The sequence below is a fragment of the Flavivirga spongiicola genome, assembly GCF_030540825.1.
Lineage (GTDB): Bacteria > Bacteroidota > Bacteroidia > Flavobacteriales > Flavobacteriaceae > Flavivirga > Flavivirga spongiicola.
The window spans coordinates 496,371-611,713 of the sequence record NZ_JAUOEO010000001.1 but is presented as its reverse complement, the minus strand read 5'-3'; the positions used below and the strand labels follow the sequence as shown (position 1 = coordinate 611,713).

General features: G+C 31.6%; 97 protein-coding genes, 1 tRNA gene, 1 pseudogene and 1 riboswitch (2 of these 100 cut by a window edge). Of the genes and pseudogenes, 44 read left to right on the top strand and 55 right to left on the bottom strand.

All coding sequences use genetic code 11. From position 1 onward, the window contains the following. Window positions 1-1,368: the 3' portion of a T9SS type A sorting domain-containing protein gene (locus Q4Q47_RS02280; protein ID WP_303305036.1), read on the top strand. Its footprint begins 837 nt before the window's first position; 1,368 of the gene's 2,205 nt are visible here — the last part of the coding sequence; its start codon lies off the left edge, out of view; the stop codon is at window positions 1,366-1,368. 221 nt (window positions 1,369-1,589) lie between these two features. Here Q4Q47_RS02280 and Q4Q47_RS02275 read toward each other — a convergent pair whose 3' ends face one another. The 5 genes from Q4Q47_RS02275 to Q4Q47_RS02255 form a co-directional block, all read right to left on the bottom strand. Next, complete coding sequence (locus tag Q4Q47_RS02275; RefSeq protein WP_303305035.1) at window positions 1,590-1,934, bottom strand: hypothetical protein; 345 nt, start codon at window positions 1,932-1,934, stop codon at window positions 1,590-1,592. A 278-nt stretch (window positions 1,935-2,212) separates the two neighbouring features. Beyond that, window positions 2,213-2,929, bottom strand: a complete 717-nt coding sequence (locus Q4Q47_RS02270; RefSeq protein ID WP_303305034.1) for a methyltransferase — start codon at window positions 2,927-2,929, stop codon at window positions 2,213-2,215. After that, complete coding sequence (locus Q4Q47_RS02265) at window positions 2,884-4,404, bottom strand: B12-binding domain-containing radical SAM protein (protein ID WP_303305033.1); 1,521 nt, start codon at window positions 4,402-4,404, stop codon at window positions 2,884-2,886. Before Q4Q47_RS02265 ends, Q4Q47_RS02270 begins: the two co-directional genes overlap by 46 nt. Window positions 4,405-4,409: 5 nt before the next feature. After that, a complete protein-coding gene (locus tag Q4Q47_RS02260) occupies window positions 4,410-5,486 on the bottom strand; it encodes a radical SAM protein (protein WP_303305032.1) in 1,077 nt (358 codons plus the stop codon). Between the two features lie 157 nt (window positions 5,487-5,643). Beyond that, on the bottom strand, window positions 5,644-6,420 hold the full coding sequence (locus Q4Q47_RS02255; RefSeq protein ID WP_303305031.1) for a sulfotransferase domain-containing protein: 777 nt from the start codon (window positions 6,418-6,420) through the stop codon (window positions 5,644-5,646). Window positions 6,421-6,559: 139 nt separating this feature from the next. On the opposite strand from Q4Q47_RS02255, the pseudogene Q4Q47_RS02250 reads away from it, so the two are divergent. Then, window positions 6,560-6,946, top strand: a pseudogene (locus tag Q4Q47_RS02250) (adenylyl-sulfate kinase). A 49-nt stretch (window positions 6,947-6,995) separates the two neighbouring features. Further along, the gene (locus Q4Q47_RS02245; protein WP_303305030.1) at window positions 6,996-8,129 is read left to right on the top strand and encodes an SGNH/GDSL hydrolase family protein; all 1,134 of its coding nucleotides are present in this window, start codon (window positions 6,996-6,998) and stop codon (window positions 8,127-8,129) included. A gap of 23 nt (window positions 8,130-8,152) precedes the next feature. On the opposite strand, the gene Q4Q47_RS02240 is transcribed toward Q4Q47_RS02245, so the two are convergent. The 17 genes from Q4Q47_RS02240 to Q4Q47_RS02160 all read right to left on the bottom strand — a co-directional run bounded on the left by Q4Q47_RS02240 (window position 8,153) and on the right by Q4Q47_RS02160 (window position 24,197). After that, window positions 8,153-8,521 (bottom strand): hypothetical protein, encoded by a 369-nt coding sequence (locus tag Q4Q47_RS02240; RefSeq protein WP_303305029.1) that lies wholly within the window; start codon window positions 8,519-8,521, stop codon window positions 8,153-8,155. Between the two features lie 10 nt (window positions 8,522-8,531). Then, the gene (locus tag Q4Q47_RS02235) at window positions 8,532-8,681 is read right to left on the bottom strand and encodes a DUF5989 family protein (RefSeq protein WP_303305028.1); all 150 of its coding nucleotides are present in this window, start codon (window positions 8,679-8,681) and stop codon (window positions 8,532-8,534) included. A 41-nt stretch (window positions 8,682-8,722) separates the two neighbouring features. Continuing rightward, a complete protein-coding gene (locus tag Q4Q47_RS02230) occupies window positions 8,723-10,591 on the bottom strand; it encodes a carbamoyltransferase family protein (protein ID WP_303305027.1) in 1,869 nt (622 codons plus the stop codon). Further along, the gene (locus tag Q4Q47_RS02225; protein WP_303305026.1) at window positions 10,584-11,777 is read right to left on the bottom strand and encodes an MATE family efflux transporter; all 1,194 of its coding nucleotides are present in this window, start codon (window positions 11,775-11,777) and stop codon (window positions 10,584-10,586) included. Before Q4Q47_RS02225 ends, Q4Q47_RS02230 begins: the two co-directional genes overlap by 8 nt. A gap of 13 nt (window positions 11,778-11,790) precedes the next feature. Further along, window positions 11,791-13,323, bottom strand: coding sequence for a glycosyltransferase family 87 protein (locus Q4Q47_RS02220; RefSeq protein ID WP_303305025.1), 1,533 nt, complete (start codon window positions 13,321-13,323; stop codon window positions 11,791-11,793). Then, the gene (locus Q4Q47_RS02215) at window positions 13,320-14,066 is read right to left on the bottom strand and encodes a glycosyltransferase family 2 protein (protein WP_303305024.1); all 747 of its coding nucleotides are present in this window, start codon (window positions 14,064-14,066) and stop codon (window positions 13,320-13,322) included. The genes Q4Q47_RS02220 and Q4Q47_RS02215 overlap by 4 nt, the downstream gene beginning before the upstream one ends. Window position 14,067: 1 nt before the next feature. After that, window positions 14,068-15,183, bottom strand: coding sequence for a hypothetical protein (locus Q4Q47_RS02210; protein WP_303305023.1), 1,116 nt, complete (start codon window positions 15,181-15,183; stop codon window positions 14,068-14,070). Window positions 15,184-15,191: 8 nt separating this feature from the next. Next, on the bottom strand, window positions 15,192-16,673 hold the full coding sequence (locus Q4Q47_RS02205) for a hypothetical protein (RefSeq protein WP_303305022.1): 1,482 nt from the start codon (window positions 16,671-16,673) through the stop codon (window positions 15,192-15,194). After that, on the bottom strand, window positions 16,666-18,051 hold the full coding sequence (locus tag Q4Q47_RS02200) for a B12-binding domain-containing radical SAM protein (RefSeq protein ID WP_303305021.1): 1,386 nt from the start codon (window positions 18,049-18,051) through the stop codon (window positions 16,666-16,668). The genes Q4Q47_RS02205 and Q4Q47_RS02200 overlap by 8 nt, the downstream gene beginning before the upstream one ends. Beyond that, window positions 18,048-18,830, bottom strand: a complete 783-nt coding sequence (locus Q4Q47_RS02195) for a class I SAM-dependent methyltransferase (RefSeq protein ID WP_303305020.1) — start codon at window positions 18,828-18,830, stop codon at window positions 18,048-18,050. Before Q4Q47_RS02195 ends, Q4Q47_RS02200 begins: the two co-directional genes overlap by 4 nt. Next, window positions 18,823-20,286, bottom strand: a complete 1,464-nt coding sequence (locus Q4Q47_RS02190; protein WP_303305019.1) for a B12-binding domain-containing radical SAM protein — start codon at window positions 20,284-20,286, stop codon at window positions 18,823-18,825. Before Q4Q47_RS02190 ends, Q4Q47_RS02195 begins: the two co-directional genes overlap by 8 nt. After that, entirely contained in the window at window positions 20,279-21,184 is a 906-nt protein-coding gene (locus tag Q4Q47_RS02185; protein ID WP_303305018.1) for a nucleotidyltransferase domain-containing protein, read from the bottom strand. The genes Q4Q47_RS02190 and Q4Q47_RS02185 overlap by 8 nt, the downstream gene beginning before the upstream one ends. Window positions 21,185-21,229: 45 nt before the next feature. After that, window positions 21,230-21,778, bottom strand: coding sequence for a YceI family protein (locus Q4Q47_RS02180; RefSeq protein WP_303305017.1), 549 nt, complete (start codon window positions 21,776-21,778; stop codon window positions 21,230-21,232). Window positions 21,779-21,831: 53 nt separating this feature from the next. Beyond that, window positions 21,832-22,197, bottom strand: a complete 366-nt coding sequence (locus Q4Q47_RS02175; protein WP_303305016.1) for a hypothetical protein — start codon at window positions 22,195-22,197, stop codon at window positions 21,832-21,834. 12 nt (window positions 22,198-22,209) lie between these two features. Then, window positions 22,210-23,058 carry a DUF5777 family beta-barrel protein gene (locus Q4Q47_RS02170; protein WP_303305015.1) on the bottom strand — a complete coding sequence of 283 codons (849 nt, stop codon included), beginning with the start codon at window positions 23,056-23,058 and terminating at the stop codon, window positions 22,210-22,212. Window positions 23,059-23,126: 68 nt separating this feature from the next. Next, window positions 23,127-23,531, bottom strand: coding sequence for an OB-fold protein (locus Q4Q47_RS02165; RefSeq protein ID WP_303305014.1), 405 nt, complete (start codon window positions 23,529-23,531; stop codon window positions 23,127-23,129). A gap of 27 nt (window positions 23,532-23,558) precedes the next feature. Further along, a complete protein-coding gene (locus Q4Q47_RS02160) occupies window positions 23,559-24,197 on the bottom strand; it encodes a sigma-70 family RNA polymerase sigma factor (RefSeq protein ID WP_303305013.1) in 639 nt (212 codons plus the stop codon). A gap of 105 nt (window positions 24,198-24,302) precedes the next feature. Here Q4Q47_RS02160 and Q4Q47_RS02155 point away from each other — a divergent pair, with 105 nt between their 5' ends. Next, on the top strand, window positions 24,303-24,650 hold the full coding sequence (locus tag Q4Q47_RS02155; protein WP_303305012.1) for a hypothetical protein: 348 nt from the start codon (window positions 24,303-24,305) through the stop codon (window positions 24,648-24,650). Window positions 24,651-24,701: 51 nt separating this feature from the next. Here the strand turns inward: Q4Q47_RS02155 and Q4Q47_RS02150 are convergent, their stop codons facing one another. The 4 genes from Q4Q47_RS02150 to rmuC form a co-directional block, all read right to left on the bottom strand. Next, window positions 24,702-25,238 (bottom strand): acyl-CoA thioesterase, encoded by a 537-nt coding sequence (locus tag Q4Q47_RS02150; RefSeq protein ID WP_303305011.1) that lies wholly within the window; start codon window positions 25,236-25,238, stop codon window positions 24,702-24,704. A 5-nt stretch (window positions 25,239-25,243) separates the two neighbouring features. Next, a complete protein-coding gene (locus Q4Q47_RS02145) occupies window positions 25,244-25,945 on the bottom strand; it encodes a DUF3307 domain-containing protein (protein WP_303305010.1) in 702 nt (233 codons plus the stop codon). Further along, window positions 25,942-26,571: an HMG-box domain-containing protein gene (locus tag Q4Q47_RS02140; RefSeq protein WP_303305009.1), complete on the bottom strand. Its 630-nt coding sequence runs from the start codon at window positions 26,569-26,571 to the stop codon at window positions 25,942-25,944. The genes Q4Q47_RS02145 and Q4Q47_RS02140 overlap by 4 nt, the downstream gene beginning before the upstream one ends. A gap of 115 nt (window positions 26,572-26,686) precedes the next feature. Further along, window positions 26,687-28,006, bottom strand: a complete 1,320-nt coding sequence (rmuC, locus tag Q4Q47_RS02135) for a DNA recombination protein RmuC (RefSeq protein ID WP_303305008.1) — start codon at window positions 28,004-28,006, stop codon at window positions 26,687-26,689. Window positions 28,007-28,258: 252 nt separating this feature from the next. On the opposite strand from rmuC, the gene Q4Q47_RS02130 reads away from it, so the two are divergent. Together Q4Q47_RS02130 and Q4Q47_RS02125 are read left to right on the top strand one after the other, a co-directional pair. After that, window positions 28,259-30,649, top strand: a complete 2,391-nt coding sequence (locus Q4Q47_RS02130; protein WP_303305007.1) for a LamG domain-containing protein — start codon at window positions 28,259-28,261, stop codon at window positions 30,647-30,649. 130 nt (window positions 30,650-30,779) lie between these two features. After that, window positions 30,780-32,180, top strand: coding sequence for a Gfo/Idh/MocA family protein (locus tag Q4Q47_RS02125; RefSeq protein ID WP_303305006.1), 1,401 nt, complete (start codon window positions 30,780-30,782; stop codon window positions 32,178-32,180). A 354-nt stretch (window positions 32,181-32,534) separates the two neighbouring features. Here the strand turns inward: Q4Q47_RS02125 and Q4Q47_RS02120 are convergent, their stop codons facing one another. The 7 genes from Q4Q47_RS02120 to Q4Q47_RS02090 form a co-directional block, all read right to left on the bottom strand. Further along, entirely contained in the window at window positions 32,535-33,329 is a 795-nt protein-coding gene (locus tag Q4Q47_RS02120) for an ABC transporter ATP-binding protein (protein WP_303305005.1), read from the bottom strand. Then, the gene (locus Q4Q47_RS02115; protein ID WP_303305004.1) at window positions 33,329-34,360 is read right to left on the bottom strand and encodes a FecCD family ABC transporter permease; all 1,032 of its coding nucleotides are present in this window, start codon (window positions 34,358-34,360) and stop codon (window positions 33,329-33,331) included. Before Q4Q47_RS02115 ends, Q4Q47_RS02120 begins: the two co-directional genes overlap by 1 nt. Next, window positions 34,361-35,503, bottom strand: coding sequence for an ABC transporter substrate-binding protein (locus Q4Q47_RS02110; protein WP_303305003.1), 1,143 nt, complete (start codon window positions 35,501-35,503; stop codon window positions 34,361-34,363). Window positions 35,504-35,601: 98 nt separating this feature from the next. Next, window positions 35,602-36,168: an alpha-ribazole phosphatase gene (cobC, locus tag Q4Q47_RS02105; RefSeq protein WP_303305002.1), complete on the bottom strand. Its 567-nt coding sequence runs from the start codon at window positions 36,166-36,168 to the stop codon at window positions 35,602-35,604. After that, entirely contained in the window at window positions 36,153-36,914 is a 762-nt protein-coding gene (locus tag Q4Q47_RS02100) for an adenosylcobinamide-GDP ribazoletransferase (RefSeq protein ID WP_303305001.1), read from the bottom strand. Before Q4Q47_RS02100 ends, cobC begins: the two co-directional genes overlap by 16 nt. A 36-nt stretch (window positions 36,915-36,950) precedes the next feature. Next, window positions 36,951-37,997 (bottom strand): nicotinate-nucleotide--dimethylbenzimidazole phosphoribosyltransferase, encoded by a 1,047-nt coding sequence (gene cobT / locus Q4Q47_RS02095; protein ID WP_303305000.1) that lies wholly within the window; start codon window positions 37,995-37,997, stop codon window positions 36,951-36,953. Beyond that, window positions 37,997-38,500, bottom strand: coding sequence for a bifunctional adenosylcobinamide kinase/adenosylcobinamide-phosphate guanylyltransferase (locus Q4Q47_RS02090; protein WP_303304999.1), 504 nt, complete (start codon window positions 38,498-38,500; stop codon window positions 37,997-37,999). The genes cobT and Q4Q47_RS02090 overlap by 1 nt, the downstream gene beginning before the upstream one ends. Window positions 38,501-38,590: 90 nt before the next feature. After that, a riboswitch (cobalamin riboswitch) is annotated at window positions 38,591-38,856 on the top strand. Window positions 38,857-38,884: 28 nt separating this feature from the next. Between Q4Q47_RS02090 and Q4Q47_RS02085 the strand changes: the two genes are divergently transcribed. Continuing rightward, complete coding sequence (locus Q4Q47_RS02085; protein ID WP_303304998.1) at window positions 38,885-40,756, top strand: TonB-dependent receptor domain-containing protein; 1,872 nt, start codon at window positions 38,885-38,887, stop codon at window positions 40,754-40,756. Window positions 40,757-40,759: 3 nt separating this feature from the next. Beyond that, the gene (locus Q4Q47_RS02080; RefSeq protein ID WP_303304997.1) at window positions 40,760-41,812 is read left to right on the top strand and encodes a YncE family protein; all 1,053 of its coding nucleotides are present in this window, start codon (window positions 40,760-40,762) and stop codon (window positions 41,810-41,812) included. 126 nt (window positions 41,813-41,938) lie between these two features. On the opposite strand, the gene Q4Q47_RS02075 is transcribed toward Q4Q47_RS02080, so the two are convergent. Together Q4Q47_RS02075 and Q4Q47_RS02070 are read right to left on the bottom strand one after the other, a co-directional pair. After that, entirely contained in the window at window positions 41,939-42,661 is a 723-nt protein-coding gene (locus tag Q4Q47_RS02075) for a Dph6-related ATP pyrophosphatase (RefSeq protein ID WP_303304996.1), read from the bottom strand. 1 nt (window position 42,662) lies between these two features. Continuing rightward, complete coding sequence (locus tag Q4Q47_RS02070) at window positions 42,663-44,129, bottom strand: S41 family peptidase (RefSeq protein ID WP_303304995.1); 1,467 nt, start codon at window positions 44,127-44,129, stop codon at window positions 42,663-42,665. A gap of 149 nt (window positions 44,130-44,278) precedes the next feature. On the opposite strand from Q4Q47_RS02070, the gene Q4Q47_RS02065 reads away from it, so the two are divergent. From Q4Q47_RS02065 to Q4Q47_RS02050, 4 genes are all read left to right on the top strand, one after another. Then, the gene (locus tag Q4Q47_RS02065) at window positions 44,279-44,788 is read left to right on the top strand and encodes an RNA polymerase sigma factor (protein WP_303304994.1); all 510 of its coding nucleotides are present in this window, start codon (window positions 44,279-44,281) and stop codon (window positions 44,786-44,788) included. Then, window positions 44,775-45,239, top strand: a complete 465-nt coding sequence (locus tag Q4Q47_RS02060; protein ID WP_303304993.1) for a hypothetical protein — start codon at window positions 44,775-44,777, stop codon at window positions 45,237-45,239. Before Q4Q47_RS02065 ends, Q4Q47_RS02060 begins: the two co-directional genes overlap by 14 nt. 18 nt (window positions 45,240-45,257) lie before the next feature. Next, window positions 45,258-45,851 carry a DUF4252 domain-containing protein gene (locus tag Q4Q47_RS02055; protein WP_303304992.1) on the top strand — a complete coding sequence of 198 codons (594 nt, stop codon included), beginning with the start codon at window positions 45,258-45,260 and terminating at the stop codon, window positions 45,849-45,851. Between the two features lie 116 nt (window positions 45,852-45,967). After that, complete coding sequence (locus Q4Q47_RS02050; RefSeq protein WP_303304991.1) at window positions 45,968-46,510, top strand: DUF4252 domain-containing protein; 543 nt, start codon at window positions 45,968-45,970, stop codon at window positions 46,508-46,510. Between the two features lie 120 nt (window positions 46,511-46,630). On the opposite strand, the gene Q4Q47_RS02045 is transcribed toward Q4Q47_RS02050, so the two are convergent. The 3 genes from Q4Q47_RS02045 to Q4Q47_RS02035 all read right to left on the bottom strand — a co-directional run bounded on the left by Q4Q47_RS02045 (window position 46,631) and on the right by Q4Q47_RS02035 (window position 48,841). After that, window positions 46,631-46,831, bottom strand: coding sequence for a hypothetical protein (locus Q4Q47_RS02045; RefSeq protein ID WP_303304990.1), 201 nt, complete (start codon window positions 46,829-46,831; stop codon window positions 46,631-46,633). 11 nt (window positions 46,832-46,842) lie between these two features. Continuing rightward, the gene (purB, locus tag Q4Q47_RS02040) at window positions 46,843-48,186 is read right to left on the bottom strand and encodes an adenylosuccinate lyase (RefSeq protein ID WP_303304989.1); all 1,344 of its coding nucleotides are present in this window, start codon (window positions 48,184-48,186) and stop codon (window positions 46,843-46,845) included. Window positions 48,187-48,250: 64 nt separating this feature from the next. Further along, complete coding sequence (locus tag Q4Q47_RS02035; protein WP_303304988.1) at window positions 48,251-48,841, bottom strand: adenylosuccinate lyase; 591 nt, start codon at window positions 48,839-48,841, stop codon at window positions 48,251-48,253. Between the two features lie 270 nt (window positions 48,842-49,111). On the opposite strand from Q4Q47_RS02035, the gene Q4Q47_RS02030 reads away from it, so the two are divergent. Together Q4Q47_RS02030 and Q4Q47_RS02025 are read left to right on the top strand one after the other, a co-directional pair. Beyond that, entirely contained in the window at window positions 49,112-49,585 is a 474-nt protein-coding gene (locus Q4Q47_RS02030; protein WP_303304987.1) for a heme-binding domain-containing protein, read from the top strand. A gap of 127 nt (window positions 49,586-49,712) precedes the next feature. Further along, window positions 49,713-50,948: a glycosyltransferase family 4 protein gene (locus tag Q4Q47_RS02025; RefSeq protein WP_303304986.1), complete on the top strand. Its 1,236-nt coding sequence runs from the start codon at window positions 49,713-49,715 to the stop codon at window positions 50,946-50,948. Between the two features lie 44 nt (window positions 50,949-50,992). Here Q4Q47_RS02025 and Q4Q47_RS02020 read toward each other — a convergent pair whose 3' ends face one another. Next, window positions 50,993-52,300 (bottom strand): phenylacetate--CoA ligase family protein, encoded by a 1,308-nt coding sequence (locus Q4Q47_RS02020; RefSeq protein WP_303304985.1) that lies wholly within the window; start codon window positions 52,298-52,300, stop codon window positions 50,993-50,995. A gap of 134 nt (window positions 52,301-52,434) precedes the next feature. On the opposite strand from Q4Q47_RS02020, the gene Q4Q47_RS02015 reads away from it, so the two are divergent. Beyond that, window positions 52,435-52,854: a cupin domain-containing protein gene (locus tag Q4Q47_RS02015; protein WP_303304984.1), complete on the top strand. Its 420-nt coding sequence runs from the start codon at window positions 52,435-52,437 to the stop codon at window positions 52,852-52,854. Window positions 52,855-52,916: 62 nt separating this feature from the next. On the opposite strand, the gene Q4Q47_RS02010 is transcribed toward Q4Q47_RS02015, so the two are convergent. Further along, window positions 52,917-53,603, bottom strand: coding sequence for an SIR2 family NAD-dependent protein deacylase (locus Q4Q47_RS02010; RefSeq protein ID WP_303304983.1), 687 nt, complete (start codon window positions 53,601-53,603; stop codon window positions 52,917-52,919). Between the two features lie 170 nt (window positions 53,604-53,773). Between Q4Q47_RS02010 and Q4Q47_RS02005 the strand changes: the two genes are divergently transcribed. The 3 genes from Q4Q47_RS02005 to Q4Q47_RS01995 are packed head-to-tail and all read left to right on the top strand — an operon-like array spanning window position 53,774 to window position 55,382. Further along, complete coding sequence (locus Q4Q47_RS02005; RefSeq protein WP_303304982.1) at window positions 53,774-54,430, top strand: TrmH family RNA methyltransferase; 657 nt, start codon at window positions 53,774-53,776, stop codon at window positions 54,428-54,430. Window positions 54,431-54,471: 41 nt separating this feature from the next. Next, window positions 54,472-54,999 (top strand): SRPBCC family protein, encoded by a 528-nt coding sequence (locus tag Q4Q47_RS02000; protein WP_303304981.1) that lies wholly within the window; start codon window positions 54,472-54,474, stop codon window positions 54,997-54,999. Between the two features lie 5 nt (window positions 55,000-55,004). Continuing rightward, a complete protein-coding gene (locus tag Q4Q47_RS01995; protein WP_303304980.1) occupies window positions 55,005-55,382 on the top strand; it encodes a VOC family protein in 378 nt (125 codons plus the stop codon). A gap of 188 nt (window positions 55,383-55,570) precedes the next feature. Here the strand turns inward: Q4Q47_RS01995 and Q4Q47_RS01990 are convergent, their stop codons facing one another. Further along, complete coding sequence (locus Q4Q47_RS01990; protein WP_303304979.1) at window positions 55,571-56,347, bottom strand: carboxypeptidase-like regulatory domain-containing protein; 777 nt, start codon at window positions 56,345-56,347, stop codon at window positions 55,571-55,573. A 649-nt stretch (window positions 56,348-56,996) separates the two neighbouring features. Here Q4Q47_RS01990 and Q4Q47_RS01985 point away from each other — a divergent pair. Further along, entirely contained in the window at window positions 56,997-57,494 is a 498-nt protein-coding gene (locus Q4Q47_RS01985; protein ID WP_303304978.1) for a DinB family protein, read from the top strand. A 99-nt stretch (window positions 57,495-57,593) separates the two neighbouring features. Here the strand turns inward: Q4Q47_RS01985 and Q4Q47_RS01980 are convergent, their stop codons facing one another. The 4 genes from Q4Q47_RS01980 to Q4Q47_RS01965 form a co-directional block, all read right to left on the bottom strand. Then, complete coding sequence (locus Q4Q47_RS01980; protein ID WP_303304977.1) at window positions 57,594-59,396, bottom strand: DEAD/DEAH box helicase; 1,803 nt, start codon at window positions 59,394-59,396, stop codon at window positions 57,594-57,596. A gap of 580 nt (window positions 59,397-59,976) precedes the next feature. Then, window positions 59,977-60,492, bottom strand: coding sequence for a hypothetical protein (locus Q4Q47_RS01975; RefSeq protein ID WP_303304976.1), 516 nt, complete (start codon window positions 60,490-60,492; stop codon window positions 59,977-59,979). 156 nt (window positions 60,493-60,648) lie between these two features. Beyond that, the gene (locus tag Q4Q47_RS01970) at window positions 60,649-61,881 is read right to left on the bottom strand and encodes a M48 family metallopeptidase (protein ID WP_303304975.1); all 1,233 of its coding nucleotides are present in this window, start codon (window positions 61,879-61,881) and stop codon (window positions 60,649-60,651) included. 117 nt (window positions 61,882-61,998) lie between these two features. After that, on the bottom strand, window positions 61,999-62,799 hold the full coding sequence (locus tag Q4Q47_RS01965; protein WP_303304974.1) for a TrmH family RNA methyltransferase: 801 nt from the start codon (window positions 62,797-62,799) through the stop codon (window positions 61,999-62,001). Between the two features lie 39 nt (window positions 62,800-62,838). On the opposite strand from Q4Q47_RS01965, the gene Q4Q47_RS01960 reads away from it, so the two are divergent. Both Q4Q47_RS01960 and Q4Q47_RS01955 read left to right on the top strand, forming a co-directional pair. Then, entirely contained in the window at window positions 62,839-65,454 is a 2,616-nt protein-coding gene (locus Q4Q47_RS01960; RefSeq protein WP_303304973.1) for a T9SS type A sorting domain-containing protein, read from the top strand. 111 nt (window positions 65,455-65,565) lie between these two features. After that, complete coding sequence (locus Q4Q47_RS01955; protein WP_303304972.1) at window positions 65,566-66,354, top strand: DUF6503 family protein; 789 nt, start codon at window positions 65,566-65,568, stop codon at window positions 66,352-66,354. 61 nt (window positions 66,355-66,415) lie between these two features. On the opposite strand, the gene Q4Q47_RS01950 is transcribed toward Q4Q47_RS01955, so the two are convergent. From Q4Q47_RS01950 to Q4Q47_RS01940, 3 genes are all read right to left on the bottom strand, one after another. Further along, complete coding sequence (locus tag Q4Q47_RS01950; RefSeq protein ID WP_303304971.1) at window positions 66,416-67,723, bottom strand: amidohydrolase family protein; 1,308 nt, start codon at window positions 67,721-67,723, stop codon at window positions 66,416-66,418. A 104-nt stretch (window positions 67,724-67,827) separates the two neighbouring features. After that, entirely contained in the window at window positions 67,828-70,803 is a 2,976-nt protein-coding gene (locus tag Q4Q47_RS01945) for an amidohydrolase family protein (protein ID WP_303304970.1), read from the bottom strand. A gap of 84 nt (window positions 70,804-70,887) precedes the next feature. Then, window positions 70,888-71,955, bottom strand: a complete 1,068-nt coding sequence (locus Q4Q47_RS01940) for a DUF3810 domain-containing protein (RefSeq protein WP_303304969.1) — start codon at window positions 71,953-71,955, stop codon at window positions 70,888-70,890. 268 nt (window positions 71,956-72,223) lie between these two features. Here Q4Q47_RS01940 and Q4Q47_RS01935 point away from each other — a divergent pair, with 268 nt between their 5' ends. The 10 genes from Q4Q47_RS01935 (at window position 72,224) to Q4Q47_RS01890 (ending at window position 92,647) form a co-directional block, all read left to right on the top strand. Next, on the top strand, window positions 72,224-73,684 hold the full coding sequence (locus Q4Q47_RS01935) for an aminoacyl-histidine dipeptidase (RefSeq protein WP_303304968.1): 1,461 nt from the start codon (window positions 72,224-72,226) through the stop codon (window positions 73,682-73,684). A gap of 404 nt (window positions 73,685-74,088) precedes the next feature. Further along, window positions 74,089-74,652: an RNA polymerase sigma-70 factor gene (locus tag Q4Q47_RS01930; protein WP_303304967.1), complete on the top strand. Its 564-nt coding sequence runs from the start codon at window positions 74,089-74,091 to the stop codon at window positions 74,650-74,652. A gap of 73 nt (window positions 74,653-74,725) precedes the next feature. After that, complete coding sequence (locus Q4Q47_RS01925) at window positions 74,726-75,709, top strand: FecR family protein (RefSeq protein ID WP_303304966.1); 984 nt, start codon at window positions 74,726-74,728, stop codon at window positions 75,707-75,709. Between the two features lie 585 nt (window positions 75,710-76,294). Beyond that, window positions 76,295-79,702, top strand: a complete 3,408-nt coding sequence (locus Q4Q47_RS01920) for a SusC/RagA family TonB-linked outer membrane protein (RefSeq protein WP_303304965.1) — start codon at window positions 76,295-76,297, stop codon at window positions 79,700-79,702. A 23-nt stretch (window positions 79,703-79,725) separates the two neighbouring features. Then, window positions 79,726-81,294, top strand: a complete 1,569-nt coding sequence (locus Q4Q47_RS01915) for a SusD/RagB family nutrient-binding outer membrane lipoprotein (protein ID WP_303304964.1) — start codon at window positions 79,726-79,728, stop codon at window positions 81,292-81,294. Between the two features lie 163 nt (window positions 81,295-81,457). Then, complete coding sequence (locus Q4Q47_RS01910; protein WP_303304963.1) at window positions 81,458-84,808, top strand: VCBS repeat-containing protein; 3,351 nt, start codon at window positions 81,458-81,460, stop codon at window positions 84,806-84,808. A gap of 34 nt (window positions 84,809-84,842) precedes the next feature. Next, on the top strand, window positions 84,843-85,715 hold the full coding sequence (locus tag Q4Q47_RS01905; protein ID WP_303304962.1) for an endonuclease/exonuclease/phosphatase family protein: 873 nt from the start codon (window positions 84,843-84,845) through the stop codon (window positions 85,713-85,715). A gap of 108 nt (window positions 85,716-85,823) precedes the next feature. Then, entirely contained in the window at window positions 85,824-88,226 is a 2,403-nt protein-coding gene (locus tag Q4Q47_RS01900) for a TonB-dependent receptor (RefSeq protein ID WP_303304961.1), read from the top strand. A gap of 58 nt (window positions 88,227-88,284) precedes the next feature. Continuing rightward, window positions 88,285-89,448, top strand: a complete 1,164-nt coding sequence (locus Q4Q47_RS01895; RefSeq protein ID WP_303304960.1) for a DUF4249 family protein — start codon at window positions 88,285-88,287, stop codon at window positions 89,446-89,448. A 52-nt stretch (window positions 89,449-89,500) separates the two neighbouring features. After that, entirely contained in the window at window positions 89,501-92,647 is a 3,147-nt protein-coding gene (locus Q4Q47_RS01890; protein WP_303304959.1) for a DUF5107 domain-containing protein, read from the top strand. A gap of 208 nt (window positions 92,648-92,855) precedes the next feature. Here the strand turns inward: Q4Q47_RS01890 and yidD are convergent, their stop codons facing one another. From yidD to Q4Q47_RS01865, 5 genes are all read right to left on the bottom strand, one after another. Continuing rightward, entirely contained in the window at window positions 92,856-93,092 is a 237-nt protein-coding gene (yidD, locus tag Q4Q47_RS01885) for a membrane protein insertion efficiency factor YidD (protein WP_303304958.1), read from the bottom strand. Window positions 93,093-93,181: 89 nt separating this feature from the next. Then, the gene (gene cysS, locus Q4Q47_RS01880; protein ID WP_303304957.1) at window positions 93,182-94,663 is read right to left on the bottom strand and encodes a cysteine--tRNA ligase; all 1,482 of its coding nucleotides are present in this window, start codon (window positions 94,661-94,663) and stop codon (window positions 93,182-93,184) included. 37 nt (window positions 94,664-94,700) lie between these two features. Further along, window positions 94,701-95,378 carry a GTP cyclohydrolase I FolE gene (gene folE, locus Q4Q47_RS01875; RefSeq protein WP_303304956.1) on the bottom strand — a complete coding sequence of 226 codons (678 nt, stop codon included), beginning with the start codon at window positions 95,376-95,378 and terminating at the stop codon, window positions 94,701-94,703. Window positions 95,379-95,559: 181 nt separating this feature from the next. Further along, window positions 95,560-97,059: an OmpP1/FadL family transporter gene (locus Q4Q47_RS01870; RefSeq protein WP_332243945.1), complete on the bottom strand. Its 1,500-nt coding sequence runs from the start codon at window positions 97,057-97,059 to the stop codon at window positions 95,560-95,562. A gap of 67 nt (window positions 97,060-97,126) precedes the next feature. After that, a complete protein-coding gene (locus tag Q4Q47_RS01865) occupies window positions 97,127-98,263 on the bottom strand; it encodes a hypothetical protein (protein WP_303304955.1) in 1,137 nt (378 codons plus the stop codon). Between the two features lie 99 nt (window positions 98,264-98,362). Here Q4Q47_RS01865 and proS point away from each other — a divergent pair, with 99 nt between their 5' ends. The 4 genes from proS to Q4Q47_RS01845 all read left to right on the top strand — a co-directional run bounded on the left by proS (window position 98,363) and on the right by Q4Q47_RS01845 (window position 101,112). Beyond that, on the top strand, window positions 98,363-99,841 hold the full coding sequence (gene proS, locus Q4Q47_RS01860) for a proline--tRNA ligase (RefSeq protein ID WP_303304954.1): 1,479 nt from the start codon (window positions 98,363-98,365) through the stop codon (window positions 99,839-99,841). Between the two features lie 148 nt (window positions 99,842-99,989). Continuing rightward, window positions 99,990-100,061 (top strand) — tRNA-Glu (locus tag Q4Q47_RS01855). A gap of 26 nt (window positions 100,062-100,087) precedes the next feature. Then, complete coding sequence (gene rpsT, locus Q4Q47_RS01850; protein WP_303304953.1) at window positions 100,088-100,339, top strand: 30S ribosomal protein S20; 252 nt, start codon at window positions 100,088-100,090, stop codon at window positions 100,337-100,339. Between the two features lie 407 nt (window positions 100,340-100,746). Next, window positions 100,747-101,112 (top strand): hypothetical protein, encoded by a 366-nt coding sequence (locus Q4Q47_RS01845; RefSeq protein WP_303304952.1) that lies wholly within the window; start codon window positions 100,747-100,749, stop codon window positions 101,110-101,112. Between the two features lie 236 nt (window positions 101,113-101,348). Here Q4Q47_RS01845 and Q4Q47_RS01840 read toward each other — a convergent pair whose 3' ends face one another. Next, window positions 101,349-102,365: a glutamine synthetase beta-grasp domain-containing protein gene (locus tag Q4Q47_RS01840; RefSeq protein ID WP_303304951.1), complete on the bottom strand. Its 1,017-nt coding sequence runs from the start codon at window positions 102,363-102,365 to the stop codon at window positions 101,349-101,351. A gap of 276 nt (window positions 102,366-102,641) precedes the next feature. Here Q4Q47_RS01840 and Q4Q47_RS01835 point away from each other — a divergent pair, with 276 nt between their 5' ends. From Q4Q47_RS01835 to Q4Q47_RS01820, 4 genes are all read left to right on the top strand, one after another. Beyond that, the gene (locus Q4Q47_RS01835) at window positions 102,642-104,828 is read left to right on the top strand and encodes a glutamine synthetase III family protein (RefSeq protein WP_303304950.1); all 2,187 of its coding nucleotides are present in this window, start codon (window positions 102,642-102,644) and stop codon (window positions 104,826-104,828) included. An 81-nt stretch (window positions 104,829-104,909) separates the two neighbouring features. After that, window positions 104,910-106,088 (top strand): AIR synthase related protein, encoded by a 1,179-nt coding sequence (locus tag Q4Q47_RS01830; RefSeq protein ID WP_303308433.1) that lies wholly within the window; start codon window positions 104,910-104,912, stop codon window positions 106,086-106,088. 76 nt (window positions 106,089-106,164) lie between these two features. After that, a complete protein-coding gene (locus tag Q4Q47_RS01825; RefSeq protein WP_303304949.1) occupies window positions 106,165-107,139 on the top strand; it encodes a DUF3078 domain-containing protein in 975 nt (324 codons plus the stop codon). A gap of 186 nt (window positions 107,140-107,325) precedes the next feature. Then, the gene (locus Q4Q47_RS01820) at window positions 107,326-109,881 is read left to right on the top strand and encodes an adenosylcobalamin-dependent ribonucleoside-diphosphate reductase (protein ID WP_303304948.1); all 2,556 of its coding nucleotides are present in this window, start codon (window positions 107,326-107,328) and stop codon (window positions 109,879-109,881) included. 123 nt (window positions 109,882-110,004) lie between these two features. Here Q4Q47_RS01820 and Q4Q47_RS01815 read toward each other — a convergent pair whose 3' ends face one another. After that, window positions 110,005-110,667, bottom strand: coding sequence for an ATP-binding cassette domain-containing protein (locus Q4Q47_RS01815; RefSeq protein WP_303304947.1), 663 nt, complete (start codon window positions 110,665-110,667; stop codon window positions 110,005-110,007). 402 nt (window positions 110,668-111,069) lie between these two features. Between Q4Q47_RS01815 and prfA the strand changes: the two genes are divergently transcribed. The 5 genes from prfA to Q4Q47_RS01790 all read left to right on the top strand — a co-directional run. After that, window positions 111,070-112,146 carry a peptide chain release factor 1 gene (prfA, locus tag Q4Q47_RS01810; protein WP_303304946.1) on the top strand — a complete coding sequence of 359 codons (1,077 nt, stop codon included), beginning with the start codon at window positions 111,070-111,072 and terminating at the stop codon, window positions 112,144-112,146. A gap of 94 nt (window positions 112,147-112,240) precedes the next feature. Then, window positions 112,241-113,059, top strand: a complete 819-nt coding sequence (pyrF, locus tag Q4Q47_RS01805; protein WP_303304945.1) for an orotidine-5'-phosphate decarboxylase — start codon at window positions 112,241-112,243, stop codon at window positions 113,057-113,059. Between the two features lie 110 nt (window positions 113,060-113,169). Continuing rightward, complete coding sequence (locus Q4Q47_RS01800) at window positions 113,170-113,766, top strand: GrpB family protein (protein ID WP_303304944.1); 597 nt, start codon at window positions 113,170-113,172, stop codon at window positions 113,764-113,766. A gap of 316 nt (window positions 113,767-114,082) precedes the next feature. Continuing rightward, window positions 114,083-114,610 carry a DUF5946 family protein gene (locus Q4Q47_RS01795; protein WP_303304943.1) on the top strand — a complete coding sequence of 176 codons (528 nt, stop codon included), beginning with the start codon at window positions 114,083-114,085 and terminating at the stop codon, window positions 114,608-114,610. A 178-nt stretch (window positions 114,611-114,788) separates the two neighbouring features. Continuing rightward, a protein-coding gene (locus Q4Q47_RS01790; protein ID WP_303304942.1) for an ABC transporter substrate-binding protein crosses the window boundary here: on the top strand, window positions 114,789-115,343 show its 5' portion. The gene runs 264 nt beyond the window's last position; the window shows 555 of its 819 coding nt (coding positions 1-555); it begins with the start codon at window positions 114,789-114,791; its stop codon lies beyond the right edge, outside the window.

The window sequence follows — 115,343 nt, the reverse complement described above, 5'->3', positions numbered from 1 at the left end:
AATGGGGATGATCCAGATACTAATACATGTGGTGATGATGGCATTACTGATACACCAGAGCATGTTAGGACTTCTGGAATAGACCCATCCATTTACCGTGATTGTGATAATAACGATGCTAATACCTGTGATCCTACATTTAATCAGGTGACAAATCCTGATACAGGATTTAGAAGAAATACAGGAACGCACCAAGATCATATGCACAATTATATGGATTATACCGGTTGCGCTACAGAATTTACCGGTGGACAAAGAGCGGTGGCTAGAGATGCGTTGAATGGGCGTCGAGCTTCTTTTCTAACAAGTCCTGCATTAACACCACCTGCAACGGCTACTGTTGATTTTATTTCTGAAGGAACAAGTATATGCTTGGGAAGTACATTAGCATTTACTGATGTATCTACTTGTACTCCAAACTCTTATACTAATGAAGGATATGATGATGTGACATTTCTCTGGACTTTTGATAATGGTGTAGACACTCCCTATACTTCTACAGACCAAAACCCAACCATTACTTTTAATAATTTAGGTACGTATGGTGTTACACTTTCAGTAACAAATCCACAGGGAAGAAAAAGTTTAACTAAAGCGGATCATATTATTGTTAGTTCGGCGACTGTTACAGGGGCATGCACTATTTCTAGCACTAATAATGATGGTAATTTTAATAATGGAGTTACCAATATTTCTTTTAATACTTTAAATAATATGACAACTACTTTTATTCCTGATAATGCTTTGCAGGACTTTATTTGTATTAAAAGTACAGCGGTTAATGTAGGTACTACTTATGATTTAAATGTTAATTATAAGTCTAGACCCGGTGGGGGGCAATATTTAGAGGTTTGGATTGATTGGGACAATAGTGGGAGTTTTGATACATCTAATAGCAACGGTATTAATGAAAAAGTTCTAGCGGATAATATTGCAGAAAATAGTAGTGGGCAACCATCGGTTAGTGTGACGCCTCCTGATACTGCTGTTCGTAATACCATATTAAGAATGCGCGTTATTTCAGAATATGATAAATCTCCTGTTATGTGTGGAAACGGCCGGGCACAACGTGCAGATGATTATGGTGTTTATGTAAGCAATGGTATTTTGAGTACTACCGACTTATCCAAATCTGATAATAGATTCAAGATTATTCCCAACCCAGTACAAGATTATTTAAATATTTCTTTAGATAATAATGAGGCTATAAGAGCTTATCAGATTTATGATATTAGTGGTAAGGAAATCATGTCTAATTTAAAAATGACTAAAAATAGTATTGAAGTTTCTGGACTTTCTAATGGTTTTTATTTTCTTAAAATAAAGACAGATACTAAAGAAATGACAAGTAAATTTATTAAAAAGTAGAAATTCAAGTAGTTTCAATATTAATAGAAGGTATATAAAAATATTTGAAACTAAAAGTTGTCCCATCGAGCCTTTCAACTTCGTTCAAGACAGGCTCAAAGTCGAGATGTCTTAAAAATTATGATGTTAAATAATTAGCGATCGTACTCGAACGGATGTCTAAAGACTTTTTGGACATCTTCTTTTTTTTCAATTGGTATTAGTAGAAAATGCACATAAAATTAATTTTCTAAAAGACCATCGTCTTTCCATTTTTGAATAAGCTCTATATTTTTAAATAACATTTGTCCTGTAGGAGGCATAGGGCTAGAAGCACTGTTAATCCGGGGTAATATGTCATCTATTTTACTCTTTACTTGCGTATAAGTCACTAAAGAAAAAGGAGCGCCATTTGCTGTTGGATTTCCATGACATTGTAAGCAATTACTGGCTATAATGCTTTTTACATTCGCATTGTAAGTGATTTTTGCATTTGGATCTGGTTGAGATACTGTATCGTCACTCCCGTTAGAGCAATTAAATACTAATACAACAGTACATAAATAAATAAAGTTTTTAAGGTTCATAGCATTTTGGGATTTAAAATTATATAATATCCTTTTTAAACAAATATACGATTTACAATAGGCGTTTGGTTTAAGTATGGCTTTTTGTATCACAATTATCATTTCTTGTTAAAGGTTTATTGAACAAAATAAAATTAATAATAAAACAAGGTTTGGAATTGAAAAAGCAATCAGAAGAAATCAAAGAATTAAAATTTTTAGTAAAAAAATAATAGAAAAAGGATAAACATTTTTACTAAAATTATTTAACAACTTAGAGGGAGTACCCTTTTAGTATTTTATATGATTGGTGTAATTTTAAAAATAAAGTTATGTTCACCAAAAATTTTCTTTTCAAAAATAGATGTTAGTTTTAAATTATTTCTTTTTGCTATATTTTTAATACTTTTTAAATCGCAATCAATAGACAAAATCATTAAAATATTTTTATCGTTTAATCGATTAGATAATTGCTTAAATAAATTCTTAAAGTAATTGAAATCTGTCCCACAGAACCAAGCTTGTTCCTCGATAGATTTTGGGTGTTTTGGATAGTAAGGAGGATTAATAATTATATAATCAAAGGTGTATGAATTTAGGTTGTCAAAAAGGTTAGAATAAATACAGTTTACAGTTAAATTGTTTTCAATTGAAGCTTTTTGAAGATATTCTAGGGCTGTTTTGTTAATATCAGTTGCAATTACGTTGCCACCTTTTTTGCTTGCAAGTAAGGATATAATGCCACTTCCACAACCTAATTCTAGTATACTTTTTCCTTTTAAGTCTATATTAGATATATAATCTAGTAAAATTTTTGTACTAAAAGTTAAATGAGGTGGGAAAACATCAGGGTGAACCATGACGCTAATCCCGTCGTAATTATATTTTCTGGGTTTACGATAATAGAACCTTAAACCAGTTTTTAATAAAGGGTTTGTAATTCGTTTTATTAGATTTCTTAAAGATATCATTATTCTGAATAAAAGCCCTGAATTTCTGGTTGGCGGTATTTCCATATTTTATGTAAAACTTTTATTTCATATGGAAATTTATACCAACCATATTTAAATCGATACCCAGAAACTAATTTTAATAAGCGTTTTTTATAACCTTTTATTCTAAAATCTGAGGCAGTGGGGTAATACCCGTTAAGAACGGTTTCAAAATTTTTTATTTTATCAACCATTTCTGGTGTTAACCATGGTGTTAAAGGGTTTTTACGAAGGTCGAATTTCTCCCATTCAGGATTGAGCCAGTCTTCTAATTTTTTAGGAAAGTTAAACCCAGCACTTTGAATTTGTTCATATAATTCTGAACCTTCTGTGGCAACAGGGCTATAGAGATAGATTATTATTTCTGAATTCGGATTGATTTTTTTTATTTCTTTAATAAACTCAATATCCCAATTAATTTGGTCCATAACTTGCTTTGGCGAATCAGCAGGCATTCCTAAAACGAATGAAAATTCGGGGATTATTCCAATAGGAGCTAAACGTTTAGCAAAGTCTTTAATACTTTGACCAGTTTGCGTTCCACCTTTGTTCATTTGTTTTAAGATTTCATCATTGCCCGTTTCTGCCCCTAAAAATATCATTTTGCAACCTGCTTTTTTCATGGTTATAAGATCATCATCACTATATTTATTAATAGTATCTATTCTTCCTTCTCCCCACCATATAATATTGTCATTCATGACTAGGTTGGAAAATTCAATGACACGTTTTTTAGAGGTGAAGAAATTGTTGTCATGAAATTCTATGGCATTTATACCATATTTATCTTTAAAATATTTGACATCATTATATACGGTTTGTGCAGATTTAGCTTTCCATCTACCATTATAGATTGGCACAACGGCACAAAATGAACAGGTAAATGGGCAGCCTAAACTGGAATGATAAGAAAATGTTTTTGTACCAAGAAAGGTTTTACTCAAATAATGCTTAAGGTCGTAGAATTTGTTAAGGTGAAGATAAGGAAGAGGTGCTAAGGTGTCTTGGTCAAGTAACTTCTCCTTTGGAGTTTGAATTATATGGTTATCATTATCTAAATAAATAACGTTTTTTATATTTTTTATGGTATTAAAATTGTCACTTTCTAATGCTTCTAAAAGAGATGGAAAGGCTACATCTCCAGGGCCATTCACAATATAATCTACAAAGTTAGCTTCTATGCAAACTTTAAATTGATTGGAAGCAAAATAGCCTCCCCAAATAGTAATACATTCTGGAAATAATTCTTTTATTTTTTTAGTAAACGGTATAGCCTGTTTTAATTGTGGTCCAGGCATAACCGTAGAACAAAAATATTTGAATTCTCCTGAATCAAAATAATTTTTAATTTTTTTTAGGGGATCACGTTCTAAATTACCATCTACAAAAACGTAGTCATACTTTCCATGTATAGAAGCACCGATTTGTAAAATGGAATTTGGAATGCGGTGTTTTGCATTTGCACTTCTTGGATTGAAAATTATAATTTTATTTTTCATAGTGATTATGCGATACTACAGCATCTGCTACAAGCTGGGAATAACCCTCCAGCTTTCTGCAAATCAGTTCTAAATTTGCTTAAAATAGAAGAATGCCATATATCTTTTATGTTTTTGTCGTAAATATTTCCAATATCTAAATTATAACACCTGCCATGAGCAGGAATAACACTACCATCAGATTTTATCATAATATTATTGAAAATATCATTACATTTTTTTCCTATTTGTTTTTCAGGGTTTTTATAAAAAGTTAACAATTGTTCTTTTGAATTTATGCTTGGAGAAAAATTAATAGGAAAATTAAAAGAGCTGGATTTAATATCATTTATTTCATCCCACAGCAGCTCTAAATCCATATTATCTATATTAATTTCATCAACATTAGAGTCGGTTGCTGGGTATGAATCTTTCCATTTTTGATTATGCAAACTCGCTATTTCAGGAGGAGTAAAGTTGGTGTGCATAAAACCTAATTGTTTCAATGGGTATTCTTTAAAAAAGTTAGCGAACTCATTTAAGTAACCAATATTCCACTCTGTAATAACACAAAAAACAGAAATAGTTGGAGGTTTTCCGTATTTTAATAATTCTTCAATACCTTCAATAGCTTTTTGAAAAGATTTTTTATGACCCCGTATTTCGTTGTGTATATCTTGAGGACCATCAAGTGATATGTATAGCTCATTTAAATTAGTATCGACAAGCTCTTTTGCCTTATATTTAAGAGTTAAGGCATTTGTTGTAATTGAAGTAAATAAATTTTTAGTATTAGCATATCTAAGAGATTCTATTAATAAAGGATATACCAATGGCTCAGTAAAACCATAGCCTAATTTTGTTTTAGGATAAAATAATGCCACTTGATCAATAATTCTTTCAATGAGCTCTTTGGGCATATTAATAGGGTGTGTACCTACTAAATTTTGAGCAAAATTGCTTTCTAAATTTTTTGTGCCTACATCACACATTTTGCAATGTAGGTTGCATACATTATTTACACCCAGTACTATCCATTTTGGAGGAAACAGATAATTACCTGGAAGCATTAGCTTATTGATTTGTTCTAAATAATTAACCATAATGAAATATTTTGTTTAGAAAAACAATTTGCTTGATTAATTTCGTAATTAGCCCGAGAAGTTTTAAACTTTTTATGATAAATTTAGGCTTTTAGTTTAAGTTAAAATTATAAACAGTGTTTTTTTATTCAAAAACTTAATGATTAGAATAATATTTTTAGAATTCATAAAAATGGTTGGAATCTTTAATATTTTTTTTAAATAAATATGTTTCATCTTTTGTAAATTCTTCTTTCCAATATCCATAAGAACCTTTTCTAATTAGTTTTTTAAGTGGATGATTACGTTGATTTAGTATTTCTTGTTTTCGTTTTTTAAATGATTGTTTTTTAATACTATTATATATGTGCTCTTGAGTAGTCTCTATATCTAAGTAGCTCATTATTTTGGTACATTCTGTTTCTCCAAAGTCTAATAAATCTTCATATCTAACAAAAAGAATATCTTTGCTTAAATAGTTTTTATGATGTTTTTCCCAAGAAACTTTAAACCAATAATTTATACTTTCATCTCCTTGTAAAACAGTATTAATCATCTGCTTTTTTTTTTCTTTTTTTGGCAAAAATCTATTAATTATTTTTCTTGTAAACCGTTCAATTGTTTGAGTTTTCTTATTCTTGAGAAAAGCAAGCTGAGGTATTGAAAAGCTAAAATAATTAATTCCAGAGAGCACTATATCACGAGGGTCTCTTATAATATAAATGATTTTATAAATCGTTAAAGGGGATACTGTGTTAATCTCGTCATATGTATGATGAGATTTATAACATTGAAATTGAGAATCTCTTTCTAACCCCTCCTTATATGGACAGTCAATGTCCTTATAACCCCAATCACCACGTAAAGGGCATTGTATTAATTCAGCTATCAATCTACTAGCCCATGTCGTACCACTTTTTGGAAACCCAACAACAATTACATTTTTTATAGACATCTTTGTTATTTGATTTTTGTAAATCAAATATACAAATTAAGATTAAGCAGTTTGGGTTACAATATTTCTGAATAATCTATTATATTTAGTTGATATTGATATTTTCTAAAATGGGTATACATTTTGAAAAGAAAAGTTAATGACTAATAGTATAAACAAAGAAGACTATTATGATACTCGATTGACCAAAGTGAATCTAAAAAATCAAAACTCATGTGTAATTTGGTTTACTGGTTTATCTGGTTCTGGTAAGTCTACATTGGCAAATGCTTTAGAAAAAAGGCTATTAGATTCAGGTTTTCTTACCTACATATTAGATGGAGATGCTATTAGGAGTAGAGTTAATACTGATTTATCATTTACAAAAAAAGGATAGATCCGAAAACATCAGAAGGGTTAAGAAATAGCTAAACTCTTCTTAGATGCGGGTATTATAGTTTTAGTAGCTTTTATTTCACCATATAATAATGATAGGAAAAAACTAAGGAACATATTGGTAAAGATAATTTTAAGAGGTATTTATTAATACTCCTATAGAGATATGCGAAGTAACAATGATAATCTGTCTTTAGAATATGAAAAAAAATATACTTTTATTAATAGTATTTAGTGTTTTTATTTTTTTAGTAGTAGAAATTTGTTTCCGTTTTTTTTATCCTCAAATAACTCAACATGATAATATGTATGAGCATGATGAGGTTTTAGGTTGGAAATTTATACCAAATAAAAAAGGAACTATAGTTTATCCAGGAGAAGCACACCATTCTATCAAAATAAATAGTATGGGTTTTCGAGATAATCCATTATCTGACGACCGAGGCGAAAAAATTTTGGTGTTAGGAGATTCTTTTGTTAGCAATATATCCGTTAAAGATGATGATGTTTTTACAGAAATCATGGAACAGAATTTAGTGAATACATCAGTATTAAATTTTGGGGTTAATGGTTATGGGCAAGTTCAGGAATATCTACAATTACAAAAATGGTTTAACGTAATCAATCCAGATCTTATAATTTCGGTTATCTATATTCGGAATGATTTTACAGATAATGTTAAAGATACTAATTGGCCTTCTTCAAATTCAATATATACTCGACCATTGGCTTTATGGAATGAAGAAAATCAGGAGGTTAAATTACAACCTGTACCTCCTCCAATTAAAGAAATAATATCAAAGCCTTCAGATAGATTTTATCATAAATTACATATATATCATTTCATTAGAACAAGAATATATACAATACGAGATAGGTTTTTTAAGAAAGATGAATCTAAAGCTTATTCTTATACACCACCAGAATTGTATTTATGTCGCTCTGAACCCTCCACAGAAACAGAAGTCATGTATAAGACTATGGAACGCATGTTATTTAATATATCTAATTTTATTAAAGAAAAAAGAGTTCCAATAGTTTTTGCTATAGCACCTTCGATTGTTCAGGTCGAAGATGAACTATGGTCTTCTGTTATGGAGAATGCTGATGGAAGCAAAGTAACATATATAAGAACATTACCAAACGATAAATTGATGGCGTTTGCAAAAAAAAATAATTGGTATATGATTGATTTACTACCAGAATTGCTTTCTGAAACAAGGAAAGGGAAAAAACTCTATAACCCTTTAGAGCAACATTGGACTGTTGAGGGTAATCATGTCGTTTCACATTTATTATTAAAATATTTAAAGGATAAACATCTTATAGAATAGAAAAAACGAGTTGTTTTAAATTTTTACCAGGTTTTTTTAAATGAAGATTTATCAAATTTCTTATTAACATCGATAAATAAGCTAGAATGATTGTTTTTTAACTTTAAAGGATCACTATTGCCAAAAAATCTTGATAATAAAGCAATTGGGAATAATAGCATATAGAAAATAATTGTCAATAAAATGTTTGGAACAATCATACTCAAAACCCAGGTAAGTTTAATCCATAAATAGTCTATCTTTTTTGCCAGAGTTTTAGATATAGCTCCTAGAAATCCTATAGTTAAAGCTACAAAAAGAATCCATGCTAATTTGGTGATTAAATGCACGATTAGGAAGCCTATCGTTATAATAAGTATAGTTCTAAAAGGTTCTGGTGTGTACTTTTTCATATTTCCTTTTTTAAAATAGAGAATAAACAAATGGAGCAACAGCACTACTGCCACCAAATATTATTAGTATTCCAAGAAATAAAAGCACTATAATTATAGGAGCCAACCAGAATTTTTTTCGCTCCTTCATAAAGAGCCATAAATCTTTTAAAAATTCCATAATTTTTATATTATGCTATAAGTAAAATTAATGTTTTAATTTTAATCTTTTTTAAATCTAACACGCCATTTCTCTTTATTTTGCCAATTGGGTTGTTCGGTTTTACTATAAACGAAATTACCAATTACCAAATAATCCATTTCAGTACTCATAAAACATCTATATGCGTCATAAGGATTACAAACAATTGGTTCTCCTCTCACATTAAAACTAGTATTTATTACAAGTCCAAATCCAGTATGCTTTTTAAAAGCTTGTATTAGTTGCCAATATCGATAATTAGTTTCTTTATGAACGGTTTGTACTCTAGCAGAAAAGTCTAAATGTGTTATGGATTGAACAATACTCCTTTTGTAATATAATTTATCTAATAAAGGCATATTATGGTAATCAACAGGAAGATTACTTCTCAACTCGTCTTTTATTGATGTTGTAGTGAGCATATACCGAGCATCATTAAGAATGTCAAAATACTTAGTCGCATCTTCGGCTAATACGGATGGCGCAAACGGACGAAAGCCTTCTCTATATTTAATTTTAAGGTTTAATTTTTTCTGCATTTCAGGGTTAGTAGGGTCAGCTATAATACTCCTATTACCTAAAGCTCTGGGACCAAACTCCATTCTACCCTGAAACCACCCTATTACATTACCATTTGCTATTTTTTGTGCCACTAAATCGGTAAGTTGAGAGAAGTCTTTCTTTTTTTTATAGACTGCTTTAACTTTACGATTCATTAGCTCTATTTCTTTTTCAGAAAATTCTGGACCTAGATATGACCCAAGCATTTTGTCTTCATTATGAATTATACCTCGTTTTCCATCAAAGTACTTAAAATAAGCTGTAAATGCTGCTCCTAGTGAGCCTCCAGCATCTCCTGATGCAGGTTGAATATAGATATTTTTAAAAATATTTTCTTTTAGTAATTTTCCATTCGCAACACAGTTTAGTGCTACACCACCCGCCAAACATAAGTAATCTGACCTCGTAACTTTTTTTGCTTCTCTAGCCATTTTTAAAACAATTTCTTCGGTTACCCTCTGTATTGCCAACGCGAAATTACAATGATGCTGATACAATTTTGTTTCCGGGTCTCTTTTTGTAAAACCAAATAGACTTTCCCATTTTTTGTCTTTTGCCATTCTTAGACCAGTAGCATAATTAAAATATGACTGATTTAACCATATCGAACCATCTTGTTTGATATCAATAAGAACCGTTTTAATAAGTTCAACAAATTTGGTAAACTCGTTGGATTTTGGGTTGCCGTAAGGAGCCAAACCCATTACTTTATATTCGCCTGAGTTAACGGTAAATCCTAGATAGTAAGTACAAGCACTATATAATAAGCCCACAGAGTGTGGGAACTCCATTTCTTTTAGTATTTTAATATTATTCCCTTCACCAATACCAATAGATGCAGTACACCATTCACCAACTCCGTCAATAGTTAAAATAGCCGCATTTTTATATGGGGAAGGGAAGAATGCACTTGCTGCGTGAGATAAATGATGTTCAGAAAATAGTAAGTTTACTTTTTTCTTGTCATATTCATCAATTTCTTTTAAACCATTATATATTAATTTTTTAAGAAACATTTTTTCATTAAGCCATATGGGTATAGCTTTTAAGAATGAAATAAGACCTTTTGGTGCAAATGCATAATATGTTTGTAATAATCGTTCGAACTTAAGTAATGGCTTATCATAAAAAATGATGGCGTCAAGCTCGTTAATACTTAATCCTGCTTCTTCCAAACAATACTTTATAGCATTAATTGGGAAATCTGGGGTGTGTTTTTCTCTAGTAAATCTCTCTTCTTGCGCTGCAGCTATAATGTTTCCACCCATAATAAGTGTAGCCGCAGAATCGTGGTAAAATGCAGATATCCCAAGTATTTTTTTATCCATTATTAATCATTATCGGTTTTTTTTTAATCCAAAACCAAAGGGTAAGTATAATAGCCCATTGTCCCAAAGTTTTTAGAATAAGAGCACCGTTTATTCCCCATAGTTTTATTAAATAATACCCAGAAATAATTTGAAAAATAGCTAAAATAGAAGCAATAATAGCAATACTGGATTGCATATTTTTTTTATAATATTCATTAACAATTAAAACGTGTATAAGAACTGGGATTATATAAATAAAAGCAAGAAAGTATTGTAAGTTAGTAAAATGTAATTCATATATATACTCAATAACGATATACATTCCTAGAGTAATCATTAAGGCGAATGGCCATCCATACCAAAATAAACGTTTTTTTAATTTTAATATTAATGAATCTTTAGATCGGTAAAAATTTTTTAAAAAAGGATTTAAAAAAAAAGAACTTCCCATTTGCGCAAGTGCAAGAAAACTTATAAACACCTGATATTTACTTAATGTACTAAAATTAAAAAAATAGGTGCCGTAATAGGCATCGACTTTTACACGAATAGTACCAACTGCCAATGGAATAAAAAAAGGAAGAGATTGCTTAATGATATTAAATTTAACTCGATATGAAATACTAGTAAACTCTTTATGGTAATAAAAAAAATAGCATATAAGTTTAATAATTTGACAGCTACTTATAATAAGTAGTAGGCTTTTTATATCTAAGGTATTTATAATGGATAAACAAGTAAAGAGTATGATTAGGTTGTATACGAATTCTACCCAAATACTAAATTTAAAGTCTTTATTAAATAAAATTAAGACTTTAAATGATTGATTAATAAATTGTATTCCTATTAAAGCAAAAATTAGAACTTCTAATCCTTTAAAAATAGGAATAAAATAAATGATAATAATGCTAGGAATTAGTAATAAACTTCTTGTACTAATGTTAGTACTCCAATCTTGATTTATTGTTGAAGGTGAGTTACTAAAAGATTTTAAAAGAAAATCTTGACTGCCAAAACCTAGAAAAAGAATAAAAAAATTACTCCAAATCAATATTTCTGCATATTGACCCCATAACTCTGTACTGTGATATTTAATAATAATAAATGATAGTAAAAGAACAGAAAAAACGGTTAGAATTTGACTTAAGCTATAAAGAGAAATAGTCTTAAGCCTGGAAAGTATTTTACTATTCTTTAATACCATATAATTAGTTAGGTTAAAGTGATATGTACCTCAATTGATAAAAACCAATCCCTCTTTTAAAATCAGAAAGATAAATTAAGGTCGTATCGTTAATGACAGCTGGTTTTAATTTATTATCATTATTAAATGTTAGTTGTTTGTTTTTATAAAACACTTGATTACTCTTTAGATAAACTTGACTTGTATCTATATCTTTTGTTCGTATTTCAGTTGATTGCGTATTTTTACCGTTTTGATTCCAATAAATATAGTTTAATAGACCATCAATAACAGTATAGTCATAAGTTAATATAGGTTGGCTCTCTACCAATGGGTAATTATCTTGGTTCTGATTTTTCCAATTATTTAATAGTATAGCAATAAGTACTATTGAACTTATAAAACACACACTTAGTTTCCATCGAATGTATTTAAAACTCTTTTCTATCAAAAAAGCAAAAAGCAATATTGACAACACTAATTTTGGAAAAGAAAAAGGCAATGGGAATTTTGCAAAAAAATGAATAGGAATATTCGCAATTAAGAAAAACAATGAAATGATGACTATATTTTTATAATCGAAAGTTAGGTGATTCAAATAAAATACAAAAAGAAATAGTAGCAAAATGTTTGAATACGAGCTTCCATAGGGAGACAGTAAAATGGTTAGAAATATCCAAAAAGAAAAGGTTTTTATTTCTGAGGTTTCTTGTCTTGTGAAAAAATAACTAATTACTATAATTATTAGTTTGAAAAGTAAGAGCGTTATTGAGAATGCTAGAGTGTTTGACATAAATATGCCTTTTAATAGCATAAACATAGATTGATAATTCAGGGCAAATTCTTTTGCAATTTCGCCATTATTGAATTTAGGTAAAACAGATGTGAAATAAAACTCCCAAACTTCTGAGCCATTTGCAATCAAGGAAGCTCCTAGTAAAAGAGCACATGATAAACCAAGATAGATAAACGCTTTATACTTCTTTTTAAAAAGCAACAAGCCAAATAGAATTATAGGAAATACTTTAAGTAAAATAGCAAAACCCCAAAATAAACTCATTTTAAAAAAACGTTCATTTTTATAAGCTAAAAAACCTTCAGAAAGTAAAAAGAAAAGAATTAAGTATGTTTGACCAAAAAGAAAATTGTTTTTTAACGGAATAAAGAAAACTAATGGGATGATATACAGATAATGTGCTTTAATTTTATAAACCTCAAAGAGTTTTTTTAAACTGTATAGAAATAATATTAGCCCTAAAATATTAAACATTAGTTTGGAAACGGTCACGGTACATAAAGTAAAAGGAACAAATAATAATGCAAGGAATGGGGTATTTGGAGCATAACTAACAAAAATATTATGATAGTCTAAATCGGCAATTTTTAAATTAAAGTAATGAGGGAAATAGATGTTAGATGTAAAATCACCGCCTTTTAAAAAAAAGGCAGAAAAGTAATAGTTAGCAAAATCGTGTATAGGAAAATAAAATGCCTTGTAAATAAAAAGGCTACATATTATAAAAATAAAAGTTAGTCCAATGTATGTATTATTAATTGCATTTTTCATAATCCTTTAAAAATGCTAAAATTGAAAATTTTTAATTTTTGTAGTAAATATTTTATTGATACACTAAGTACTCCAAGTCCGTATTTAGAACTTCGTATAAAATTTATTGAAGAAGAATCTTTTTCATATTTTGCAGGGCAGGAAACTTCACCAAATGATGCATTTATGTAGCATAATTGTGCTATAATTTGATTATCGAAAATGAAATCATCTGAATTTTTTTCAAAAGGAACTTGTTGTAAAACGGATGCTTTAAAGCAACGGTATCCTGTATGGAATTCAGAGAACTTTTGATTCATTAGTATATTTTGAAAAAAAGTAAGTAATCTATTAAAGGTGTACTTATATATTGGCATTCCGTTTTTTATGGCACTCCCATTTAAAATGCGAGATCCGAAAACGACATTATAAGTGTCATTTGCAATTAATGTGCACATAGCCGGAATTAATTTGGGATTGTATTGGTAATCTGGGTGTAGCATTACAATGATATCTGCATTTAAATCAAAAGCTTTTTTATAACAACTTTTTTGGTTGGCACCATATCCTTTATTTTTAGCATGCTTTATAACGTGTTTTATTCCTATGTCTTGTGCAATTTTAATGGTTTTGTCATCACTAAAGTCATCTGTTAAAATAACATCATCAACAATATCAAATGGAATATCATAATATGTTTTTTTAAGAGTTTTTTCAGCATTATATGCTGGTAACACAACAATTATTTTTTTATTATTAAGCATATTAATTTATATGGTTAACTTCTGTTTCGGATTTTTCTCTTACAGATGAGGAGACCTCTAGTCCTTTAAAGGGAGCAAATGGCCTAATCTCATTTCTATAATACAAATCCCCTAAAAAAGGAAATTCATCATAAGTATGTGTTGATATTCCAGAAAGCCTATTTTTAACTTCTTCAATTGGTAAATTCCATTCTAAACTTAATCGTTCAGCAGACGCTTCCATAAAAGAAATATATAATAACTCGGTTAGGGTATGTTCTTGTGTATTAGAAAAACCTACGCCATCTAATAAGGCATTTTTGTTAGTATTATGCGAACTTCTGTAATTTAATAAAGTATCTCTAAATTCTAAATATGTTAAATACCCTGTGAAATCATTTTGTAAGGAGAATAATGGTTGAATGCCCGATTCGTGGCACCATATACACTTTGCAGGTTTGCCAGCATTAGTGTGTAATGGGGAAGCATTGTTTTTGCGGAAACCATTTTCGTCAAATATACCAAAACGTAATTGTCCATTGGGTAAGATTTCTATAGTTTCATATTCAAATATAGTTTGATTTTCAGGATCTACTTCTGTTGAAATAAAAAGCTGATTAAATTCACTTTGTTCTGAGAAATTAATAATTCTATGTTCTAAAGATATATTAGAATTATTAATATAACCCTTTTCTGGTTTTAATGTGTATTTATCTAATAGAGAGCTTAATTCATTTGGAACATCTACAATTTCATAATAATGCTGTGAAACTCCAATGAGTAATGTAACATAACGACCTAAATCAACGGAAGAAGTTATTTTATATTCATTTGAATTTTTAATATTATTATTTAAAATAGTTAATTTTTGTTTAGCATTATCAGTCAATCCTAACTTATCAGTATCAATTTTAATAATATTTCCATTCAAAGTAAGATTGGAATTATAATTAGGAAGCTTTGCTCCAATATAAGATAAAGCCCATTGTAAACCTATTACAGATTTGTTAATTGTATCGTCAGGATATGCCTTATTCCACTTTAAATTTATTATAGTATCTACTTTAACTAAATCTTGATACGAGTCGGTTGCACATGAAGCTAGTAGTAAAAAAAATAAAATATTTAAATTTTTCATCGATATAACTATTTTTTTGATATTTCATAAATATGATAGTCTAGGCCCCTTACAACATAGTTGTTGAGTTTTTTCAATAATTTTATATTAATATGTTCTTTTTTACTACCTATAAAATTATAAGCTCCAATAAATATAATAGGTTTGTCATCAAGTAGCTTTGAAAGCTTATACATTACTTCTTCATTAGATAAGTTTAAACTAAACTGATTATTTCGATTCCATGGGCAATGACTTTGATAGCTTTCACTACATAAAAAATACACTTTTTTTCTTAAATAGGGACTTATAATAGTGCCTTGACAAAAAGTAGTAACGACCATATAGTTGGACGCTTTTTTTTCTTTTAAAACTAAAAAAACGTCTTTTCCGTTTGAAAAAGAGTGCGTCAAATCCATTGAAAAGGCTATAATTCCTCCTATAAATTGAACAAAAAGAATACTATAAATAATTGTTTTTTTAAGATTTCTAATATTTTTAAAACCATTTTGAGATGACCTTGGGTAATATTCCTTACTTATCCATAATGTTATTATAAACAATATATAGGTTATTCCAAAATATCTCGTTGCAGACAGATTAGTAAAAAAGAAGAATAATTGAATTCCAAATAATCCTGTATAAATAAAAACTAAAGCTGTTTTTTTCTTATAAAATAATATTAGTGGAATGATATAGACTGCAATTGATAAAATGGCACTTATACTCTTGTTAAGGTTTACTAGTAAATTCGAATTCCAAAAATGAATGGTTCTAAAATCTGGAATAGGCATTAGACCTTTGAAAAAGGAGACCAAACCAGGAGTCATTCGTTCTTTAAATGAAGATGTTATTGCATGATCGAAAAAAGTGGTGTCTGTAGGCGGAACTATCTGTATAAGTGCTATTGTAAATCCAATAATAAAAATGAGATAACCATAAACATGCGTTCTATTTACAAAAAGTATTTTTCTTTGCCAATTTTCATACAACAGTGTTAGAAAAAAAGCAAAACTAATAATACCGAATATAGCATGGGTATTTGCAGCCATAGCTAGGAAAAAGCATAAAAATGAAAAACGACTATCCTTTTCTTTAAAAAGGCTACACGCTAAAAAGAGAAATAAAACTCCTAGCATATAATTTCTACTAATTATATTATATTCAAAAATGATAAAATAACCAAAAATGAAAAGGGTTTTAAAGAGCCATGAAAATGGAGCTTTTTTTAGAAAAATAAAGATAGCTGCAGTCGATATTAAAATATGAAGCAATTGCATCCAAAAAGGATTCAGTGTTAACCTTGAAATATAAAAGAGTAAGATATTCCAGAGAATAGGATGTCCTTCATATCGAGTATTATAAATTAACTCTTTAAAACTAAAACTATCTCTTGCTAATAACCAATGATGAGCTTCATCCAACCATATTTCATGATGTAATATGCCTATTAAGCTTATGATAAAATAAACTATTGTTAATCCAAGTATATAACATTGTTTTTTATGCATAAGCTTTCATCAACAAATTTGCCAAAACAGATTTTATTTTTAACTTTAAAAAAAACAATAAATTTTTATTTTCCCCTTTCGATATCTCTTTATGGGAATTAACTTCATTTACAATACGTTTCACCGCATAATCATAAAATTTTCTAGAATAAGTTCTAGTAAAATCAATATCGCGATCTGTCGAAGTTTCCCAATTTGGTTGCACCGTTATTTTATCTTTGATCTCATTGTATAAAGAAGTCCCCTTAATTGGATACGCCACTGTAATTGTGAAATGAGTTGGATTAGCTGCTTTTAAATAGCTAATAGTTTTATTAATATCCGTTTCATCTTCACCTGGGTAGCCAACCATGATAAATGTACCTGTTTCTATACCTAAAGCATTCGTTTTTTGAATAGCTTCTTTTACAACATCAACATCTACACGTCTATCCATGGCATCAATAATTTTTTGAGATCCGCTTTCAGCACCGATCCAAATTCGAAAACAACCGGCTTCTTTTAATAACTGTAAAATCTCATCATTTAAGCGTTCTGCTCTTGTAATGCATTCAAAAGGAATAACAGCATTTTGTTTTATTACTTCTTGATGAAAGCTTTGTATCCATTTATGACTTACAGTGAAGACATCATCTACAAACCAGATAGCATCTGGTTTGTAAGTGTCTTTTAGCATCCGTAATTCTGCAGCAACCATATCTGCAGGGCGTCTTCTATAGCTTTGTCCGTAAACGGCAGTACTACACCATTTACACGTATAAGGACAACCTCGTTGCGTACTAACGGTCATTGAGCTTTTACCATGGTAGGTTTTCCAAGTATCTAAATACTTGTCAATAGGAATGGCTTCTCTATTCGGTAAGGGTAACTCCGAAAGGTCCTTAATTTTAGTTCTAGGTGCTGTTTTCTTGATACTAGTGTTTTCTAAAAAAGCAATTCCGGGAATGTTTTGATAATTGCTGTCGTTTAAAATGGCATGATATAATTCCAAAGTTGTTTGTTCTCCTTCTCCTATAACTAAAAAATGAGCACCAGTGTTCAAATAATTTTCGCAATTGTAAGTAATATCCGGTCCACCTAAAATTATTTTAGGAAAACCATATTTAGAATCATTTTTTAACAGTTTAATAAGTTTAATGACATTGATTTTGGTCATCAAATTGGTATAAATAGCTACAGCTTTAGGTTGTTTATTTTGAATAAACGCTAATTGTTCTTCCTGAGAATAAAAGGTAGAATCAAAAACATGGTTTTCAACATTTTTTTCATTTAAGTAAGACGAAATATATAATAACCCTAAAGGCGTATACGGTTTCATAATGAGCAACTCTTTCGGGTCTTCATTTAAGTAATAAGCATGTGTTAATACTAAACTCACTTTTTTGTCAATTCAATTAAATAGTGATCTGCATATTTTGCCATAAAAGAAAAACCGATGATCTTTTCAATACCAATCAATATATCTAAAAAAGGCTTTTTAGATAAAAAAGACCCTTCAAGGTACGAAGGAGGAATACTTATTCCTATAGGTTTTAATCTTTCAGATTTATATTGCGTTTTTGCTAAAGATATAACATCTTTTGGATTGTAATACCATGTTGGAACCTTTGCACCATCTACATTAGCTAGAACACTTTTTTGAGTATGCCTTCTTTTGGCATTTTTTAAGTCTCCTTTTAAATAAAAATATAGACGTTCCCAAAGACAAAATTTAGGCATTATAACCAAAATTAGCTTTCCATTAGGAGTTAGAAGGTTTTTAGTTTTTTTTATGAAAGTTTCCAGTTCTACTTTAGAAAGACAGTTTAACCCTCCAAAATTTGAAAAAACCAAGTCAAATTGTTTTTGAAAAGTTTGGTTCGAAATGGTATTAATATCTTGAATTTTAAAATCTAAATTTTTGGGAGTTTCTTTAGTCTTTGCTATATCGATCATACTTTTAGATACATCTGTAGCTAAGACATGATGTCCAAGATTTGCTAGTTTTATAGCATCTACTCCAGTACCACAGTTCAATTCAAGTACAGAAAGCTTTTTAGTGGTATTAATTATTGGATTTAAATAGTTAAAAACGCGCTGCCGTTGTGCGCTGCCAATCTTAGAAAATGTAAACACATTATCATAGTTCTTCGCAGCTATATCAAAATCATTAGGCATAATTATGCTCCATGTTTTTTAAGATAATTTTATCTAATAAAGCTGATGGTACATAATAACCATATAAAAGTATAGATCTTAATTCAGATTTAGTGATAGAAAAAGGGTTTTTTAAAACCTTTTTTAAATTTGCTTCCCCTTGGCTTTTACGATATTCTTTATGCACATAGCGATGTAGTTTTTTATAAAACCTGGAGTTAAATGTTCCTTTGAATAACATAGCCAAATCATCAGAATCCGTCCAATTAGTTTTTAATTTTAAATCATCTTTAACCTTTTCATAAAACTTGGTTCCTGGTAGAGGATACGAAACAGAAATTCCAAGATTATCAGGAACTAAGGTTTTTATCATCCGAATGGTTTTATAAATATCTTCTTTAGTTTCTTTTAGGTAACCAAACTGAATAAAAAATGCGACACGAACATTTTTTTCTTTTAGCAGACGGGTCGCTTCATAGATTTGGGAAACGGTAATACCTTTATCCATGCCGTCTAGGATTGCTTGAGAACCACTTTCCGCTCCAACCCAAACCTCGCGAAGTCCACTCTCGGCTAAAGCCTCAATAGTATCTTCTTTTAAAAGTAAATCGACTCTGCTTTGAATATAATAGGAAATAGAAAGCTTTTCGGTTTTTAAGTTACTATTAAATTGTTGAACCCAATTTGGTTTTAATCCAAAGATATCGTCACACATCCAAAAGCTGTTTACATGATATTTTTCAACCAAGTATTTTATGTGTTTTATGATATATTCAGGGCTATGCGAATTGTAACGGTTACCATAAATAGGCTTCGCACACCAATTGCATTTATAGGGACAACCACGTGTTGTTGCTATATTTAAAGTAAATTTATTTCCATGAGACTCCCAAATGGTCCGATAGGCTTCAATATCAACCAGATCCCAGGCGGGTAAAGGGAGTGTATCTAATTCCTTTAGGACTGCTCTGGATGGATTTTTAATAATTCCATCATCATTTTTGAAGACAATCCCTTGTATTAGAGAGGTATCTTTATTGTTTTCAAGAGCCGTGACTAGTTCTTTAAGGGTTATTTCTCCTTCTCCCTGAATCACAAAATCGGCACCATAATCTAAATACTTTTCATAATGATCTGTAGAATCAGAGCTACAGACTATAACGTTGCAATGTATTTCTTTGGCAATTTTTATCATCTCAAAGGCGGCTTCACGCATGGTTGTTAAGCACATTTTTGTTAGATAATTAAAACCATCATCGTAAAGAACAAATGTTTTCGGTTTATGTATTTCCAAATACGGTTTAATTGTTTTAGGATCATCTAAGAGGTTTGCATCAAAAAGATCAACAGTATATCCATGTTCTCTAAGGTAAGATGCAGCATATATAGTGCCTAATGGCGGATAAGGTGTTTTATTCTTCCATTGTTTTTGATCGAATTTATAATAATAAGAATGAGAAAAGACTATATCAAGCATGTTCTGAGTGTAAGTCTAAGTTATACAGTTTTCTTATAGTATCGTATTTTTCGTTTAACAAATCAATAACCTTTTTTTGAAAGTTTTGAGGGTGGTGCTTGGAAATATTTTTAGTAGACTTCATGGCAATTTCGAAATCATCTTTTTCTAAATGTCCAAATTTAGAATGCCATTTTTTTAAAGTGATTTTTCTGAAAAAGTTATCTAAGAAATCACCAATTTTAGTGTTTAAGATCCTTTGCAGGAGTAGGGATAACCATGCTTTTTTATAATCATTTATTGTTGAAGAATCAAAAGGGCCTATATTAGGAAAATAATCTTTTGTCCAAGGGTTTTCTTTAATAAATGATGTATAGACTGCTTTTCCGGAAACAGGAATAAGCGTTATAGCTTCTGTAGCAGTGAATCTGTTTTGCTCAAAAATTTCTAAGTTGCTACTGCTAATAAAATAATTAACACAAAAATATTTTTTTGAATTCAACAAAAATATTTTCTTATATAGAATGAGTAGTGTTCTCGCTATCCATAATCTGTTGGGTTTAGTAATGATAAAAAAATCGATATCCCCGTCATTATCATAATAGCCTTTAGATAGAGCTCCAGATAAAGAAACACCTTCTACATATGGGAATTGAGTGATAAGTTTAGCCACTCTAAAAGCTTTTGGCATGATATTTTTTGCCATTCGATTCCCTTCAGTTCTTCTATGTACCGTAGCAATATCGTTTATGGTTGAATAAAAACCATCAAATTTATAAATAATGCTTTTTTGTAGTAAAAAGTCAATTTCCTCATGCATTAGTTCTTTTGAGGTTAACCGCGAAAATTTATAAATTTCCTCTTCAGTAAGTGGATATTTAAAAATAGAGAAATAAAGTAATGTTTTTAGAGTGTCCAAGTTTTTGTTGTTTTATAGATTCATGGGGAGGCTTAATAAAAACAGCTACTTTTTTTTAAGACTAAAATTGAAAGATACGTTTATATCATTTGCAATTTTATTTTTAACAACTTTTGGTATTTTAATGTCAAAATCTGACGCATTAGCCAAAAAGGCTCCAGATATTGTAATAAGACCCTCATTTTGGGTAATATCTATATTAGTACTATCTAGCTGTTTAGTCTTTCCATGAAAAGTTAATTGCCCATTAATTAAAAAAGATTGCTTTTGTGCATTTAACTTATTTAAAGAAAAATCTAATATTTGTCCTTTAAATGTTGCTTTAGGATAGGTGTCGGACTCTGCATAATTTTCATTAAAATGTTCTTCCATAAGTGCATTTTTAAAGCGAAAACCTTTTATCAGAACTAATGCTGCAAACTCGCCGTTTTCAGAATTTACTATGGCAGTTACAGAATTATGAGATGCTTTTACTTCTTCAAAAGAGGGTACTGAGGCTTCAAATGCAACGGAACCTTTTTTTGTTAAATATTTGCTTTGTGCAGATAGCCCTAAGCCAATAAAAAACGTCATTAAAAGAAAAATCTTTTTCATATCATAAGTTATTTTAAAATTAATAAGGTAAAAAATTAGTCGAAAAAAAGGGTCTATTCTTCCAACAACCCATCGTCTTCCCACTTTTTTATTAGATCAATCAAATTTTGAGGTAATCGTGGACCTCCAAAGGGCATAGCTCCACTTTCTCCGGCTTGACGGGAAATTCGATCAATTAAATTACTATTCATCACAGCGTTTTTTACATCACTAAAAGTAGTTAAAGATATTGGAGCGCCATTTATTGGAGGATTTGCATGACAAGCAATACAATTATTATCAATAATTGTTTTAACACCATCATTATAGGTCGTTAATACCGGTTGAGGTGTTTTAATTATTAAATCATCTTCGCTAACATTAGTGCAACTAGAAAAAACGATAAGAATAAAGGTGAGTAATAAAAGTATGTTTTTCATAACATTAGGGTATTAAAAAACTCTGCTTAAGTTAAATCCAAAATAAATATTTCCATCAGCCCAATCTCCAGATCCTTGACCTAAAAAAGTATTGGTATTCATACCTTGTGTATTGGTAAAATGCAACTGAAATACATGCCCTCCGGTTTCTAGATCAAAACCAATTGATAATGGGTTTTTAAAAGGAGAATTACTGGCCCTATTTAAATGCCAGCCATAATCTATATTAACAGACCAGCGTTTAGATAGTTTATGTCGACCTCCTAAGCCAAGTGCAAACTGAGAATTATCTTGCCCATCGATTTGAACATAATTATCATGAAAGAATGTAGGTGCTAATTCTATTGATAAATTGGTGTTTATTTTTCTTGATATTAGTAATTGAGCTGTGTAACTAAGTCGGTGTTTAAATTCAATGAGGGGTAAATTATCTTTATCCAAACCGGTATTAATTAAAAAGTCATTAAAACCTACAATAGTAAATGGAAATCCATTTTTTTCTTGTCTTAAAAGTCTATATTTTACAGATACTTGATAAATTTTTTGAAATGAACTTCTTGAGATTCCAATATTAAACCCGTCCGAAATTCCATAAACAAAATTTAGACGCGTAACAGCATCATCTAATCCAAAAAAAGAATCAATACCATTTTCAATGCTACCGAATCGATGGGATACAACAAGTTTAAGCTCTTTTTTGGCAACGAGTTTAGTAGATTCAAAGTTTACTATTTTTAAACCTTTAAAAGCAGCAGTGACATACTCTTTTCCTGTAGGATCTGAATCAATCTCATCAAGTAAGTCATTCTGGGAATAGGTTAGCAAAGGAAAACAAAAAATAAAGATTAGTAAGTATTTCATATAAGTAAAGATTAAACGAGATAAATTATTGTTTTTTAATTATATAAGAGCCAAGTATGTTTTTAAATTTAATTTACAATAGAACATTGGTCTAGTTTAACTTGCTCTAGTAAATCGTCATAACCGATGCATCGTCCTTTTATTTTTATTTCTGAATCAATATTATATGATGTGTTAAATGGTGTACTAAAAGCACAATATACATTGTCATTTAAGGTTAGATCCATAGTATTTAATTCTGTAATGAGTCCGTAAATTTCAACTGTTTTATTCAAATATTTTTTCTCTGATGCTTCAAGGTTTTTTGAAAATTCGGCACTAATTTCATTAGCTGATAAAGAGAAAGTTGCCTGTTCTGTTTCAATATTACGATGATCTTGATATATATAATTATATCCAAAAACAACAACAAGCGTAATGAATATCAATATTATAACACTAATACCAATACGGGATTTTTTGTTTATAGCCATTTTTAAAGTAAATTGATATAGTCGAAGTTAAAGAATTTTCATTACATTATTGACTAAGCGGTCGCATTTTTCAAAACCAAATTCAAAAACATTGGGTTTTTGAGATAATTCATATAACTTATCTTTGAGCATATGTTTGGCACGATGAATCCTTACTTTAACATTGCTTACTGAAACATTTAAACAATCACTAATGTCTTTAATTTTCATGTTTTCAACTTCACTCAGCATATAAATGATTCTATACTTTTCGGGAAGCTCGCTAATAACTTTTTCTAAGACCCATGTTGCTTCTCTTTGTATAATAGCTTTTTCAGGGTTCATATCTTTTGGGGCTTCAATAAAAGGTTTAGTAGTTTTTTTAATTTGATTTGATTTTAATTCGTAAAGTGCTTCATTAATGCCTATTCTAATTAACCATGTAGAGAACTGAGATTTTTCTCTAAATTGGTGAAGCTTCTCATAGGCTTTTATATATGTGTTTTGCATGACATCTTTAATTAGCGCTTCATCATTTACATAGCTTTTTATAACTCTATATAATTTTTGATTATTTCTACGCATTAAAATCTCATATAAGCCTTTCTCTCCGCTCAGCACTTTTTTAATAACATCAAAATCATGAACCTTAGGGTTTTTATAATCACCAATTTTTATTGCTTCCATATTTATTTTTCCTTTAGATAAATATATTGGTAAAAAGTTACAACATTTTGTAACTTTTTTTTTGTTTCAACATCTAAAGCGTGTAATTAACTAAAAATAAGAATTATGGATGTAAAAGATTTGCTTAAGTATACGTATGGTTTAGTACCTATCGTAGCAGGATTAGACAAGTTTACCAATATTTTAACCGATTGGTCTCAGTATCTGGGAGCAGGTTTACAAGACACTCTACCATTTGAAGCTTCGACTTTTATGATGATTATTGGTATTATTGAAATTATTGCTGGAGTTTTAGTGTTAGTTAAAACTAAAATTGGAGCCATAATAGTTGCTGCCTGGTTAACCCTTATAGCATTAGTGTTAATTTTTAGTGGACACTATCTAGATGTGGCTGTTAGAGATTTGGTTATGGCAATTGGTGCTTATACTTTATATAAGCTATCGACAGATTAGTTAAAAAAATAGGGGCGTATTAAATAACATGAATACTATTTTTTACGCCTTTTAAAGTGCTACTTTTGTGTTATGGTCTTTTAAAAGTTCTATGTAATCATCTATTTTAAATTCGGAAGCTTTAAAACTATTAGATCTTTCCTTTGCTTGTTCTTGTCTTGCAATACTTCTTGAAAAACGACGGATACTTTGTTCTGAATCTAGTATAATACCAGGTACTGAAGCATTTTTTCCGTTTTCATCTTTAGCTACCATGGTGAAATAAGAAGAATTGCAATGTTTTGTATGGCCAGTTTGAATATTTTCCGATTCAACACGAACACCAATAACCATAGAAGTTCTACCTGTATAATTAACAGATGCTTTTAATGTTACCAACTCGCCAACATCTATAGAGTTTAAAAAATCTACTTTATTTACAGATGCCGTAACACAATAGTTTCTGGAATGCTTTGACGCACAGGCAAAAGCTATTTGATCCATTAAGTTTAAAATATACCCACCGTGAATTTTTCCACTAAAGTTTGAGTGCGATGGTAACATTAATTCCGAGATGATAATTTGAGATTCTTTTATAGTTTTAAACATGTACTCTAAGTTAACACGGTATATATAATACCTATAATTATTGCTATTCCAAAACTGATTAAAGTACCTATTAAAATATACTCTGTAAGCTGTCTGTCCTTGGATTCTTTTAAATCTCCAAATCTAAAAACTGATTTAGCGGTAATTAAAAACCCAACAGCTTCCCAGTGATTTACAATTATAAATATAAACACTAAAATACGTTCTAAAATACCAATAATTTTGCCTGCATCCTTAAGTGACTCGTTATTTTTAGTAAGTTCTGAAATATTCCATTTTAAAAAAATGGTTTTCATAATTATAGAGACGGGAATTGTTAAAAACAATAAACAAGTTAGTAGTAAAAGATTGTCTTCGGTTATAAAAGACTCTAAATGAAATGTATTGTCTAAATAGAAAAAATAACACCCAATAATCACTAAAATATGAAGTAACTGATCTATAAAAAACAGTAATCGTTTTGTTTTTTTCTTTTGAATAATAAGCTTAAAACCATCAATTAAAAGATGTGAAACGCCTATTGTTAGCACAAATGGCCATAGCGATATATCCCATAGTAATACTATTAATAGCAAAACATGAATTAGTATGTGTAAATATAGTTTTGGCGATTTTAATTTTTTCTTTTCTTTTTCTTTTACCCACTTTTGAGGTTGCAGAAAAAAATCACCAATTAAGTGCGCTAATAAAAGTTTTAGTAGTATCATGTTAAAGCATTTATTTTTTGTCTGTACATAAGGTCTAACTCCTTGATTTCATCTAAATGAGCCCTTTTTTGCCTGGTACTTATTGCATTTTGATTTATACCTATAAGTTTTCCTAGTTCGCTTTGTAATGCATCAGGCTTTTCTATACTTAACTTAACAATTTCTGCTAGATTCACTGTCCAGCTATCCATGGATATAAGGGCTAACTTAAAATATAAATTTAATGTTTCGTCAATTTCATGACTATTGGTTTTTATGCGTAAATTTTGTTTCTCTTTTTTCAAGGTTTCCAGTGTTTCTCCCGAAAACACAAAGGCTTCTCCATTAGATTCTGTTACGTTTTCGCCTTCGTAGGTTTTATTGCCAATGCCTATAGCTAAACGCACATCTAAACCATGAATGGATTTTATACAGGCTTTTATATATAATGCAGCTATAAAGCTAGAGTAAATATCTTTAATTTCTATTTGAAAACTGTCACCGCGATATATTTCCCAGTAGGCCTTATCATTACTTAAATAAGATAAAGCTCTCTTTAGCACCGTTATCCATACTTCTGGATTTACCTGAGCTCTGGACTTGATAATGTCTCCCGTTATGACACTTGTTATTGTGTTTGATATCATACATCACGTTTTTGTGTGATAAACAAATGTATCACATTTTTGTGTGATAAACAATAATATCGCATTTTTATGTGATAATTTGATATATCACGTTATTGTGTGATAAAAAACATTGTTAATGGTCTTCTTCTGCACGTTTTATAATGGCTTCTGGTAGTGCTTTTTTAGCTTTAGCACCCATTTTTTTTAGTTTTTCAACGCTTGTAACCAGATTACCTTTGCCATCAACCAACTTGTTCATAGCTGCAGAATAATCCGTTTTTGCCGCATCAATTTTTTTGCCGACACCAGTTAAATCTTTCACCAGGCCTTCAAACTTATCGTATAAGGCACCGGCTTGTCTAGCAATTTCTATAGCATTTCGCTGTTGTTTTTCATTATTCCACATGGTATCGATAGTACGAAGCGTGGCTAGTAAAGTGGATGGTGTTACAATGACAATATTTTTCTCAAAAGCTTTGTTGTATATAGCATTGTCTTCGTTTACAACTACAGCAAAAGCAGGCTCTATAGGGATAAACATGAGCACAAAATCTGGCGATTCTATATCATATAAATCTTGATAATTTTTTTCCGAAAGTTGATCGACATGTTTTCTAATAGAATTAACATGTGCTTTTAAAAATGGTATTTTATCGTCATCATCGGCATTTACCAAACGTTCGTAATCTGTTAATGATACTTTAGAATCGATAATCATCTTTTTGCTATCAGGAAGATGCAAAACAACATCGGGTAGCACTCTGGATCCATCATCTAAGGTGAAACTCTGTTGTACAAAATATTCTCTGTCTTTTTCTAATCCAGATTTTTCAAGAACACGTTCTAAAACCAATTCTCCCCAATTCCCTTGCATTTTACTATCTCCTTTTAAGGCTCGTGTAAGGTTGGTAGCTTCTTTGGTCATTTGTTGATTAAGATCTTTTAAACCTAGTAATTGCTCTTTTAAAGCAGAATGCATACTAATACTTTCCTTTTGAGTTAAATCTACTTTTTCTTCGAAAGTTTTAATTTTTTCTTGAAGCGGATTTAAAATATTCTTTATGTTTTCTTTATTCTGAAGTGTGAATTTTTCTGATTTTTCATCAAGAATTTTAGTGGCTAAAAGTTCAAAATCTTTACGTAATTGTTCTTGGCGTTCTTCTAGTTCTTTATCGCGTTTTATATTTTGTTGTTGAAGATTTTCGTATTCGGTATTTTTTCGAGTTAATTCTGTGTTTAAAAAATCTTTTTCGCGACGAATATCTTCGCGCTCACTTTCAACTTTATTTAAGTTTTGCTTTAAATCATCAATAATTAAGCTCATTTGCTTTTGGCGTTCTTCAAGCGTGCTTTTTTCACTTTTAGTTTTAAGTTTTATAAAAAGAATACCTAAATAAGCACCAATAACAGCAGAAATAACGATAGTAAGAATGAGAATAAGATTGTCGTTCATAAATTAAATATGTAATACGGTAAAAATAGTAAATTATAAGTTTTGAATTTTATCTTTATAATAATCTTTCTTAACATTTGGGGGCATGTTTATTTGAGTCTTTAGAGGTATCCCTTTTTGCTTTTGATAATTTTATATATTTTTGATACAATAGATTATAAGAAGGAAAGCTTGTGTATAATTCATTAGAGGTTTCCTGTGTTTTAACTTTATAAAAACATTACTATTATTTTAAAAAAATCAAGAATGGTAATGGATAAATGGATCGTGTTAAAAAAAAAGTACTTATTTTATTTTTTATGCTTCTTATTACCTCGTTTAATATATTCTCAAAACGATTTATCTATTGATGATTTTGTCTTTGTTTGTGAAGACAAAATAGAATCTATTGAAAACAAACTTCGCTCTGGTATTAATGCTTTTTTTCTGAAAATAGAAGAAACAGAAACAACATATATTATTAAAAATGCAAAACCCCAAAGAAACCTTGGACAAGTATTAAACAATATAAAAAAGTTTTTAAAAAATGACACTCAGACTATAATATCGTTAGTGTTTAAAGGAGAGTTGGATGAACAGAAGTTACAGCATTTTTTAAATAACATTTTTTTTGAAAAATGTTTATTCCATAAAAAAAACGAATGGCCTAAAATAAAATTTTTGCAAGACAAAGGGATTCAGGTTTTTGCTGTTTTGGAATCTCAAATAGCATCAACATCAATTCAACGGATTAGGAGCGAGAATAAATATGAAAATAGGTTTTCTTCAGATCCTTTAGATAAGTTAGTTCTTTATAATTCTTCAGCTAGAATGGACACTATACTTTTAAACAATACTTTAGAATTATGGAAATGTACAGGAAAGCCACCTAACTTTATTCTTGCCTCAGAAATTCAAATTGAAGCGGTGAAAAAGATTGCAGATTCATTAAATAGCAAAAGACGTTTTAGAGGGGTTGCTGAATATAACGGTAAACTTTTAAATGCCATTTCTTGGGTGAAATCTCCTAAAAGTATTACCCCTGCTAAGTTCTCTTTTCCGTTAACCGAAACAGAACAAGTACTCTCTCCATATAAGAATGGATATAGAATTACTCCAGCAGAAGTTATTCATCATGTTGGTCAAAACGATGCACCTAGAATTTTTAGTGCTTATAACATTGATATAAAAGATAAACTTATTTATGACTTTTCTTTTGAAAATAGGATTGAGAATACTGTGGAACGCACTTGGGATAGGTTTATTTCTAAAAATGTTTCAATTGTAAATGATTCTGAGAGAGGACGTGTTTTGTACTTCAATTCTGATGATTCTTTTATTGATTATTCAAAAGAGAACACGCTCAATTTTGAAACTCCTATTAGTATTGCTGCTTGGGTAAAGCCGGATAGTATCCCCCATTATATGGGGATTTTGGGTTTCGGTATGGCGTTTTCCCTTAAATTAAGAGATGGGAATCCAGATTTTACTATGGCTACTGTAAAAGATCATATTATTGAACAGCCACTTAAAATAAATGAATGGCAACATTTAGTTGTCGTTTATAATCCTAAAGCCACTGTGGAATTTTATCTTGATGGGGAAAGGATAGGAGAAGCAGATGCTCATAATATTATACCTTCTAAACAATCTTTAGTCATTGGTAATAATATTTGGGGAGAACAATTTCATGGATCAATTGATGACTTGAAAATATGGAATAGAGGACTTTCACAAAAAGAAATTACTACCTTGTTTCAGCATGAACCATTTAAAAGAAGTAATCTTATGGCTTATGTGATAATTGGTGCCTTTGTTTTCTTTGGGAGCATCTTTGTATTTCTTTATAAAAGAAAAAAATCATCCGTTAAACCGCATATAAAACCACAACAAGATTCAGAATACTTAAAACAGTCACGACCAAAACAAAATACACTTTATCTTTTCGGTAATTTTCGTATCGATTTAGTTTCGGAAAAAGCATTACCTCTTTCTTTTTCACCACTTCACAAACAATTATTGTCTTTTTTGATTTTATCTACTTTAGAAGAAAAAGATGGGGTCAGTACTAATAAGCTTACAGAAACATTTTGGCCTGGAGTTTCAAAAATGAAAGCTAAAGAAAATAGAAATGGTAACATTAGAAAGTTGAGAAAGGCCTTATCAAAAATAGAAGGCTTAGAGGTTGTTTTTACAGAAAAAAAATGGCGTATTATAAATACTACAAATTTTGAAATCGATATTTTTCAATATATAAAACTTAAGAAGTCTATTGAACACGAATTGAGATTGGGAAAACTAACTTTAAAGGATTTGGAAGCTTTTATCGAACTATTGAAAAGAGGCAATATTTTACAAAATATACAAACAGAATGGGTCGATTATTTTAAGAATAAGATATCCAATGAGGTTGAAAATCTATTATCAAAAATTTATAATGATCAAAATAAACATCTGTACGCAGAATTGAATATAAAAATAGCTAAAACGATTCTTTTGTTTGATAGTCTTAATGAAAATGCCCTTAAAATACTGATTAGTGAACTTGTTTCTTCAGGAAAACATGGGTTGGCACAAAGCGCTTATACTACGTTTTCAAAAAATTATGAAATACTTTATGCAGAACCTTTTAGAATAGAATATCAAAGTTTTACAAAAAAATAAATCATGTAAAAATGATATTTTAACTTAATTTTAATTTTAAAAATTACTTTGTTCACCCAAACGTTCACCTGTTTAGACTTCCTTTCTATATATCTTTAGCTTTTATTTAATACTAAAACAATTATAGAGTATGAATTCCAATAGAAGAGATTTTTTAAAAAAATCATCCATTGCAGGAGCTGGCTTGGCTCTTTTGCCTAATTTTTTAAGTGCCAGTACTTTTAATACATCATCTATGGCTTTTAGGCCAAAATATATGGGCGATTATGCTGCTCCAAAATTGGACACGGTTCGTTGTGCCTTTATTGGTGTTGGAGCAAGAGGATCGGGGCATGCAACTCGAACAGCTTCTATTGAAGGAACAGAAGTTGTTGCTATTTGTGATTTATATAAAGACTTGGCCACTAAAGTAGCTAGTAGATGTGTTGAAAAAGGTGCAGGTGTACGTCATAAAGATATTGCCCTATATACTGGCGGTAAGAATGAATGGAAGAAAATGTTGAAGGAGGTTAAGCCAGATGCCGTTTTTATTGCTACACCATGGAAAGACCATGCACCAATGGCTATTGAAGCCATGAAGCAAGGTGCTCATGCTTTTGTTGAAGTTCCTATAGCTTTAACCATTAAAGAAATGTGGGAGATTGTTGAAACTTCCGAAAAAACGGGGAAACATTGTATGATGATGGAAAACGTTAATTATGGACGTGATGAATTGTTATATTTAAACATGTGTCGTCAAGGTGTTATTGGCGAATTACTTCATGGCGAAGCATCCTATATTCATGAATTAAGAGGACAAATGAATTCTGTAGAAAGAGGAACTGGATCATGGAGAACCTATCATTACGCAAAAAGAGATGGAAACCTTTATCCGACTCATGGTTTAGGACCGGTAGCTCAATATATGAACCTTGCTAGGGGTGAAGATAATTTTGAACGTATTGTATCGATGTCCTCACCTGGAAAAGGACGTAACCTCTATGCTAAGAAGAATTTCGATGCAAGTCATAAATGGAATCAAATGGATTTTAAAGGCGGAGATATAAATACTTCTATTATTAAAACGACTATGGGACGTACAGTAATGGTACAATGGGATGAAACAAGTCCAAGACCTTACTCAAGGCATAATTTAATTCAAGGTACTAAAGGAATTTTAACTGGATTTCCTACTAGAATAGCATTTGAAGGGGGAGTAGAAGGAGCGACTAAAAATCATCATTCCTGGGCTCAAGGAGAACAATTAGATGCTATCTACGAAAAGTATGAACATCCACTATATAAACGCTTAGGTGAAATATCTAAGAAAAATGGCGGTCATGGTGGTATGGATTATATGATGTCATATCGTATAATTGAATGTCTAAGAAATGGACAACCATTAGATCAAAATGTTTATGAAGGTTGTTTTTGGAGTGCTGTAGGACCACTAAGTGAAGCTTCTGTTGCTGAACATGGTAGTTCGCAAGAGTTCCCGGATTTCACCAAAGGAAGTTGGAAAACAACCAAACCACTTGGTATTGTTCAGTAATACCAATTATAATTGGTATAAGTAGAACATTAATTATTAACGATAAACGACTTGAATTAAGGCATACTTTCTTAACCTGTTGTTCATTTTTGTTGGGAGAATACAAAAATGAACAACAGGTAAGTTTAATCGAAAAGAATTCCTTGAGGATTTGCCTTGGGTTTCCGTTGAAATTATCATTCCCATGAAATCACAGATTCATTAATATAAAGACAAAAAAATCTTTAATGAATTCATTAGAATAGATTTTAGAAATTATATACTAAAAATGACGGTAAATTTGGGGAGAGTTTCTAAATGATTTATTTTCAATGAAGTAAAAATGTTCATATTTAAATAAAAATTGAAAAGCCTTTATTTCTTCACTCGAAAGCTCCCTGTTTTATTATCAAAAATTATTAAATCTTTTGGGAATAAATCATTAAAAACCCCTTTTTCTATAAGGTTACACGGCAGATCTGTAATAACAGCATCTTTATTCATTACAATTAAAGTATCGCATAATTGAATAGCTAAATCTATTTCATGAGAAGAAAATAGAATAGTTTTGTTGGTTTCTTTAGCTAGTTTTTGAAGTAGTTTTAAAATATAAGCTTTGTGGTACATATCTAGATGTGTGGTGGGTTCATCCAGAATAATTAAATCGGTATCTTGAACCAAAGCACGTGCAATCATAACTTTTTGTAGTTGACCATCGCTTAGTTCGTAACATTTTTTATGTTTTAGACTATCAATATTTGTTTGAAGTAAACATTGCTTTATAATTTGAAAATCTTCGCTAGTTAAATTTCCAACCCAATTAGTATAAGGTTGACGACCTAGAGCCACCAACTCAAAAACAGTTAAGTTTTTTGATCCCAGAGATTCTGTAAGGACTAAGCTTAATGCTTTAGCTAAATTAATATTTGAATAGTTTTCTAAAGATGTATTATTAATTGTAATGCTCCCACCTAGTTTATGCTGAACATTAGTAAGTGTTCGTAATAATGTAGACTTTCCAATACCGTTTGCTCCAATAAGTCCAACAAGTTCTCCTTTATGTAATTCAATATTTATGTTAGAAGCTATAATCGTTTTTACTTTTTTAGAAGTATAACCAATGGCTAAATCCTGGGTTTTTAAAACGATATGTTGATTGTTATTTGTCATTAAAATACCATTTTTCGTTTTCTAACTAGTAACCAAATTATAACAGGTGCTCCAATTAAAGAAGTTATAGCATTAATTGGTAAGGTAAGGTCGCTTGAGGGTAATTGTGCAATACTATCACAAATAAGCATGACAATAGCGCCAAATAAAAAAACTGCAGGTAATAATATCTTATGGTTGGAGGTGTTAAAAATTTGTCGTGTCATATGTGGGATAGCTAATCCAATAAATACGATAGGACCTGCAAAAGCAGTAATGGTCCCTGCTAATAAGCTGGTAGCAATGATTATAAATAATCGACTTGTTCTTATATTTAACCCTAAGCTTTTTGCATAATTTTCTCCTAATAATAATGTGTTTAATGCCTTAATGGAGACTAAACTCATTAATATACCTATGACATAAATTATAAAGAAAATAAATAATTCGTGCCATGTAAGATTCCCTATGCTACCAAAGCCCCAAAAAATATATTGTTGTAATTCTTCAGCAGAACTAAAATAGGAGAGAACGCTAACCGTAGCAGTAGTAATACTACCAAACATTAAGCCTATAATTAATATGGCCATGGTGTCTCTAACTTTATTAGATATGATTAGAACAAATAAAAGTACCGTAAAGCTACCTAAACTGGCTGCAATTACAATACTCCATTTGGAAACAAATATTCCAGCAAATGCACCACCAAAAAGAGAGGCTCCCATAATAACTAAAGCCACGCCTAAACTGGAACCAGATGTAATTCCTAAAACGAAAGGGCCCGCCAGCGGATTTCTGAATAGGGTTTGCATGAGCAATCCAGAGATTCCCAAACCTGACCCAACGATAATAGCTGTTAAAGCTTTTGGTAATCTGTATTCGTGAATAATATGTTGCCAGGATGCATTTCCTGTTGGGTTTCCAATTAAACCGTTAAAAACATCTTGAAAAGGAATGAAAACCGAGCCTAAGCTAATATTTGCGCAGAAACACAGAAGAAGTACTAAAATTAATACTGTAAATGATAGTTTATATGTTTTAGTCTCTGGCAACTATTTTAAACGTTTAAAAAAGAAAAGTTCATAATCATTTAATAATTCTGGATGTGCAATTTTTATAAAATCTTTTAAAATTAAATCAGGCCGTAAAGTCCCCAATTCGTAATAAAACAACCCTCCTTTTGCACCTTTTTTTTCAGTATAAGTATATACATTGTTGTTTTTATAAGCATCAAAAAAGGCATAACCTTTATGTTCATATAACATTTCTTTTTTCGTGTCAAAGTTTCCGGACCCTATCCATAATTCTGCATTTTGAGCTTTCTCTAATACATTTTCAAAGTTCAGTTGTATACTTCCGTTACTATCATTTTCTTTCCAAAGATAATCGGTATTGGCATCTTCTAAATATTTAGCAATAAAACTTTTACCTCCAGGAACACTCCATATATCTTTAAAAGTAGAACCAGACATCACTGTTGGTTTTCTAACGATATTTTTTGCTGCTTCTTTTGCTTTTAAATAATTGGCTTCTATAGTTTTAAAAATGGAATCGGCTTCTTTTTCTTTATTATAAAATGCCGCTACAAATTTAATCCATTCAGATCTTCCTAAAGGGTGTTGCTCAGTCCAAGCACCATCGAGGACTACTGGAATGCCTAATTTCTCTATTTGATCTAATTTTTTATTAACCCCATTAACCGAAAAACCGAGTACCATTTCTGGATTTAACTCTAAAAGTAATTCAATGTTGAGCTCTAAATCGTTACCTAATTCTTTAATGTCTCCATTATCTACACGTTTCCTTGCTTTTTCAGAGCAAATGTATTTTGTATTGGGAAAACCAATTAAACTGTTGCCCACTCCCAAATAATCCAAAATAGAAATATTGGTTGTAGAAACAGCAACAAGGGTTTTTATTGGTATTTCTATTATTTTAGTATTGTTATCATGCTTTGGTCGTTTTTTGCCTTTATTTACTAATAAATAAGTAAAGATTTTATTGCTATTTGGCCATGCGGAATTAACAACCACTTTTTTATAATCTTCATAATTAGTAATGGAGAAGCCTTTAGCGTAACTAATAATTTCTTCAGTTCCCTCTGATTTATTTATAGAAACCGCTGTTTGTCGATTCTCCTTTTTACAGGATGTAAGAAGTACAGAACATGTTACTAAAAGAATTAAAAAACGCATGGAAAAGTAATTAAGGTCTAAAGGTCTTTATTTTTTTTGAAAAACTATAGTCTTCCGATAATTATAATTTTACTGAATTAGTATTTATTAAAAACGGGTTATATTTTAATTTCAGAAATAAGCTTTAACGAATTATCTTCTTTTTTAAGATGAAAAACATCACCGTATTGAATTTTAATACGAAATGATTTCTCTAAAGAAATGTTTAAAACAGATGAAAGAAATGCTCGTATAGGGCCAGCATGGCTTACTATTATTAGAGGCTGTTTATCATGTGATTTTATAATGTCTTCAAAGAAACTATTTATTCTTGATGCCAAATCAATATAGGATTCTCCATTAGGAACTCTGGTATATACAAAATCTTCCATCCAGGGGTTTAATATTTCTTCAGAAATATCATTCCATGGTTTCATTTCCCAATCTCCAAAATCAAGTTCTTTTAAACGATCATCAAAAAGGACAGGAGATCCTAAATGATTTGCTAACAACGCACATCGTTTTAACGGGCTACTTTTTATAGTACATTTTTTGCTATTAGGGATTTGTTGTTTTATAGTTTTAAATTCTTCAAGATAAGTGTCAACTAAGTTTAGATCGGTTTGTCCGTAACAAACTCCTTTTTCAATGTTGGGAGTTGTATGTCTAATTATATAAATTTCCATAAGGCTACGACACTTAAATAAAATACAATTTCACATAACTGCTGGACAGCTCCTGCGCAATCTCCTGTTTGTCCACCTAACCATTTCTTAAATTTAGTGCCTAGATAGATTTTTGCTAAATAACATGGAATAATAGCTATGAAAATTAAAGGTTTATTGAAAAATAATAATGGCGTTACCCCAAACATAGCACTAATAAGGAGCATATTTATAGTGATATTTTTTGCGGCTGGTTTTGCTTTACTATCCTCAGCATCTCTAACATAAGGATGTGTGTAAATTAATGTAGTTGCTATAAACCTACTTAAACTATGTCCTGCAATGATCGTTATTGGAATAAAATGAATAGGAACCTCTCTTAGTGCTGAAAATTTAATGGCAAGCATTAACATCAGCCCAGTGACACCATAGGTTCCTAAGCGGGAATCCTTCATAATAAGAAGAATTTTTTCTTTAGTCCATCCACCTCCAAATCCGTCACAAACATCTGCGAAACCATCCTCATGAAATGCTCCTGTTATGTATATGGTAGCAACCATGCTAAGTAAAAGTGCTATTTCTGTAGAAAGAATAAAAGAAAAACCATAAAAAACTAAAGCGCCTATACTACCAACAATAACACCGACTAGCGAAAAATACTTAGCACTTTTTGAAAGATATTCGGGATTGTGATCTACCCACCTCGGGCAAGGAATTCTTGTAAAAAACATGACGGCTGTTAAGAAAATTTGGAGTTCCTTTTTCATCTGTTTGTATTAATTAATTTTTAACCATACTCATTTCTAATTAGCTACAGTTTCCTCGCTTACCCCGGCCGTATCAAAACTCGCCATATTATTTAAAAAATTCACCGATGCTTGTAATAGTGGTATTGCTAATGCAGCTCCTGTACCTTCACCTAGTCTTAAGCCTAAAGATAATAGCGGTTTTGCATTTAAAAAGGCTAACATTTTTATGTGTCCTTTTTCATTTGAATTATGAGCAAATACACAATAGTCTAAAACATTTTTATTTATTGCCTGCGCGGCCAATAAGGCGGCAGTTACAATAAATCCGTCAACAACTATGATCATTTTTAGTTCTGCTGCTTTTAAAATAGCACCACAAAGCATGGCTATTTCAAAACCACCAAAAATTGATACAGCTTCTAAAGCATTTTTGGGATTGTGTTTTTTTAAAACTTCAGATAAGATTTGTTGTTTTTTACTGATGCCTTCTTTATTTAATCCTGTGCCTGCACCTACACATTCAGAAATAGGCATTTTTGTAAAATATGACATAAGTAACGCTGCAGAAGAGGTGTTGCTAATTCCCATTTCTCCAAAACCAATGGTGTTTGTGCCTTCGTTTTTAAGTTTAGAAATAATGTTACCACTTTTATTAATAGCCTTTTCGCATTGTTCTAATGTCATAGCGGGTTCTTCCTGATAGTTATTAGTGCCAAAATCAATTTTAGCATTAATAATATCAAGTGCTTCAGGGAACTTATGGTTTACTCCGGCGTCAACTATCTTTAAGTTTAGGTTATTGGTATTGCTGAAAATATTTATGGCGGCACCACCATTTACAAAATTATAAACCATTTGAGCCGTTACTTCTTGCGGAAAAGGATTTACTTCTCCCTTAGTTGCAATACCATGGTCGCCTGCAAATACAACAATAGAGGGACTAGATATCTCTGGGTTTAAAGTATTTTGGATACAACCAATTTTTAAAGCTAAATGCTCCAAGAGCCCTAAAGCACCTAAAGGTTTTGTTTTAAGGTCAATCTTTTTTTGAAGCTCAAGTTTTAATTTAGAATTGTTTATAGATGTTATGGTGTGCGTCATTATTTTAGAGTTAAAGGGATTCCTGATACCATCATAGTTGCCTTATTTGCATGTTTAGCAATATGTTGATTCATCCAACCTTGAAGTTCTGTAAATTTTCTACCTATTTCTGTTTGGGCATGTACACCCATGCCAATTTCATTGGAAATTATAATGATGGTCGCATCTATATCAAGTAATTTTTCAAATTCAGATTTAGCTAATTCTAAGCTTTTTTCAATATCATTTTTGGTGTCTACAAAGAAATTAGTAAGCCACAGTGTTACACAATCAATAACGACCACATCTTTCGGGTTTATCATTTTAGAAAGAACTTTTTCTTCTTCAACAGACGTCCATCTTTCATCTCTATCGGCAATATGTCTATCAATTCGTTTTCTATGATCATCATCCCAAACACGTGATGTAGCAATATATTTAGGAGTTTTTGAAAGAGATAACGCTAAGTCTTGTGCGTAGCGACTTTTTCCTGAGCGTTCGCCTCCTGTTATGTAAAAAATCATATCCAGAAAATTATTTATTGTATTTGCAAAGATTAAATATTTTATATGAATAAAGCGAGAAGTGTACTCTTAATTCTAAAATTGATTAGTATATTTGCAGCGAATTTTGGTTCTGTTCAGTTTTAAATTGAACGGATTAAAAGGGAATCAGGTGAAGTGATTGCCGATTGTAGATAGATGGCTTACGAATTTTTGAATTCTAAAATCTAAATCTAAAATCTAAAATCTCGAGTCCTGAACTGTTCCCGCAACTGTAAGCTGTAAGCTTCATGTTAAACTTCTAGTCACTGGATTTTTTCTGGGAAGACGAACATGAAGACGCAAGTCAGGAGACCTGCCATTTTCAAAACAAAATAAGCTAAACTTTCGGGATAAAAGTTAATTATGAGGAGAATTCTAATTGTATCGATATTTTATATAGTTTGCTTTAATGGCACGGCTCAAAATGATAGTCTGGTGAATCGTTTAGAGGAGGTTGTCATTCAGGCCGACAAGAAATTGAAAAAACATTCTGTAGGATATAAAGTTATTACTTTAAGTGATTCTGTTATATTGAGAAATACAGAATCGTTTACTTCTTTATTACGTTTTAATTCGCCTTTATACTTAAGAGAGTATGGATCGGGAGGAACGAGTTCTGCTAGTTTTAGAGGTACCAGTGCGTCAAACACTGCTGTAATTTGGAATGGTATTAATATCAATTCTATTAATAACGGTCAAACCGGGTTTAACTCGTTAACAGTGAGCTTGTTTGATGCGATAGATGTAAGGAGTGGAGGAGGGAGTTTGGAATATGGATCTGGAGCAGTAGGAGGTACCATCCATTTAAGTGACCATTTACAGTTTACCAATACCAAGCAAATTAAAAACCAATTAAAGGCTTCTCTTGGAAGTTTTGAAACTTACAGAGGCTTGTATAAATTTAAATTCTCAAATTCTAAGCTTGCTATTAACTCTGGTGTTTCTTATAACCAATCTGAAAACGATTATAAGTTTTTAAATACAGATTTTAAGAATACAAATGGTGCTTACGAGAATTTTGGATTAAATGCAAGTGTTGCTTATTCGTTAACAAAGTCTTCTAAATTAAAATTCTATAGTGCTAATTACTTAGGAGAAAGATTTTTTTCTGGCGAATTGCCAAACCCATTATCTGCTAATGATAAGTATCAAGATTTTAGCCATAGAAACTTATTGGTTTACACACTTGAAAAACCAAGGCTAAGTCACGAGGCTAAATTTGCTTTTTTAACTCAGGAGTATCGATATTTTGAAGATAGAACTTTAAGCACATTTAATTTTGGAAAGTCCAAACGTTATCTTGTTAATTATAATGTTTCTTACAGTTTCCCTGAATTAAAAGCTAGTATAACCTCTTATTCAGAGTATGAATCTGCTTTTGGAAAAACAGATCAAATCACGGAAAGAAATAGAAAACAATTTTCTCAATCTTTAATTTATAATCAGAATATCAATAGCTTGGTGTCTTTCGACGCTAAACTTAGAAAAGATTTTAATTCAGATTATGACGTCCCATTTACTTATGCTTTAGGGATAAAAGTAAAACCATTCAGGAATTTGTTTTTTAGAGCCAATGGTTCTAAAAACTTTCGGGTACCAACTTACAATGATTTGTTTTGGCCGGGACAAGGGAATTTGGATTTAATACCCGAAACAGCTTTACAGGGAGAATTTGGAATTGGTTATAAGAACAATCAATTTTTAATTGATATCGGAGTATTTTACATAAATGCTAAAGATAAAATAGTTTGGACACCCGGAGGGGATCCTGACAAACCTGGAGTTTGGGTACCAATAAATCTATCAGAAGTTAATAATAAAGGTATGGAAGTATCTTTGTCATTTAATAGAACTTTTAATAAACATATTGTAAAGCTTAATATGAACTATAGTTATACTGTGGCAACTAATAAGGCTACAGACAATCAACTAATTTTTGTGCCTAAGCATTTACTTAATGGCAATCTAGGGTATACTCATAAACGATTTAGTTTTTTTTATCAGCAGTTAATCAATGGTAAAGTGTATACGACAGAAAGCAATTCTAACGACTTTGTAATACCTCATTACTTTGTGGCCAATACAGGATTGGACTATAAACTTTTAAATCTTCAAAATAAACAATTAACAATTGGTCTTAAGGTAAACAACATATTTAATAAATATTATGAGGTACAACCTAGAAGACCTATGCCTAATAGAAATTTAAACTTTAATATAAACTATAAATTCTAATCAATGAAAATCAATAAATTAATATCAAAAGCCTTTATTTTAAGTGCGTTATTTTTAGCATCTTGTAGTGATGATGATTCACCGCAACTACCAAAAGGGGACTACGAAAACGGAATTCTAATTAGCGGAGAAGGTAGTGGAGCAGGAACAGGCTCTATCTCTTTTATTTCAAATGATTTGACCACAACAGAAAATCTTATTTATAAAAAAGTAAATACTAATGAATTGGGTGTTTATTTGCAATCAATAACTTTTGATAATGATAGAGCATTTATTGTTGTAGATAATACAAATTCAGTTACAGTTGTAGATAGGTATACTTTTGAAGATAAGGCTACAATAACTACAGGCTTAAATAAACCCAGATATATGGAAACTGTAGATAATAAAGGGTATGTAACTAACTGGGGGTCTACGGCAGATGAAACAGATGATTTCATTGCTATTGTTGATTTAAATACATATGCTGTAGACGGAACGATAGCAGTAGGGAACGGACCTGAAAGAATTATAGAAAGTAACGGCAAATTATATGTGTCTCATAAAGGAGGGTTTGGTACTAATAATATCATATCTGTAATTGATTTATCAGATAATAGTGTAGAAACTATAACTGTTGGTTATAAACCGGATGAGATTTTTGTAAATACTAAGGGCGAGTTAGTTGTTTTATGTGGAGGAAATGAATCCTGGACAGGAAATGAAACTATAGCATCAATTGTTAATATAAATATGTCTACAAATACAGAGGTGTCAGCTTTAACCTTTGCGGATGGTGAACATCCATCTTTAATGGTATTAGATAATGGTATGCTATATTATGAATTAGGAGGAAAAGTATATTCAATTGATGAAGATGCAACAGCATTATCTTCTACATCAATAGTAGAATCACAAGGGTATTTATATGGAATGGAAGTGAAAGATGACAAAATATATTTATTGGATGCGGATTTTACAGATTTAAGCGAGCTAAATATTTATGATTTATCAACTAAAAATAAAATAACTACTAAGGCTATAGCTTTAGGAGCTTCTAAAATTTATTTTAATTAAGAATTAGTATTTTCTACCAAAATTCTTAACTACTTTATTAAATGCCGCTAAAAGCGGCATTTTTTATTTAGACACCTGTTTTATTAAAGGAATAAAAGTTTCAATAGATTACTAACTATAATATAATTATGAGTTTTTTGGTATTAAATCACAATACCAAACCCCATATTTATCAGTTTTACAAATAGAATCATCTGTTTTTGGGGCGTTGTATTCTCGATATACTTTTTCGCCTATGGTAAACGGAATGGGTTTGTTAAAGATGGGGCCATCAAAACAAAAGGTATGAAATTCACCATTTTCACCACACGGATCTACACCTTCAGGTAAGTTGTCAATAAAATTTTTATCTATAATGGTACCAACAAAATCTTCATTAAAATATTTAGAATTGGCGCACACAATAATCGTTTTAAAACCTAAATCTAAAAATTCATAAATCAGTTCTTTAGTGTCTCGTTTCCAAATAGGAAAAACTGCTTTTAAGCCGACTTCAGCTAATTGGTTTTCACGATAAGTTTTTAAATCTTCAAGGAAAATATCACCAAATGCACTGTGTGTAAAACCATCACCTTTTAACCGAGTAACAATGTCTGTCATTTTTTGCTCGTAGATTTCCATACTTGGCATTTCGGGCAATTCAATAAGACTCGATTTTATATTCAGGGCGCTGGTCTGCGCAAGTAATAACTCTTTTCGAAGTCCATGCATAGACACCCGATTGTAATGACTATTTACTGTGGTAATGAGCTCTTCAACAGCATAGCGTTTGTTTTGCAATAAATGATGAAGTGCCAATGCAGAGTCTTTTCCAGAACTCCAATTGAAATAGGTTTTGGTTTTATTCAAATTATAATCCTGTTGGTAGTTTTTTGTTTGTGTACATACCTTTAGAAAAAGGAAGTAAATCTTTGCTATCTCCTATAAAATGTACAGATGTAGCCTTTTCAGTGATAGATCGCCCTGTGCCTGTTATTTTAGCAATTGCAGCGGCAAGAAGCGGTTCATTTATATCGCCTAAAACGCCTAGATTATTTATGCTTTCAGATAATACATTTCCGGTTTCAGGAGAAAGTCCATCAAAATAATCGGTTACACCATCGATATTTAACGATTTAAATATTAATGGTTGCATGGCATATGTATGGCCAGGGTTAGCTCCGCTACGTCTAAAGTTCTCAGAATCGTATAATGTTGTTGATGCTTGATATTTACCAGCTGTTGCTGTTCCAATTTGTACAACATCAATGTACGGCTTTAATGAATTAATAACCAATTCACTAGCAGAAGCACTACTACGGCTAGTTAATACGTAGACCTTATTTAGATTTAAACTATTTAAAGGTGTACCCTCATTATTATTTACGAATCGATTGATTAATGACTCTGGATTATCATTTTGAAAAGCTTGTTGTAATTCACTATTCCATTGTTCTGTACTAAAAACATCACCATTAAATTGTCCAGTAACTAAACTAGATAACATGATAGCTGTATTAACAGATCCGCCAGGATTGTAACGTAAATCGAGAACTAGCTCTGTAGTATTAGCGTTTTTAAATGTTCCGAAGGTATCATTTAATTCAGCATTAAATTGTTCGGTTCCTGTAAAACCATTATACATTAAATAAGCAACTTTAGTTCCGGCTATATCCAACACAGAATTAATAAAAATTGGATTTTCTGTGTATTGAGATTTTGATAATGAGACACTTTCGGAGCTTTGATCTATGGAATCATCAGAATTATCTGGAGTATCATTATCATTATAGCTACCCAGATTAACTGTGTAATTACTCTGATTTAAAAGAGATCTGTAGTTGTTAGTCGTAAGTTGTGTACCATCAATTCCATAAAAAATATCACCTCGCGTAACACCTTTAGAATCAGCATCAGTATTAGGCAACACGTGCGTTACAAAACCATAAATATTAGTATCTGTTGAAGAAAATTGAAATATTTTAAACTCCATGCCATTGCTTGTCGATATACCACTAAATAACTGTTCTAATGCAATATAATCGTCAACAATCCAGCTAAACCTATCTATTGTTTCTCTTTGATATATTAAACTTTCAAATAACTCTTCAGGCTTAGAAAAACTATTTAGATAATCAGCATAATCTTGGTTATTGGAAAATCTATCATTAGCAAGATTAGGAATGTTCTCTTTATAGAGGTAAAATGCGTTCATGCCTTTCCAAACAAAATCATTTATTTCACTTGCAGTAATGGCAATGTCATCATCATCTTCAAAACAACTTGTTGTTAAAAAGGTAAGTGCAAGTAATAGAATTAGGGCTTTAAAATATTTCATAGCTTTTTTTTTATAAACGTTTAGTCTTTAAAACTCTAAATTTACTTACATTATTATATAATTAAAAATATTTTGTAACAAAATAGAATATAGGTCGTCGTAATATCAAATAGCAATAATAAAGCTGATTTAACTAAACCAAACCATCAATGACTCAAGTAGAGTTTTTAAATATTGTAATGCCTTTTAAAGATAAAGTCTTTCGTTTAGCAAAGCGATTGCTTGTATCTACCGAGGAAGCTGAAGATGCAACACAAGAGGTTTTGTTGAAATTGTGGAATAATAAAAAGAAGATTCAGGAATATAAGAATGTAGAAGCTTTTTCTATGACAATGACTAAGAATTTTTGTTTTGATAAATTAAAATCTAAACAAGCTCAAAATTTAAAAATTGTACATAGTAATTATGAAGATGGAAACACACCATTACAAAAACAAGTTGAATTAAATGATAGTGTAGATTGGGTTTCAAAAATTATTGAGGAGTTACCCGAACAACAAAGAGTCATCATTCAATTACGAGATATAGAAGAATATGATTTTGATGAGATTGCAAAAATGCTGGATATGAATAATACAGCGGTACGTGTAAATTTATCGAGAGCAAGAAAAACAATAAGAGAGAAATTAACTAATACACATAATTATGGTATTAAATAATATAGAAAAATTACTAGAAAAGTATGAAAACGGTGAAACAACGCTAAAGGAAGAGCAGCAGTTAAAACACTATTTTTCGCAAGAAACTGTAGAGCCACATTTAGAAATGTATAAGCCCATGTTTGCATATTTTTTGGTAAACCAACAAGAACAATTTACTAAAGACGTCCCGTTAAAAACTAAACGTACTTTTAATTACAAATGGATTTCTGTCGCTGCAGTTGCTGTTCTTATGTTAGGGTTTTATTTTAATCAACCTAATGATGTTGGTACAATTGAAGATCCACAGCTTGCTTTTAACGAAGTATCAAAAGCTTTGGAAATGATTTCAAGCAATTTTAATAAAGGAGTCTCTACTGTAAATTACCTAAACGAAGTAAATAAAGGTACTGCTACACTGGGTTATCTTAATGAAATTGAAAATACCACAAGTATAATTTTTAAAAATTAACAAGTAAAAAACGAAGAAATGAAAACAATAATAAATTTTAATAAGGAAAAGATGAATAAAAAAATAATTGTATTTATACTGGCATTGATGTTATTACCATTAACAGGAATGGCGCAAAATATTTTTGATAAATACAGCGATAATTCCGATGTTACTTATGTATCCATAAAGCCTAAAATGTTTCAAATGATAGCAAAAATGGGAATCAATGTAGAAGATGCTGAAGCTAAAGCTTATGTGGATATGGTAAAAAGTATCACTAGTTTTAAAACAATTGTAACAGATAATAAGGCTATTTCTGGAGACATCAAAAAATGGGTAAAATCTCGTTCAAGTTCTTTAGAAGAATTAATGGAAGTTAAAGATGATGGTACCGAAGTGAAATTTTATGTAAAAGAAGGTAAAGATGCAGATCATGTAAAAGAACTTTTAATTTTTGTAAATGGTATCGATAAGGCTATGAAAGGGCAAGGTGTTGAAATTAATGGCGAAACCAGAAAAATAGAAACGGTAATAGTAGCGCTTACAGGAGATATAGATCTAAATGAAATCTCTAAACTTACTGATAAAATGAATATTCCGGGAGGTAAACATTTGGAAAAAAAGAATTAAAAAAAAATCATCAATCATAATAATAGCATATCTAAAAATCTCAATAATTATGGAGATTTTTAGATATGCAAATTATATCTGACCATCATAATCATACAACAAAAAAATATACACAGATGAAACGAACAATCAAACATGTTTTATACACTTTATTTACAGCAATTATTTTAGTGAGCTGTGCTAGTAATGCAAGTTTACAAAGCTATTTTGTAGATAATCAAGAAGCATCAAATTTTATTTCACAAGACCTTCCCTTATCAATGGTTAAATTAGACCAAACTACTTTTTCAGAGGAACAAAAAGAGGCCTATAACTCAGTAAATAAATTAAATTTCTTAGGATATAAGGCTAATGAAAATAATGCCGAAGCATTAAAAGCAGAGATAAAAATAATAAAAGCTATTTTAAAAGATTCTAAGTATAAGGATTTAATGGAATTTAACGATAAAGGAAGAAAAATTAGTGTAAAGTATATTGGTACTGATGATGAAGCTGATGAAGTGGTTGTTTTTGGACACGCTAAAGAGCTTGGTTTTGCTATTGTTCGTGTATTGGGTGATGATATGAGTCCAGATAAAATGGTCACTCTAATTACTGCTTTGCAAAAGGCTAATGTTGATGAAAATCAAGTACAAGATATCATGAATTTCTTTAAATAATTTATAGTAATGTTAATTAATTAAACTCTTAAAGACTTAGGTCTAGGGGTTCCTTTTAAAGATTTTCATCCTCGCTAAGCGAGGAACAAAAAAGGTTTGCCAATATTTCGGCAAGCCTTTTTATTTTGAGTCATCATTTTGATTTTCTGTATCCTCTTTCTGATTCAATTTTGAATAAAAAAGATTAGCAATAATTGTTAAAAATATGATGGTAAGAAGCGTTAAAACAATAAAATTTTTCAAGATGTCTAAAATTCCAGCAACAAAAATACCACAAGCCATTAGACCACAAAGTAATAAAGATTGCTTATCGTTTAACATATACCTGATTTTTAGATTCCTGTATAATTACTAGGTGTAATACGTTTTAATTCTTCTTTTATTGTATTTGAGACCTCTAAAGTATCAATAAAATTAGAAATAGAATCTTGATTAATTTTAGTATTGGTTCTCGTTAAGCCCTTTAAAGCTTCGTATGGATTTGGGTATGCTTCACGACGTAGAATGGTTTGAATGGCTTCAGCAACCACAGCCCAATTATTCTCTAAGTCTTCAGCAAATTTAGATTCATTTAAAAGTAATTTATCAAGACCTTTTAAAGTGGATTTAAACCCGATAAGTGTATGTCCAAAAGGGACTCCTACATTACGTAGAACAGTACTGTCTGTTAAATCACGTTGTAATCTGGAAATAGGAAGTTTTGCCGATAAATGTTCGAAAAGGGCATTGGCAATGCCTAAATTCCCTTCACTATTTTCAAAATCAATCGGGTTTACTTTATGTGGCATTGCAGAACTTCCAACTTCACCTGCTTTAATTTTTTGCTTGAAATAGTCCATGGAAACATAAGTCCAAATATCTCGATCTAAATCAATTAAAATAGTGTTTATACGTTTTAAAGTATCAAACAATGCAGCCATATGGTCGTAATGTTCAATTTGAGTTGTTGGAAATGAATGTTGTAAACCTAGTTTTTCTTGCACAAATTTAGAACCAAATGCTTTCCAATCAATAGTAGGATATGCTACATGGTGTGCGTTAAAATTACCAGTAGCACCACCAAATTTAGCTGCACTAGGAATATCATTTAATAAATTAAATTGTTCTTCTAAACGTTTTACGAAAACCTCAATTTCTTTTCCCAAACGGGTAGGAGAAGCTGGTTGCCCATGTGTTCTGGCAAGCATAGAAACAGATGCCCAATCATTGGTTAATTCTTTTAATCTATTTAAGACATTAAAATATTCAGGAACATATACATCGTTCATCGCTTCCTTAATACTTAAAGGAATAGCTGTATTATTAATGTCTTGCGAAGTTAATCCGAAGTGGATAAATTCTTTATATTGTGATAGATTTAAAGCCTCAAATTTTTCTTTTATAAAATATTCAACAGCTTTAACATCATGATTTGTAACACTTTCAATTTTTTTGATCGCTAAAGCATCATCTTCAGAGAAATCTTTATAAATGTTTCTTAAATCATCAAAAATGGTAATATCAATATTTTTAAGCTGTGGTAACGGAATTTCACAAAGCGCAATAAAATATTCAATTTCTACTAAAACCCGATATCTTATAAGTGCTTCTTCAGAAAAATAGGGGGCTAATTCGTTAACTTTACTTCTATATCGTCCATCAATAGGAGAGATGGCATTTAATGATGATAATGACATTATTTATGTGTTTTTTTGGAAGTTGCAAAGATACGTTTTTGATTTGCGTTTTCTGGTATTTGATTTACGATTTTTTAAGCGACCTTGCGTTGCTTTTCTTTATTTTAAGTAACGTACGTTTTGCCCGTGCTTTAAAAGCAGCACTTTGTTTTTGGAAATCTTGCTCTAAAATCTGTGTTAATTCGGGATGAATCCAATCATTATCCCTTCCATAAAGAAATAAAGATTCCATAGCATATACTTTTGGTGCTACTTTTTGGTCACTAATCATCCAATCAAAACAGGCTTCAATAATTCGTTCCTTATGTTGTGGACTCAATGTGTTTTTTATTGTATTAGGGTTTTTAGAATAGTATTCTTTAGTAATAAATTCACAGACTTTGGATACAGGACGTACAGACGAATCTAAATGAATTTTATTAATGTTTTTAGTAAACGTTTCTAAATATGGAACAATAGCATAAATATACTTCGCACAAACAAACTCGAAGACCCAAGCTGCACGGGACGATACTTTATCATCAACCATAAATAAAATGTCTATTAGTTTAGGGAATAAGCCCATATCGTTTAAAACCATATTGGCATATTTCATTCGATTTTCCCGAGAGGCATTTATATAGCTTAATTCTTTATAGAATTCTTCTAAAGACATAAGATAATTTTATCTATTTTAGATATCTAAAATACCATAATGAAATGAGCATTATAGATGACTCAATATTAATAAAAATGTTTTATATGTGTAGGGTATCTAACAATTAAAAATAATAAATATATCCATATGAAACGAGCATTAATAAATTTTAAAAATATATTCAAAAAAGAATATGTTTAAAATTTTTAATGAGAGAGCGAAGCGGTTGCATACGTTCTCAATTTTTTAATTAATCTATTATCATAATAATTACAAAAATTTAAACGTATGAAAATAATAAAAAAGATATTCCTGTTGTTAGTGATCGTATTTATCATCGCTCAATTTTTCGGTCCAGAAAAGAATGAAGGCGACATCGTATCGATAGAGGCTTTTTTTAATGAAACAAACCCGCCAGAAGACGTTAAAACTATTTTAAAGGAGAGTTGCTTTGATTGCCATAGTGATGTTACAAGATATCCTTGGTACAATTATATTACGCCTGTGAATTATTGGTTGGCAGACCATATAAAACATGGAAAAAAACATTTTAATGTATCAAGTTGGGAAGGGAATTCTGTAAAACGAAAAGATCATAAATTTGAAGAACTTATAGAGATGGTCGAAGATAAAAGCATGCCTCTTAACTCATATACCTGGACACATACAGAGGCTAAACTTACAGAAGAGCAAGTAACTGCTATTATTGATTGGGCAAAACAAGTACGTTTTAAGTATAGTTTGGTTCCTAAACCAGAGTGAGGAATTAGGAATTATGAGTTAAAAATTAGGAAGTAAGAATTAGGAATTAGGAATTAGGAGTGAGAAGCCTAGGAACCAACAACAAGCAACCATTAACCAACAATTAATTAAAAACATTCGTGAATTAGTGACAAAAAAACTTTTAATTATTGGTTTTGTTTGGCCAGAACCTAAAAGTTCTGCTGCTGGTAGTAGAATGATACAGCTTATTCAGTTTTTTCAAGCTCAGAATTATGAAATAACATTTTCTAGTCCCTGTGCTAAAAGTGATCATGCTTTTGATTTGACTATTATAGGAATTGACCAAATTGCTATTGAATTAAATAATACTAGTTTCGATGTTTTTGTAAAAGAGCTACAACCAGATATGATCTTGTTTGACCGTTTTATGATGGAAGAACAATTTGGTTGGCGTGTTGTAGAACAATGCCCAAATGCGTTAAGAATTATAGATACAGAAGATTTACACTGTTTACGAAAAGGAAGACAACAAGCTTTTAAAGACGGCAAAGAATTTGATAAAACTTATTTATTCAACGATATAGCAAAACGGGAAATAGCGAGTATTTATAGAAGTGATTTAAGTTTGATTATTTCTGAGGCAGAAATGGACATTCTTAAAAATGAATTTAAGGTGGATGATACTTTATTACATTATTTGCCCTTTATGTTAGACGAAGTATCAGAAAAAACTATTGAAAGGCTTCCAAATTTTCAAGCACGTCAACATTTTATAACCATTGGTAATTTTTTGCACGAACCCAATTACAATGCGATGTTATATTTAAAAGAGACTATTTGGCCATTAATAAAAAAACAATTACCAAAGGCAGAACTGCATATCTATGGAGCCTATGCATCTCAAAAAGTAAATCAGCTTCATAATGATAAAGAACGATTTTTAATTAAAGGGTTTGCTAATGATGTTAATAAAGTTATGCAGCAAGCGAGAGTTTGTTTAGCATCAGTAAGATTTGGAGCGGGTTTAAAAGGGAAATTGATTGATGCGATGCAAAATGGCACGCCTTGTGTTACCACTATAGTTGGAGCAGAAGGCATGTTTGGAGATTTAAAACCTAATGGGTTTATAGAAGATTCCCCGGAAATATTTGCAAATAAAGCAATACAATTATATGTTGATGCGTCATTATGGAGAGAGAAACAACAAAAAGGTTATAAGGTTTTTAACGAACGCTTTAATAGACAAGAACATCAACAAAAATTCTTTTTAAGAATAGAAGAAATCGTTAAACAATTAAAGGAACATCGACTTAATAATTTTATGGGACAAATGTTGCAGCATCACGGTTTACAGAGTACTAAGTTTATGAGTAAATGGATTGAAGAGAAGAATAAAAACTGAAAACACACATACCTTTATTAATTTTTATAACTAAAAATCTTAGGTTAAGGTTTAACTTCATTAATTATAGATTGCTGTTTTCCAGAAGGTAGTAGAGGAATATTATCAACAAATTTTAATGTAATACTAGCGTTCTGTCCTAAATAGTTTTTGAATTCATTAATAAATTCGTCTTCCTTTTTAAAAGGTTTATTTTTTACTATAAGTTTAAATAAGTATTCGGTTTTAGTTTTTTGTATAATTTGTCTTTGTGTAATTTCTTTATAATTATTAATCAATAGTAATATACTAGTAGATAATATTTCTCCGGATGTATTTCGGATCATATCCATTTTCCTTCCTTCTATTTTTTCGAGAACCTTTCGGGTTTTATTATTATGAATTAAGTCAGACATAATTCCTACGTCTCCTGTATCATAGCGTATTATAGGCATGTAATAGTTAAATAAGTCTGTTATTACAACCCTACCTAATTCTCCAGGTTTAGCTTGTTTATTATTGTGTAAACTTAAAATTTCTACATAGTAACTCGCCCAATTAATATCGAAATATTCTTTACACTTAGGTTGTTGTGCTATCATGCCATTCTCGGCATTGGAATATCTGGAAACCATATCAACATTGAAATATTTTTTGACTGATTTTTTTGTAGAAGGATCCAAACGTTCCGAAATTCCTATCACAGATTTAAGATTACAATCTACAGAATCAGACTCTACAGACTCTAAATAATTGCATATTTTATGAAAGATTGAAGCATATCCAATCATACTTTTATTACCAGAGGTATTTTTTATTTGGTCGATTAAATTTTTTATAGAATGGGGAGATAAATTAAAGACGTCAATAGGAATGACATTTTGCATCCAATTTAAAACTTTGTTATTACCTTGAAACATACTCCAAAATCTTAAATAATATAGTTTATATCCTAATTTATACCCTGCTAACTCAGAGAAATAAACAATATCGGCAGTGTTTCTGGCTTTTTTGTTTAAATCTTGAAATACTGTAAAAGAAGCCCCCGTAGATCCACTAGTGGAGACACTTATTTTCTTTTTGTTTTTGTATTTGTATGATTGAAATTTATTATAAGATTCCTTAATTATTTCTTTATTTATGACAGGGAAGTTTTGAATGTTAGAAGGATTAATATTGTTATAAAGAGGGACAGAATTAGCAGCATGTGTCATTATTTTTTTTAGGTAACGGCTTCTTTTCTTTGAAGACATTGAATTTTCGGGAAATTCGATCATATTTTTTATATCATCATAGTGCTTTTTTATTTTCCCTCCTTTAATAAAATCTAAAGACCAAAAGATGGATTGCCTTAATTTTTCTCCTTTTCTCAACTTTTACGCTTTTAAATTATAAATAATTAATGCTTAAATTAACCAAATTATAAATAAATATTAGGTTTTTTGTTAAAAATATATAAATAGTTAAATGGATTAAAGAAAAGAATAAATAAAATAATTAATAGAAAATGAACAGAATACTTTTTGTTTTAAGTTTTGTACTGGTATTATCATCTTGTAAAGCCAGTAAAATAAAAAAAATTGAAGTTGTTAAGTTAGTCGAAACAACTAAAAGTTGGAATGGAGACAAGCTTCCAAATTACCCAGAAGGAAACCCAAAAATTACGGTTTTAAGAATAACTATTCCGCCTAAAATGAAATTGCATAAACATTACCATCCTGTTATCAATTCGGGTATTCTGTTAAAAGGAGAATTAACTGTTGTAGATAAGGATAAAAAGGTTTTAGAACTTAAAGCGGGAGATGTTATTGTGGAACTTGTAAACAAAATACATTATGGCATAAATAAAGGTAATAAACCAGCCGAAATTGTGGTGTTTTATGCAGGAACGGAAGATTTACCTATTACAGTTATTGAAAAAGATTAGTGTTTAATTATTTTTAAAGTGTTTCCTAAAATGAACCTTTAAAGCCATTAAAGAACCCTTTATCAATCACCTTTATTTAGCATATTTGAAATTTTTGAGACACCAACTGTAGCAGGTTCGGTAATAACAGTTAAATTTTCTTTACTGCTAATATTAGGTTTGGGGTCTACAAAATAAGTAGGTGTATTATGAGGGACATAATGCATCAAACCCGCAGCAGGATATACTTGCATAGACGTGCCAATAATGAGTAAAGTATCTGCAGTTTCACAAATAGAAACCGCTTTTTCAATCATAGGCACATCTTCACCAAACCAAACAATATGCGGCCGTAATTGGTAGCCTTTTTTACATGTGTCTCCTAAAACCAAATCCGTTTGCCATGCTTGTATATCACTTTCATTACCAGTGCTTCTTACTTTTAAAAGTTCACCGTGTAGATGAATGACGTTATTACTTCCTGCGCGCTCATGCAAATCATCTACGTTTTGTGTTATAATGGTAACGTTAAAGTTGTTTTCAAGTCTAGCTAAATCATAATGAGCTTTATTAGGTTCCACTTCGAAAAGTTGTCTACGACGTTGATTATAAAAGTCTAAGACCAATTCAGGGTTTGCCTTAAAGCCTTCGGGTGTTGCAACCTCCATAACATCATGACCTTCCCACAAACCATCAGCATCTCTAAAGGTTTTAATACCACTTTCGGCACTCATTCCGGCCCCAGTTAGTACAACTAAATGTTTTTTCATGTGTGTATGTCTATTGTTTTTTATAGTATGTAATATCCATATAATCATTGTCCTTGGGTATCGAACTTTTAGTTATGGATATTTCATAATTATAAAAATAGTCATTATTTGTCATTTCTGTGAAGACCGGAATCCACACTTTTTTCTTAAATTCGATATTTTACTAAAACATGATTGATTTAAAACTTTTAGAGCATTTAGAAACTTACTTAACAGAAAACCGTAAAACACGTTTTGATAGTGTTCTATCTCAACGTACTAAACATTTTACTGTGGCAACCGAGGATGTTTATCAATTACATAATACAAGTGCGGTAATACGTAGTTGTGATGTGTTTGGCATACAAGAGGTTAATATTGTTGAGGAACAAAACTCGAAACACATTGATAAAGAAATAGCAATGGGATCCCAAAAATGGGTGGATTTAAATAGATACAGCACAGTAAGCGATTGTATTTTAGGTTTAAAAGAAAAAAACTATCAAATAGTGGCTACCACACCTCATACAGATGATTGTAAATTACATGAGTTTGATATCACTAAAAAATCATGCTTTTTCTTTGGAAGAGAAACCGAAGGATTATCTCAAGAAGTTATGGATGCTGCCGATTGTTATTTAAAAATACCCATGGTTGGTTTTACCGAAAGTTTAAATATTTCGGTATCTGCAGCAATCATTTTACAGCATGTCACTACCAAACTAAGGCAAACAACCATTAATTGGCAATTAACTGAAGAAGAGATGTTAGATAAACGGTTGGACTGGATTACAAAAACTATTAAAAGTTATGATGAGATTGTTGCCCGTTTTTATGGTCAGAAATAATTTTTGTAATTTTAAAACAATTAATTAATAATTTGGTAATCATGTATATAGCTCTTTATGTTGTCCTTTCAATTGTTGGTCTATTCATTCTTTTAGCCCTCTTAGCTCCTAAAAAGTATCAAGTAAATCGAAGTATTATCATTAATAAACCGCTTCCAGAAGTATTTCAATACTTAAAGCATATAAAAAATCAAGATGACTGGTCTCCCTGGAAAAAGAAAGATCCTGATATGAAACAAGAATTTGTTGGTAATGATGGTGAAATTGGATTTATAGCCAAATGGGATGGTAATAAAGATGTAGGTCTGGGAGAGCAAGAAATTACAAATATTGTTGAAAATAATCGTGTGGAAGCCAGATTACGGTTTTTTAAACCCTGGAAATCTGAGTCTGATGCCATTACAAGTGTTGAAGATATTGGTGATGGAAATACAAAAGTAACTTGGGGCTTTTCTGGAATTAATAAAGTGCCTGCAAATATTTTTATGATGCTGTATAATGTTGATAAGCATGTGGGAAAAGATTTTGAAGAAGGTTTAGCGAGTTTAAAAATAATTTTAGAAAAATAGAAATTATGGAAAATAATATGGTAGGTTGGTTTGAGATTCCTGTAATTAATATGGATCGCGCCATAGCTTTTTATAATGCAGTATTCAAAATAAAAATACAAGCACAGGATTTTGGAGGTACTTTAATGGGATGGTTTCCATTTGAAGAAGGAAAGCCAGGAGCTGCGGGTTCTTTGGTCCAAAATCAGGCCTATGAGCCAAGTGATAAAAAGGGAGCTTTGATTTATTTCAACTCAGAAGATGTTAACAACGAATTGAATAGGGTGGAAGATGCTGGTGGAAAAGTGATTCAAGCTAAAACACAAATTTCACCAGATGTTGGCTATATGGGTATTTTTATTGATAGTGAAGGGAATCGAATAGCGCTACATTCCAGGGCATAAAAAAGAGGAAGCAAAAAGAGTTATTCAGAGTCCATCGATAAAAAAACTAACTATAGACGACGTAATCGAAGATGCTCGAAAATGATAGTTCTACAGTCTCCCTGAGCGCAGTCGAAAGGTTTGTAAGACACTATCCCATATAAAGCGTGTAAATTAAAATTTTGAGGGCTTAATCTTTTTAGAGTTTTTTATATTCTTTTACTTCTGCTTCGGCTTAGTACTTTATATTCTTCATAACACTCGCTAATAGCATCAAGTATTTGTAAGTCGTTTGCAGTTTGTATAAAGCCTTTAGAATAATCACATTGACTTACAATCTCATCTAAATCAACACGGTCTACTTGTAATAAAACAGTGAGCATTTCCCTATCAAAACGCGATGCTAGTAATGTTCTAATTTCATCATCCTCTTTCATCTTTTTTAACTTTCGTAATTCGTTTGGTTTTTTACCAAACATACGATGTAAAAAATCGGCAGGATTAAAAATAGATCCAATAATTTTGGTTATAGCACTTTTAGAACCAGCTTCATAGCCTGTACTAGGTAACCCGGAAATACTGTAACGATAATTATTATTGACCACAGGTAGTTGTTTTATATCAACTTCTAAATACCCTGTAAGTTTTAGTTGGTTTACAACTACTTCTTCAAGAGCTAAAGCCAATTCTGTTAATTCAATATTAGAGCTTCCAAACTTTAACCAGTCGTTAGTAACTCTAACTTTTATAGATTTAAAACCTAAATACGAAAAATGTAGTGTATCGTTTGTTTTGGCAGAGATCTCAAATTCTCCTTTTTTATTGGTAGTCGTACCAATTACTTGATTGAGGTTAACAATGTTAACATTCTCGAGAGGTATATCATTTGATGAATTAATAACAACCCCAATAACTTTATCAGCTTCTTGTCCCACACAAATAGCGGAAGTCCATATAAAAGCAAAAAAAAGTAGGTAGTTTTTCATCTGTGTATATTGTCATTAAAATTCAATAGCTAAAATACTAAACAAAACGGCAAAAGTTATGGTTTAGTCGCAATTTGACTAAAAATTAACAAAAAAGTTTAAATTATAATATGAATTAAAGTTTTTTATGAAGGTTGAAAGTGTAATAAGAATTTGAACTTTATTGGTTTTTGTATCCTAATGCATCATCTTGGAATGACATTTTTTATTCAGTAAGCCCATTAATGATTAATAAATCGATTGAATCTGAATTAATGAGTTCAATTAATAAACTTATTCAAATTAAAGAGAGTTCTAATATCGAGGAAAACTTTGATAATTCAGTCATTTATAATTTCCAGATAGCACCAGACGATTTTTACACTATTATTATTTAATTAGGAGCATTAAAACTGATTATAAAAAAACGAGGAAAAAAGGCGAGTTGATGACACAAATACTTATTGGAATTTATCTAAATATGGAGATGATTTAATAACGAAAATGAGAGCCCTGAAAAAATAAAAACCTTGGCTAAGCCTTATAAAATTAATTGCTAGTGTAAGCTTATTTACGAAAATCCTCGCGAATTTTCTATTCGGTTTGTATTTGCTAAATTAGTTGCTTAAAACATGGAACTAGTCATACAAAACTGTCTTAGCCAATTAGAATGAAATACCTTATCGAAAATATTATTCAGCAGCTAGAGGAAGTCCAGAAAGGAAAATTATGGATAGGTAGTACTTTTAATGGCAAATTGAATCAAGTAGATGAAAATTCGGTTTTTTTAAGACCAATTGAAAATTTGCACAGTGTTGCGGAAATAATTTCCCATTTGACACTATGGAGAAAAGAGACCATTTTGAAAATCCAGACTAGGAAAGGAAGTAAGACAGACGATTGTGAGGAAAATTGGTTGACTAATGATAAGCTCGAAATTGTAGGCTGGGATAATATTAAATCAGAATATGATAGAACTTTGTCGGAATTGATTGACTTATTGAAATCGAAAGACGATGAATTCTTGAATGGACTATATTATGATACAGATTTTAAGGGCAATTATAAGTATGGTTTTGTAATTAACGGCATGCTACATCACGATATTTATCATTTAGGACAACTTGGAATAATCATAAAATATTTGAAAGAAAACAACAAATGCTAACAATACTACCTATTTAATTCAAAAAAGCAATAGGTTGTAACCCTTCTTATTATAACAAATAAGATGATATGTAGATTCTTAAATAATACTGATCAATTACTAGCGTCTTGAGCGTCTGGGCTTAAAAGAACTAGAACTACCAGAATCTGAACGTCTTGGTTTTGAAGCTCCTTCAGAACGACGTCTTTCGCTTCTGTTTCCAGAGCTAGATCTTCTGTCATCACGTCTTCCACCACCTTTTCTATCGTCACGCCTTCTGCCTCGGTTTCTGTCGTTACGTCTGCCACCACCGCGGTTTTCAGATACTTCAACATTTACAAAGCGTCCGTTATGTTTAAAGTCTGTAAAGAAAGCTAATACTTTCTCTTTTAATTCGTTTTCAGTATTAAAAAATGAGAAGCTATCTTTTACTTCAACTTTAAAAACATCATCTCTTCCAAGTTGTAACTGTTCTTTTAAGAAATCTTTAAGTTTCATCCAGTCAAAACCATCTTTGCTACCAACATTAATAAAGTAACGCGAAGAATCAGACTTGCCTCCAAAATCACGCCCGCCATCACGATCGCGACCACCATCATCAGAAACATTTAAGTTTTTAGATTTTTGATAATAGTTGTAGAAACGGGTAAATTCAACTGAAAAGAATTTTTTAATCAATTCATCTTTATCTGTATCCTCAAACAAGGCGTTAATATTCGATAAATGCTTATCAATTTCATGGTTAATCTCTGTGTTATGTATTTTATTTGCAAGAGACATCAATTGTACTTCGCAAATTTCTGATCCATCAGGAATATCTTTTTTCTCAAATTGACGTTTAATAATGCGTTCAATACTTTTTATTTTACGCACTTCGCTTTTCGAAACAATCACCATAGAAACCCCTGTTTTTCCAGCACGTCCAGTTCGTCCAGAACGGTGGGTGTAGGTTTCAATTTCGTCAGGTAATTGATAATTTATAACATGGGTAATATCGTCTACATCAATACCACGAGCAGCAACATCTGTAGCTACCAGTGTTTGTATTTGTTTATTCCTAAACGATTTCATCACCAAATCACGTTGATTCTGACTTAAATCACCATGCAGTGCACCAGCGCTATAACCATCTTCAATAAGGTTTTCAGCTACTTTCTGTGTATCTCGTTTGGTTCTACAAAATACGACCGAGAAAATATCAGGGTTTGCATCCGATAAACGTCTTAAAGCTTGGTAACGATCTCTGGCATTTACTAAATAGTATTCATGTGATACATTACTTGTGCTTTCATTTTTATTTCCAACAGTAATTTCCTGGGGATTACTCATAAAGTTTTTAGCAATGGCAGCCACCTCTCTTGGCATTGTTGCAGAAAACAACCAGGTATTTTTATCTTCAGGAGTATGAGAAAGTATGTCCGTAATATCTTCTTTAAAACCCATATTCAGCATCTCATCGGCTTCATCTAAAACTGAATATTGAATTTTAGAAATATCAACCATACGTCTGCTTATCATATCCTTCATACGCCCCGGAGTCGCTACAATAATTTGTGCACCTCTTTTAACTTCTCTGGCTTGATCTGTAATACTAGACCCACCATAAATAGCAACTACGTTAAGCCCTTTACAGTACTTGCCGTATTGTTTCATTTCGTTGGTAATCTGCAAACAAAGCTCTCTTGTAGGCGATAAAATTAAGCCCTGTGTTGTTCTGCTATCTACATCAATTTTTTCAAGCATTGGAAAACCAAAAGCGGCAGTTTTACCAGTTCCTGTTTGGGCCAATGCCACTAAATCTGTTTCAGATTCTAATAAAATAGGGATTGCTTTTTCTTGTACCTCACTTGGTTTAATAAAACCTAAATCTGTAATAGCGTGTAATAGGTCGTCATTAAGACCTAATTCTTGGAATGTGCTCATTCTGTATCATGTATGCGATTATGTTATGCAGTGTTACATAAAGAAGCGAATCGACATACTTAACCTTAAACTTCTAATAACACACCCTCTCTCTGAGGAATTTAACTCATTTTCTGAGTTTCAAGCGGCAAATATACGTTAATATTTGTTATTCCCTTGAAAGAGGGAATCTTTTTAAATTTTAACTTCATTCCTGCGCAGGCAAGAATCTTATTTACTTGAAGTTTTTAAGTCTTTTTGTGGGTATTTTAACATGCTTTCTTAAAAGACTTTTTATAATTAAATCGTCTATACATAAAAGAGGTCTAAAAAGTGATATATTTTGTCATCCAGAGTGCTTCGACTTTAGTTCATGCTGAGCGCAGCCGAAGTACTCAAGGCAGGCTAAAATCGAGACTTATTAAAATTTGAAGTTGTTTAAGAATCTCTCGTTAAGCTTCGCTAGGTATCTTCAATATAAAATATATTTTATATTTCAATAATGCTCGAGGAGACATACACCTAAATAATCATATGGTTATCAGTAACAATCGTGATTACTTATGTTGAACTCACGTTAAAATAAGAATTAAAAATAAAACTAAATACATTCTCTTTCATAGTTTGTAGCTTCTATATCATTTACCGGTGTTTCACCTTCAGTGAATGCGGTGTCTGATATTATTGTTAATCTATAAGTGCCACCAAATCCAGCACTTAAACCCCAATCTCTGGCAATGGCTAGATTGTAAGTTCCAGTTTCAGAGATATAAATATTAACAATAGCCACACTCTCATCCTGGGTAGTACATCCATAATAAGTAAGTTTGCCTTGGGTAAGTAAGTTTGGACCACCAAACTCTCCAAAGTTAGCAGATAGATCTAATGAAACAACAGATTTACCCGTAACATTTTCGATGCTTATAGATATTCTGCTGCCTTTTTTAAATTTGAATTGATAAATATCTTCACAGGTTTCAGACAAATTACAGTTCCATTCTTCTGTTGTTTCGAACAATGTTACGCCTTCATCTATATGAGTATCATCATCTTTAGAGCAATTGGCAAAAAGTACTGCTAATAGCAGTATTATGGATTTTTTAATTTGAGTTTTCATGACTGAATCAATAAATGTTTTACATACTTATATCAACCACGTCATGTGAATGTTACCCTTTTTGGTAAAAAAATAATATGTATTTTGAAAATTTACTTATAAAGCCATGTGTGCAGTACCAAGGAAATATGTTACATTATGGATATGTCATTGTTTTTAAGCTTTTAAATTTTTGATCCGCTCTAACAAGGTAGGATGTGAGTAATGCATAAATACATAAGCACGATGAGGTGTTAAATTACTCAAACTATTTTTAGAAAGTTTTTTAAGCGATGTAATTAAAGGCTCTCCTTTATAGGTGTTTTTTGCATAGTCATCTGCTTGGTATTCAAACTTTCTGGAAAATACATTCATAATTAAACCTGTAATTTCAGAAATAGGGGAGTATAATAACCCAAAAGCAATGAGTCCAATATGAAAACTAGGAATGTCTACACCCAAAGCATGCGATAACAATGGATTTGAAATGAAAAGCGACAAAATAAAAAGTGTTAACCCTGTTAATAGAATAGAAGTAAACAAATTAAAAATAATATGTTTCTTTTTATAGTGACCAACTTCGTGTGCAAGTACAGCAACGATTTCTTCCTCGTCTAAATCATTAATTAAAGTATCGTAGAGTGTCACACGTTTTTCACTACCAAACCCAGAGAAATATGCATTGGCTTTTGTACTACGTTTAGAGCCATCTATCACGAATATTTTATCAAGTTTAAAACCAACAGTTTGTGCATATTCAGAAATTTTATCTCTTAAACTTCCAGCTTCCAAAGGGGTTTGTTTATTAAATAAAGGCACAATAAGTTTTGAGTAAAACATATTCATGAACAAAGTAAATACAGCAACCAAGCCCCAGGCATACAGCCAAAAATGATTCCCCGTAACTTGATAAAACCAAATAATAAGTGCTAAAATGCCACCACCAACAATCGCCATCATCAACCAGCCTTTTATTTTATCTAGAATAAATGTTTTGACGGTTGTTTTATTAAACCCAAATTTTTCTTCAATGACGAAGGTGCTGTAATAGGAGAAAGGTGTAGATAGAATATCACTACCAATCATAATAATTCCAAAGAAAATAAGCGCAACAATAGTTGGATGGTCACTATAACCTCTCGCTATATTATCTACAAACTCAAAACCATCAAAAAGTAAAAAACCTAAGGTTAAAAGAATGGAGAATGTTGAAGTCAAGATTCCAAATTTGTAATTAGTCGTTTTATAATTTTGTGATTTTTTATATTCAGTATCATCGTAGACATCCTGTAAATCTTCAGGAAGGGCATCGTTATAATGTTTCGCATTTAAAGCATCTAAGATTTTATCGACTAGAAAGTTGATAATTAATATTGCGATGATGATGTAAAATAAAGTTGTTGATGTCATATTATCTTTTTGTTGTCATTCTGAGGAGCAAAGCTAGCCTGCACTGTGTGATCTGTTTATTGGTAACTTCTTTTAAAAGATTACTTCATGCCATTGTATTCTGCTCCTAATGACGTTTTATAAAAACCCCCGTTGTCTTTTGGCCTCAAAAATAAGAATTCCAGCGGCAACAGACACATTCATAGAATCAATTTCACCTTGCATGGGGATAATAATATTTTGAGTCGAACTTTCTAGCCATTCATTACTCAGTCCAGTTGCTTCAGTGCCAACAACAATAGCTGTCGATTTGTTAAAATCTTGCGTATGGTAATTTACAGATGCTTGTAAAGCGGCGCAGTAAATATTAATATTATTTTCTTTTAAGAAGCCAATAATTTCAGAAATACTACCTGTAGCAATTTGATTTGTAAATACGCAACCCACACTAGAACGAATAATATTGGGGTTATAAAAATCTGTTTTTGGGTTTGCAATAATAACGGCATCTATATTAGCAGCATCGGCAGTTCTTAAAATAGCGCCAATATTACCGGGTTTTTCCGGAGCCTCTGCAACTAAAACTAAAGGGTTTTTCGTATTGAATTTTAAATCAGTTATGTTATGATTTTTACTTTTAGCAACAGCTAGAATACCTTCAGTTGTATCACGATAAGCTAACTTTTGATATACCTCTTTGGAAATTTCTATAATGTTTACATGTTCAGTAGATAAATCGTTTAGTTTTTCTTTAGAAAATAATTCTGGATGAAATAAGATGATTTCAATCTCATAATTACCTTTTTGGGCAAGCGAAATTTCACGTGCGCCTTCAATCAAAAAAAGCCCTGTTTTCCTCCGTTCTCGCGACTTATCCTTTAATTGAGTAAGTTGTCGAATAATTGGGTTTTGCGTACTGGATATTAACTTTGTAGACAATATATTAACTAGTTTTGTTTAGGCAAATTTACTACAAATATGAAACATCTTTTACTTTTATTTTTTACTCTTATCTTTTCGTTTAAATTTTATGCTCAGTGCGAATCCCCTATTTTATTTGATACAGAAATAATTAAATGTGATGATGATATAGCTGATGGTATTACGAGTTTTTCAAAAAATGATATTTCCTATTATTCACCTGACTCTATGCATAGAACATTATCTGATGCGAATCAGGGGATAAATGCTTTGCCGCCTAATTTTTTAAACTTAGACCCATATTATGACAGAGTTTATGCTCGGTTAGAACATAGTGATTGCTATGAAACAGCTACTGTTTATCTCGAAGTTAAGCAATTTCCTGTTTTTGAAGATGAAGTTTATGAAATATGTGAGTCGGATTATGATGGTATCGCTACTTTTTATTTAGAATCGATACGTCATAAAATTCAACAAGAAGCAGGTGATTATGTTTCCTTTTTCAACACTATGGAAGATGCTGTAAATAATTCTAATACTCTGCCTTTGGTGTATAAAAATACATCTAATCCTCAAACTATCTATATGAGATCAGGATTTAAGTGTTATACCATAAAGGAATTAGAACTTAGAATAAATAATAGCGAGCCTCCTCTAATTAATAATTTGCCAACACAAATTTATTGTCCTACTGAAATAGGTATTTACGATTTAACAGCTTATGAACCACAACTGGTAAACGACATGAGTAATCTTACTTTCTCATATTATAATAGTTTTGTGGACATGCTTGCCGAGATTAATGCAATTGAAAACCCATCAATTATGGAATTTACTTATGAGATGAAGGAAATTTTTGTAAGAGTAAATGATAATCAATCAGGTTGCTATAGCTACACAAGTGTGTTTTTTAATTTCACAGGGCCATGTGAAGTTAATTGCGGAGAGACTTTTAACTTAAATTTTTGTCAAACTAGAGGTGATGTTAGTTATACGTTTTTTAATAATGAAGGCTCGCCATTGACATTAGAGATTAACGAAGGTACAATTGATACTTTTGGTTTCGATTCAGGCTACATTGTAGTTAGAGATTCAGATGGTACGGAACTTTATAATGGAGATGGTACGCATACCACAACTAATCGTCTAAATAGTTTGGCTGGACTTGTATTTCAATCAACGGGAAATTCAATTACTTTCGAGTTTTATTCAGCTTTAAATACATGTAATCAAAATCCAGATATCTATCGATCTATCGATATTGATATTAATTGCTCTAGTGATGTTGGGCTTCTTAAACTATCGTCATTTTTAGATGGTAATAGGAATGGAAACATAGATGCAAATGAACCATATTATCCAAAAGGTGTTTTTAGCTATGAAAAGAATGGTGATGGAATAATTACTGAAATTGTGTCTTCAACTGGTCAGGCAACTGTGGTAGTTGATAGTGAAACAGATATATATGAAGTTAGTTATGAAGTGTTCGAAGAAGTGGAAAATTGTTTTAACAATTCCCAAAGCGTTTTAAGTAACATAAGTGTTTCACCGAGTAATACTTATAAAATTGATTTTCCTGTATTAGAAGTAGAAAATTGTGAGGATCTTGGTATATATCTTATAAATACATCTGCTCCTCCACGCCCCGGTTTTACTTGCCAAAATTATTTGGTTTTAGAAAATTTAGGTTCTTCTATCATTTCTTCGGGTGAAATAGAATTTATTGTAGATTCGTTAATTATGTTTAATTATGCAAATAGTAATAACCCGAATTATCTAGTTACAAATAATGCTAATGGATTTACTTTAGATTTTGTGAATTTAAGGCCTGGAGGTATTGAGGACATTCAAATTTCGTTAACAATCCCATCAGATATTGAGCTTGGAAAAGAGGTTGCCAATAGTGCAGCCTATATTACCGTTGTTAATGATAATTATTCCGAAAATAACACATCTACATTAGTACAAACCGTTATAGGCTCCTACGACCCAAACGACATTGTAGAATCTCATGGTCCAGAAATACTTTATGATGATTTTAAAAGTGATGAATATTTATATTACACCGTAAGATTTCAAAACGTTGGAACCGCAGATGCTATAAACGTATCAATAGATAATACTTTAGATGCTCGACTAGATAAGTCAACCATTCAAATGGTCTCGTCAAGTCACACTAATGTATTTACAAGAACTAATAATCAATTAAACTGGAAGTTTGATAATATCCATCTACCAAGCGAGGATATGGATGAACCTAACAGTCATGGCTATGTGTATTATAAAATAAAACCATTAGGAGGTTATAAGGTTGGAGATATCATTCCAAATACAGCTGAAATTTACTTTGATTTTAATCCAGCTGTTATAACTAATACATTCAATACAGAATTTATTGCTACACTTAATAATAAAAAGTTTAATGCATCATCTAATGTATCAATTTCACCCAACCCAGCAACAGCCATTGTTGATTTAAAGTTTGATAAAAATATTAGTGATAAAATAAACTTGAACGTTTATAATATTCAAGGAAAATTGATATTAAACACAAAGCGGGTTTTACAAAAAAACACAACACAAATAAATGTATCCTCCTTAAAGAGTGGTATGTATTTTTTGAATGTAAATGATGGTATAAATGATGTGACGCAAAAATTGATTATTGAATAAAATATAGATTCAGTCTTATTCTATCAAAGCTTCAGATTTAATCTGAAGCTTTTTTTGTAATGTAGTATCTTACCAACCGACCAAAAGAATCAATCAATTCAAAATATAAAAATGAAGAATATCCTTTTTTTAGCAATCATCATTTTATTTGTTTCCTGTAAAAACAATACTAAAGAAACTGTAAACTATTCTGAAAAAAACTTAGATGTTACCACAAGTGTCTATCCGGAAAACATATCAAAAATATTTAAAGCACATGGAGGCTTAGATACCTGGAACAGTATGCAATCTTTAACGTTTACGATGGCAAAACCAAACGGAGATGAAGTGACTACAACCGATTTAAAAAGTAGAAGGTCACTTATTGAAATGCCAAAACATACTATTGGTTTTAATGGTAAAGATGTTTGGTTGCATTCTAAAGATACAACTGCCTATAAAGGCAATGCCAAGTTTTATTATAATTTGATGTTCTATTTTTACGCGATGCCTTTTGTATTGGCTGATGATGGCATTATTTATAAAGATGTGGAACCTTTGGTATTTGAAGGTAAATCATATCCTGGTATTAAGATTTCTTATGAAAGTGGGGTAGGAGAGTCTCCAGAAGACGAATATGTTTTATACTATGATTCTGAGACCAATCAAATGGCCTGGTTAAGTTATACAGTGACTTATTTTTCAAAAGAAAAGAGTAAAGAATTTAAATTTATAAAGTATAGCAATTGGCAAACGGTAGAAGAGTTATTATTACCAAAAACCTTAACATGGTACAACTATGAAAACAATGTACCTACAAAAAAGCGTAGTGATGTGAATTTTACAAACATTAAGCTTTCAAAAGAGAAACCTAACAATATTTTATTTGAAAGCCCTGAAGGCGCCAAAATAATAGAATAACATACATGTCTGTATTGTAAAATAAAAAGGTTCTCTGGTTTTTATAGAGAACCTTTTATCATTATTGATTCTTATATTTATCAGAATATCGTTTCCAGAGTTTAGTTTGGTGAGTTTCTAAACTTATTTCTCGGCCATCTATAAAGGCATGAGTTAGTTTATTGGTTCGCATATCTAAAGCATCCCCTTCACTAATAAACAGTGTAGCACTTTTACCTTTTTCTATACTTCCATATAGATCATCAATGCCTAAAATTTTTGCCGGATTTAAAGTAATAAGTTGTAAAGCTTGTTCTTTTGTTAAACCGTGAGCAACTGTAGTACCAGCATAGAAAGGAAGGTTTCTGGTGTTCATACGTTCCATTTGCCCGCTAGTTTCCAGAGCTACTAAAACACCGTTATCTACCAATAGTTTAGCTGCTTTATATGGTAAATCGTAGTCGTCGTCAACATGACTTGGTGTAGAGTGTACTCTTTTTAAAACTACAGGAATATTATTTTTCTTAAGCACACCGGTTGCTTTATGAGCTTGACGACCGCCAACTATTACCATGTTTTTAATAGCATTCTGATTGGTAAAATTTACAGCATCTGTGATACCTTTTTCGTCATTAACATGCACATATAATTTTTTGGAGCCATCAAAAAGACCCTTAGTTGCTTCAAATGGTAAATGTATTTTTGTTTTATTACCATTATTGTAAGCTTTACATTCATTAAAATAATCTTTTAATTGGCTTATCTGTTTGTTATAATTTTTATTAGGTTGCAATCCGGGATCTTCACCTAACCACTGGCGACCTCTGGAAAAACTACTAGGCCAGTTTAAGTGCAGACCTTCATCTGTTTTTATAACAGCATCTTCCCAGTTCCACGCATCAAATTGTACTACAGATGAAGTCCCGGAAAGACGTCCACCTCTTGGAGTTATTTGACCTAACAAGACACCATTTGGCCGCATGGACTCAATAACTTTTGATTCAGCATTGTAGGCAATTAAACTTCTTATATGCGGATTTAGCGATCCAATTTCGGCATCATCATCCGAAGCTTTTACGGCATCAATTTCTACCAATCCTAAAGTTGAATTGGGCACTATAAAACCTGGATAAATATGCTTTCCTTTAGCATCAATGGTTTCAAAATCTTTCATATCTATTATAGATTCCTCAGCATCACCAATTAAATCTATTTTTCCATTTTTAATAACTATAATGCTATTGTTAATTATAGTTCCATTACCAATATGAGCAGTAGCACCAATAATAGCGATATCATTTGTTTGTTTAGGAGCTGGTGTTTGTTGTGCAATAACAATAGAAGCACACAACATTATAATTAGTAAACACGCTGTTTTTAAATTTTTCATCTGGATTATTTTTTTCGCCACGAATACACGAATATTTATTTTTAAATTATATGGAATTAAGACCCTCAACTGAACACTGCTCACTTAACACTGCTTACTGAACACTAATGACGTTCATTATCAATGGAATCACAGTGTAGATATTCTTTCTCTTTCTTTTTTATTGGCTGCGTTTTTAAACCTTTGTTTTTGGCTTGCATCATCATATTAATAAGCTCACTTTTTTCTTCTTTTATTCTAGCACGTATTTTTTTATCGGCTTCTAAATCGAAATAAGTAACACCTTCAATAATTGTTTTTTCTGCTTTAGCATAAATCGAAAGTGGGTGATCGGTCCATAAAACAACATCGGCATCTTTACCAACCTTAATGCTACCAACTCTATTATCAATATGCAATAATTTTGCAGGATTAAGAGTTACGAATTTTAAAGCATCTTCTTCACTAACGTCACCATATTTAACTGACTTAGCAGCTTCTTGGTTTAGTCTACGGGACATTTCGCCATCGTCACTATTAATGGCCACAGTAACCCCTTCATTATGCATGATAGAAGCATTGTAAGGAATAGCATCGTTAACTTCATATTTATAGGCCCACCAATCACTGAATGTAGAACCACCCACGCCATGCATTTTCATTTTATCGGCAACCTTATAGCCTTCAAGGATATGGGTAAATGTATTGATGTTAAAGTTGAAATTTTCAGCAACTTTCATAAGCATATTAATCTCACTTTGAACATAAGAGTGACAAGAAATGAAACGCTCTTTACTTAAAATTTCTGCTAAAGTTTCTAATTCAATGTCTTTACGATATGGTTTTCCACTTTTCTTAAGGGCATCATATTCTTTTGCCCGAGTAAAATAATCGATATAAACTTGTTCTACACCCATTCGTGTTTGTGGAAAACGAACCCCATTGTTAGAACGCGATTGTTTAACGTTTTCACCTAGGGCAAACTTTATAAATTTTGGACTGTTATTGTAAATAAGGTTGTTTGCCGATTCTCCCCATTTTAATTTAATAATAGCAGAACGCCCACCAATAGGATTTGCTGATCCATGTAAAATTTGAATGGATGTTACACCACCGGCCAAATTCCTGTAAATACTAATATCCGTTTCGTCAATAACGTCCTCTATAGTTACCTCGGCAGAGGAGTTTTGCCCACTTTCATTTATTGAAGCTGCCGCAATATGTGAATGTTCATCAATGATACCCGCAGTTAAGTGTTTACCTTTTGCATCAATTAGCTTAGCATTTTTACTTGAAAGGTTTTGCCCGATTTTAGAAATTTTTCCATTTTTTATTAATACGTCGGTGTTTTCTAAAACCCCTTCTTTTTCGTTAGTCCAAACTGTGGCGTTCTTAAATAAAAGCGTTTCAGCTTTTGGTAATTCAGCAAAACCATAACCATTATTTGGAAAGGTTATTGGGAACATTTTTGCTACTTTTTTATCTTCTTCTTTCTTCTTTTTCTCCTCCTTATCACTCTCTTTTTTAGAATATTTTGCTGAAAATGGAAGCGCTCTCCCGTCAGGCGTAATAGCTTTACCTTTAAGGTCTTTATTAGGGTTTACATGTGCAGTAATTCTAATAAATTCTTGTTTTGTTGAGTCTTTCGTTTTTAACGATATATTTACCCAATCTTTGTTATACGATATTTTAGACCCGTAAGTATCTGTATTCGTTTTAATTTCTGATTTTAATTTTGATAATTCACCTTTTAAAGACATTTGAAAGGAGTTTCCAGCTAAAGAAAAACGGTAATCACCTCTAATATCTATAGTGTTCATATCCTTAATAATATTTTGCTGACCTTGAACCCAGTTTTCAAAGAGTGTTGTTTTCTTATTAAAAATATCTCCGGAAGTAATTAAAAAATTAGCATAAGCGCCATTTTTAAGAGAGCCAATAACATCAGATTTTCCTAAAAGTTGAGCTGGAATAGTTGTTAGGGCTTCTAACGCTTTTTCTTTAGATAAACCATGCTTGATAGCACTTAACAAATTAGCTTTAAAATCTGCCGGAGATTTTAAGCTATGCGTTGTCAATGTAAACGGGATGCCATGTTCTGCTAGTACTTTTGGATTTGTAGGTTTTTGGTTCCATGCTTTCATATCTTGTAATGAAAGCGAGGATGCCAAAAAGGTGTTTTCAACATTGTAAGGCTTAGGGAAATTAATTGGAATAATTAGTGATGCATTTGTAGCCTTTATGTCATTTATGCGTTCATATTCATCACCTCCTCCAAGAATGACATACTGAATACCATTTTCATCACCTATTTTATCAGCTCTTAAAACATTTGCTCTACTGCCAGCTTCTATAATCTGAACAAGGTCTTTGTTGTTGTTTAATGCTTCAAGCGATAAGTCTTTTGTTTTGCTATGGCCTTGTGCATACCAATCTGCGTCTAAGTACATTTGACGAAGTAAAGCTAAAGCTCCCATTGGAGAAGTTGGGTAAACTTGTCTAGAGGTCACACTTTTTCTTCCTGATAGATATTGACCAGATTTTTCGGCAATAACCCTAGTTTCGTTACCACTATGATTATTTAAAGCAACCAAAGTTCCACTCCCTCTAACAATACCATCATGAATATGTGTATTTACAACACCAAAACCTGCTTTAATAAGTTCGTTGGCTTTTTTAGAATCATAATTAAACTTGCTTATAGTTTTGTTTTCAGGCATAATATGGTCATTCCAATAATATCCTGTTCTACTAGCTTCGTATTGCGGCGTTTGACTTCTTGGCGCCGGTTGAGGCTTTTTAACTCCAAAATCTGAATATATGTCAATAAAAGAAGGATATATACTTTTTCCTGAAACATCAATAATATTTGTGTTTTTAGGAATTACAACTGAAGTTCCTGTACTTAGAACTTTACCGTCTTTTATTAATAAGGTTCCATTTTCAATAACTTGCGTAGGAGTAATAAAAATTTTGGCATTAGTTAAGGCTGTATAATTTGTATTGTTTGTACTTACACCGCTATTTTTTGGAAAATAATCTTGAGCAAAAAAAGATATGCTACACAAAAAAGCGAGTATAGCCAGATACATTTTATTCATATAGAGTAGTTAATTAAAAAATTAAAGCTTTAAAGATATGAATATTGAAGACAGATGCGATTTATTAAGATTTATTTAACACACTCAAAGGGGATTAGCCTTAAAATAGTTAACTAATAAAGCAACCACATAACTATAGCTTTCCATACCTTTATTTTGTTTGTTGACTTTTAAAAAGTTACCGTAGAATAATTTGAATAAAGGTTCGGCAAGGTTTTCATGTGATTCCCAAAATTGTCGAACCTCTCTATAGTTTTTTAAAATGCCTATGTTAACATCTGCAACCATGTCTTCATAGATGCACTCGTCTCGTCTATAAATTTCATTCAGACAAAAGCGCAAGCCAAAGGTATACCCCGTGTATCTAAAGTAGATATCGTCATGATTTATAGCAGCCATGCACCCTATAAAGTTAGCTTCATTTTCAGCGGCATAACCTAATTGATGAGCAATTTCATGAGAAGCTGTTGTAGGGACTTTATAAGCAGGGATTAATCCATCAACCTGAGCTTCGTTGGTAAATGGATTCAAATAGCCACTAAAACCCATATAAGTTAACGGATAACTATATAATGACTTTTTTATACTTTTTGGGTGATATTCTAAATGAGGGAATACTTGTTTTAGATTTTCATAACCTATAGGAGTCATCTTTAGTATCTCACTTTTGCTATAAGGTAAATCAGTTTTAATGGTATCATTTTTAGTGACTTTTAAATGAAGGGCATTCGATTTTTTAATCAATTTCTCAGTCACAGAAATTAATTGTTCCGTAGTATAGTCATTAGCGATATCTAAACTCTTGTGTAATGGTAACCGATAATAGTTAAATCCCCAAAACAGGTGAAATACAAAGTACATAATCGCAAATGCAGAAAATATATCAATAAACCATTGCTTCGTGTTTTTTCTAAGTGCTTTTCTGTTTTTATAAAACCATCGAACCACATAAATAATAGAAAGCGTATAAACCAAATCTCCAAACGAAAATGGTATCCAACCTAAGATATATCTAAAGATTCTCGAGATAAACGGGTAAATACCATGGCTATAAAATTGCTCTACAAATTCAGGATAATTAGATAGCCATGTAATTAATAAATATTGAGGAATTAGCGACAATGACAATAAGGTCTTTTTCTTTTTCAACATGTATCAAAAGTAATAAAAATTAGCATCTAAATAGTTGTTGTTTGTTTATACAAGGAGTATTCTTGCTTTACAAAATACCTTTTTAAAATGTTATAATGTAGAGAGAGTAGACTTGCGTTAAGCGGAGTCGAAATGTGGCTATCTATGAATTATTTACCAAAAACAAAATTCATTGCTAATCTATTTTAAAAGAGATGCTATTTCATTTGGGGCAATAGCCAATGTCAAAGCAATTTTGCTACCTTTGCACAACTTTATAAACAATACTATGAGTACAGAAATAAGAGAACTTCAACCACAACAACTTTGGAATAGATTTGCAGATTTAAATGCAGTACCAAGAGGGTCAAAAAAAGAAGAGCGCGTTATTACATTTATAAAAGATTTTGGTAAAAATCTAGGCTTAGAAACCATTGAAGATGAAGTTGGAAACGTTATCATTAAAAAGCCAGCAACACCAGGAATGGAAAATAGAACTACCATAGTCATGCAATCGCATTTAGATATGGTTCACCAGAAAAATAATGATACTAATTTTGATTTTGATACTCAAGGAATTGATATGTACGTAGATGGTGATTGGGTACGAGCAAAAGGGACCACTTTAGGAGCAGATAATGGTTTAGGAGTTGCTACTATCATGGCTATTTTAGAAAGTACAGAGATTGAACATCCGACTATTGAAGCTTTATTTACTATTGATGAAGAAACTGGTATGACAGGAGCAATGGGCTTAAAAGGAGGATTGCTTTCTGGTGGTATTCTTTTGAATCTGGATACGGAAGAAGATGACGAAATTGGTGTAGGGTGCGCAGGAGGTGTCGATGTCACAGCAACAAGAACTTATAACGAAGAAGAAACGCCAGAATTTAAAATAGGGTATAAGGTTACTGTAAAAGGTTTACAAGGCGGACATTCAGGAATGCAAATTCACGAAGGTTTAGGGAATGCTAATAAACTTATGAACCGTGTGTTGTTCGATGGTTTTGAAAACTTCGGATTACGGATTTCTGAGATTGATGGAGGTAGCTTACGTAATGCTATTCCTCGAGAAAGTAATGCCATCGTTGCTATTGATGCTGTACATGAAGATGCTTTTTTATTAGAAATAGCTTTGATTTCTAATACTATTAAGAAGGAATTTAAAACGATGGAACCAGACTTAGAAATTATAATATCTAAGTCGGAAACACCAAAAAAGATTATGGATTTAGGAGTTCAGGAAGGATTGACCAGAGCTTTATATGCCGCTTACAATGGTGTTTACAGAATGAGTGCTGATATTCCAGAGTTAGTTGAAACGTCAAACAATATTGCCAAAGTTCTGGTTAAAGATGGGAATATTCATATTGGTTGTTTAACACGCTCATCTGTTGAAAGCTCTAAAATGGATCTGGCAAATACATTGCGTGCAACATTTGAGCTGACTGGTTGTGAAGTTGAGCTCTCTGGAGATTATCCAGGGTGGACACCAAATATGGATTCGGCTATTTTAAAAGTAATGGCCAAATTGTATGAAGATTTAAATGGAGAAAAACCACATGTAGCAGCATGTCATGCTGGATTAGAATGTGGTATTTTGGGAACAAATTATCCAGATATGGATATGATTAGTTTCGGACCCAATATAAAAGGCGCACACTCACCGGATGAACGTGCTCAAATCTCTTCAGTTCAGAAATATTGGAAATTTGTATTAGAGATTTTGAAGGATATTCCGAACAAATAATATTGATGAATTACATTTCTTCACTCGAAAACTCTTTTTTGTTGTTACTAATAAAAATATGATTTTATATCAAATTAAAAATGATAAATTTCGAACTCTGTATTTCTGTATTTTAGTTTAACTCCACTGTGTAAATACGTTTTACTTTTACATTTTTTACATTCATAACTCCATTACTTTTTATCTAATAAAGCTAAAATATTTATACCTTTATTTTTCTTGAATCTAGCAAACAATTAGTGATTATCAGTCTTTACAGTACCATAATATTTAACCGGTTTATGTGAGATAATTAAAAATAGTTGTAAACAAACCATTAATTAATTAATGAAATTTACTAACTTTGATAAGTTTTTTTTATAAACAACTCCTAAATTAAGTATTAATTTTGTTCTTAAATGAATATGGCAACAAGCATAAACGACGAAGAATTTATTAGTTTATTAAATGAAGGTAATGTTGCTGCTTTTGAAATTTTATTCAAGTTATATCGCTCAAAACTATTATACATAGCATCTCAATATGTTTCAAACAGAGAAGACGCTGAGGAAATAATCCAAAACGTATTTCTTAAAGTGTGGTCAAAAAAAAATATTCAATCGAATATTAATGGTTACTTATATAAGGTCACACGAAATGCTTGTTTAGATTACTTAAGGTCTAAAAAACAGTTATTGAATATTGAAAACAATTTATCTCAATTAGAGGCTTCCATAAATTATACGGCATTTTCTGATGATGCAACCTCTTTGATAATTGAAAAAGAATTATTTGAAGCTGTGCTAAAGTCCATAGAGTTACTTCCTCCTAAATGTAAGGATGTATTTGTGAAAAGTCGTATCGAGGGGCTAAATCATAAGGAAATTTCTGAAAAAATGGATATTTCTAAAAAAACGATCGAAACACATATTACTAAAGCTCTTAAGCACCTGCGCGTATCCCTTCGCGAATTCCTTCCTTTCCTATAAATTTTAATAAAGTCACTTTTAACTAAGGGGTACCCTTAATTAAATACGTCATATATATAACTGGTCAATTATAATGAATAAAAAGCAACTATTAAAATACATTAAGAACGATTTGAATTCTGTCGAAAAAAGAAAAACGATAGAGTGGGTAAGAAAAAGCCCTGAAAATCAAAAAGTGTACAATGTTTTAAAGGCTGAATATATTGCTTCTACTTTTAAAGATGTTCCTAATGTTAATAGTGATTTCTTTTTTCAAAGGTTTAAAAATAGCATAAAAAAGAGAAAATTAGATAAATTTTCTTACATTGCTGTTTCGATAGCTATCATAACCATATTAATATTTAATTTCAAAGAAGTGATCAGTTTGAATAATATAATTCCCCAAGAATCTACTCAAATTAGTCAAGCTGCTCCAAACGGTCATTTTAGTTTTATTACAAATAGAGGGGATAAAAAAGAAGTATATCTTCCAGATGGGTCTAAAATAGTATTAAACGCAGATAGTGAATTAACTTACCCAAAGGAGTTTAATGATAGTATTAGAGAAGTAACTCTTATTGGAGAAGCTTTTTTCGATATTAAAAGAGATGAAAACAAACCTTTTATTGTAAATACAAATAGTATTAAAATTCGAGTTTTAGGGACATCGTTTAATGTGAAGTCTTATGCTAAAGATACAAAAGTTGAAACCACCTTGGTAACAGGAAAAGTAGAATTAATAAAAGATGAAGAAACACCTATTGTATTAGCGCCTTCTCAAAAGGCTGTATTTCATAAAAAAGAAAATAAGTTAGAAATTGAAGAGGTAAAATCGTTAGATGTAGTTGCGTGGAAGGATGGAACATTAATATTTAATAAAACACCATTGCGTGAAGTTGCCATTGATTTAGAAAGAAAATATAATATAGAAATTAATATTAACTCACTAAAACTATTAAACTATGAGTATACAGGTACATTTGACAATTTAAGCATCTATGAAGTACTTAAACTATTGACCATATCTTCCCCAATTAAGTACACTATAGAAGGCAAAGAAATATTTTTGGAACCATAATTTATAATAAGAAGTAGCTGTAACTATTCTCTTTTCGAAAAATTATAACTCCGAAAATAATTAATAACTATTTAAACTATACCAAACCATGAGAAAAAACGACTTTTAAATTTTTCAAAAAAAGCAATTTAAATATCTATAAAGTACTTAGGTTATTATAATATTATAATGCTTCTTCCCCAATTAAGTACACTATAGAAGGCAAAAAATAATTCTGGAGCCATAATAAATATAAGAGGTAGCTGTAACTTATTCTCTTTTCGAAAAATTATAACTCCGAAAATAATTAATATTAATAACTATTTAAACTATACCAAACTATGAAAAAAAACAACTCTTAATTTTTCTCAAAAAAAACAATTTAAGGTATTAAAGAGTTACTAAAGCCATTATTTCTTTTCTCTTTGGCTTTTTAAAACTCTATTAATAAACAAACTCTGGAATAATAAACAAGAAAAGAGAATGCTGTAACATCCTCTTTTCGATTAAAATCATTACTTCGGAAAGTAATAACTATTTAAACTATGCAAAATTATGAAAAAAAACGACACTAAATTTTTGTCAAAAAAAATTCTTTTACGAATTATGAAAATTTATACCCTTTTACTTTTTGTCACCATGGCTAAACTCTTTGCGATTGATGCTAATGGGCAAAATGTTACTATTAATGTCAATAATAAAGAACTTAGAACTGTTTTTAATAAAATAGAGAAGAAAACCAAATTTAATTTCTTCTATAATAATAGTTTGGTTGATGTCACTAAAAAGGTTTCTTTAAGTGCCGATAATCAAGATTTAAACGAGGTTCTTACTAGTTTGTTTAAGAGAACGAATATAGATTATAGGTTTCTAAAAAATCAAATCATATTATTTCCTAAGAATGACAAATCTGTTGTTAAAGTCATTGAAGACTTAATTAATAATGAGAATTTAGATAAGGAAATAGAAACCATTATTAAAGATGTTCTTCAAAATGAAATAAAAGGAACAGTAGTAGATGAAAAAGGCATTCCTCTAGCTGGTGTGAATATTATTATTCAAGGAACTTCAACAGGGGTACAGTCAAATTTTGATGGTGAGTATCGTATTCAAGCCAATAATGGTGCCGTTTTAAAGTTTTCTTATATAGGTTTTAAAACACAAACAATCACTGTTGGTGATTCGAATACTATTAATGTAACCATGGAAGAAGATGCCAGTCAATTAGACGAAGTTGTAGTAACGGCTCTAGGTATTAAAAGGCAAAAGAAATCGTTAACCTATGCGACTCAAAATGTAGATGTTGATGGTATTGATGAGGCTAGACCAAATCAAAACTTGGTAAATAGTTTATCAGGTAAGATTGCAGGTGTCTCTATTCAACGTTCTGGAAACGGAGTAAGTGGGTCTTCAAAGGTCGTACTTAGGGGTAATAGATCCATTGCGGGAAGTAGCCAAGCTTTATATATTGTAGATGGTGTGCCTTTGGGAGGAGATATATCAGATCTTAGTCCTGATGACGTTCAATCTATTAATGTGTTAAAAGGAGCGAATGCAGCAGCACTTTATGGAGCAAGAGCAAATAATGGTGCCATAATTATAACAACAAAATCTGGTAGTGAAGATAGACTAAGTGTAGATTTTAGTTCTACAATAACTACAGAAACTGGAAATATTTTATTTGACTACCAAAACCAATATGGTCAAGGTAGTGGAGGTACTTATAACCCTGCTTCTTTAGGATCATGGGGATCTAGTTTAGATGGAAGTTCTGTTGCTAATTGGTCACCTGATCCTAATAATTCTGCGAACATACCTTATGCTGCTCAGTCTAATAATGTAGATGATTTTCATGAAACAGGAGTAAGTTTTGCAAATAATATTTCGGTACGCTCAGGAAGTGCAAAAAATCAAACATTTTTTGGTTATACCAATGAAAATAAAAAAGGTATTGTTCCAGGGAATGAGCTGCAAAGACACAATGTAAGTTTGAAGATTGATAATAAATTAATTGATGATAAATTAAAATTAAGTGCTAAGGTTAACTATATAAGAACGAAAATAGATAATCAATTAGATACAGGAGAGAGTTTTGCAAATCCATGGAGACATGCCTATAGGTTACCAAGAAATATTAGAACATCAGATGTTAGTGTATTTCAATATGTAGATGCTCAAGGTGATGTTAGACAAAATTATTGGGACCCAGGGAATAATGGTGGTGCAAATCCATATTGGACCATTAATAAAAACCTTAATGAAATTGTTACTAACCGTGTTATAGGGTACGGGTCTTTGACATATAACATTACAGACGATTTAAGTATTTTAGCACGTACAGCGGTAGATCAAAACAATACATTTAGAGAGGATAAAGATCATAATGATTCTTATATTATTGCTGATAATGGAGAATTTTTAACGTATAGTTTCAGTCAGTTAGAGTGGAATACAGATTTTTTATTAAGTTATAATAAAAAATTAAGTGATGATTTTTCTTTTAATGCAAACCTAGGTGGAAACCATAGGATAGCGAATGCTAAGTTTGTTAGAACAACCAACGGAGGTTTAAATGCTGCAAATATCTTTGCTATTAGTAATGCTCAAAATTTAACAGCTGAACATGAATTGTCGCGTAGAGAAGTGAATTCTTTATATGCATTTAGCCAACTCGCATTTAAAGATGCTGTTTTCTTAGATTTAACCTATAGAAGCGATTGGAGTTCTACATTACCAGAAGCAAACAGAAGGTTTGATTATTACTCAGTAGGTCTAAGTGCTGTGCTTTCTGATTTATTAGAACTACCAGAAGCGTTTTCTTATTTAAAACTAAGAACGTCTTATGCAGAGGTAGGTAATGATACAGATCCGTTTGGTTTAAGTAGAACAGCCAATTTAATACCTGGTGGTTTTATACAATTATCAAACTCACTACCTAATCCAAATTTAAAACCAGAACGAACTAAATCTTTTGAAGTTGGTTTTGACGCACGTTTTTTAGATAGCCGTTTAGGTATAGACTTTACCTATTATAAAACGAATAGTATTGATCAGCTATTTGGTCAGCAAGTCTCACAGGCGTCAGGGGTTTCTACCCGATTTATAAATGGGGCTGATATACAAAACTCGGGGGTTGAATTAATTTTAACAGGAAACCCAATTAGAACACCAGATTTTAACTGGAATATAACAGTTAACTTCTCTAAGAACGATAGTGAGATATTAGCATTGGCAGACGGATTAGAAACACTAAGTTTTGGAGGTGATTTTTTTAGAAGATTTGAATTGAATGTAGGAGAAGAGTGGGGTAATGTGTATTCTAGAGGGTTTGCCAGAGATGCACAAGGCAGAGTATTAGTTGCAGCCGATGGTACACCAGAAGTCACATCAGGTCAAGATGTGTTAGTTGCTAATTTCAATCCAGATTGGTTAGGTGGTATTTACAATAGCTTTACTTATAAAAACTTTAACTTAAGTTTCCTTATAGATATTCGTCAAGGTGGTGAAATAGGTTCTTTTACTAATGCTGTATTGTCTTCAGATGGAGCACTAGCTAAAACATTAGTAGGTAGAGATGGTAGTTTGGTTTTTGGTAGTAATATTTTTTCTGGTTTAGAAGTAGTTAAAGCAGATGGAACGCCTAATGATATACAGGTGAATGCTGAACAATTTTGGGCTAAAATAGGGGGGAGAAATTCACCAGTTGGTGAGGCTTTTTCAGAAGATGCCTCCAACATTAGAATGCGAGAAATTACTTTAGGTTATAGTTTCCCACAAAGTTTGTTAGATAAGACACCATTTAAAAAAGCTAAAATTTCTTTAGTAGGGAGAAACCTTTTCTTTATATCTAATAATGCTTCTGTGGATCCAGAGGTTATTACTTCACCTAATAGCGCTAACCTAGCTTCAAACACTAGTACAAACACAAACGAAGAGGTAAGAGCAGATGGATTTGAATCTTTTGCGCCACCTTCAACAAGGAGTATTGGTTTGAACTTAAAAATTGGATTCTAAAAAATAACTTAAAAGATAAAAACATGAAAAGAATATTAATAAAAATTAGTTTTGGTATATTTATGTCAATACTGTTTATTGGCTGTGACAAAGATTTTAATGAACTGAATACAAATCCACTTTCTTTAAATATAGATGCCTTAGAGAATAGTCAAATATTACAAGGACAAGCTTTTGCACAAGCACAATATGTTTCTGTAAATGGATTACACTGGCGTTTTCAGATATCTCAAAATTTATTTTCAGACATCTGGTGTCAATATTTTGCCACTACAGCTTCAGGATTTGATTCTGATAGATATGTGCAAGTAGGACGTTGGGCAGATTTAGCTTGGGGGTCATTTTATGGTGAAGCTGCACCACAAATTAAGTTGGTAGAAGATCTTTCTGCTGCGAATGGCAATGATGTAGGTAATGCGATGGCAAAAATAGTAAGAGTACATGCTTATCATAGAATTACCGATTATTGGGGGCCAATACCTTATTCTCAGTTTGGGAACTTGGAATTATCAGTGCCTTACGATTCTCAAGAAGACATATATAACGATTTCTTTACAACTTTAGATGACGCGGTTGCTAAACTAAAAGCAAACTCTGGAGGATCCTCTTATGCAGGTGGTGATCGTACTTATGGTGGTAATGCTGATAAATGGCTGAAATTTGCCAATAGTTTACGCTTACGATTAGCCTTAAGAATCAAATATGTAGACGCAGCTAAAGCAAAAACGGAAGCTGAAAAAGCGGTGACTGATGGTGTATTTATGACCAATGATGATAATGCTTTAGTATCTGTTGATGATACTAACAGAAACCCTTTAGAAACGATTACAGATTGGGGAGAGTTTAGAATGAGTGCTACAATGGAAAGTATTTTAAAAGGTTATGATGACCCTCGTATCAGTGAGTATTTTGCTCCTGCCGCAGATGGTGATTCGGATGGTGATTCTAATCCTTACGAAGGATTACTTAATGGTCAAGCCAAAGTGACTTTAGAAACAAGCCAAAATGCAGGACATTCAGATTTAGCTACACGATTTATTGATGTGGCTAAAGGAGGTGTTAATCCACCTATAGAATTAATGTCTGCCGCAGAAGTATATTTTCTAAGAGCAGAAGGTGCTCTTGAAGGTTGGGCTATGGGAGGCACGGCTATGGAGCTTTATGAAGAAGGGATAAGAACTTCTATGATGGAGAAAACGGGAGCTGATGCTGCAGCTATCAATGCCTACATTGCAAGTAATAATGTACCTGTTGCTTATGAAGCGGCTGCTACTCCTGTTGCCGATATTCCTATAGCTTATGATGCTGGAGGAACTATGGAAAGACAGTTAGAGCAAATCATTACACAAAAATGGTTAGCCCTATATCCAAATGGATGGGAAGCATGGGCAGAATTGAGGCGAACAGGTTATCCTAAACAATATGCAAGAGTAGAATCAGAAAACCCAGATGTGGCTGCAGATGAAATTATGAGGAGAATGATTTATACAACTAGTGAGTTTAATACAAATGGCGAAGCAGTAAATGCAGCTATTTCGACACTTTCTGGTGGCGACAAAAACAGCACAAAATTGTGGTGGGACAAAAAATAGTTAAGTTAGTTTTTTAAGTTTAATGCTAAAACGTCTCTAGAATATGTATATATTTTATAGGCGTTTTTTCTTTATAAAATAAAGTTGTTTTTCTTGGTTTCAACGTAAGTAGTTTGTTAAAAGAATGCTCCAATAAATACCTAATCAACAAAATTTCAGTAGAATGACAGATACTTTTAAAATATTAATTATATGCTTTTTTGTATTGCTAGCAACTTCTAGTTGTCAAAAAGAAATAAAAAAAAGCAACACCCTTTTTTCGTTAATTTCTACTGAAGATTCAAATTTAATTTTTGAGAATACAGTAAGGCAAACCAGGGAAAATAATCATATGATTAATTCTGAGTTTATTTCAGGTGCAGGAGTTGCTGTTGGCGATATAAATAATGATGGATTACAAGATGTTTTTTTTACTGGAAATCAAGTAAGAGATAGGCTGTTTTTAAATAAAGGAGATTTTGAATTTAAGGATATTACTGATAAATCTGGAATTAGTTTTGATAACAAATGGTCAACTGGAGTGACTTTTGTCGATATTGATAATGATGGAGATCAGGACATTTATGTTTGTAGAAGCATTTATCTTGAAAATAAAAAAAGTGCCAATCAATTATATATTAATAATGGAAACTTAACTTTTACAGAAAAAGCTGCAGAATTTGGTCTGGCAGACAAAGGGTTTTCTGTACAGGCTATCTTTTTTGATTTTGATAATGATGGACTATTAGATGTATATGTTGTAAATCAACCACCTAGTATTCCAAATATGGGAGATAAAATGAATGTTAAGCGTTTTTCTGATATCAAGTTTAGTGATAGACTTTATAGAAATATGGGTAATGGCAAATTTATAGATCATACAATACCTGGAAATATAAGAAACTTTGGATTTGGATTGTCAGCTTCAGTTGGCGATTTTAATAACGACGGTTGGCAAGATATTTATGTTACTAATGATTTTGATGTACCTGATCATATGTATATGAATCAGCAAAATGGAACATTTAAAGATCAAATTCACACATCTACAAAACATATTTCCTTTTTTAGTATGGGCAGTGATGTGGCAGATTACGATAATGATGGAAACTTAGATGTTATGGTTGTTGATATGGTTGCAGAAGATCATAAACGCATAAAAACGCATATGGGAGGTATGCAGCCTGAAAAATTTTGGCATATTGTTAATAAAGGAGGTCATTACCAATACATGTTTAATTCATTACAAAGAAATAATGGTGATGGTACTTTTAGTGAACTAGGACAGTTGGCGGGAGTAACAAATACAGATTGGAGTTGGGCACCTTTATTTGCAGATTTTGACAATGACGGCTATAAAGACCTTTTTGTTACAAATGGAATAAAAAGTAACATTCGCAATAGCGACCTAGTTGATACGTATAATAGGAAATTAGATAGCATTAAAGTCATTGCTCAACAAAAAGGTGTAGATCCTAGTAAAATGATCGATGTTATGGATTTTGTTAGCATTGCTCCTACCGATAAATTATCAAATTATATATATAAGAATAATGGTGACCTTACTTTTACCAATAAAGTTAAAGATTGGGGGATGGAATTACCAACGTTATCAAATGGTGCAGCCTATGCCGATTTTGATTTAGATGGAGACTTAGATCTGGTTATTAATAATATTGATGAAAATGCGATGCTTTATAGAAACCATGCAGTAGAAAATGGCGTTGGTAATTATATAAGATTCAAAGTCATACCAAAAAAAGGCCAAATTATTTATGGGACAAAAGTAACATTGTATCAGGCTGATAAAATATGGCAAGTAAATCAAATATCTAATGCCAGAGGTTATATGTCTAAAAGTGAAAATATTCTACATTTTGGGGTGGGAGATGTAAGCAAAATAGATAAAGCAATAATTCAATGGCAAGATGGTAGTCAAACTATACTTAATGATTTGGATATTAATCAAGTCCATAAAGTTTCACTTTCTACTAATGATAAAAATAATGAAGCTTTAGAGTCAAATAATGAGAGAGCTTTTAAAGAAGTTACAGAGTCTTTAAAGTTAAGTCATATAAAGCATGTAGAGAATAATCATGATGATTATGCATATGAAATATTATTACCACATAAAATGTCTCAATTTGGACCATCAGTAGTTGTTGGAGATGTTAACGGAGATGATAAAGAAGATTTCTTTTTAGGAGGATCTGCTGGAATACCTGGAAGACTATTTGTTCAAAATCAAGAAGGAGCTTTTGATGAAATAGAAAGTGGGGGGTGGACTAGAGATAAAGCTAGTGAAGATATGGGAATGGCTTTAATCGATGTAGATGGTGATAAAGATTTAGATTTATTTGTTGTTAGTGGAGGAAATGAATTTAATGAGAATGATAAAGTACTTCAAGACAGGTTGTACATAAATAATGGTAAAGGTGAATTTACAAAGAAAACTAGTGCGCTACCTAAATACTTAACAAGCGGCTCGTGTGTAATGCCAAATGACTTTGACAATGATGGTGATTTAGATTTATTTATTGGAGGACGCTTAACACCAAAAAAATACCCTCATGCTGCAAGCAGTCATTTATTAGAAAATAGAGGTGGAGTATATATAGATATTTCAGATACAAAAGCACCTGAGTTCAATAATTTAGGAATGGTTACTTCTGCAAGCTGGGTCGATTATAATAAGGACGGATTAAATGATTTGGTTGTCGTTGGAGAATGGATGCCAGTAACCATTTTTATTCAATCAAAAGAAGGGGATTTTGAAAAGCAAATTTTAAGTGGTTTAGAAGAAAGTGAAGGTTGGTATTACTCTGTTAAAACCGCTGATATGGATAATGATGGTGATCAAGATATTATCGTTGGTAATCTTGGACTAAATTATAAATATAAAGCATCATCCAAGGCGCCTTTTGAAGTTCATAGCTATGATTTTGATGAGAATGGTAGTTTAGATATTGTACTAAGTTATTATGAGCACGGAGTTTCTTTTCCAGTAAGAGGGAAAAGTTGTTCTACACAACAGATACCTTCACTCGGGAAAAAATTTCAAACTTATGAAGCATTTGGTGATTCTGATTTAAGCAATATTTATGGGGCATCTTTAAAGACAGCATTAAATCTTAAAGCAAAAACTTTTGCCTCTGCTTATATAGAAAACATGGGTGATGGGCATTTTAATATAAAACCATTACCAAGTTTAGCGCAGGTATCTTCAATAAATAGTATTCTGGTTAATGATTACGATTTAGATGGACATAAAGATCTATTGATTTCTGGAAATTTATTTCCAGCTGAAATTGAAACCCCCCGTAACGATGCAGGTGTAGGCTTGTTTTTAAAAGGTAATGGAAAAGGTGATTTTTTGCCTGTTTCAATTAAAGAGAGTGGTTTTTGTACACCAAAAGATGCTAAGGATATGAAAGTTATTAAAATAGGTAACAAAGAAGTGATCTTAGTAGCTAATAATAACGATTCCCTACAAGCCATAGAGCATAATGTGTCAACCCATAAGGATGTTAAATAAATACTTTCAGAAATAATGATGAATAAGAGTTAAAATGGATAGAGTAAATCAAAGTTTTAAGTATTTAGTAATTATGTCTTTAATACTATTGACTTGCAGCGCTATCTTTTCACTGACAAAAAAACGAGTAATTAAAGAAAGTAATACTATAAAAGTCTTAAGCTATAATATCCATTACGGAGTGGGGACAGATTCAAAAAAAGATTTGAAACGTATTGCGGATGTCATTAATAAATTAGATCCGGATATTGTTGGGTTACAAGAGGTACATGATTCAACAATGGTTGCTGAACTTAGTGAGTTAACAAATATGCAAGGCGTTTTTGGTCCTTCAATGAAGAAGGAACCACCTAATCTGTATAGGTTGTTAGATATCCCTATTCCAGAATCGCAATTGTTTTATGGAGACGGCATCTTGTCAAAATATCCATTAAAATACATAGGTAATGTGTTTATTCCATCGGCTAGTAGCAGTAGATATGAAGCTATGTGTGCAAACATAGATGTATCTCATATTTATGGAAAGGATATTTCGGTTCGATTTTTAACAACACATTTTGATTATTTAGAAACTATCGGTTCGCAATTAGCTAGAGAAGCCACAGTAGAGGTTATAGAAAGAGCTTTTTTTAATGATTCACTTACGCTCCCTGCTATATTAACAGGAGATTTTAATGTGACTCCACAATCCGATCCAATAAAACTTTTAGAAAAGAAGGGCTGGGTCTATGAAAACTTGAATAAAGACTTATTTACAGTACCAGTTAAGAACCCAAATAAACAAATTGACTACGTACTTCCTAGACCAAAAAGTAGTTGGAAAATAGTTGATGTAGAAGTTATTAATGAATCTGTAGCGTCAGACCATTTACCAATTCTTATGACCTTAGAGTTAATCACTAATTAATGAATGTAAATGATTAGTGCATTTGTACTGTAAGCTTATGGCAATTGAAAGAAGATAAAAGTTATTAGACGATTGCTGAAAAATATTTATAAATATTAAAATAAGACAATGAAAATTCTTTATTTCTACAATTTGATTTTTGTTTTTATTTATTTTAATGTAGTTCAATCTCAAAATTATGAACTATCTTTTAAAGTAATTAATGAAACAACCGGCAAAGCTTTGCAAGATGCAGATATTTCTATTCAACCCTGTTCTTGCGGAGGTGTTACAGATGTTGATGGGCGTTTTTTAATAAAATTACCAAAAGATACATATACAGTTACAATATCTTATATAGGTTATAAAAAATATATCCGTAATGTAGTGCTAAACGAAGCTATAAGTTTAAAAATACAATTACAAGAAAATAAAGAACTATTGTCTGAAGTTGTTATAAATGCAGAAAAGATCTCGAATAATTTAGATTCACCACAAATGGGAGCTATAAGAATACAGGCACAAGACCTAAAAAAACTACCATCTGCAATTGGAGAATTTGATATTCTTAGAGGACTGACACTATTGGCAGGAGTAAACAATGCTGGAGATGTGAGTAATGGCGTTTCTGTTCGGGGAGGATCGTTAGACCAAAATCTAATATTATACGATTATGCACCTGTTTTTAATCCTACACATATGTTTGGTCTTTTTTCTGTATTTACTCCTGATATGATTTCTACGGTTGATTTGTATAGGTCTAATATTCCTGCTCGCTATGGAGGTAGGACATCATCAATATTAGATGTAAAAGTGAAAAAACCTTATGTAGAAAAATTTAAACTAAGTGGAGGTGTTGGTATTGTTTCCAGTAGGCTATTGTTAGAAACACCTATTGTTAAGAATAAATTAATGCTAAATGTTGGTACTCGCGCAGGATTTACTGGATTTTTATTGCCTTTAGTTTCGGAACGATTAAAAAATACAAAAGCTAATTTTTATGATACAACTTTTAAACTTTTATATCTTCCTACAAAAAATGATCAATTGTTTTTTACTGGTTTTTACAGTAAAGATTTTTACCAGTTAGATTTGATTTCCCAGATTGAAAATGTTAATGCTATAAATAACCAATACGATTTCAAAACTTTGAATGGTACATTAAAATGGATACATACTTTTAAAGATGGATCTAGTCTTAAAAATATTTTTGTAACAAGTAGTTATACACCTAAAAACATTTTTCCGGAACGAGAAAGTGATAATAAAATTACGTACAAGTCTGAAATAAATTATCAGAGTTTTATCTCGGAATATACTAAAAAAGTAAATAATCTTTGGAACTACTATACAGGAATTCAGTTGAATCGTTATAAAATAAACCCGGGAGAGCTTGACCCAGGTTCAGGGAATAGTATTTTACCAGTTACATTAAAACCTGAAACAAGTTATGAGTTTTCTGCCTATGCCAATATGCATTGGGATTTGATAAAAAACATATCTCTTTCAGGAGGGCTTCGTTTTAATAAATATTTACTTGTAGGACCTTATACTCAGGCAATGTTTGATAATAATAGTAATGTGCCGACAGAGACCAGGTTTTTTAGTAAAGGTAAAACTGTTAAAAAATACAATGGTTTAGAGCCTAGATTAGGAGTGCGGGTCAAATTAAATAAGAATACTTCTTTAAAGTTTAGTTACGCAAAATTAAATCAATACCTACAAAATGTATATAATACAACGACACCTTTGCCTACCTCACGCTGGAAAACTGCTGACACCGATATAAAACCACAGATTAGTGATTCTTATGGAATAGGTATTTATAAGAATTTAACGCAAGACATAATACTTGATTTAGAAGGGTATTATAGAAACTCAAAGAATAATTTAGCATATAAACCAGGAGCAGATTTTTTTCTTGAAGAGTTTTTACAAAGAGATGTAATACAAGGAAAAGGAAAAGCTTACGGTGTAGAGTTTAGTTTAAAGAAAACCAAAGGGAAAATTAATGGTTGGTTTAATTATACTTGGTCCAGAAGTTTTCTACGTTCGCAAAATGAAAATCTGGCAGATAGAATAAATAATAACCAGTGGTACCCTTCAGATTTTGACAGACCACATGTACTTAATACTACAGTGAATTTTGAAAGTAATAAAAATAGTATTATTAGTCTTAATTTTACAGGACAAACGGGTAGACCTTATACTGTTCCAAATGGTATTCTCATTCTAGAAGATGCCAATGTTCCTATTTTTATCAAACGCAATAATGCGCGTTTAAGGACTTATCATAGATTAGATTTTTCATGGAAAATTAAGAATGGAAAAAGTAAGAAAAATAAGCGTTTGAAAAGTGATTGGGTCTTCACTATATATAATGTCTATGCAAGAAATAATCCTATAAATCTCTTCTATGGTCAACGTGATAATAACAGTATCCTCTCCAGAAACAGCCCTTTAAGTGCCTATGAACTTTCCATATTAAATAGCCCTTTGATTTCTTTAACGTATAATTTCGTTTTTGAATAGCTTTACTTAAAAACACTTGTGTTGCTTTGCTCAGATACAATAAAATAAAGATAAATTTATGAAACGTAAAAAAAACTCAAAAAAATTACTTAAAAAGATTAAACCTTGGATTATGAGTGTTTTTTGTTGTATTGTAGTTTTTCAAAACATAACCTGTATTACAGCTGTAAAACCAGAATTTGATTTTTTAGATGACCTCGTTTTGGTTGATGGTATAGTATCAACAATACCTGGGGTTTCATATGTAAACTTATCTACTTCTAAGAACTTAAATACCCCAATTGAAGATGCCACCGTTTGGTTTATAAATACAGATACAGATGAAGTTGTAAACTTAGATGGGGTAAGTGGTGTTTATTTACCTCCTGCTGATTTTGTTGCCAAAGAAGGAGAGTCTTGGAAAATGGGATTTACCCTTCCTAATGGAAAACGCTATGAATCTTTATCAGAAACTATTTTAAAATCTCTTCCAATTAGTAACCCTAAAATAACTTACAGCCGTGAACTTTTTTATAGTAATACGGACGAAATGTTCGTGCCAGGTCATGCAATTGTAGTAGATGTAGTCGATTCAGTTGATGAGGAAAATTACTATTATTGGGATTTTCGATCATTTGAAAAACTGCGTATTTGCCATGAATGTTCTGGAGGTCTTATTTTTAGAAATGGAGAATGTATAGATAACCCTCAATCTTTTACAAGTGCTTCTTTCTCTTATGCCTGTGACACAGATTGCTGGAACATTAGATATAATAATCGAATTAAAATTTTTAGCGATGAATTTTCAAATGGTATTATAACAAAGGGTTTGCTTATTGCAGATGTTCCTTTGTACACTAAAGAAGATATTGTGGTGGAACTTCAACAGTTTTCATTATCCTCTTCTGCTTATGAATATTATAAAATTTTAAAAGATTTATTAGAGAATAATAGTAACCTTAATGCTCCACCACCAGCTGCTCTCATAGGTAATATGTTTAATCCGGATGATGCTGATGAATATGTTCTTGGAAGATTTACAGCGACATCGGCATCAAAAGTTTCTTTGTTTATTGATCGAACAAATATTGTAGAAGACCCTATTGAAAAAAGAAATGCAATACAATTTGAAACATCTGATTTAGTTTGCCCAGGACAAAATATAGATTGTACAGTTCTTTTTGCAAATTGTGAAGAAAGTAGATTTAGAACAGGAATTGAACCTGAAGGATGGATAGAATAATGAAGGAAAAAATAAAGATGACTAATCATTACTAAACAAAAATATAATTAAAATGATAAAAAAATATAGCTACTTGGTGGTTCAAATGATACGACCTTTCTTCTTATGTTGTATGGTTTTGTGCTCAGCCCCTTTCTTAAATGCGCAATCAGTTAAAATCAGTGAATCGGTTCAGTACATAAAAACATATACATTTGATGAGCCAAACCCGGTCCCAATACTAAAAGAAAATCCAAAAATATACCCTTATTTTAAATTTGAAGGTTATGAGTATGCGGCCAAAAATAAAGAATGGAAAGTAGTTACTTTAGAGAATGATTATATTAAATTATGGGTTTTACCAGAAGTTGGTGGGAAAATTTGGGGAGCCATAGAAAAGGAAACAGGCAAAGAGTTTATATATAAAAACGATGTTCTTAAATTTAGAAACATTGCTATGCGAGGTCCATGGACTTCTGGTGGTGTAGAATTTAATTTCGGAATTATTGGGCATACTCCAGCAACAGCGACCCCTGTAGATTATGCTATTAAAGAAAATAAAGATGGAAGTGTTAGCTGTATAGTGGGGACAATGGATTTACCATCAAGAACTGAATGGCGGGTTGAGATTAATTTACAAAAAGACAAAGCCTATTTTGAAACCAAAGCATCATGGTATAATCCAACGCCATTAAACCAAGCTTATTATAATTGGATGACCGCTGCGGCTGTAGCTAAAAATGATTTAGAATTTTTTATACCTGGAAATAAATACCTTGAGCATGGAGGAAATGCAAAACTTTGGCCTATAGATGAAGCAGGAAGAACATTATCTCACTATAAGAATAATAATTTTGGTCCACATAAATCATATCATATTGTAGGTGATTATAAAGACTTTTTTGGAGGTTATTATCATGATACAAATTTTGGTTTTGGTCATTGGTCACCATACGAAGAAATGCCTGGACAAAAACTTTGGTTATGGGCTTTATCACGCTCTGGAGGTGTTTGGGAGGGGTTACTTACTGATACAGATGGGCAGTATATTGAGTTTCAGGCAGGGAGACTCTTTAATCAATATTTTCCAGAAAAAGAAAAAAATCCTATAGCCCAAGCTAATTTCGAGCCTCATGCTATGGACAGGTGGAGAGAAATTTGGTTTCCATTTAAAAATATTGATGGTATGGTAGACGCTTCAGAGTATGGCGTATTGAATGTTCAACATTTCGAAAGGGAAACTTATATAGGAGTTAATTCACTTCAGAATTTAAATGAAGATATTCAAGTGTTTGTTAATGATGAAAAAATAATAAATGAAACATTGGAGATGAATCCTATGGATGTCTTCTCCAAAAAAATAGCATCCAAACCTACTGATAAAATTAAAGTCATTATTGGTGATAATAAGTTAAAGTATACAACAAACGTAGAGAGATCTTTAATAAAAAGACCTTTTTATTCAGACACTACATTGCAAGTTTCAAAATCACAAAAATTATATACCGATGGGTGGGAAGCTATAAAGTATAGAGAATACGAGAAGGCTTTTAAAAACTTATTAGAGCTTATTAAAATAGATCCTTCACATCAAGAAGCGTTGGTTAAATTGGCTGAATTGGAATATAGAAAGACCAATTATAATAAAGCTTTGGAGTATGCCAATATGGTGTTAAGAATGGATACATATAATCCAGAAGCTAATTATAAAGCAGGGATTATTTATCGAGCTAAAAAAGATTATATTAATGCTTTAGAATCTTTAGGTTGGGCAGCCCGAGGTATGAAATACCGTTCAGTATCGTATGCTCAAATGGCAGAGATACATTTAAGTCTTAATAATAATGATAGGGCAAAAGAATATGCTTTAAAAGCTTTAGATTTTAATACTTATAATCTTAACGCAAGAAAAGTGTTAATAGTTTTAGCAAGAAAACAAAACAATATTGGCGCTTTTAATGATCAATTGACGTCCATCTTAAGTATCGATCCTATAAATCACTTTGCTCAAAATGAACATGTCTTATTTAAAAATAATGAAAACGATAAGTTAGGTTTTAATAATGAATTTCCTATTGAAACAGCATTAGAGTTATCCATACAATATGAAAATATCGGCTTAACCAATGAAGCAATTGTAGTATTAAAAAATCATCAGGAACATGCAAAAATAAAGCTATGGATAGCATATTTATTAAAAGAACAAAATGATGAAGCAAGCCAACAACTTTTAGAAGATATCGTTGCAATGCCTTCAGATTTTGTTTTACCATATAGAAGAGAAACAATTCCTGTATTAAGATGGGCGATGCATAAAACCACGCATTGGAAATTAAAGTACTATTTGGCCCAAAACTATATCGCTGTGGGCTTAATTGAGGAAGGGAAAGAACTCTTGAGAAATAGTTTTACAGAACCAGATTCGGATATTTTTTATAGATTCAGAGCAGCGTATTTAGAAGATGGAAGTTATGAAGACAGACTTCAAGATTATAAAAGAGCTATAGAGTTAAATGATAATGACTGGAAAACTTGGGATGAGCTTATTCAGTATTATTTGAAAAATAATAAGTATGATGAAGCTTACATAAGTAGTAAAAAAGCATTTAAAAAGTTCCCAAAGAACTACAATATAAAATTAGTATATGCGAAAACATTGGTTAAAATAAAAAAATATAATGAAAGTATAAATGTATTAAAAAACATCATTGTTTTGCCTTCAGAGTTGGCACAGTTAAGTAGAAATCTTTATTTTGATTCACACGTATTTTTAGCAAATCAAAATATTCAGGATAAAAAATACAAAAAAGCGATTCAACTTTTAATCGATTCAAAGAAGTGGCCAGAAAATTTGGGAGTTGGAAAACCCTATAATGTCGACAATAGGCTTCAAGATTACCTTCTTGCAGTTTGTTTTGAAAAGCTTAAAAATGATAACAAGAAAGGAGATTTATTAAAAGATGTAGTTGATTACACGAATAAAAATATAAATAAATACGGCCTTAATAGTTTATTTGGTCTTTTGGCTCTTAAAAAATTAGGTTGGGATGCAGAAACAAATAAGTTGGTATCAACTATAGAAAACTCAGATGGAAATAAAAATTATAAATTAATTATGGCCTTTTTTAAAGGTGATAAAAAACAGCTTTCGAAATTAAAGAAAGATAGTCATATTAATGAGGACCTATGGTCTCTTATAGAGGAATCTTTAAGTTATTGAATTGAAAGTTGAATTTAACGTGATTTAAATATGATTTAATTTATAATTTATAAAATTAAAATGTTGCTAAGTACATGACAAAAAATACAAACTTCACACTTAGTGGTTCAGATCTGTAGCTCTTGATAACAGACAAACTACGGGAACGTTAAGAAAATGCACAGTGGACATTTTTAGAGAACATGCGAGTAGGCGCGTAGGGAAGTTTTTAGTTGTCATCCTTTTCGGGAACAGGATCATAACCAGAACCTCCCCAAGGATGACAACTAAAAATACGCCTTATAGCCAGCTTACCACCTTTGAATAACCCATGTTTTTGTAAGGCTTCTTTAGTGTAGTGAGAGCATGTTGGTTGAAATCTACAGGTTGCAGGTGTTAATGGTGATATTAGTGTTTGATACACTTTTATCAAAAACAAAAACGGTGCAATGAGTATTTTTTTCATTTGTCATTCCTGCGAAGGCAGGAATCTTTTTAATTGAAACTTAATTTTTATAAATGGATTCCACATCAAGTACGGAATGACAAAAACATTTAATTAGTCGAAAACGTCGTGCCGTCTTTACCGTCTTTAAGTTGAATACCAACTTCTGCAAGTTCATCACGGATTTTATCTGACAAAGCAAAGTCTTTATTTGCTCTGGCCTCTTGTCGTAATTTAATCAATATATCTACAGCTCCAGATAACTTATCAGTTCCAGAGTCACTTTTACTAGCATTTTCAAGACCCAAAACATCAAAAACAAAGTTATTAATGGTAGTCTTAAAAGTGTTTAAGTCTTCGGTAGTTAATGTTTCAGAACCTTCTTTAATTTGATTAATATATTTAGCAGCTTCAAATAAATGAGCAATTAAAATTGGTGAATTAAAATCATCATTCATGGCATCATAACATTTCTGTTTCCATGCATTTATATCAATTGTAGAAGCTTTAGAAGGCTTTAAATCATCTAAAAGGTTAACAGCGTCCATCAATCTATAAAAGCCTTTTTCACTTGCTAACAAACCATCATCAGTTAAATCTAAAACACTTCGGTAGGATGATTGTGCATTAAAGAAACGAATAACACTTGGACCATAAGCCTTACTAAAGAATTTATTGTTCCCTGATAATAACTCATCAGGGTTAACAGTATTTCCTGTAGTCTTGGACATACGCTGCCCGTTAAGTTCCAGCATATTAGCATGCATCCAGTAATTAACAGGAGATTTTCCTTTGGCAGCTTCGTTTTGAGCAATTTCACATTCGTGATGCGGGAATTTTAAATCCATACCACCACCATGAATATCAAATTGTTCTCCCAAATACTTGGTGCTCATGGCTGTACATTCTAAATGCCACCCAGGGAAACCATCACTCCAGGGAGAAGGCCAACGCATGATGTGCTGTGGCTCCGCTTTTTTCCAAAGCGCAAAATCTTGTGGGTTCTTTTTGTCGCTTTGTCCATCAAGTTCACGTGTGTTATGAATTAAATCTTCAAGTTTACGCTTGCTTAATTTTCCGTAATCGTTAGTTTCATTGAATTTATGTACATCAAAATAGACTGAGCCATTTACCTCGTAGGCAAATCCATTAGTGATGATATTTTTTATCAATTCAATTTGTTCAATAATATGACCAGTAGCTGTAGGTTCTATGCTAGGTGGTAAAAAATTAAGTGTATTAAGAATATCGTGAAAATCTACCGTATAGCGTTGCACAACTTCCATAGGTTCGATTTGCTCTAAACGTGCTTTTTTAGTGATTTTATCTTCACCAGCATCAGCATCATTTTCTAAATGACCGGCATCCGTAATATTTCTAACGTATCTCACTTTGTATCCCAAATGTTTTAGGTATCTAAATACCATATCAAAAGACATAAAAGTTCTTACATTGCCTAAGTGTACATTACTGTAAACTGTTGGGCCACAAACATACATACCCACATAACCTTCGTTAATTGGTTTGAATGTTTCTTTTTTGCCTGTAAGTGAATTGTATAGTTTTATTTGTTGATGCTGAAAAAGTTGCATGTTAAATTATAATGATTTGGTTATGGTTAAAAATAAATTAAAACTTAGTATCTAATTTTATATAATCTAAAAATTCTCTACGTGTTGCTTCTTCTTTAAATTTCCCCCCAAATTCTGAAGTAACTGTGCTGCTTTCAATGTCTCTAATACCTCTCGAATTCACGCATAAATGTTTGGCATCTATAACACAAGCAACATCCTGAGTTTTTAAAACCTCCTGAAGTTCTTTGACTACCTGAATAGTAAGACGTTCCTGGACTTGTGGACGTTTAGCAAAATAATCTACAATACGATTCATTTTAGATAAACCAACAACAGTTCCGTTAGAAATATAAGCAATATGAGCCTTTCCAACGATAGGTAGTAAATGGTGTTCACAAGTTGAATAAACAGTAATATTCTTTTCAACAAGCATTTCCCCATATTTATACTTGTTTTCAAATGTGGAAGCATTTGGTTTTTTCTTAGGATCTAATCCTCCAAAAATTTCCTTTACAAACATTTTAGCAACACGGTTAGGTGTACCGTTTAAGCTATCATCTGTTAAGTCGAGACCTAAAGTTTCCATAATATGTCGCACATCATCTTTAATAATGTCTATTTTTTCTTCATTAGAAAGTTTAAAGGCATCATTTCGTAGTGGTGTGTTTGAAGAAGTTCCAATATGGTCATCTCCTAAAGATTCGAATTGTTCTATGTTATTTTCAATTTTCATTAGCTAAAAAGTGGTGTTTTTAGTCTGCAAAGATAAGTAAAACACTTTTGTTATGTTTTGTCTTAACAAATTATTATATATGAGTGTTTGTCTCTAAATTAGCTTATAAATTACATTTAAATTAAAAAGCCTGAACTTTTACAATTCAAGCTTTTTAATAATATTTTAATTCAGATATATTTTAAATATTGAAACTTAAAGACAAGGTTATATTAGAATTTGTTCGGTCTATATTAGCAATATCAGTTAATCCAACATTATACAGAGGTGTCTCTGAGGAACGTTCAGATTGATCATAAGTAATATCTAACTTCGTATTCCCAAAATTGTAACCAATTCCTAAAGAATAGCCATTTAAATCACCAATAGTGGAACCATTTACATATGGGCTTTCCTCAAAACGGTAACCACCTCTAAAACTAAATTGTTTATGCTTGTATTCACCACCAAGTCTATAGGTTGCAGCATCAGTTAATATATTGCTTATAATATCGTTTTGATCTGCAAAAAAAGCATCCGAAGTTGGTTTAAATTTCGTTTGGCTATAATCTTTACGAGAATAATCAAAACTAATAAGCCCTTGTTTTGCAAAAACATATGCTAAACTTCCTGTTAATTTTGCAGGCGTTTGTAGTTTGTATTGCGGATAAATATTAACTACATCAGGATTTATAACTTGTGTAACATTAGAACCTGCATCATCCCTTACCGTAGCTAAGTATTGCGTTGTCTCTTCTTCTATGGTATACCAGGTGGGGGAATCATAAGTAACACCAACTCTAAATTCATTTGATAGTTTTAATATACCTCCTAATTGGAAAGAAAAACCGGTACCTGTAGTAGACAAATTATTTTCAAATTCTATACGATTAACGATAGACCCCGCATTTGAATTGTTTTCAAATAACAAACTAGATCGTCGATAGTCAATAAAATGCGAATTTAGGTTTAATCCTAAATATAAATTGTCTTCATATTGAGTTGCTATATTAAATGTTACTTTACCGTTATATCCTGTTGCTAAATAAGAATAATTATGGTCGAAATTCCCAGGGCTTACGTTGGAAGAATATGTTGTATTGGCATCGTTATTAATGTCATCAGGTTGAAGAATAAATGATTCAAAGCCTAAAAATGCTTGCTGATGAGCAAACCCATAAACAGCCCCTATGTCTTGATAAGCCTGGCTTAATGATTCATCTGGTAAAGCAGATATTTCATCTAATCTTTTACCATCTGCGAAATCATAAAAATAACTAGCAATTGAGTTGCTGAAATTGCCATCATCATTTGTGTTTAAGCCACTTGCTCTCCAATTAGTATCATGGTTATTAGTCCTTTCATAAGCAATTCCAATTGTGAATTTTCGCCATGGGGAACTATTATTACTGGCGAATACGAAAGTTGCTCCACCTTGATTGATATCAAAATCAGAGTCATTAGAATTATTGACGCCATTAAAATATCGCGTATTGTTTTCAGTATCTATATTTGATACCGTAAAGGAGGCATGACTTCTACTAAAAATAGCTGAACCAGCTGGGTTTAAACTAACGGCACTCATATCGCCACCCAAGGCACCAAAAGCGCCACTTAATGCTCTAAAACGAGCTGTTCCTTGTATTTCATCTTGAGAAAATCTTATAGCGTCACTAATATCTTGAGCGTAAATTGTGGACATAGATAGGACACCTATGAACAGTAAACATAACTTTTTCATATGATTGTATTTTTCTTTTTTTTTAATTTTAACGACGTCTGCCTCCTGAAGATCCAGAACTTCTGCGACTTCCTGAGCTACGACTACTAGATGAAGATCTGACACTACCAGAACTGGATCTAGAGCTTCTACTTGGTGTGTAACTTGAACTTCTGGAAGATGAAGACCTCCTAGAAACATTATTACCAGATGAGCTTCTGCTAGTACTGGAAGGTCTATAAACAGTGCTTGAATTTCTTCTTACTGTTGAAGATGATGACCTTCTTACTGAATTCGCTGATGGTGTTCTCGAAGCGACAGTTCTTCTTTGAGTATTGGTAGTATATCTGCGAGTTCCGTTAGAATTGTAGTTTCTTGTATTATTTGATCTTGCTATTGTAGTACCAGTACTGCTTCTCCTTGACGTATTGTATTTTGAAGTAGTTGTACGCCTATTCAGGTTACTTACTGAGCTACGACGTGAGGATGAACTAATATTATTCCTATTTAAACCTCTTGAGTTATTTGCATAGTAACTTCCTCTTCTACTAGTGTTATATGCAACATTTCTTCTGCTGTAATATCTGTTATTTCCATAGTAACCATAATGTCTATAAGGACGGTAGTAGCTATTGTAAGCCCAGTAGTTTCCGTAAAATCCACCACCGTAATAAGGAGGACACCAAAAAGGATCATAATATCCCCAGTTGTTCCATCTATTCCAACCCCAGTTATTCCATCTATTCCAGCCCCAACCAAATCCTGCATTCCAACCCCAGTTATTCCATCCGTTGTCTACGTAGTTAATAGTAACACTATTACTATTTTGCCCCCAACCCGCATAACCTTGGTAGTCATTAGCTAAGGTATCATTTTCAACATAATTATTTCCTTCGTAAGAATCAATATCAGTAAAAATGGCATCATCAGAAAACATGTTTTCAGCTTCTAAAGATTTATTTCTAAAATGATTTTGATAGTAATTGCTTTTAGAACTGTTTGGCACTTCAACAACTGTTCTACCTGGTGAAGGAGTTTCAACATTAACTTGTTTTTGTGCATTGCCATAAATACCATCATCGTCCACACCGACATATTGATAAGAACCACATGATGCTAAAACAAATAGCAAACCAAGAATGGCTACAAATGACACTTTCTCTTTTAAGTAGCTGTTAAATTGCATATCTCTAGAATTTAATTGTTGAACGTAACAAAAATAGTTAGTTTTGCTAAACTATTCTTTTATTTAACAGAGTCACAATATTTGTGCCAAAAAATTGATATGAGCAAAAAACTTACCAGTAGAGCAGAAGATTATTCAAAATGGTATAACGAATTGGTTGTAAAGGCAGACCTGGCTGAGAATTCGGCAGTTAGAGGATGCATGGTCATCAAACCCTATGGTTTTGCAATTTGGGAAAAAATGCAAGCGGAATTAGATAAAATGTTTAAAGAGACTGGGCATCAAAATGCCTATTTTCCGTTATTCGTACCTAAAAGTTTATTTGAAGCAGAAGAAAAAAATGCTGAAGGATTTGCAAAAGAATGTGCCATTGTAACACATTATAGATTGCAAAATGACCCAAATAAGAAAGGGAAACTACGAGTAGATCCTGAAGCAAAACTAGAAGAGGAGTTAATTGTACGACCAACAAGTGAAGCTATTATATGGAACACTTATAGAGGATGGATTCAATCTTATAGAGATTTACCGCTTTTAATAAACCAATGGGCCAATGTAGTGCGTTGGGAAATGCGTACGCGTTTATTTTTACGAACAGCAGAGTTTTTATGGCAAGAAGGGCATACAGCACATGAAACGAAAGACGAAGCCATAGCTGAGACAAAATTAATGAATAATGTATATGCAACGTTTGTTGAAAACTTCATGGCTATACCTGTAATACAGGGTGTGAAAACTGAGAGCGAGCGTTTTGCCGGAGCAGAAGAGACTTTCTGTATAGAAGCTTTAATGCAAGACGGAAAAGCGTTACAGGCTGGTACTTCTCATTTTCTTGGTCAGAATTTCGCCAAAGCTTTCGATGTTAAGTATGCTAATAAAGAAGGAAAGCAAGATTATGTTTGGGCAACATCCTGGGGTGTCTCTACACGGTTAATGGGAGCATTAATTATGACACATAGTGATGATAACGGATTGGTTTTACCACCAAGCTTGGCACCAAATCAGGTTGTTATTGTGCCTATTTATAAGAGTGAAGAGGATTTAAACGCTATTACTGAAGTTGCTAACGGTATTTTAAGCAATTTGAGAGGCAAAAATATATCTGTAAAATTTGATAATAGAACCACTCACAGACCTGGTGCTAAATTTGCACAACATGAATTACAGGGTGTTCCATTGAGAATTGCTATTGGACCTAAAGATTTAGAGAATGGCACTGTGGAAATTGCCCGTAGAGATACATTAACTAAACAAACGGTTAATTTAGAAGAGCTAGTAGAAACCGTTGAGGGCTTACTAAAAGAAATTCAAGAGGCTTTATTTAATAAGGCTTTAGATTTTAGAAACACCCATATTACAGAAGTGGACACTTTTGAGGAATTTAAAGATGTTTTAGAAACCAAAACAGGGTTTATTTCTGCGCACTGGGATGGCACAAATGAGACGGAAGAAAAAATTAAAGAACTAACAAAAGCAACCATTCGTTGTATTCCTTTAGATATGAAAGAAGTAGAAGGTGTTTGTGTGTATTCAGGAAACCCTTCAAAGGGTAGAGTTTTGTTTGCAAAAGCATACTAATTTAATTTTTTTTTAAAAAAATTCATCTAGCTATTGTGACATTTAAAAATAGTTGTATTTTTGCATCCGCAATGGAGACATTGTTAGTTATTTGAAAGTATTGCAAGTTTAAATTTTATGTTTATATTTGCGCACTCAAAAAACAAATGGCCCGTTCGTCTATCGGCTAGGACGCCAGGTTTTCATCCTGGTAAGAGGGGTTCGATTCCCCTACGGGCTACAATATTTTAATAATAAAAAGAACAAATGGCAAATCATAAGTCAGCGTTAAAAAGAATTAGAAGTAACGAATCTAAGCGTTTAATAAACAAGTATCAGCATAAAACGACTCGTAATGCCATTAAAAGGTTACGTGAGTTAACTGATAAGAAAGAAGCTGAAGCTTTGTTTCCTTCAGTAGTGGCTATGTTAGATAAATTAGCTAAGAAAAACGTTATTCATGCTAATAAAGCTGCAAACCTTAAATCAGGTTTAGCTAAACATATTGCTGCACTTTAATTAGATTTAAAGTTTTAAAATACTTTGAAAGCTTCTCAGAAATGAGAAGCTTTTTTTGTGATATTATCACACTGTTTTTTTTATGTAAAAAGAATTGTTAAAAGGGTTCAGTTTAAATAAACAAAATCTTAAAAAGTATTCATATTTGATTTCTAAAAATATAAATTTGCACAGAACTCATCTTGACTTTTTTATTTAAGCGAAAAGTCATGCATTCCTTCCAGCAGGCAGGTGTTTCTATATCTAGTCTTTTTGTGGACTGTAACATCTCTATGATGTAATAAAAAGATAAATATGGGAATAAAATACCTGCTCCGTTGAAGAATGAGGATGATTTTGTAACTAATCATAAAAAGTCAAGACGAGTTCAATTATAATAAGTTAATTATTCAAATAATCTTAACCCTTTGGAAAACAAAAAAGCAATTAAACTAATCGATAAAATCCTGGGAAATCTTGACAAAACAGGTATAAATACAGAGACATTAATCGATGACATCAAAGAATTAAGAACTTATGCTTTAGAAGAGCAAGTTCCATTAGTTGTAAAGGTTCTTAGGCTTACTTACGAGCACATAGAAGAATACAGCTCATTTCTTATACCTATCCTAGATGATGAGCCAACAGATGAAGACGATGACTATATTGAAGAAAAAGAAGATGTTTCTCCTGTAGAAAGTCTTAAATATTTAATAGCTCTAATAAAAAATCTTAATAACAAAATAAATATATCTGACCTAAAAGAGTATAGAGACCTTTTGATGAAGTATTAATCGAAAAGAATTCTCCGGGACCTGTCTATTGTTAAAGGAAGGACTTTCGTTGAAATTGTCATTCTCGTGAAATCGCAAAATTAGCTTCGCTGAATTTAAACTCGGCAAGTAAATTTTTTCATTTCATGAATTCATTAATATAAAATAAAACGATACTTTTTGAAAATGATCAAAAAAAAGCCGTCTAAAAATCATTTTTTAGACGGTCTCTTTTATTATGAAAAAAACCAGTATTCTTAAACGTCAGCGGATTTAACAGTTTTAATAATTCTGGCAGCAATTTTATATGGATCTGCATTTGATGCAGGACGACGATCTTCTAAATAACCTTTCCAGCCTTTATCAACAGTGATTATAGGAATTCTTATAGAAGCACCTCTATCTGAAATGCCATAAGAGAAATCGCTTATAGAAGCAGTTTCATGTAAACCAGTTAAACGTTGGTCGTTAAACTCGCCATATACATCAATGTGCTCTGTAGTTACAGGTCTAAACGCTTCACATACTTTCATATATGTTTCTTTAGATCCACATGTTCTTAATAATGTATTAGAGAAGTTTGCATGCATACCAGAACCATTCCAATCACCTTTTACTGGTTTCGGATGGTATTCAATATAGTAGCCATATTGTTCAGTCAATCTGTCTAATAAATATCTTGCAATCCATATCTCATCTCCCGCTTTTTTAGCACCTTTGGCAAACAATTGGAATTCCCACTGACCACTAGCAACTTCTTGATTAATACCTTCAAAGTTTAATCCAGCCTCAATACATAAATCAGCGTGTTTTTCAACAAAATCTCTACCATGTGTGTTTTTTCCGCCTACAGAACAATAGTACATTCCTTGGGGGCCAGGATAACCGCCAATAGGGAACCCTAAAGGTAATTGCGTATGCGTATCCATAATAAAATATTCTTGCTCAAATCCAAACCAGAAATCATTATCATCATCATCAATACCAGCTCTTCCGTTAGATTCATGTGCAGTACCATCAGCATTAAGTACTTCAGTCATTACTAAATAACCGTTTTTGCGTGCTGGGTCTGGATAAATAGCAACAGGCTTTAATACACAGTCAGATGATCCGCCTTCAGCTTGTTGTGTTGAAGAACCATCAAAAGACCAGTTTCCTATTTCTTCTAATGTTCCTTTGAAGTTTTCATGCTCTTCTACCTTAGTTTTACTTCTCAAGTTTTGTGTTGGCTTGTAACCATCTAACCAAAGGTATTCTAATTTAATTTTTGCCATAATGAATATTTTATGAATGAGATTTTAATAATATGCACAAATATAAATTATTATATAAATACTTTGTATTTATAGGGGGTCTTTTAATAAAAGTATTAGTTATTTTTATTCATCCCCCATTATTTTAAGGTTTATTTTAAAAAAAGAGTATTATTTTATATAAAAATTGCAAAAATGGTAACAATAAATTTTTGTATTTTCATGCTTTTATTGTTTTTGCTACTTATTTTTGCAGTCATAATATAATCATTATTAAACTTAATTAATTTTCTGAAAATGTCAACATTAAGATTTCATGCTATTAAAGAATCGCTGGCTTATAAGCCTGTTATCGTAGAAGAGAAAGAACGTCGATCAGACTTGTTTGGAAAACATGTATTTAATGAGAACACCATGCGTCAATACCTAACAAAAGATGCTTTTATAGGTGTTATGAATGCTATTCAATATGGTAAAAAAATAGATAGAAGTATAGCAGATCAAGTGGCATCTTCTATGAAAGATTGGTCATTATCAAAAGGAGTCACTCATTATACGCATTGGTTTCAACCATTAACAGGGGCTACGGCAGAAAAGCATGATGCATTTTTTGAAACTATAGGTAATGGTATGGCTATCGAAAAATTTGGAGGCAGTCAATTGGTACAGCAGGAACCAGACGCTTCCAGCTTTCCAAGTGGAGGTATTAGAAATACATTTGAAGCGCGTGGTTATACTGCTTGGGATCCAACATCGCCAGCATTTATATACGGTACGACGTTATGTATTCCAACCATTTTTGTGGCTTATACAGGTGAAGCATTAGATTATAAAACCCCCTTATTAAGAGCGCTACATGCGGTGGATGATGCGGCAACAGCAATATGCAAATATTTTGATAAAAATGTAAAGAAAGTGTCTTCTTCTTTGGGATGGGAGCAAGAATATTTTTTAATAGATAAAATGTTGGCTGAGAGCCGCCCGGATATTTCCTTAACAGGTAGGACATTATTAGGTCATTCTCCTGCTAAAGGACAACAATTAGATGATCATTATTTTGGATCTATTCCTAGTAGAGCGTTGAATTTTATGCGCGAATTGGAAACAGAATGTATGCTTTTAGGTATTCCTGTAAAGACCAGACATAATGAAGTGGCTCCTAATCAATTTGAGTTAGCTCCAATTTATGAAGAAGCAAATTTGGCGGTAGATCATAATTCACTTTTAATGGATATTATGGCACGTGTAGCATCACGCCATAATTTTAAAGTACTGTTACATGAAAAGCCATTTGAAGGCATTAATGGTTCTGGTAAACATAATAACTGGTCATTGTCTACAGATACTGGTGTTAATTTACTAGGTCCAGGAAAAACCCCCATGAGTAACCTTCAGTTTCTAACTTTTTTTATTAATACTATTAAAGCGGTTCATGAGCATGAAGCACTTTTAAGAGCAGCGATTGCATCAGCTAGTAATGATCACAGGTTAGGAGCCAATGAGGCACCACCAGCTATCATTTCAGTATTTATCGGGGAACAATTAACCAAAGTTTTAGAGGAGTTAGAAGGGGTGACTAAAGGGAAATTATCGCCTCAGGAAAAAACAGAGCTTAAACTAAATGTTATTGGTAAAATACCTGACGTTTTACTTGATAATACAGATAGAAATAGAACGTCTCCTTTCGCGTTTACTGGCAATAAATTTGAGTTTAGAGCAGTAGGCTCTACAGCGAATTGTGGCAACCCGATGACTATTTTAAATACCATTGTGGCGAAACAATTAAGGGATTTTAAAATTGAAGTAGATAAATTAATCGATAAGAAAGATTTAAAGAAAGACGAAGCTATATTTAATGTATTGAGAGAGTATATTAAATCGACTAAAAATATTTTATTTGAAGGGAATGGTTATGACAAGGCATGGGAAGAAGAAGCTAAGAAAAGAGGTTTAAGTAATAATAAAACAACGCCTGAAGCTTTAAAAGCAAAAATTTCAAAGCAAACCATTACATTATTTGAAGAAATGAATGTTATGAGTAGAATTGAGGCTGAAGCGCGTTATGAAATAGAGGTTGAAGCTTATATCATGCATATTCAAATTGAAAGCCGTGTGTTGGGAGATATTGCACGTAACCATATTGTACCAACTGCTGTTAAGTATCAGAATATTTTAATTGAAAATGTTAGAGGCTTAAAAGAAATATTTGACAAAAAATTTAATACAGTTTCTAAAGAGCAGATCAACTTAATCGAAGAGATTTCTAGTCATATTGAAGGCATTAATGTAAATGTTACAAAAATGATAAATGAACGTAAAAAAGCCAACGCGTTTGAGGATATAGAAAAGAAAGCATTAGCATACTGTAATCATGTGAAGCCTTTATTTGATGATATTCGCTATCATTGCGATAAGTTGGAATTGCTGGTTGATGACGAAATTTGGCCATTAACAAAGTATCGGGAATTATTATTTACAAGATAGTTGTCAAAAGTTATGAAATCCCGTTGTAAAAAGCGAGATTTTTTAATTCAAAAAACTAAATTTGCAGCACAACAAAATATTATGAGTCAAGAAGTTTCAAAACGATACGCGCAACGTGGAGTTTCAGCATCAAAAGAAGATGTGCATAATGCTATAAAAAATATAGATAAAGGGTTATTTCCAAAAGCATTTTGTAAAATAGTACCAGATTATCTAACAAACGATGATGATTATTGTTTGATCATGCATGCAGATGGTGCTGGAACAAAATCATCCTTAGCTTATATGTATTGGAAAGAAACTGGAGATATTTCGGTTTGGAAAGGGATTGCCCAAGACGCTTTAATAATGAATATTGATGATTTATTATGTGTTGGTGCAACCGATAACATTATGTTGTCTTCAACCATTGGAAGAAACAAAAATTTAATTCCAGGAGAGGTGCTTTCAGCGATTATTAATGGTACAGAGGAATTGCTTGAAGACTTAAAATCGTTTGGCGTAACGATTCATTCTACAGGTGGTGAAACAGCTGATGTTGGGGATTTAGTAAGAACTATTATTGTAGATTCTACAGTAACGGCAAGAATGAAACGAGATGATGTTATTGACAATGCAAACATTAAGGCTGGTGATGTTATAGTTGGATTAGAATCTTTTGGACAAGCGACTTACGAGAAAGCATATAATGGAGGAATGGGGAGTAATGGCTTAACGTCAGCTCGTCATGATGTTTTTAGCAAGTATCTGGCAGAAAAATATCCTGAAAGTTTTGATGCATCCGTTCCTGAAGATTTAGTATACTCCGGCGATGTAAAATTAACGGATGCTGTTGAAGATGCTCCTATAGATGCAGGTAAGCTAGTGTTGTCTCCTACAAGAACATATGCACCAATTATTAAAAAAATATTATCAGAATTTAATAGCGAAACTATTCATGGTATGATCCATTGTAGTGGAGGTGCTCAAACTAAGATCCTTCATTTTGTAGATGAGCTTCATATAGTAAAAGATAATATGTTTCCAATTCCGCCATTATTTAAACTCATACAAAAAGAATCTAAAACGGATTGGAAAGAAATGTATCAAGTGTTTAATTGTGGTCACAGAATGGAATTATATGTGTCTCCAGAAGTTGCTGAAAATATTATTGGTATTTCTAAATCTTTTCATGTTGATGCTAAAATAATCGGTAGAGTAGAAGAATCAAAAACAAAAAAACTCACAATAAAATCTGAGTTTGGTGAGTTTAATTACTAAATCTCGGTCTGCATTATAAAAATGGAATGATTATTGATTGAAAATTTTAGTTTGTATAATTAACCCTAGTTAAACGATGAAAACCATATTTCTAATCCCTCTTTGTTTCTTTTTTCAATTAATTTCTGCACAACCAGACTCACTTTTTTTACAAGAAAAGACTGAAAAAAAGGCTAAAAAAAAGAAAGATGGACCACAATGGATTCAAAAAAATAAAGCTACTGTAGATTTAAGTGAAGTTTCATTTGTTAATTGGAATTCCGGTGGTAGTAATTCGATATCTGGACTTTTTGGAGTTCAGTCTTCTGCAAATTATAGAGATAAGTACTTTTCATGGAGAAATGACGCATCCGTGCGTTATGGGATAAATAAACAGGAGTCAAGAGAACTAAGAAAAACTGATGATTTGTTTGAACTTACTTCAAACATAGGTTATAAGCCAGATGAGGAATCAAACTGGTTTTATTCTGCAAGACTTAATTTTAAAACCCAACTTACTAATGGTTATAAGTATCCAAATAAAGATACACCAATTTCCAGATTGCTAGCTCCAGGGTATTTATTCTTTGGTGGTGGTATGGAATATGGAAAAGATATTGAAGAATTGTCATTTTATTTTTCTCCATTAACTTTAAAAGCAACTTTTGTACTGGATGAAGATTTGGCTAATGCTGGTTCTTTTGGGGTTACTCCTGCGGTGTTGGATGTGGATGGAAATGTTGTTACTCCAGGAGATCGCGTAAGAAGAGAGGTCGGTATTTTGATGACCAATAGCTACGAAATGGAAGTAGCTGATAATGTTAACCTGAAACATGTCGTGAGTTTGTATTCTGATTATGTGAACAATTTTGGAAATGTGGATTTAGATTGGAGGATCGATTTTAATTTTAAAGTAAATAGTTTTATTAGAGCAAACTTAGGCTCCCATTTAAAATATGATGATGATGTAAAAACGAAAGAACCTTCGGAGATTGAAGGGGAGTTTGATGAAGCTGGTGCCAAGATACAGTGGAAACAGATTTTAGGTGTTGGATTTGCTGTCAATTTTTAAAATAATCCCTGTTTTTTTATTCCAAAAATTTGTTAACTTTTTAATGTTAATAAATAGTTATAATATTGATATTTAGTGCTTTATATATTTTAGCTTGTAAACTTTATGATTTTTGTCATGTTTTAAGTTGTACATTTATGGTTTATTTATACTTTAATTAAATAATCCAAAATCCACAACTTACTAATGAAAGATAACGTGATAAAAACACAACCAAAAACTTACTCTCAAGACCAAGCCTTTAATGAATCATTAAAATATTTTAAAGGCGACGATTTAGCTGCACGCGTTTGGCTAAATAAATATGCACTTAAAGACTCAGAAGGAAATATTTATGAGTTAACTCCAAATGATATGCATCTTCGAATTGCTAACGAGTTAGCTAGAGTTGAGAAAAAATATGCAAACCCATTATCTGCAGATGCTATTTTTAATTTAATAAAAGATTTTAAATATATTGTGCCACAAGGTAGTCCAATGGCAGGAATAGGGAACCCATATCAAATAGCGTCACTTTCTAATTGTTTTGTAATTGGTAATTCAGGGGAATCAGATTCATATGGAGGTATTATGAAAATTGACCAAGAGCAAGTTCAGCTTATGAAGCGCAGAGGAGGTGTTGGACACGATTTGTCTCATATTCGTCCAAAAGGTTCTATGGTTAAAAACTCTGCATTAACATCCACAGGTATCGTTCCTTTTATGGAACGCTATTCTAATTCCACTAGGGAAGTTGCACAAGATGGTAGACGTGGTGCATTGATGCTGTCGGTTTCCATTAACCATCCAGATTCAGAGGATTTTATCGATGCAAAACTGGAGCAGGGTAAAGTTACAGGGGCAAATGTCTCGGTTAGAATGGATAATGATTTTATGAAAGCCGTAAAAACTGGTGCCAATTATATTCAGAAGTACCCGGTCTTTAGTGCAAATCCTAAAGTTACTAAAACAATAAAGGCTAATGACTTATGGAAAAAGATTGTGCATAATGCTTGGAAATCTGCCGAACCGGGAATTTTATTTTGGGATACCATTATAAATGAATCTATTCCAGATTGTTATGCCGATTTGGGATACAAAACAGTTTCTACAAACCCATGCGGAGAAATTCCCTTATGTACTTATGACTCTTGTAGGTTATTAGCTATTAATTTATTCTCTTATGTAGAGAATCCTTTTACAAAACACGCTAAGTTTAATTTTTCTTTATTCAAAGAACATATTAAAGCAGCTCAGCGTATCATGGATGATATCATTGATTTAGAGTTAGAAAAAATTGATACTATTTTACAGAAAATTGATGCAGATCCAGAGCTAAGTGAGGTGAAAGGACCCGAACGCAATTTATGGATTAATATAAAGCGAAAAGCAGAAGAAGGGCGTAGAACAGGCATTGGTATTACAGCAGAAGGGGATATGTTGGCTGGATTAGGGATTCAATATGGGAGTGAAGAAGGTAATGCTTTTTCATTGAAAGTTCATAAAACAATTGCTATAGAAGCGTATAGAGCATCGGTGCATTTAGCAAAAGAACGTGGTGCTTTTTCTATTTTTGATGCAGAACGTGAAAAAAACAATCCATTTATACAGCGTATAAAAGATGCAGATAGTAAGCTGTATTACGAAATGTTAGAATATGGAAGACGAAATATAGCTTTACTTACCATAGCACCAACCGGCACAACGAGTTTAATGACACAAACAACATCTGGTATTGAACCAGTGTTTTTACCGGTTTATAAACGTAGGAGGAAAGTAAACCCAAACGATAAAGAAGCACGTGTGGATTTTGTTGATGAAGTCGGTGACTCTTGGGAAGAATATGTTGTCTTTCATCACAGGTTTAAACAATGGATGGAAGTAAATGGCATTGATACCTCTAAAAATTTCTCACAGGATGAGCTAAATGATTTAATAAAGCAATCTCCATACTATAAAGCAACTTCAAATGATGTGGATTGGCTAAGTAAAGTAAGTATGCAAGGTGCCATTCAAAAATGGGTAGACCATTCCATAAGTGTAACCATTAACCTGCCTAATGATGTTTCTGAAGATTTAGTGGGAGAGTTATATTTAAAAGCTTGGGAAGTAGGATGTAAAGGAGTGACTGTTTATAGGGACGGTTCTCGTTCTGGCGTATTAATTTCTAATGATGATAAAAAAGAAGAGGCATCTAAAGATTTATTAACAACATTCCCTGTAAAACGGCCTCAAGTATTGGAAGCTGATGTAGTTCGTTTTCAGAATAATAAAGAAAAATGGATTGCTTTTATTGGTATTATTGATGAGAAGCCTTATGAAATTTTTACGGGTTTAACGGATGATGAGGATGGTATTTTAATTCCTCGCTGGGTAAACAATGGATTAATAATAAAAAACAGAAATGAAAATGGTACGTCTCGTTACGATTTTCAATATGAAAATAAAAGAGGTTATAAAACGACGATAGAAGGCTTGTCTCATAAATTTAATCCAGAATTTTGGAACTATGCAAAACTTATTTCCAGTACACTTCGTCATGGGATGCCGATAGATAAAATTGTCGATTTAATTAATAGTTTACAATTAGATAGCGAGTCTATTAATACATGGAAAAATGGTGTAGGTCGCGCCTTAAAACGTTATGTAGCTGATGGTACACAAGTAAAGGGGCATACATGCAATTCTTGTAAATCGGAAAACCTAATATATCAAGAAGGTTGTTTAACCTGTAAAGATTGCGGGTCTTCAAAATGCGGTTAATATTAACATGTATAACTAAAAATTGTCACATCGAGCACAGTCGGGATGTCTTAAAATATAAGGCATTAAAAAGTTCTCGACTGCGCTCGAACTGACGTTTATAAAAATTTTCAGTTTTTTTATTTAATTAAAAGTACCAATGCTTAAATATTTATAATCTTCTAGTTCTTTTAGGCTGCCAATTAGTTTGGTGCAGCCATTTTTTAAAAGATAAGTAGTATCAGAAACAGCTATGATGTGTTCATACATATGATCTGTAATAATGATGGCTTTTTTATGTTTTTCTTCTTCAATGAGATCTTTTATTTTTTCAATATATAAAGGAGCAACGTGAGAGAAAGGTTCATCTAAAAGCACTATTTCCCTAGAGCATTTTAATATCAAGTAAATTTCTATAATTCTACGCTCTCCTCCAGATAACTTATTGAAATAAAATTTTTTAAATGGAATAAATGTTTCAAAAATATTAACAAATGCACCCCAGTCTACCTGAAAAAGTTTAAAGGCAGCTTTAATTTTCATCTTATTGGGAACAAAATGATGCTGAGGCAAATAACTAACTAATTTAGTTTGGTACAGTGGTTTTAAAATAGGCGTATTGTTAATTCTTACTAAGCCATATTTGGCTCTTAGATTACCAAAAACAATATTCAAAAGACAACTTTTTCCACAACCATTGCTCCCTAAAATACCAGTGATTTTTCCTGTTTCAGCTTTTAGGTAAACACCATTTATAATGGGTTTGTTGTTAAAATAAAGTTCAACATTATCAATTTCTATAATCATACAAATTCCTTAAGAAGTAAAAGAAAAGGAGTACTTAATAATAAATCAATCATGAATAATAATGAAAACAGTTTGAAAGTAGAAATACCCAGATTTTTGTAAAATATCAGTTTTCGTTTTGCATTTGTTTCATTTATTAAGAACCATAAGAACACGACTAATAATAGTTTAACAATAAGAATTGGAATGATATCATATTTTAAAAATGAAAAAATAATATTTAAGCCAAAAGACCAAAAAATAAAAGGCCTGTAAAAAACGAATATGGAAAATAATTGATTCATATATATGATTAGAAACGCTGGAAGTTGAATATTATTCTAACCTAATGATTAATAGACGGGCATATTCGTGTTGAAAATTCATAAATTATCGTATTTTTGATCCCCAATTAAAAGGTAGATGTTAGAGAAATTACAAATAGTAAAACAGCGTTTTGATGAGGTTAGTGATTTAATTATTCAACCCGACATTATTACAGATCAAAAACGTTATGTAGAGCTTAATAGAGAATATAAAGACTTGCGAATTCTTATGGATAAGCGAGAATTATATATAGAACTTACAGATAATTTGGAGGAAGCCGAATCTATTATTGCTGATGGAAGTGATGCAGAAATGGTTGAAATGGCTAAAATGCAATATGACGAAGCCAAGGAGGGTATTCCTAAGTTAGAAGAAGAAATAAAAGTCCTTTTAATACCTAAAGACCCAGAAGATTCTAAAAATGCGGTAGTTGAATTACGTGCAGGAACCGGTGGAGACGAAGCTAGTATTTTTGCAGGCGATTTATTTAGAATGTATACTAAATACTGTGAGGGTAGAGGATGGCGAGTAGATACTGTAGATTTTAGTGAGGGCACTAATGGTGGCTTTAAAGAAATTCAGTTTGAAGTAAGCGGTGACGATGTTTATGGCACTTTAAAGTTTGAAGCTGGTGTACATCGCGTGCAACGTGTACCACAAACAGAAACTCAGGGACGTGTGCATACTAGTGCTGCAACGGTTATGGTATTTCCAGAAGCTGAAGAGTTTGATGTAGAAATTAATCCAAAAGAGGTTAGAATAGATTTTTTCTGTTCTTCAGGTCCGGGAGGTCAATCTGTAAACACGACCTATTCGGCAGTCCGTTTAACACATATTCCAACGGGATTGGTAGCACAATGTCAAGATCAAAAATCACAGCATAAAAATAAAGAGAAAGCTTTTAAAGTATTACGTTCCCGTTTATACGATTTAGAGCTGGCAAAAAAGCAGGAAGAAGATGCTGCTAAACGTGGTAGCATGGTATCATCAGGTGATAGAAGTGCTAAGATTCGCACCTATAATTATCCGCAAGGACGAGTAACAGACCATAGAATAGGTTTAACGCTTTACGATTTAAGCAATATTGTAAATGGTGATATTCAAAAAATAATTGATGAATTGATGTTAGCTGAAAACACTGAAAAGTTAAAGGCTAACGATGATGTAATTTAATTTCAATTCCTGAGAAGGCAGGAATCTTATGAATTGAACTAAATTAATTTTTTAAATGGATTCCTGCCTTCGCAGGAATGACAAAATAGCCTAAGTGACAACAAACCAACTCATAAGTCAAATCAAAAAAAAGAAATCCTTTTTATGTATAGGATTAGATGTTGATTTAAAAAAAATACCACCACACCTTTTAAAAGAAGAAGATTCTATTTTTGCTTTCAATAAAGCGATTATTGATGCAACACATCATTTATGCGTAGCCTATAAGCCCAATACGGCGTTTTATGAGGCGTATGGTATAAAAGGTTGGAAAGCTTTAGAGAAAACCATCAATTATTTAAACGAAAAGCATCCTGAGATTTTTACTATTGCTGATGCTAAACGAGGTGATATAGGTAATACAAGTACGATGTATGCCAAAGCTTTTTTTGAAGATTTAGCTTTTGATTCTGTTACTGTTGCTCCTTATATGGGTAAAGATTCAGTGGAGCCTTTTTTAGCTTTTGAAAATAAACATACCATACTTTTGGCATTAACATCCAATCAGGGAGCTTTTGATTTTCAAACAAAAACGGTTGATGGAAAAGAATTATATAAACAAGTTTTAGAGACTTCCAAAACTTGGGAACATTCAGAAAATTTAATGTACGTCGTAGGCGCTACCAAAGCAGAGTATTTGGCAGATATTAGACAAATTATTCCAGATAGCTTTTTATTAGTGCCAGGGGTTGGTGCTCAAGGAGGTAATTTACAAGATGTTTGTAAATATGGAATGAATAATCAAGTTGGCCTACTTATTAATTCCTCTCGCGGTATTATTTATGCCTCTAACGAAGATGATTTTGCTAAAGCTGCTGCTATAAAAGCAAAAGAACTTCAACAAGAGATGGAAATTGAGTTGAAGCGTCTATGAGCTTAGTTTTCTTTTTAATTTGTAACAAGAATATTTAAAAACCGTATAATGAAAATAAACATAATTGTGTTTATTCAATAATTGGGCGGAAGCTTAAAAAATCGGATACAATGAAAAAGACCCTAAATGATTTAACCAAAGAAGATTGGAACACACTTTTTCCGATTGAATTGGTCGACCATAATCCTGAATGGAAAAACATCTACGAAGACGAAAAAAATCGAATATTAGATAAAGTCGAGAAAGAAAAAATATTACGAATTGAGCATTTTGGTAGCTCATCAATCACTACAATCAAATCCAAACCCTATATCGATTTAATGATTGAAATCCCCAAAGAATTATTGTTCGACGAAAAACTAATCGACGAATTCGCGGAATTGGGATATTCACATTTTAAAGTTCCAGCAAGAGAAAATATAGCGGAATATTCAACATTCGGAAAAGGATACAATGTTGACGGAACAAAAGAACAGGTTTTCCATATACATATGTGCCCAAAAGATAATGTGATGTGGAAACAAATTGACTTTCGGGATTATCTAAATACGAATTATAAACGGGCAAAGAAATACGAAAATTTAAAACTCGAATTAGCATCCAAATTCAAAAATGATAGAGGCTCGTATGTACTTGGAAAAACTGATTTTGTGAAAGAAACTTTGGATATAATCAGCGGAAAAACCAGCGAACAGCAACGTGTATAAAACGTAGCTAATAAGTGCTAAATCGAAAAGTAAGCGTCTTTTTATATGTTACGTTCCATACACAAACCGTTGTAAAACAGAACTATGGGGGTTTTTGACTTTCTAAATTCTAAACCATCAGATGAAAAACTTACCAAAAAGTTAGTGAATTTTGTATACAATAGTATTCAAACTGAAAAGGTATTCGTGTTGAAGATGCTCTATGTGTAATGACTAACAAAAAAAATGGAGGAATTGAAAAGCGAAATTAAAAAATAAAAACGTTGCCTAAGATGAGTTCAATACACTAAACTCGTTGGAAACAAGCTAAAAGACAATGAAAGATTATATTGATTTAGCAGAAAAGAATGGAGTTACACTTTTAAATAATGGAAAGTGTCAATTTTGCGGTGCTAATACAAAAAGAGGAATTCACGAATGCTTAGAAATTTTTAATTTAGGACTCCTAAGCATAGATTTTTCCAATATAGAAAATCATATATATAAATTTCTGATAGTTGACTCCCATACATTGCAACATCCAGAAATCCACGGCAGATGGAATAATCATTTTCATCTTTCTAGATTACATTTGATTATTAAATATGATGTTAAATGGACTTATAAACTATCATCAAAACTAAGTGATTGCTTGAATAAATATAAGATTGGTAAAGAAAATGAGTACCTAAGTCCTCCAAAAATCCTTGAAAGAGGAAAGATTACGACAACAGATATTATAGAAAAATTGACTAATGAGAAGGCATGTAAAGATTTGATAAGAAAATGGGCATTGGAAGTTTATAATGAATGGGGTACTCATCATAGTGTAGTAGACAATATTGCAAAACGTTTTTTAACTTAAAAAAGTAAAGAGTTGTTAGCACGATGTATAAAACGTAGCTGATTAGACTAAAATGAAAGGTTATCGCTTTTTACAAAGTCTACCAAATTTTAAATTTGGCATTTAAAAATGATAAATTAAAAATGTAACGTCTTTTTGCATGCTACATTATATACACAAATCGTCAATATACATTAGAATGAAACCTATAAAAACAATAAAAGACCAACTAAACAGAATCATTCATTTAAAAGAAACCCCTAAGCGCATCGTTTCGTTAGTCCCAAGTCAAACCGAATTACTATGTGATTTAGGTTTAGAGAACGCGCTTGTTGGTGTTACCAAGTTTTGTGTTCATCCACATCATATTAGAACAGATGCCGTTGTTGTAGGGGGTACAAAGCAAATTCATTTAGATAAAATTAGAGGGTTGCAACCTGATATTATTCTTTGCAATAAAGAAGAGAACACTAAAGATCTTGTTGAAGCTTGTGAGACCATTTGTAACGTACATGTTTCAGATATCTTTATAATCGATGATAGTTTAAAATTGATTCATCAATACGGTGAGATTTTTAATAAAACAAAAGAAGCGTTTACTATAATTGATACCATTCTAAGAGAGATAGAAGATTTTAATATATTCATTAAAAATAAACCAAGGCTAAAAGCCGTTTATTTTATATGGAAAGATCCATGGATGGTTGCTGCAAATAATACTTTTGTTAATTATTTATTGAAGCTTAACAAGTTT

Excerpts from the sequence above, each read along its gene's own strand:
- yidD (WP_303304958.1), bottom strand. The coding sequence starts at position 93,092 with ATGAAAAAAATACTCATTGCACCGTTTTTGTTTTTGATAAAAGTGTAT.
- Q4Q47_RS01980 (WP_303304977.1), bottom strand. The coding sequence starts at position 59,396 with ATGAGCACATTCCAAGAATTAGGTCTTAATGACGACCTATTACACGCT.
- Q4Q47_RS02225 (WP_303305026.1), bottom strand. The coding sequence starts at position 11,777 with ATGGTATTAAAGAATAGTAAAATACTTTCCAGGCTTAAGACTATTTCT.
- Q4Q47_RS01915 (WP_303304964.1), top strand. The coding sequence starts at position 79,726 with ATGAAAAGAATATTAATAAAAATTAGTTTTGGTATATTTATGTCAATA.
- Q4Q47_RS01960 (WP_303304973.1), top strand. The coding sequence starts at position 62,839 with ATGAAACATCTTTTACTTTTATTTTTTACTCTTATCTTTTCGTTTAAA.
- Q4Q47_RS02260 (WP_303305032.1), bottom strand. The coding sequence starts at position 5,486 with ATGGTTAATTATTTAGAACAAATCAATAAGCTAATGCTTCCAGGTAAT.
- Q4Q47_RS02080 (WP_303304997.1), top strand. The coding sequence starts at position 40,760 with ATGAAAATCAATAAATTAATATCAAAAGCCTTTATTTTAAGTGCGTTA.
- Q4Q47_RS01920 (WP_303304965.1), top strand. The coding sequence starts at position 76,295 with ATGAAAATTTATACCCTTTTACTTTTTGTCACCATGGCTAAACTCTTT.
- folE (WP_303304956.1), bottom strand. The coding sequence starts at position 95,378 with ATGAAAATTGAAAATAACATAGAACAATTCGAATCTTTAGGAGATGAC.
- Q4Q47_RS01950 (WP_303304971.1), bottom strand. The coding sequence starts at position 67,723 with ATGAAAAATTTAAAAACAGCGTGTTTACTAATTATAATGTTGTGTGCT.
- prfA (WP_303304946.1), top strand. The coding sequence starts at position 111,070 with ATGTTAGAGAAATTACAAATAGTAAAACAGCGTTTTGATGAGGTTAGT.
- Q4Q47_RS02050 (WP_303304991.1), top strand. The coding sequence starts at position 45,968 with ATGAAACGAACAATCAAACATGTTTTATACACTTTATTTACAGCAATT.
- Q4Q47_RS02145 (WP_303305010.1), bottom strand. The coding sequence starts at position 25,945 with ATGATACTACTAAAACTTTTATTAGCGCACTTAATTGGTGATTTTTTT.
- Q4Q47_RS01890 (WP_303304959.1), top strand. The coding sequence starts at position 89,501 with ATGATAAAAAAATATAGCTACTTGGTGGTTCAAATGATACGACCTTTC.
- Q4Q47_RS01970 (WP_303304975.1), bottom strand. The coding sequence starts at position 61,881 with ATGACATCAACAACTTTATTTTACATCATCATCGCAATATTAATTATC.
- Q4Q47_RS01900 (WP_303304961.1), top strand. The coding sequence starts at position 85,824 with ATGAAAATTCTTTATTTCTACAATTTGATTTTTGTTTTTATTTATTTT.
- Q4Q47_RS01830 (WP_303308433.1), top strand. The coding sequence starts at position 104,910 with ATGAGTCAAGAAGTTTCAAAACGATACGCGCAACGTGGAGTTTCAGCA.
- Q4Q47_RS02155 (WP_303305012.1), top strand. The coding sequence starts at position 24,303 with ATGGATGTAAAAGATTTGCTTAAGTATACGTATGGTTTAGTACCTATC.
- Q4Q47_RS02245 (WP_303305030.1), top strand. The coding sequence starts at position 6,996 with ATGAAAAAAAATATACTTTTATTAATAGTATTTAGTGTTTTTATTTTT.
- rmuC (WP_303305008.1), bottom strand. The coding sequence starts at position 28,006 with ATGAACGACAATCTTATTCTCATTCTTACTATCGTTATTTCTGCTGTT.
- Q4Q47_RS02090 (WP_303304999.1), bottom strand. The coding sequence starts at position 38,500 with ATGATTTTTTACATAACAGGAGGCGAACGCTCAGGAAAAAGTCGCTAC.
- cysS (WP_303304957.1), bottom strand. The coding sequence starts at position 94,663 with ATGCAACTTTTTCAGCATCAACAAATAAAACTATACAATTCACTTACA.
- Q4Q47_RS02235 (WP_303305028.1), bottom strand. The coding sequence starts at position 8,681 with ATGGAATTTTTAAAAGATTTATGGCTCTTTATGAAGGAGCGAAAAAAA.
- Q4Q47_RS01800 (WP_303304944.1), top strand. The coding sequence starts at position 113,170 with ATGAAAAAGACCCTAAATGATTTAACCAAAGAAGATTGGAACACACTT.
- Q4Q47_RS02195 (WP_303305020.1), bottom strand. The coding sequence starts at position 18,830 with ATGCCTAATGATTTTGATATAGCTGCGAAGAACTATGATAATGTGTTT.
- Q4Q47_RS02150 (WP_303305011.1), bottom strand. The coding sequence starts at position 25,238 with ATGTTTAAAACTATAAAAGAATCTCAAATTATCATCTCGGAATTAATG.
- Q4Q47_RS02265 (WP_303305033.1), bottom strand. The coding sequence starts at position 4,404 with ATGAAAAATAAAATTATAATTTTCAATCCAAGAAGTGCAAATGCAAAA.
- Q4Q47_RS02125 (WP_303305006.1), top strand. The coding sequence starts at position 30,780 with ATGAATTCCAATAGAAGAGATTTTTTAAAAAAATCATCCATTGCAGGA.
- Q4Q47_RS02100 (WP_303305001.1), bottom strand. The coding sequence starts at position 36,914 with ATGAAAAAGGAACTCCAAATTTTCTTAACAGCCGTCATGTTTTTTACA.
- Q4Q47_RS01975 (WP_303304976.1), bottom strand. The coding sequence starts at position 60,492 with ATGAAAACTCAAATTAAAAAATCCATAATACTGCTATTAGCAGTACTT.
- Q4Q47_RS02005 (WP_303304982.1), top strand. The coding sequence starts at position 53,774 with ATGATTGATTTAAAACTTTTAGAGCATTTAGAAACTTACTTAACAGAA.
- Q4Q47_RS01865 (WP_303304955.1), bottom strand. The coding sequence starts at position 98,263 with ATGCAATTTAACAGCTACTTAAAAGAGAAAGTGTCATTTGTAGCCATT.
- Q4Q47_RS02130 (WP_303305007.1), top strand. The coding sequence starts at position 28,259 with ATGGATAAATGGATCGTGTTAAAAAAAAAGTACTTATTTTATTTTTTA.
- Q4Q47_RS01940 (WP_303304969.1), bottom strand. The coding sequence starts at position 71,955 with ATGTTGAAAAAGAAAAAGACCTTATTGTCATTGTCGCTAATTCCTCAA.
- Q4Q47_RS01910 (WP_303304963.1), top strand. The coding sequence starts at position 81,458 with ATGACAGATACTTTTAAAATATTAATTATATGCTTTTTTGTATTGCTA.
- Q4Q47_RS02140 (WP_303305009.1), bottom strand. The coding sequence starts at position 26,571 with ATGATATCAAACACAATAACAAGTGTCATAACGGGAGACATTATCAAG.
- Q4Q47_RS01835 (WP_303304950.1), top strand. The coding sequence starts at position 102,642 with ATGTCAACATTAAGATTTCATGCTATTAAAGAATCGCTGGCTTATAAG.
- Q4Q47_RS02000 (WP_303304981.1), top strand. The coding sequence starts at position 54,472 with ATGTATATAGCTCTTTATGTTGTCCTTTCAATTGTTGGTCTATTCATT.
- Q4Q47_RS01840 (WP_303304951.1), bottom strand. The coding sequence starts at position 102,365 with ATGGCAAAAATTAAATTAGAATACCTTTGGTTAGATGGTTACAAGCCA.
- rpsT (WP_303304953.1), top strand. The coding sequence starts at position 100,088 with ATGGCAAATCATAAGTCAGCGTTAAAAAGAATTAGAAGTAACGAATCT.
- Q4Q47_RS02015 (WP_303304984.1), top strand. The coding sequence starts at position 52,435 with ATGAACAGAATACTTTTTGTTTTAAGTTTTGTACTGGTATTATCATCT.
- Q4Q47_RS02070 (WP_303304995.1), bottom strand. The coding sequence starts at position 44,129 with ATGAAATATTTTAAAGCCCTAATTCTATTACTTGCACTTACCTTTTTA.
- Q4Q47_RS02035 (WP_303304988.1), bottom strand. The coding sequence starts at position 48,841 with ATGTCTTTAGAAGAATTCTATAAAGAATTAAGCTATATAAATGCCTCT.
- cobT (WP_303305000.1), bottom strand. The coding sequence starts at position 37,997 with ATGACGCACACCATAACATCTATAAACAATTCTAAATTAAAACTTGAG.
- Q4Q47_RS02270 (WP_303305034.1), bottom strand. The coding sequence starts at position 2,929 with ATGGAAATACCGCCAACCAGAAATTCAGGGCTTTTATTCAGAATAATG.
- proS (WP_303304954.1), top strand. The coding sequence starts at position 98,363 with ATGAGCAAAAAACTTACCAGTAGAGCAGAAGATTATTCAAAATGGTAT.
- Q4Q47_RS01955 (WP_303304972.1), top strand. The coding sequence starts at position 65,566 with ATGAAGAATATCCTTTTTTTAGCAATCATCATTTTATTTGTTTCCTGT.
- Q4Q47_RS02240 (WP_303305029.1), bottom strand. The coding sequence starts at position 8,521 with ATGAAAAAGTACACACCAGAACCTTTTAGAACTATACTTATTATAACG.
- Q4Q47_RS01870 (WP_332243945.1), bottom strand. The coding sequence starts at position 97,059 with ATGTCCACAATTTACGCTCAAGATATTAGTGACGCTATAAGATTTTCT.
- Q4Q47_RS02175 (WP_303305016.1), bottom strand. The coding sequence starts at position 22,197 with ATGAAAAACATACTTTTATTACTCACCTTTATTCTTATCGTTTTTTCT.
- purB (WP_303304989.1), bottom strand. The coding sequence starts at position 48,186 with ATGTCATTATCATCATTAAATGCCATCTCTCCTATTGATGGACGATAT.
- Q4Q47_RS01985 (WP_303304978.1), top strand. The coding sequence starts at position 56,997 with ATGAAATACCTTATCGAAAATATTATTCAGCAGCTAGAGGAAGTCCAG.
- Q4Q47_RS01795 (WP_303304943.1), top strand. The coding sequence starts at position 114,083 with ATGAAAGATTATATTGATTTAGCAGAAAAGAATGGAGTTACACTTTTA.
- Q4Q47_RS02205 (WP_303305022.1), bottom strand. The coding sequence starts at position 16,673 with ATGCATAAAAAACAATGTTATATACTTGGATTAACAATAGTTTATTTT.
- Q4Q47_RS02180 (WP_303305017.1), bottom strand. The coding sequence starts at position 21,778 with ATGAAAAAGATTTTTCTTTTAATGACGTTTTTTATTGGCTTAGGGCTA.
- Q4Q47_RS01935 (WP_303304968.1), top strand. The coding sequence starts at position 72,224 with ATGAGTACAGAAATAAGAGAACTTCAACCACAACAACTTTGGAATAGA.
- Q4Q47_RS01820 (WP_303304948.1), top strand. The coding sequence starts at position 107,326 with ATGAAAGATAACGTGATAAAAACACAACCAAAAACTTACTCTCAAGAC.
- Q4Q47_RS02055 (WP_303304992.1), top strand. The coding sequence starts at position 45,258 with ATGAAAACAATAATAAATTTTAATAAGGAAAAGATGAATAAAAAAATA.
- Q4Q47_RS02045 (WP_303304990.1), bottom strand. The coding sequence starts at position 46,831 with ATGTTAAACGATAAGCAATCTTTATTACTTTGTGGTCTAATGGCTTGT.
- Q4Q47_RS01925 (WP_303304966.1), top strand. The coding sequence starts at position 74,726 with ATGAATAAAAAGCAACTATTAAAATACATTAAGAACGATTTGAATTCT.
- Q4Q47_RS02220 (WP_303305025.1), bottom strand. The coding sequence starts at position 13,323 with ATGAAAAATGCAATTAATAATACATACATTGGACTAACTTTTATTTTT.
- Q4Q47_RS02275 (WP_303305035.1), bottom strand. The coding sequence starts at position 1,934 with ATGAACCTTAAAAACTTTATTTATTTATGTACTGTTGTATTAGTATTT.
- Q4Q47_RS02215 (WP_303305024.1), bottom strand. The coding sequence starts at position 14,066 with ATGCTTAATAATAAAAAAATAATTGTTGTGTTACCAGCATATAATGCT.
- Q4Q47_RS02170 (WP_303305015.1), bottom strand. The coding sequence starts at position 23,058 with ATGAAATACTTACTAATCTTTATTTTTTGTTTTCCTTTGCTAACCTAT.
- Q4Q47_RS02085 (WP_303304998.1), top strand. The coding sequence starts at position 38,885 with ATGAGGAGAATTCTAATTGTATCGATATTTTATATAGTTTGCTTTAAT.
- Q4Q47_RS01995 (WP_303304980.1), top strand. The coding sequence starts at position 55,005 with ATGGAAAATAATATGGTAGGTTGGTTTGAGATTCCTGTAATTAATATG.
- Q4Q47_RS02255 (WP_303305031.1), bottom strand. The coding sequence starts at position 6,420 with ATGTCTATAAAAAATGTAATTGTTGTTGGGTTTCCAAAAAGTGGTACG.
- Q4Q47_RS02210 (WP_303305023.1), bottom strand. The coding sequence starts at position 15,183 with ATGAAAAATTTAAATATTTTATTTTTTTTACTACTAGCTTCATGTGCA.
- Q4Q47_RS02030 (WP_303304987.1), top strand. The coding sequence starts at position 49,112 with ATGAAAATAATAAAAAAGATATTCCTGTTGTTAGTGATCGTATTTATC.
- Q4Q47_RS02010 (WP_303304983.1), bottom strand. The coding sequence starts at position 53,603 with ATGAAAAAACATTTAGTTGTACTAACTGGGGCCGGAATGAGTGCCGAA.
- Q4Q47_RS01990 (WP_303304979.1), bottom strand. The coding sequence starts at position 56,347 with ATGAAAAACTACCTACTTTTTTTTGCTTTTATATGGACTTCCGCTATT.
- Q4Q47_RS01895 (WP_303304960.1), top strand. The coding sequence starts at position 88,285 with ATGAAACGTAAAAAAAACTCAAAAAAATTACTTAAAAAGATTAAACCT.
- Q4Q47_RS02060 (WP_303304993.1), top strand. The coding sequence starts at position 44,775 with ATGGTATTAAATAATATAGAAAAATTACTAGAAAAGTATGAAAACGGT.
- Q4Q47_RS01815 (WP_303304947.1), bottom strand. The coding sequence starts at position 110,667 with ATGATTATAGAAATTGATAATGTTGAACTTTATTTTAACAACAAACCC.
- Q4Q47_RS02230 (WP_303305027.1), bottom strand. The coding sequence starts at position 10,591 with ATGGATAAAAAAATACTTGGGATATCTGCATTTTACCACGATTCTGCG.
- Q4Q47_RS02160 (WP_303305013.1), bottom strand. The coding sequence starts at position 24,197 with ATGGAAGCAATAAAAATTGGTGATTATAAAAACCCTAAGGTTCATGAT.
- cobC (WP_303305002.1), bottom strand. The coding sequence starts at position 36,168 with ATGGAAATTTATATAATTAGACATACAACTCCCAACATTGAAAAAGGA.
- Q4Q47_RS02190 (WP_303305019.1), bottom strand. The coding sequence starts at position 20,286 with ATGCTTGATATAGTCTTTTCTCATTCTTATTATTATAAATTCGATCAA.
- Q4Q47_RS01825 (WP_303304949.1), top strand. The coding sequence starts at position 106,165 with ATGAAAACCATATTTCTAATCCCTCTTTGTTTCTTTTTTCAATTAATT.
- Q4Q47_RS02065 (WP_303304994.1), top strand. The coding sequence starts at position 44,279 with ATGACTCAAGTAGAGTTTTTAAATATTGTAATGCCTTTTAAAGATAAA.
- Q4Q47_RS02110 (WP_303305003.1), bottom strand. The coding sequence starts at position 35,503 with ATGCGTTTTTTAATTCTTTTAGTAACATGTTCTGTACTTCTTACATCC.
- Q4Q47_RS01905 (WP_303304962.1), top strand. The coding sequence starts at position 84,843 with ATGGATAGAGTAAATCAAAGTTTTAAGTATTTAGTAATTATGTCTTTA.
- Q4Q47_RS01945 (WP_303304970.1), bottom strand. The coding sequence starts at position 70,803 with ATGAATAAAATGTATCTGGCTATACTCGCTTTTTTGTGTAGCATATCT.
- Q4Q47_RS02165 (WP_303305014.1), bottom strand. The coding sequence starts at position 23,531 with ATGGCTATAAACAAAAAATCCCGTATTGGTATTAGTGTTATAATATTG.
- Q4Q47_RS02120 (WP_303305005.1), bottom strand. The coding sequence starts at position 33,329 with ATGACAAATAACAATCAACATATCGTTTTAAAAACCCAGGATTTAGCC.
- Q4Q47_RS01930 (WP_303304967.1), top strand. The coding sequence starts at position 74,089 with ATGGCAACAAGCATAAACGACGAAGAATTTATTAGTTTATTAAATGAA.